The sequence below is a fragment of the Pseudomonas sp. NPDC088429 genome (assembly GCF_044753305.1).
GTDB lineage: Bacteria > Pseudomonadota > Gammaproteobacteria > Pseudomonadales > Pseudomonadaceae > Aquipseudomonas > Aquipseudomonas rustica.
In genome coordinates this window covers 110,041-222,627 of the sequence record NZ_JBIVMX010000001.1, presented here as the reverse complement: position 1 = coordinate 222,627, position 112,587 = coordinate 110,041, and the positions used below count along the sequence as shown (strand labels likewise).

Annotated in this window: 106 protein-coding genes and 3 pseudogenes (2 of these 109 cut by a window edge); 55 read left to right on the top strand and 54 right to left on the bottom strand. The window is 59.0% G+C overall.

The window, feature by feature from the left end; genetic code table 11:
- Both ACIP66_RS01130 and ACIP66_RS01125 read left to right on the top strand, forming a co-directional pair.
- Positions 1–835 carry the 3' portion of a YCF48-related protein gene (locus tag ACIP66_RS01130; protein WP_212546093.1) on the top strand. The gene continues 209 nt to the left of window position 1, outside the view, so only the last 835 of its 1,044 coding nucleotides appear in the window; its start codon lies off the left edge, out of view; its stop codon occupies positions 833–835.
- Positions 832–3,216, top strand: coding sequence for an RND family transporter (locus ACIP66_RS01125; RefSeq protein WP_053121170.1), 2,385 nt, complete (start codon positions 832–834; stop codon positions 3,214–3,216). Before ACIP66_RS01130 ends, ACIP66_RS01125 begins: the two co-directional genes overlap by 4 nt.
- A gap of 304 nt (positions 3,217–3,520) precedes the next feature.
- On the opposite strand, the gene ACIP66_RS01120 is transcribed toward ACIP66_RS01125, so the two are convergent.
- Both ACIP66_RS01120 and ACIP66_RS01115 read right to left on the bottom strand, forming a co-directional pair.
- Positions 3,521–4,240, bottom strand: a complete 720-nt coding sequence (locus tag ACIP66_RS01120) for a FadR/GntR family transcriptional regulator (RefSeq protein ID WP_053121168.1) — start codon at positions 4,238–4,240, stop codon at positions 3,521–3,523.
- Between the two features lie 223 nt (positions 4,241–4,463).
- On the bottom strand, positions 4,464–6,200 hold the full coding sequence (locus ACIP66_RS01115; RefSeq protein WP_400644531.1) for an IlvD/Edd family dehydratase: 1,737 nt from the start codon (positions 6,198–6,200) through the stop codon (positions 4,464–4,466).
- A gap of 193 nt (positions 6,201–6,393) precedes the next feature.
- Between ACIP66_RS01115 and ACIP66_RS01110 the strand changes: the two genes are divergently transcribed.
- From ACIP66_RS01110 to ACIP66_RS01075, 8 genes and pseudogenes are all read left to right on the top strand, one after another.
- Positions 6,394–7,716 carry an MFS transporter gene (locus ACIP66_RS01110; protein ID WP_159815096.1) on the top strand — a complete coding sequence of 441 codons (1,323 nt, stop codon included), beginning with the start codon at positions 6,394–6,396 and terminating at the stop codon, positions 7,714–7,716.
- A gap of 145 nt (positions 7,717–7,861) precedes the next feature.
- Complete coding sequence (araD1, locus tag ACIP66_RS01105; RefSeq protein ID WP_400644528.1) at positions 7,862–8,854, top strand: AraD1 family protein; 993 nt, start codon at positions 7,862–7,864, stop codon at positions 8,852–8,854.
- Between the two features lie 9 nt (positions 8,855–8,863).
- The gene (locus ACIP66_RS01100) at positions 8,864–10,444 is read left to right on the top strand and encodes an aldehyde dehydrogenase (NADP(+)) (protein ID WP_400644525.1); all 1,581 of its coding nucleotides are present in this window, start codon (positions 8,864–8,866) and stop codon (positions 10,442–10,444) included.
- A gap of 154 nt (positions 10,445–10,598) precedes the next feature.
- The gene (locus ACIP66_RS01095; RefSeq protein ID WP_212549336.1) at positions 10,599–10,910 is read left to right on the top strand and encodes a DUF5629 family protein; all 312 of its coding nucleotides are present in this window, start codon (positions 10,599–10,601) and stop codon (positions 10,908–10,910) included.
- Positions 10,897–12,072 (top strand): lactonase family protein, encoded by a 1,176-nt coding sequence (locus ACIP66_RS01090; RefSeq protein WP_400644523.1) that lies wholly within the window; start codon positions 10,897–10,899, stop codon positions 12,070–12,072. The genes ACIP66_RS01095 and ACIP66_RS01090 overlap by 14 nt, the downstream gene beginning before the upstream one ends.
- A 156-nt stretch (positions 12,073–12,228) precedes the next feature.
- A complete protein-coding gene (locus ACIP66_RS01085) occupies positions 12,229–12,408 on the top strand; it encodes a hypothetical protein (protein WP_007917967.1) in 180 nt (59 codons plus the stop codon).
- 417 nt (positions 12,409–12,825) lie between these two features.
- A complete protein-coding gene (locus ACIP66_RS01080) occupies positions 12,826–13,038 on the top strand; it encodes a hypothetical protein (RefSeq protein ID WP_400644520.1) in 213 nt (70 codons plus the stop codon).
- Positions 13,035–13,291: pseudogene (locus tag ACIP66_RS01075) on the top strand (hypothetical protein). The gene ACIP66_RS01080 and the pseudogene ACIP66_RS01075 overlap by 4 nt, the downstream one beginning before the upstream one ends.
- A 257-nt stretch (positions 13,292–13,548) precedes the next feature.
- On the opposite strand, the gene ACIP66_RS01070 reads toward ACIP66_RS01075, so the two are convergent.
- From ACIP66_RS01070 to ACIP66_RS01025, 10 genes are all read right to left on the bottom strand, one after another.
- The gene (locus ACIP66_RS01070; RefSeq protein WP_400644517.1) at positions 13,549–14,133 is read right to left on the bottom strand and encodes a glutathione S-transferase; all 585 of its coding nucleotides are present in this window, start codon (positions 14,131–14,133) and stop codon (positions 13,549–13,551) included.
- On the bottom strand, positions 14,130–17,771 hold the full coding sequence (locus tag ACIP66_RS01065; RefSeq protein ID WP_400644514.1) for an SbcC/MukB-like Walker B domain-containing protein: 3,642 nt from the start codon (positions 17,769–17,771) through the stop codon (positions 14,130–14,132). Before ACIP66_RS01065 ends, ACIP66_RS01070 begins: the two co-directional genes overlap by 4 nt.
- Positions 17,768–19,012: an exonuclease SbcCD subunit D C-terminal domain-containing protein gene (locus tag ACIP66_RS01060; protein ID WP_400644511.1), complete on the bottom strand. Its 1,245-nt coding sequence runs from the start codon at positions 19,010–19,012 to the stop codon at positions 17,768–17,770. The genes ACIP66_RS01065 and ACIP66_RS01060 overlap by 4 nt, the downstream gene beginning before the upstream one ends.
- A gap of 208 nt (positions 19,013–19,220) precedes the next feature.
- On the bottom strand, positions 19,221–20,855 hold the full coding sequence (locus ACIP66_RS01055) for a BatD family protein (RefSeq protein ID WP_159815089.1): 1,635 nt from the start codon (positions 20,853–20,855) through the stop codon (positions 19,221–19,223).
- Complete coding sequence (locus ACIP66_RS01050; protein WP_400644507.1) at positions 20,852–22,591, bottom strand: tetratricopeptide repeat protein; 1,740 nt, start codon at positions 22,589–22,591, stop codon at positions 20,852–20,854. Before ACIP66_RS01050 ends, ACIP66_RS01055 begins: the two co-directional genes overlap by 4 nt.
- The gene (locus tag ACIP66_RS01045) at positions 22,588–23,667 is read right to left on the bottom strand and encodes a VWA domain-containing protein (RefSeq protein ID WP_053121138.1); all 1,080 of its coding nucleotides are present in this window, start codon (positions 23,665–23,667) and stop codon (positions 22,588–22,590) included. The genes ACIP66_RS01050 and ACIP66_RS01045 overlap by 4 nt, the downstream gene beginning before the upstream one ends.
- The gene (locus tag ACIP66_RS01040) at positions 23,660–24,157 is read right to left on the bottom strand and encodes a DUF4381 domain-containing protein (RefSeq protein WP_400644505.1); all 498 of its coding nucleotides are present in this window, start codon (positions 24,155–24,157) and stop codon (positions 23,660–23,662) included. Before ACIP66_RS01040 ends, ACIP66_RS01045 begins: the two co-directional genes overlap by 8 nt.
- Positions 24,154–25,098, bottom strand: coding sequence for a DUF58 domain-containing protein (locus tag ACIP66_RS01035; RefSeq protein WP_053121134.1), 945 nt, complete (start codon positions 25,096–25,098; stop codon positions 24,154–24,156). The genes ACIP66_RS01040 and ACIP66_RS01035 overlap by 4 nt, the downstream gene beginning before the upstream one ends.
- Before the next feature lie 5 nt (positions 25,099–25,103).
- Positions 25,104–26,063 (bottom strand): MoxR family ATPase, encoded by a 960-nt coding sequence (locus tag ACIP66_RS01030; protein WP_003218556.1) that lies wholly within the window; start codon positions 26,061–26,063, stop codon positions 25,104–25,106.
- A gap of 272 nt (positions 26,064–26,335) precedes the next feature.
- Positions 26,336–26,689 (bottom strand): hypothetical protein, encoded by a 354-nt coding sequence (locus ACIP66_RS01025; RefSeq protein ID WP_053121132.1) that lies wholly within the window; start codon positions 26,687–26,689, stop codon positions 26,336–26,338.
- Positions 26,690–26,973: 284 nt separating this feature from the next.
- Between ACIP66_RS01025 and ACIP66_RS01020 the strand changes: the two genes are divergently transcribed.
- Positions 26,974–28,368, top strand: coding sequence for a hypothetical protein (locus tag ACIP66_RS01020; RefSeq protein WP_400644502.1), 1,395 nt, complete (start codon positions 26,974–26,976; stop codon positions 28,366–28,368).
- Positions 28,369–28,848: 480 nt separating this feature from the next.
- Positions 28,849–33,744 carry an NAD-glutamate dehydrogenase gene (locus tag ACIP66_RS01015; protein ID WP_400644500.1) on the top strand — a complete coding sequence of 1,632 codons (4,896 nt, stop codon included), beginning with the start codon at positions 28,849–28,851 and terminating at the stop codon, positions 33,742–33,744.
- Positions 33,745–33,960: 216 nt separating this feature from the next.
- On the opposite strand, the gene ACIP66_RS01010 is transcribed toward ACIP66_RS01015, so the two are convergent.
- The 4 genes from ACIP66_RS01010 to ACIP66_RS00995 all read right to left on the bottom strand — a co-directional run bounded on the left by ACIP66_RS01010 (position 33,961) and on the right by ACIP66_RS00995 (position 37,349).
- Positions 33,961–34,674, bottom strand: a complete 714-nt coding sequence (locus ACIP66_RS01010) for an ATPase (RefSeq protein ID WP_400644498.1) — start codon at positions 34,672–34,674, stop codon at positions 33,961–33,963.
- Positions 34,675–34,903: 229 nt separating this feature from the next.
- Positions 34,904–35,305 (bottom strand): cupin domain-containing protein, encoded by a 402-nt coding sequence (locus tag ACIP66_RS01005; protein WP_212546079.1) that lies wholly within the window; start codon positions 35,303–35,305, stop codon positions 34,904–34,906.
- A 193-nt stretch (positions 35,306–35,498) separates the two neighbouring features.
- Complete coding sequence (locus tag ACIP66_RS01000; protein WP_053121122.1) at positions 35,499–35,792, bottom strand: putative quinol monooxygenase; 294 nt, start codon at positions 35,790–35,792, stop codon at positions 35,499–35,501.
- Between the two features lie 123 nt (positions 35,793–35,915).
- On the bottom strand, positions 35,916–37,349 hold the full coding sequence (locus ACIP66_RS00995) for a PLP-dependent aminotransferase family protein (protein ID WP_400644495.1): 1,434 nt from the start codon (positions 37,347–37,349) through the stop codon (positions 35,916–35,918).
- Positions 37,350–37,646: 297 nt separating this feature from the next.
- On the opposite strand from ACIP66_RS00995, the gene ACIP66_RS00990 reads away from it, so the two are divergent.
- From ACIP66_RS00990 to ACIP66_RS00980, 3 genes are all read left to right on the top strand, one after another.
- On the top strand, positions 37,647–38,087 hold the full coding sequence (locus tag ACIP66_RS00990) for a carboxymuconolactone decarboxylase family protein (RefSeq protein WP_159811461.1): 441 nt from the start codon (positions 37,647–37,649) through the stop codon (positions 38,085–38,087).
- Positions 38,088–38,517: 430 nt separating this feature from the next.
- Entirely contained in the window at positions 38,518–40,884 is a 2,367-nt protein-coding gene (locus ACIP66_RS00985; protein ID WP_053121115.1) for a TonB-dependent siderophore receptor, read from the top strand.
- On the top strand, positions 40,874–42,274 hold the full coding sequence (locus ACIP66_RS00980) for an APC family permease (RefSeq protein WP_400644493.1): 1,401 nt from the start codon (positions 40,874–40,876) through the stop codon (positions 42,272–42,274). Before ACIP66_RS00985 ends, ACIP66_RS00980 begins: the two co-directional genes overlap by 11 nt.
- A gap of 110 nt (positions 42,275–42,384) precedes the next feature.
- Here the strand turns inward: ACIP66_RS00980 and ACIP66_RS00975 are convergent, their stop codons facing one another.
- The 3 genes from ACIP66_RS00975 to ACIP66_RS00965 form a co-directional block, all read right to left on the bottom strand.
- Positions 42,385–42,846 carry a DUF3574 domain-containing protein gene (locus ACIP66_RS00975; RefSeq protein ID WP_159811458.1) on the bottom strand — a complete coding sequence of 154 codons (462 nt, stop codon included), beginning with the start codon at positions 42,844–42,846 and terminating at the stop codon, positions 42,385–42,387.
- 241 nt (positions 42,847–43,087) lie between these two features.
- A complete protein-coding gene (locus ACIP66_RS00970; protein WP_400644491.1) occupies positions 43,088–45,463 on the bottom strand; it encodes a DUF3772 domain-containing protein in 2,376 nt (791 codons plus the stop codon).
- Positions 45,464–45,535: 72 nt separating this feature from the next.
- A complete protein-coding gene (locus ACIP66_RS00965) occupies positions 45,536–45,994 on the bottom strand; it encodes a metallophosphoesterase family protein (protein WP_400644489.1) in 459 nt (152 codons plus the stop codon).
- A gap of 97 nt (positions 45,995–46,091) precedes the next feature.
- Between ACIP66_RS00965 and ACIP66_RS00960 the strand changes: the two genes are divergently transcribed.
- Positions 46,092–46,463 (top strand): hypothetical protein, encoded by a 372-nt coding sequence (locus ACIP66_RS00960; RefSeq protein WP_400644487.1) that lies wholly within the window; start codon positions 46,092–46,094, stop codon positions 46,461–46,463.
- Positions 46,464–46,482: 19 nt separating this feature from the next.
- Here the strand turns inward: ACIP66_RS00960 and ACIP66_RS00955 are convergent, their stop codons facing one another.
- Positions 46,483–47,400, bottom strand: a complete 918-nt coding sequence (locus tag ACIP66_RS00955; RefSeq protein ID WP_400644485.1) for a LysR family transcriptional regulator — start codon at positions 47,398–47,400, stop codon at positions 46,483–46,485.
- Between the two features lie 125 nt (positions 47,401–47,525).
- On the opposite strand from ACIP66_RS00955, the gene ACIP66_RS00950 reads away from it, so the two are divergent.
- From ACIP66_RS00950 to ACIP66_RS00920, 7 genes are all read left to right on the top strand, one after another.
- The gene (locus tag ACIP66_RS00950) at positions 47,526–48,284 is read left to right on the top strand and encodes a 5-oxoprolinase subunit PxpA (RefSeq protein WP_400644483.1); all 759 of its coding nucleotides are present in this window, start codon (positions 47,526–47,528) and stop codon (positions 48,282–48,284) included.
- A 93-nt stretch (positions 48,285–48,377) separates the two neighbouring features.
- Positions 48,378–48,623: an acetyl-CoA carboxylase gene (locus ACIP66_RS00945; RefSeq protein ID WP_400644481.1), complete on the top strand. Its 246-nt coding sequence runs from the start codon at positions 48,378–48,380 to the stop codon at positions 48,621–48,623.
- 10 nt (positions 48,624–48,633) lie between these two features.
- On the top strand, positions 48,634–50,007 hold the full coding sequence (locus ACIP66_RS00940; protein ID WP_400644479.1) for an acetyl-CoA carboxylase biotin carboxylase subunit: 1,374 nt from the start codon (positions 48,634–48,636) through the stop codon (positions 50,005–50,007).
- The gene (locus ACIP66_RS00935; RefSeq protein WP_212546066.1) at positions 50,004–50,876 is read left to right on the top strand and encodes an allophanate hydrolase subunit 1; all 873 of its coding nucleotides are present in this window, start codon (positions 50,004–50,006) and stop codon (positions 50,874–50,876) included. Before ACIP66_RS00940 ends, ACIP66_RS00935 begins: the two co-directional genes overlap by 4 nt.
- Positions 50,873–51,847 (top strand): biotin-dependent carboxyltransferase family protein, encoded by a 975-nt coding sequence (locus ACIP66_RS00930; protein WP_400644476.1) that lies wholly within the window; start codon positions 50,873–50,875, stop codon positions 51,845–51,847. Before ACIP66_RS00935 ends, ACIP66_RS00930 begins: the two co-directional genes overlap by 4 nt.
- A gap of 111 nt (positions 51,848–51,958) precedes the next feature.
- A complete protein-coding gene (locus ACIP66_RS00925; RefSeq protein WP_400644473.1) occupies positions 51,959–53,281 on the top strand; it encodes a purine-cytosine permease family protein in 1,323 nt (440 codons plus the stop codon).
- Between the two features lie 172 nt (positions 53,282–53,453).
- The gene (locus ACIP66_RS00920; RefSeq protein WP_212546063.1) at positions 53,454–53,975 is read left to right on the top strand and encodes a hypothetical protein; all 522 of its coding nucleotides are present in this window, start codon (positions 53,454–53,456) and stop codon (positions 53,973–53,975) included.
- A 44-nt stretch (positions 53,976–54,019) separates the two neighbouring features.
- Here ACIP66_RS00920 and ACIP66_RS00915 read toward each other — a convergent pair whose 3' ends face one another.
- Both ACIP66_RS00915 and ACIP66_RS00910 read right to left on the bottom strand, forming a co-directional pair.
- Positions 54,020–54,280 carry a hypothetical protein gene (locus ACIP66_RS00915; RefSeq protein WP_400644701.1) on the bottom strand — a complete coding sequence of 87 codons (261 nt, stop codon included), beginning with the start codon at positions 54,278–54,280 and terminating at the stop codon, positions 54,020–54,022.
- A gap of 133 nt (positions 54,281–54,413) precedes the next feature.
- Positions 54,414–54,830, bottom strand: coding sequence for a glycine zipper domain-containing protein (locus ACIP66_RS00910; protein ID WP_400644470.1), 417 nt, complete (start codon positions 54,828–54,830; stop codon positions 54,414–54,416).
- A 569-nt stretch (positions 54,831–55,399) separates the two neighbouring features.
- Between ACIP66_RS00910 and ACIP66_RS00905 the strand changes: the two genes are divergently transcribed.
- Positions 55,400–56,767, top strand: coding sequence for an LLM class flavin-dependent oxidoreductase (locus tag ACIP66_RS00905; protein ID WP_064118075.1), 1,368 nt, complete (start codon positions 55,400–55,402; stop codon positions 56,765–56,767).
- 205 nt (positions 56,768–56,972) lie between these two features.
- On the opposite strand, the gene ACIP66_RS00900 is transcribed toward ACIP66_RS00905, so the two are convergent.
- From ACIP66_RS00900 to ACIP66_RS00890, 3 genes are all read right to left on the bottom strand, one after another.
- Entirely contained in the window at positions 56,973–58,049 is a 1,077-nt protein-coding gene (locus ACIP66_RS00900; protein WP_400644466.1) for a flavin monoamine oxidase family protein, read from the bottom strand.
- Positions 58,050–58,117: 68 nt separating this feature from the next.
- Positions 58,118–58,459 carry a carboxymuconolactone decarboxylase family protein gene (locus ACIP66_RS00895; protein WP_064118369.1) on the bottom strand — a complete coding sequence of 114 codons (342 nt, stop codon included), beginning with the start codon at positions 58,457–58,459 and terminating at the stop codon, positions 58,118–58,120.
- A gap of 14 nt (positions 58,460–58,473) precedes the next feature.
- Complete coding sequence (locus ACIP66_RS00890) at positions 58,474–59,247, bottom strand: SDR family NAD(P)-dependent oxidoreductase (RefSeq protein WP_400644464.1); 774 nt, start codon at positions 59,245–59,247, stop codon at positions 58,474–58,476.
- 166 nt (positions 59,248–59,413) lie between these two features.
- On the opposite strand from ACIP66_RS00890, the gene gcvA reads away from it, so the two are divergent.
- On the top strand, positions 59,414–60,325 hold the full coding sequence (gcvA, locus tag ACIP66_RS00885; protein WP_064118078.1) for a transcriptional regulator GcvA: 912 nt from the start codon (positions 59,414–59,416) through the stop codon (positions 60,323–60,325).
- Between the two features lie 6 nt (positions 60,326–60,331).
- On the opposite strand, the gene ACIP66_RS00880 is transcribed toward gcvA, so the two are convergent.
- On the bottom strand, positions 60,332–60,967 hold the full coding sequence (locus tag ACIP66_RS00880; protein ID WP_400644461.1) for a cupin domain-containing protein: 636 nt from the start codon (positions 60,965–60,967) through the stop codon (positions 60,332–60,334).
- A gap of 3 nt (positions 60,968–60,970) precedes the next feature.
- Positions 60,971–61,714, bottom strand: a complete 744-nt coding sequence (locus ACIP66_RS00875) for an SDR family oxidoreductase (RefSeq protein ID WP_064118370.1) — start codon at positions 61,712–61,714, stop codon at positions 60,971–60,973.
- A gap of 729 nt (positions 61,715–62,443) precedes the next feature.
- On the opposite strand from ACIP66_RS00875, the gene ACIP66_RS00870 reads away from it, so the two are divergent.
- On the top strand, positions 62,444–62,848 hold the full coding sequence (locus ACIP66_RS00870; RefSeq protein WP_400644458.1) for a nuclear transport factor 2 family protein: 405 nt from the start codon (positions 62,444–62,446) through the stop codon (positions 62,846–62,848).
- A gap of 138 nt (positions 62,849–62,986) precedes the next feature.
- Here the strand turns inward: ACIP66_RS00870 and ACIP66_RS00865 are convergent, their stop codons facing one another.
- A complete protein-coding gene (locus tag ACIP66_RS00865) occupies positions 62,987–64,090 on the bottom strand; it encodes a Gfo/Idh/MocA family protein (protein ID WP_400644456.1) in 1,104 nt (367 codons plus the stop codon).
- Positions 64,091–64,313: 223 nt separating this feature from the next.
- Here ACIP66_RS00865 and ACIP66_RS00860 point away from each other — a divergent pair, with 223 nt between their 5' ends.
- Positions 64,314–65,534 (top strand): MFS transporter, encoded by a 1,221-nt coding sequence (locus tag ACIP66_RS00860; RefSeq protein ID WP_400644453.1) that lies wholly within the window; start codon positions 64,314–64,316, stop codon positions 65,532–65,534.
- A 1-nt stretch (position 65,535) separates the two neighbouring features.
- On the opposite strand, the gene ACIP66_RS00855 is transcribed toward ACIP66_RS00860, so the two are convergent.
- Entirely contained in the window at positions 65,536–66,423 is an 888-nt protein-coding gene (locus ACIP66_RS00855; protein WP_064118371.1) for a LysR family transcriptional regulator, read from the bottom strand.
- A 228-nt stretch (positions 66,424–66,651) separates the two neighbouring features.
- Here ACIP66_RS00855 and ACIP66_RS00850 point away from each other — a divergent pair, with 228 nt between their 5' ends.
- The 5 genes from ACIP66_RS00850 to ACIP66_RS00830 all read left to right on the top strand — a co-directional run bounded on the left by ACIP66_RS00850 (position 66,652) and on the right by ACIP66_RS00830 (position 72,043).
- On the top strand, positions 66,652–67,632 hold the full coding sequence (locus ACIP66_RS00850; protein WP_212545924.1) for an MBL fold metallo-hydrolase: 981 nt from the start codon (positions 66,652–66,654) through the stop codon (positions 67,630–67,632).
- A 240-nt stretch (positions 67,633–67,872) separates the two neighbouring features.
- On the top strand, positions 67,873–68,553 hold the full coding sequence (locus ACIP66_RS00845; protein ID WP_400644450.1) for an alpha/beta hydrolase: 681 nt from the start codon (positions 67,873–67,875) through the stop codon (positions 68,551–68,553).
- Between the two features lie 59 nt (positions 68,554–68,612).
- Positions 68,613–69,368: an SDR family oxidoreductase gene (locus ACIP66_RS00840; protein ID WP_062378588.1), complete on the top strand. Its 756-nt coding sequence runs from the start codon at positions 68,613–68,615 to the stop codon at positions 69,366–69,368.
- 236 nt (positions 69,369–69,604) lie between these two features.
- Positions 69,605–70,711: an alkene reductase gene (locus tag ACIP66_RS00835; RefSeq protein WP_400644447.1), complete on the top strand. Its 1,107-nt coding sequence runs from the start codon at positions 69,605–69,607 to the stop codon at positions 70,709–70,711.
- A 120-nt stretch (positions 70,712–70,831) separates the two neighbouring features.
- Positions 70,832–72,043, top strand: coding sequence for an MFS transporter (locus ACIP66_RS00830; RefSeq protein ID WP_064118085.1), 1,212 nt, complete (start codon positions 70,832–70,834; stop codon positions 72,041–72,043).
- A gap of 87 nt (positions 72,044–72,130) precedes the next feature.
- On the opposite strand, the gene ACIP66_RS00825 is transcribed toward ACIP66_RS00830, so the two are convergent.
- On the bottom strand, positions 72,131–73,075 hold the full coding sequence (locus ACIP66_RS00825; RefSeq protein WP_064118086.1) for a GlxA family transcriptional regulator: 945 nt from the start codon (positions 73,073–73,075) through the stop codon (positions 72,131–72,133).
- Positions 73,076–73,380: 305 nt separating this feature from the next.
- Here ACIP66_RS00825 and ACIP66_RS00820 point away from each other — a divergent pair, with 305 nt between their 5' ends.
- On the top strand, positions 73,381–74,103 hold the full coding sequence (locus ACIP66_RS00820) for an SDR family NAD(P)-dependent oxidoreductase (protein WP_400644443.1): 723 nt from the start codon (positions 73,381–73,383) through the stop codon (positions 74,101–74,103).
- A gap of 416 nt (positions 74,104–74,519) precedes the next feature.
- On the opposite strand, the gene ACIP66_RS00815 is transcribed toward ACIP66_RS00820, so the two are convergent.
- A complete protein-coding gene (locus tag ACIP66_RS00815; RefSeq protein ID WP_159811439.1) occupies positions 74,520–75,191 on the bottom strand; it encodes a lipopolysaccharide kinase InaA family protein in 672 nt (223 codons plus the stop codon).
- A 208-nt stretch (positions 75,192–75,399) separates the two neighbouring features.
- Between ACIP66_RS00815 and ACIP66_RS00810 the strand changes: the two genes are divergently transcribed.
- A complete protein-coding gene (locus tag ACIP66_RS00810; RefSeq protein ID WP_159811438.1) occupies positions 75,400–75,855 on the top strand; it encodes a GNAT family N-acetyltransferase in 456 nt (151 codons plus the stop codon).
- Positions 75,856–75,941: 86 nt separating this feature from the next.
- Here the strand turns inward: ACIP66_RS00810 and ACIP66_RS00805 are convergent, their stop codons facing one another.
- On the bottom strand, positions 75,942–76,304 hold the full coding sequence (locus ACIP66_RS00805) for a DUF6124 family protein (RefSeq protein WP_400644440.1): 363 nt from the start codon (positions 76,302–76,304) through the stop codon (positions 75,942–75,944).
- A gap of 390 nt (positions 76,305–76,694) precedes the next feature.
- On the bottom strand, positions 76,695–77,609 hold the full coding sequence (locus ACIP66_RS00800) for a LysR family transcriptional regulator (protein WP_400644438.1): 915 nt from the start codon (positions 77,607–77,609) through the stop codon (positions 76,695–76,697).
- Positions 77,610–77,834: 225 nt separating this feature from the next.
- Here ACIP66_RS00800 and ACIP66_RS00795 point away from each other — a divergent pair, with 225 nt between their 5' ends.
- From ACIP66_RS00795 to ACIP66_RS00780, 4 genes and pseudogenes are all read left to right on the top strand, one after another.
- Complete coding sequence (locus ACIP66_RS00795; protein ID WP_159811435.1) at positions 77,835–79,175, top strand: nucleobase:cation symporter-2 family protein; 1,341 nt, start codon at positions 77,835–77,837, stop codon at positions 79,173–79,175.
- A 30-nt stretch (positions 79,176–79,205) separates the two neighbouring features.
- Entirely contained in the window at positions 79,206–79,715 is a 510-nt protein-coding gene (locus tag ACIP66_RS00790) for a nucleoside deaminase (protein WP_282353458.1), read from the top strand.
- A 107-nt stretch (positions 79,716–79,822) separates the two neighbouring features.
- A pseudogene (locus tag ACIP66_RS00785) lies at positions 79,823–80,530 on the top strand (class I SAM-dependent methyltransferase).
- An 89-nt stretch (positions 80,531–80,619) separates the two neighbouring features.
- Complete coding sequence (locus tag ACIP66_RS00780) at positions 80,620–81,042, top strand: hypothetical protein (protein WP_400644434.1); 423 nt, start codon at positions 80,620–80,622, stop codon at positions 81,040–81,042.
- Here the strand turns inward: ACIP66_RS00780 and ACIP66_RS00775 are convergent.
- Positions 81,033–81,482: a GNAT family acetyltransferase gene (locus ACIP66_RS00775; protein ID WP_400644432.1), complete on the bottom strand. Its 450-nt coding sequence runs from the start codon at positions 81,480–81,482 to the stop codon at positions 81,033–81,035. The genes ACIP66_RS00780 and ACIP66_RS00775 overlap by 10 nt on opposite strands.
- A gap of 72 nt (positions 81,483–81,554) precedes the next feature.
- Here ACIP66_RS00775 and ACIP66_RS00770 point away from each other — a divergent pair, with 72 nt between their 5' ends.
- Complete coding sequence (locus ACIP66_RS00770) at positions 81,555–82,358, top strand: hypothetical protein (protein ID WP_400644430.1); 804 nt, start codon at positions 81,555–81,557, stop codon at positions 82,356–82,358.
- A gap of 78 nt (positions 82,359–82,436) precedes the next feature.
- On the opposite strand, the gene ACIP66_RS00765 is transcribed toward ACIP66_RS00770, so the two are convergent.
- Entirely contained in the window at positions 82,437–82,970 is a 534-nt protein-coding gene (locus tag ACIP66_RS00765) for an adenylate kinase (protein WP_400644428.1), read from the bottom strand.
- A 186-nt stretch (positions 82,971–83,156) separates the two neighbouring features.
- Here ACIP66_RS00765 and ACIP66_RS00760 point away from each other — a divergent pair, with 186 nt between their 5' ends.
- From ACIP66_RS00760 to ACIP66_RS00735, 6 genes are all read left to right on the top strand, one after another.
- A complete protein-coding gene (locus tag ACIP66_RS00760) occupies positions 83,157–83,327 on the top strand; it encodes a hypothetical protein (protein ID WP_246542006.1) in 171 nt (56 codons plus the stop codon).
- Positions 83,328–83,374: 47 nt separating this feature from the next.
- Positions 83,375–83,581 carry a hypothetical protein gene (locus ACIP66_RS00755; RefSeq protein WP_400644426.1) on the top strand — a complete coding sequence of 69 codons (207 nt, stop codon included), beginning with the start codon at positions 83,375–83,377 and terminating at the stop codon, positions 83,579–83,581.
- A gap of 47 nt (positions 83,582–83,628) precedes the next feature.
- Complete coding sequence (locus ACIP66_RS00750) at positions 83,629–84,003, top strand: cytochrome c (RefSeq protein ID WP_400644424.1); 375 nt, start codon at positions 83,629–83,631, stop codon at positions 84,001–84,003.
- A gap of 165 nt (positions 84,004–84,168) precedes the next feature.
- On the top strand, positions 84,169–85,587 hold the full coding sequence (locus ACIP66_RS00745; RefSeq protein ID WP_400644696.1) for a DUF1254 domain-containing protein: 1,419 nt from the start codon (positions 84,169–84,171) through the stop codon (positions 85,585–85,587).
- 17 nt (positions 85,588–85,604) lie between these two features.
- Positions 85,605–87,095 (top strand): DUF1254 domain-containing protein, encoded by a 1,491-nt coding sequence (locus ACIP66_RS00740; RefSeq protein WP_400644421.1) that lies wholly within the window; start codon positions 85,605–85,607, stop codon positions 87,093–87,095.
- A gap of 130 nt (positions 87,096–87,225) precedes the next feature.
- Complete coding sequence (locus ACIP66_RS00735; protein WP_053120439.1) at positions 87,226–88,122, top strand: LysR family transcriptional regulator; 897 nt, start codon at positions 87,226–87,228, stop codon at positions 88,120–88,122.
- Between the two features lie 3 nt (positions 88,123–88,125).
- On the opposite strand, the gene ACIP66_RS00730 is transcribed toward ACIP66_RS00735, so the two are convergent.
- The 9 genes from ACIP66_RS00730 to ACIP66_RS00690 form a co-directional block, all read right to left on the bottom strand.
- Positions 88,126–89,310 (bottom strand): iron-containing alcohol dehydrogenase, encoded by a 1,185-nt coding sequence (locus ACIP66_RS00730; RefSeq protein WP_400644417.1) that lies wholly within the window; start codon positions 89,308–89,310, stop codon positions 88,126–88,128.
- Positions 89,311–89,361: 51 nt separating this feature from the next.
- A complete protein-coding gene (locus ACIP66_RS00725) occupies positions 89,362–90,840 on the bottom strand; it encodes an APC family permease (RefSeq protein ID WP_159811425.1) in 1,479 nt (492 codons plus the stop codon).
- Between the two features lie 301 nt (positions 90,841–91,141).
- On the bottom strand, positions 91,142–91,669 hold the full coding sequence (locus ACIP66_RS00720) for a GNAT family N-acetyltransferase (protein ID WP_400644414.1): 528 nt from the start codon (positions 91,667–91,669) through the stop codon (positions 91,142–91,144).
- Between the two features lie 110 nt (positions 91,670–91,779).
- A complete protein-coding gene (locus ACIP66_RS00715) occupies positions 91,780–93,105 on the bottom strand; it encodes an LLM class flavin-dependent oxidoreductase (protein ID WP_400644411.1) in 1,326 nt (441 codons plus the stop codon).
- Positions 93,106–93,112: 7 nt separating this feature from the next.
- On the bottom strand, positions 93,113–95,479 hold the full coding sequence (locus ACIP66_RS00710) for a TonB-dependent receptor (RefSeq protein ID WP_400644409.1): 2,367 nt from the start codon (positions 95,477–95,479) through the stop codon (positions 93,113–93,115).
- 129 nt (positions 95,480–95,608) lie between these two features.
- Positions 95,609–96,682 carry an AraC family transcriptional regulator gene (locus ACIP66_RS00705; protein WP_400644406.1) on the bottom strand — a complete coding sequence of 358 codons (1,074 nt, stop codon included), beginning with the start codon at positions 96,680–96,682 and terminating at the stop codon, positions 95,609–95,611.
- 42 nt (positions 96,683–96,724) lie between these two features.
- Positions 96,725–97,342, bottom strand: coding sequence for a glutathione S-transferase C-terminal domain-containing protein (locus ACIP66_RS00700; RefSeq protein ID WP_400644403.1), 618 nt, complete (start codon positions 97,340–97,342; stop codon positions 96,725–96,727).
- 14 nt (positions 97,343–97,356) lie between these two features.
- Positions 97,357–98,421, bottom strand: a complete 1,065-nt coding sequence (locus ACIP66_RS00695) for an ABC transporter substrate-binding protein (RefSeq protein ID WP_400644400.1) — start codon at positions 98,419–98,421, stop codon at positions 97,357–97,359.
- An 848-nt stretch (positions 98,422–99,269) separates the two neighbouring features.
- Positions 99,270–99,716, bottom strand: coding sequence for a low affinity iron permease family protein (locus ACIP66_RS00690; protein ID WP_400644398.1), 447 nt, complete (start codon positions 99,714–99,716; stop codon positions 99,270–99,272).
- A 246-nt stretch (positions 99,717–99,962) separates the two neighbouring features.
- Between ACIP66_RS00690 and ACIP66_RS00685 the strand changes: the two genes are divergently transcribed.
- From ACIP66_RS00685 to ACIP66_RS00670, 4 genes are all read left to right on the top strand, one after another.
- Complete coding sequence (locus ACIP66_RS00685) at positions 99,963–100,526, top strand: hypothetical protein (RefSeq protein WP_400644395.1); 564 nt, start codon at positions 99,963–99,965, stop codon at positions 100,524–100,526.
- Entirely contained in the window at positions 100,526–100,954 is a 429-nt protein-coding gene (locus ACIP66_RS00680) for a phage holin family protein (RefSeq protein ID WP_159811416.1), read from the top strand. Before ACIP66_RS00685 ends, ACIP66_RS00680 begins: the two co-directional genes overlap by 1 nt.
- Positions 100,951–101,775, top strand: a complete 825-nt coding sequence (locus tag ACIP66_RS00675; protein WP_400644392.1) for a DUF3618 domain-containing protein — start codon at positions 100,951–100,953, stop codon at positions 101,773–101,775. Before ACIP66_RS00680 ends, ACIP66_RS00675 begins: the two co-directional genes overlap by 4 nt.
- Before the next feature lie 90 nt (positions 101,776–101,865).
- Positions 101,866–102,795: a ZIP family metal transporter gene (locus tag ACIP66_RS00670; RefSeq protein ID WP_400644390.1), complete on the top strand. Its 930-nt coding sequence runs from the start codon at positions 101,866–101,868 to the stop codon at positions 102,793–102,795.
- Positions 102,796–102,801: 6 nt separating this feature from the next.
- On the opposite strand, the gene ACIP66_RS00665 is transcribed toward ACIP66_RS00670, so the two are convergent.
- From ACIP66_RS00665 to ACIP66_RS00650, 4 genes are all read right to left on the bottom strand, one after another.
- Positions 102,802–103,530 carry an NAD-dependent epimerase/dehydratase family protein gene (locus ACIP66_RS00665; protein ID WP_400644387.1) on the bottom strand — a complete coding sequence of 243 codons (729 nt, stop codon included), beginning with the start codon at positions 103,528–103,530 and terminating at the stop codon, positions 102,802–102,804.
- 75 nt (positions 103,531–103,605) lie between these two features.
- Positions 103,606–103,998, bottom strand: coding sequence for a GFA family protein (locus tag ACIP66_RS00660; protein WP_400644384.1), 393 nt, complete (start codon positions 103,996–103,998; stop codon positions 103,606–103,608).
- A 33-nt stretch (positions 103,999–104,031) separates the two neighbouring features.
- On the bottom strand, positions 104,032–104,280 hold the full coding sequence (locus ACIP66_RS00655; RefSeq protein WP_159811412.1) for a DUF6555 family protein: 249 nt from the start codon (positions 104,278–104,280) through the stop codon (positions 104,032–104,034).
- Positions 104,281–104,464: 184 nt separating this feature from the next.
- Entirely contained in the window at positions 104,465–105,688 is a 1,224-nt protein-coding gene (locus ACIP66_RS00650; protein ID WP_053119670.1) for a zinc-dependent alcohol dehydrogenase, read from the bottom strand.
- Positions 105,689–105,875: 187 nt separating this feature from the next.
- On the opposite strand from ACIP66_RS00650, the gene ACIP66_RS00645 reads away from it, so the two are divergent.
- Together ACIP66_RS00645 and ACIP66_RS00640 are read left to right on the top strand one after the other, a co-directional pair.
- Positions 105,876–106,577, top strand: a complete 702-nt coding sequence (locus tag ACIP66_RS00645) for a glycosyltransferase family 2 protein (protein WP_212549385.1) — start codon at positions 105,876–105,878, stop codon at positions 106,575–106,577.
- Positions 106,578–106,601: 24 nt separating this feature from the next.
- A complete protein-coding gene (locus tag ACIP66_RS00640; protein ID WP_053119674.1) occupies positions 106,602–106,847 on the top strand; it encodes a hypothetical protein in 246 nt (81 codons plus the stop codon).
- Here the strand turns inward: ACIP66_RS00640 and ACIP66_RS00635 are convergent.
- Positions 106,838–107,062: a hypothetical protein gene (locus tag ACIP66_RS00635; RefSeq protein ID WP_400644693.1), complete on the bottom strand. Its 225-nt coding sequence runs from the start codon at positions 107,060–107,062 to the stop codon at positions 106,838–106,840. The two genes, ACIP66_RS00640 and ACIP66_RS00635, sit on opposite strands and share 10 nt — an antisense overlap.
- A 206-nt stretch (positions 107,063–107,268) precedes the next feature.
- On the opposite strand from ACIP66_RS00635, the gene ACIP66_RS00630 reads away from it, so the two are divergent.
- The gene (locus ACIP66_RS00630; RefSeq protein WP_053119676.1) at positions 107,269–107,700 is read left to right on the top strand and encodes a DNA methylase; all 432 of its coding nucleotides are present in this window, start codon (positions 107,269–107,271) and stop codon (positions 107,698–107,700) included.
- A gap of 312 nt (positions 107,701–108,012) precedes the next feature.
- Positions 108,013–109,110, top strand: coding sequence for a catalase family protein (locus ACIP66_RS00625; RefSeq protein WP_400644379.1), 1,098 nt, complete (start codon positions 108,013–108,015; stop codon positions 109,108–109,110).
- Between the two features lie 6 nt (positions 109,111–109,116).
- On the opposite strand, the gene ACIP66_RS00620 is transcribed toward ACIP66_RS00625, so the two are convergent.
- Entirely contained in the window at positions 109,117–109,599 is a 483-nt protein-coding gene (locus tag ACIP66_RS00620; RefSeq protein ID WP_053119680.1) for a MaoC family dehydratase, read from the bottom strand.
- 36 nt (positions 109,600–109,635) lie between these two features.
- Entirely contained in the window at positions 109,636–110,253 is a 618-nt protein-coding gene (locus ACIP66_RS00615; RefSeq protein ID WP_212549387.1) for a LysE family translocator, read from the bottom strand.
- 149 nt (positions 110,254–110,402) lie between these two features.
- On the opposite strand from ACIP66_RS00615, the gene ACIP66_RS00610 reads away from it, so the two are divergent.
- Complete coding sequence (locus ACIP66_RS00610) at positions 110,403–110,861, top strand: Lrp/AsnC family transcriptional regulator (RefSeq protein ID WP_053119684.1); 459 nt, start codon at positions 110,403–110,405, stop codon at positions 110,859–110,861.
- Positions 110,862–110,995: 134 nt separating this feature from the next.
- Positions 110,996–111,232 carry a hypothetical protein gene (locus ACIP66_RS00605; RefSeq protein WP_053119685.1) on the top strand — a complete coding sequence of 79 codons (237 nt, stop codon included), beginning with the start codon at positions 110,996–110,998 and terminating at the stop codon, positions 111,230–111,232.
- A 58-nt stretch (positions 111,233–111,290) separates the two neighbouring features.
- On the opposite strand, the gene ACIP66_RS00600 is transcribed toward ACIP66_RS00605, so the two are convergent.
- The 3 genes and pseudogenes from ACIP66_RS00600 to ACIP66_RS00590 form a co-directional block, all read right to left on the bottom strand.
- On the bottom strand, positions 111,291–111,449 hold the full coding sequence (locus ACIP66_RS00600; protein ID WP_082341425.1) for a DUF2986 domain-containing protein: 159 nt from the start codon (positions 111,447–111,449) through the stop codon (positions 111,291–111,293).
- 33 nt (positions 111,450–111,482) lie between these two features.
- Positions 111,483–111,798 (bottom strand): annotated as a pseudogene (locus ACIP66_RS00595) (gamma-glutamylcyclotransferase).
- 69 nt (positions 111,799–111,867) lie between these two features.
- Positions 111,868–112,587, bottom strand: the 3' portion of a protein-coding gene (locus tag ACIP66_RS00590) for an alpha/beta fold hydrolase (protein WP_212549388.1). It continues 189 nt past the right edge of the window; 720 of the gene's 909 nt are visible here — the last part of the coding sequence; its start codon lies off the right edge, out of view — the gene reads right to left on this strand; its stop codon occupies positions 111,868–111,870.

Sequence of the window (112,587 nt, the reverse complement as noted above, 5' to 3'; positions counted from 1 at the left end):
TGGGCACATCGTCTATTCCGATGACCAGGGCAAAACCTGGAAGCAGGCCAAGGTGCCGAGCCGGCAACTGCTGACCTCCGTGTATTTTGCCGACGACAAACACGGCTGGGCGGTCGGCCACGACGCGCAAATCCTCGCCAGCGAAGACGGCGGTCTGACCTGGACCAAGCAATTCGAAGACCTCAAACGTGAATCGCCGCTGCTCGACGTCTGGTTCAAGGACGTCAACAGCGGCTTTGCCGTGGGCGCTTACGGTTCGCTGATGGAAACCACCGACGGTGGCAAACATTGGGAAGACGTTAGCGACCGCCTCGACAACGAAGACCAGTTCCACCTCAACGCCATCGCGGCGGTGAAAGACGCCGGCCTGTTCATCGTCGGCGAGTCGGGCAGCATGTTCCGCTCCGCCGACTGGGGTCAGACCTGGGAAAAACTCGAAGGCCCGTACGAAGGTTCGCTGTTCGGCGTGATCGGCACGGCCCAGGCGCAAACCCTGCTGGCTTACGGCTTGCGCGGCAACCTCTACCGCTCGACCGATTTCGGCAGCACCTGGGAACAGGTCGAACTGAAAGCCGCGCGCGGTGCGCTGGAATTCGGTCTGTCCGGCGCGACCTTGCTGCCGGATGGCTCGATCGTCATCGTCGGTAACGGCGGCTCAGTGGTCAGCAGCAGCGACAACGGCGAAACGTTCAGCGTGTTCAACCGTCCGGATCGCATCTCGCTGTCTTCCGTCACCGCGGCCGGCGACGGCAACCTGATTCTGACCGGGCAGGGTGGCGTTCACACCACTCAGCCAAACGGCGCCGAAGTTAATAATAAGAAGGCGGGGCTATGACTTCCTTGATCACTCCTCAGCAGGAAAAGGCGACGTTCCTTGAGCGCCTGATCTTCAACAACCGCCCGGCAGTGATTCTGATCTGTCTGGTGGTGAGCATTTTCCTGTTCTGGCAGGCGACGCTGATCCGCCCGTCGACCAGTTTCGAAAAAATGATCCCGCTCAAGCATCCGTTCATCGAGAAGATGATGGAGCACCGCAACGACCTGGCGAACCTCGGCAACACCGTGCGCATTTCGGTCGAAGCCACTGACGGCGACATCTTCTCCAAGGAATACATGGAGACCCTGCGCCAGATCAACGACGAGGTGTTCTACATTTCCGGCGTTGACCGTTCCGGTCTGAAGTCGCTGTGGAGCCCGAGCGTACGCTGGACCGAAGTGACCGAGGAAGGTTTTGCCGGCGGTGAAGTGATCCCGCAGAGCTACAACGGCTCGCAGGACAGCCTCGATCTGCTGCGCAACAACGTGCTCAAGTCCGGCCAGGTCGGGCGTCTGGTGTCCAACGACTTCAAGTCGAGCATCGTCGATATCCCGCTGCTCGAGTCGTACCCGGATCCGCAGGATCAGGGCAAGTTGCTCGCGCTGGACTACCGCCAGTTCTCCCATGAACTGGAAGACAAGATCCGCACCAAGTTCGAAGCACAGAACCCCAACATCAAGATCCACATCGTCGGTTTCGCCAAGAAGGTTGGTGACCTGATCGACGGTCTGGTGATGGTGGTGCTGTTCTTCGGCATCGCGTTTGTCATCACCCTGATCCTGCTGCTGTGGTTCACCAACTGCGTGCGCAGCACCATCGCGGTACTGAGTACGACGCTGGTGGCGGTGGTCTGGCAGCTTGGGTTGATGCACTTCTTTGGCTTCGGACTCGATCCGTATTCGATGCTGGTGCCGTTCCTGATCTTCGCCATCGGTATCTCCCACGGCGTGCAGAAGATCAACGGTATCGCCCTGCAATCCAGTGAGGCGGATAACGCCCTGACTGCTGCGCGACGCACCTTCCGGCAACTGTTCCTGCCGGGGATGATCGCGATTCTCGCGGATGCGGTGGGCTTCATCACGCTGCTGATCATCGATATCGGCGTGATCCGTGAACTGGCGATCGGCGCGTCCATCGGCGTGGCGGTGATCGTGTTCACTAACCTGATCCTGCTGCCGGTCGCCATTTCCTATGTCGGCATCAGCAAGCGCGCAATTGCCAAAAGCAAGAAAGACGCAAACCGCGAACACCCGTTCTGGCGCCTGCTGTCGAACTTCGCCAACCCGAAAGTCGCACGCATCTCGGTGGTGCTGGCGCTGATCGCTTTCGGTGGCGGCCTCTGGTACAGCCAGAACCTGAAAATCGGTGACCTCGACCAGGGCGCACCGGAACTGCGTCCGGACTCGCGCTACAACAAGGACAACAATTTCATCATCAACAACTACTCGACCAGTTCCGACGTGCTGGTGGTGATGGTCAAGACCAAGGCTGAAGGCTGCTCACGCTACGAGGCCATGGCGCCGATCGACGAGCTGATGTGGAAGATGCAGAACACCGAGGGCGTGCAGTCGGCGATCTCCCTGGTGACCGTGTCCAAGCAGATGATCAAGGGCATGAACGAGGGCAACCTGAAATGGGAAACCCTGTCGCGTAACCCCGACGTGCTGAACAACTCGATTGCCCGCGCAGACGGCCTGTACAACAACAGCTGCTCGCTGGCACCGGTGCTGATCTTCCTCAACGATCACAAGGCTGAGACCCTCGATCGGGCGGTGGCTGCCGTGCAGGAATTCGCCAAGGACAACAACAAGGACGGTCTGGAATTCATCCTCGCGGCCGGTAACGCCGGGATCGAAGCAGCCACCAACGAAGTCATCAAACAGGCTGAACTGACCATCCTGATTCTGGTGTACATCTGCGTGGCGGTGATGTGCATGATCACCTTCCGTTCGTGGGCAGCGACCTTGTGCATCGTCCTGCCGCTGGTGCTGACCTCGGTACTCGGCAACGCGCTGATGGCGTTCATGGGCATCGGCGTGAAGGTTGCGACGTTGCCGGTGGTGGCGCTGGGTGTGGGCATTGGTGTCGACTACGGCATCTACATCTACAGTCGCCTGGAAAGTTTCCTGCGCGCAGGGCTACCGTTGCAGGAAGCCTATTACCAGACGCTGAAATCCACCGGTAAAGCGGTGCTGTTCACCGGTTTGTGCCTAGCGATTGGTGTGTGCACCTGGATCTTCTCGGCGATCAAGTTCCAGGCCGACATGGGCCTGATGCTGACCTTCATGCTGCTGTGGAACATGTTCGGTGCGCTGTGGCTGCTGCCGGCACTGGCGAAGTTCCTGATCAAACCGGAGAAACTGGCGGGGCAGAAGGGCAACTCGCTGTTTGCGCATTGATCTGAAGGGCTGAAACGACAAAGCCGCAACCTTAGGGTTGCGGCTTTTTTGTTGTTTGAGATCAAGAGCCCCTCACCCTAACCCTCTCCCCGAGGGAGAGGGGACTGACCGAGGGGTGCGGCTTGATCCATCGACCTGAAATACCGAGTCGATTATGGATTCACAGCAAATCGTTCGACTTGAGATCCCAGCCAATTATGGATTCACAGCAGATCGTTCAAGTCGGCGTAAATCTTGAACATCCCCCAATCGGTCCCCTCTACCTCTGGGAGAGGGCTAGGGTGAGGGCAGAGGATCTCAAGCGTTAAGTGAGTTCAGCGCCAAGCACAACACTCAAAGCACTACGCGCATCATCCAGCTGCACCAACGTCGCATGCCGAGCCCCCAGCGCATCGCGGTTCTCAATGGCAGTCAAAATCGCCTTATGCCGCGGCAACGCCAATTCATGCAAATTCGGCCGCTGATTCGAATGCTTCAACGCCTCGGCAATCGCCACCGACAACATGTTGCACAGATTCGCCAGCAAATCATTGTGCGTCGCATCGGCAATCCGGCTATGGAAATCCAGATCCGGCTGCAACAAGGCTTCCGGCGTCGGCGCCGCTTCCATGCGCTGATACGCCTCACCAATCGAAGCAATATCCGCCTCGGTCGCATGCTGAGCGGCGAGGGCGGCTGCCGCCGGCTCAATAATGCTGCGCACACTGGTCAGCACATTGAAGAACTCATTCTGTGGGCTGCTTTGCATCAGCCAGTGCAGCACGTCCGGGTCGAGCATGTGCCATTCGCGGCGTGCCTTGACCACCGTGCCCACACGCGGCCTGGAATACACCAGACCCTTGGCCACCAGCACTCGCGTGGCTTCACGCAACACCGGACGGCTGACCGCGTACTCTTCGCAGAGCAAGGCTTCGGCGGGCAGTTTGTCGTCGGGCTTGAAGCGTCCGGAGACGATCTGCATGCCCAGTTCCTGGACGATGCGCGAGTGCATGCTTTTGCGGTCGGAGGGTTTGCGGTAATCCATGGGGAACGGCGCGATCCTGAGCGATGGAGATGCCGCGCATCATAGCAGGCACGGCACAATCTTGAGGGAGTACACAAAAGCAACTGTAGGAGTGAGCCTGCTCGCGATAGCGGTGTGTCAGCTGAACAATTGCTGACTGACACACCGCTATCGCGAGCAGGCTCACTCCTACAGGGGGATGCATTCCAAGGTAGGAGCTGCCGCAGGCTGCGATCTTTTGCTCCTAGTGGGAATGACGCGGCACTTCAGCCCCACGGCAACCCACCAAAAAGTCAAAGTCACACCCCTGATCCGCCTGCAGCACATGGTCGATGTACAACTGACGATAGCCGCCCACCAACAATTGCTGCGGAGGCTGCAGATCGGCCATACGCGCCGCCAGTTCGGCATCCGCAATATCCAGGTGCAAACGCCCGGTCGCGCAATCCAGCTCGATCCAGTCGCCTTCCTTCACCGTCGCCAAAGGCCCGCCCGCCGCCGCTTCCGGCGCCACGTGCAAGACCACCGTGCCGTACGCCGTGCCGCTCATCCGTGCATCGGAAATGCGCACCATGTCGGTCACACCCTGCGCCAACAGCTTGGCCGGCAAGCCCATGTTGCCGACTTCAGCCATGCCCGGATAACCCTTCGGCCCGCAGTTCTTCATCACCAGAATCGAATCTTTATCAACATCCAGCTCCGGATCGTTGATCCGCGCCTTGTACATATCAAAGTTCTCGAACACCACCGCGCGACCGCGATGCTGCATCAGTTCCGGCGTCGCGGCAGATGGCTTGAGCACCGCACCCAGCGGCGCCAGATTGCCGCGCAAAACGCAAATGCCGCCGTCGGCGCGAATCGGGTTGTCGAGGGTGCGGATCACTTCGTCTTCGCCATAGATCGGCGCGTCCTTAGTGTTCTCGCCAATGGATTTGCCGTTGACGGTCAACGCATTCGGATGAGGAATCAGATTGGCTTCTCCGAGGCGACGCAACACCGCCGGCAAACCACCGGCGTAATAGAACTCTTCCATCAGGAAACGCCCGGACGGTTGCAGGTCAACGATGGTCGGCATGCCGCGCCCCATGCGCGTCCAGTCATCCAGATCCAGCTCGACGCCGATGCGCCCGGCGATGGCTTTCAAGTGAATCACCGCGTTGGTCGAACCGCCGATGGCTGCGTTCACCCGGATAGCGTTTTCAAGGGCTTCTTTGGTCAGAATTTTCGACAGCTTCAAATCTTCGCGAACCATCTCCACCGCGCGCATGCCGGACATGTGTGCCAACACATAACGTCGCGCATCCACCGCCGGAATCGCCGCGTTGTGCGGCAGCGAAGTGCCGAGTGCTTCAGCCATGCAGGCCATGGTTGACGCGGTGCCCATGGTGTTGCAGGTGCCCGCCGAACGCGACATGCCGCCCTCGGCCGCAAGGAAATCGTCGATGGTAATGGTGCCAGCCTTGACCTGCTCGCTGAGCTGCCAGACCACCGTGCCCGAGCCGATGTCCTTGCCCTTGTGCTTGCCGTTCAACATCGGCCCGCCGGTGACGACGATGGCTGGCACATCGCAACTGGCCGCGCCCATCAGCAGCGCTGGAGTGGTTTTGTCGCATCCGGTCAGCAGCACCACGCCGTCAATCGGGTTGCCGCGAATCGCTTCTTCAACGTCCATGCTCGCCAGGTTGCGGGTGAGCATGGCGGTCGGGCGCAGGTTCGATTCGCCGTTGGAGAACACCGGGAATTCCACCGGAAAACCACCGGCCTCGATCACTCCGCGTTTGACGTGCTCCGCAATCTGGCGGAAGTGCGCGTTGCACGGGGTCAGTTCCGACCAGGTGTTGCAGATGCCGATGATCGGCTTGCCATGGAACTGGTGGTCGGCGATGCCCTGATTCTTCATCCAGCTGCGGTACATGAAGCCGTTCTTGTCGGCCGTGCCAAACCATTGGGCGGAGCGCAGGGTGGGTTTCTTATCAGACATGATCGATTCTCTTATTGTATGACTATAGTGTTCCAGCTACGGCGTAATCTAAGCGAAAAATCCTAGGTTTGGAAGTGTTGTTGGTGAATTAGTATTACTATATAGTCGTTTTCGACGGAGGGATGGCCCTGACGGTTTTCCGCGAGAGGCGTCCCCCAAGGTTCTATAAAAACAACAATCGGAGACCGATCTCATGAGCCAGGAACTGCGGCTGATACGGCGCATTACGCTGAAACTGATTCCCTTCCTGATCCTGCTGTACCTGATCGCCTATGTGGATCGCTCCGCCGTCGGCTTCGCCAAGCTGCACATGGGCGCCGACATTGGCATCGGCGATGCGGCTTACGGCCTCGGCGCCGGGCTGTTCTTCATCGGCTATTTCCTTCTCGAAATCCCCAGCAACCTGATGCTCGAACGCTTCGGCGCACGCCGCTGGTTCGCGCGAATCATGATCACCTGGGGCGCGATCACCATCGGCATGGCCTTCGTCCAGGGCCCACACAGTTTCTACGTGATGCGCTTTCTGCTCGGCGCGGCCGAGGCGGGCTTCTTCCCGGGTGTTCTCTACTACATCACCCAATGGTTCCCGGTGCGCCATCGCGGCAAGATCCTCGGGCTGTTCATCCTTTCGCAACCGATCGCAATGATGATCACCGGCCCGGTGTCCGGCGGTTTGCTCGGCATGGACGGTGTGCTGGGCCTGCACGGCTGGCAGTGGCTGTTCATCGTCATCGGCACGCCGGCGATCCTGCTGACCTGGCCGGTGTTGCGCTGGTTGCCGGACGGCCCGCAACAAGTGAAGTGGATGGATCAGGCGGAAAAAGACTGGCTGACCGGTGAACTGAAAAAGGATCTGCAGGCATACGGCCAGACCCGCCACGGCAATCCGCTGCATGCACTGAAAGACAAGCGCGTGTTGCTGCTGGCGCTGTTTTACCTGCCGGTAACGTTGAGCATTTATGGATTGGGTCTGTGGTTGCCGACGTTGATCAAACAGTTTGGCGGCAGCGATCTGGTGACTGGGTTTGTTTCATCGGTGCCGTACATCTTCGGGATCATCGGTTTGCTGATCGTGCCGCGCAGTTCTGACCGTTTGAATGATCGCTACGGGCATCTCGCCGTGCTTTATGTGCTGGGTGCGATTGGCCTGTTCCTCAGCGCGTGGCTGACCTTGCCGGTGGCGCAACTGGCGGCGCTGTGTCTGGTGGCGTTTGCGCTGTTTTCCTGCACGGCGGTGTTCTGGACATTGCCGGGGCGGTTCTTTGCCGGCGCGAGTGCGGCGGCGGGGATTGCGTTGATTAACTCGGTGGGGAATCTCGGCGGGTACATCGGGCCGTTTGTGATTGGGGCGTTGAAGGAATACACCGGCAACCTCGGTTCCGGCCTGTATTTCCTCTCGGGGGTGATGGTGTTTGGCTTGATCCTGACGGGCGTGGTTTACCGCGTACTGGAACGCAAACACGTCCTGCCGGTTGACCAGTTCGCCGCCAGCGCACGAGGCGCTACCCGCACCTGACTGACCCACACCGGTCCCCTGTAGGAGTGAGCCTGCTCGCGATAGCGGTCTATCAGTTGACAACTTTTTGGCTGACACACCGCTATCGCGAGCAGGCTCACTCCTACAAGGATCTGCGGTGTTTCGAATAACACAGGAGAAAATCATGCATCTGGTTCAATTCGAATTAAGCAACCGCGAACGCCGTGTCGGCGTGGTCGACAACGGTGTGGTGCGCGAAGTACAGGACGCCCGCAGCGTGCGTGATCTGGCGCTCGCCGCCATCGAGGCCGGCAACACACTCGAGCAGCAAGTGCAAACCCTCGGCCTCGGCAGCAGCCACGACTACAGCGAACTGCTGTCGCAACTGCGCATCCTGCCGCCACTTGATCACCCGGATCCAGCGCACATGTTGATCAGCGGCACCGGCCTGACCCACCTCGGCAGCGCCTCGGCCCGCGACAAAATGCACCAGCAGGCCGGCGACGAAGCGACGATGACCGACACCATGCGCATCTTCAAATGGGGCGTGGAGGGCGGCAAACCGGCGGCGGGGCAGGCCGGTGTGCAACCGGAATGGTTCTACAAAGGCGACGGCAGCATCGTCGTGCGTCCGGGCCAACCGTTCCCGGTACCGCCATTTGCCGAAGACGCCGGCGAAGAACCTGAGATGGCCGGGCTGTACATCATCGGCAACGACGGCAAGCCTTATCGCCTCGGTTTCGCGGTCGGTAACGAGTTCTCCGACCACGTCATGGAACGCAAGAATTACCTGTATCTGGCGCACTCGAAACTGCGCAGTTGCAGCTATGGCCCGGAACTTCGCACCGGTGAATTGCCTCAACATCTGGCAGGCACCAGCCGCATCCTGCGCGACGGCGAAGTGCTCTGGCAGAACGAGTTTCTCAGCGGCGAGGCGAACATGTGCCACAGCCTCGCCAACCTCGAATACCACCACTTCAAGTACAGCCAGTTCCTGCGTCCCGGCGACGTGCACATTCATTTCTTCGGCACCGCGACTCTGTCGTTTGCCGATGGGGTTCGCACCCAACCGGGTGACGTCTTCGAAATCAGCCAAGCCGAATTCGGCGCACCGCTGGTCAACGGCATCGTTCCGGTTCCAGCGGCTTTTGAACCGGACAGCATCGGCACCCTTTAAGGAGATCCCATGACTCAGATTCTCGGTCACAACTACATCGGCGGTCAGCGCAGTGCCGCTGGCGACGTCAAATTGCAATCGGTCGACGCCACCACGGGCGAACAACTGCCCCACGATTTCATTCAGGCCACGCTGGAAGAAGTCGGCGCTGCGGCCAAGGCTGCCGCTGCCGCCTACCCGGCGTATCGCAGCCTTAGCGCTGAGCGCCGCGCGCAGTTTCTCGATGCGATCGCTGATGAACTGGATGCCCTCGGTGATGATTTCGTCGCCGTGGTCTGCCGCGAAACCGCATTGCCGGCCGGGCGTATTCAGGGTGAGCGCGGACGCACCAGCGGGCAGATGCGCCTGTTCGCCAAAGTGCTGCGCCGTGGCGATTTCTATGGCGCACGGATCGATTTGCCGCTGCCGGATCGGCAGCCATTGCCGCGCCCGGATCTGCGTCAATACCGCATCGGCCTCGGCCCAGTAGCAGTGTTCGGTGCGAGCAACTTTCCGCTGGCATTTTCCACTGCCGGCGGCGACACGGCATCGGCGCTGGCCGCCGGTTGCCCGGTGGTGTTCAAGGCCCACAGCGGCCACATGGCGACAGCAGAGCTGGTTGCTGATGCGCTGATTCGCGCCGCCGAAAAAACCGCGATGCCGGCCGGTGTGTTCAACATGATCTACGGCGGTGGCGTCGGTGAATGGCTGGTCAAGCATCCGGCGATTCAAGCAGTTGGTTTCACTGGCTCGCTGAAGGGCGGTCGTGCGCTGTGCGACATGGCGGCGGCGCGCCCGCAACCGATCCCGGTGTTCGCCGAGATGTCGAGCATCAATCCGGTGATCGTTTTGCCGCAGGCATTGGCCGAGCGATCCGAAACCATCGCCCGCGATTTGACCGCTTCGGTGGTGCAAGGCTGCGGCCAGTTCTGCACCAATCCTGGCTTGGTGATCGGCATTCGTTCGCCAGAGTTCAGTGCGTTTGTGCAGCAGGTTGCGGGTTTGATCGGTGATCAGCCGGCGCAAACCATGCTCAACGCGGGCACCCTCGGCAGCTACGGCAAGGGCTTGCAGAAGCTGCTGGCGCATCCCGGCATCGAACATCTGGCCGGCAATCCGCAGCAGGGCAATCAGGCGCAGCCGCAGTTGTTCAAGGCTGACGTCAGCCTGTTGATCGAGGGCGACGAAGTCCTGCAGGAAGAAGTGTTCGGCCCGACTACGGTGATTGTTGAAGTGGCGGACAAGGCGCAACTCAGCGCGGCGTTGCAGGGTCTGCACGGTCAACTGACGGCGACGATTATTGGTGAATTGGCGGACTTCGAGCGCTTCGCTGAACTGACGCCGCTGCTGGAGCAGAAGGTCGGGCGGATCTTGCTTAACGGCTATCCAACTGGCGTTGAGGTGTGCGATTCGATGGTGCACGGCGGGCCGTATCCGGCCACCTCCGATGCACGCGGCACCTCGGTCGGCACGCTGGCGATCGACCGCTTCCTGCGCCCGGTGTGCTTCCAGAACTACCCGGACAGCTTGTTGCCGGAGCCACTGAAAAACGCCAACCCGCTGCGCATCCAGCGCCTGGTTGACGGCAAACCAAGCCGCGAAGCCCTCTGACATACCACCCCTGTAGGAGCTGCCGAAGGCTGAGATCTTTTGATCTTGATTTCAAAAAACAACATCAAAAGATCGCAGCCTTCGGCAGCTCCTACAGGGGGAGTGTGCTTCTTGAGCTATCATTGCCGGTTTCCCCCTGAAAGACTTGATTGCCATGACTGCCCAAACCCTTCTCAACGCCCTCGAACACTGCGGCATGGTCGAAATCGACGGCCTGCATGCCTTCGAATTCGCCCTCGACGAAGACGACAATCTGCACATCGAATGCATCGATGGCCGAGCGGCCAAGCATTGGCAATTCACCCCGGCTCAAGTTGCAGCGGCCACGTTCGATGACTCGCTGCAGAGCTGGCTGATCGTCGGCTATTTCAATGAAACCAAAGCGATCGGCGAACACCGCCTGGTGTGCCATGGCGATGTCGTCAGCAGCAGCGATGATGAGGATGACACTGATGAAAATGCGTAAATTCTGGCCGCTGCTGATGGCCGGCAGCGTAGGTGCCATGGGCCTGTCCACGGCATCGGCAGAAAGCTTTCAATTGCTGGTCGGTTCTTACACCGCCGGCACCAGCCAGGGCATCTATCGAATGAATTTCGACAGCGCCACTGGCCAGATCGACGCCAAGCCGCTGCAAGTGGTGAAGAGCGAAAACCCATCGTGGCTGACCCTGTCCAAAGACCAGCATCGCCTGTTCGTGGTCAATGAAAACGGCCCGGGCCAGAAAGACCCGGTCGGCCGCGTCAGCAGCTATTTGATCGATCCGAAAACCCACGCCCTGACCCTGATCAATCAAGTACAGAGCCTGGGCAACGAGCCGACCCATTCGAGCCTCAGCGGCGACGCCAGCCACCTGTTCGTCAGCAACTATTCGGTGGTGGAAGATCCGGGCGGAACCTTGGCGGTGTTGCCCGTCGGTGCTGACGGCAAGCTGAAACCGGTAGTGCAAATGAGCGCGCACCCGGCGAGCCGGGTCAACCCTGAGCGCCAGGCGTCGAACCACGTGCACTCGACGATTTCCTCGCCGGACGGTCGTTACGTGTTCTCCAATGATCTGGGCGCCGACAAGGTCTTCATCTACCAATTCGACCCGAAAGCCAACCCTGATCTGCCGCTGACCCCAGCGAAAACCGCGTTCGTCGCCATGCCAGCCGGCAGTGGCCCACGTCATTTGCTGTTCAGCGCTGACGGCAAACATGCCTGGCTGACCATGGAAATGAGTGCGCAGGTCGCGGTGTTCGATTACAACGATGGCGTGCTGACGCAGACCCAACTGGTCGATCTGGCCGCCGGTCAACCGACCTCGGACAAGGCCGGCGCGGCGCTGCACACCTCGGCGGACGGCAAGTTCCTCTACGTCAGCAACCGTGGCACCGCGAATCAGATGGTGGTGTTCAGCATCGATCCGGCGACCGCCCAGCTCAAAGAGCTGCAAAAGCGTTCGGTGGAAGGTGATCATCCGCGCGAATTCAGTCTCGATCCGAGCGGCAAGTTCCTGCTGATCGCTAACCAGAAGAGCAACCAGATTGTTGTCGTTGAACGCGACAGCAAGACCGGTCTGCTCGGCAAAACCGTGCAGAAACTGCCAATGGACGCCCCGAGCGACCTGAAGTTTATGGTGCGACAATAAGCCACAGGCCCCGGTTTACGGGGCCTGTCTCTTTGTATCAATCGCGCTGATATTCGGTAATGCTACAAAGCATTTCAGGCGAGTAACCGTCGAGCGTTAAGTTTGCTTCACAGCCCAACCGGGCAAGCAAGCCAACCGAACACGAGGGTTACCGCCATGAACTTCAATCTCTTCTCCGTTATCGCCGCTTCCGCCATCTCCGCCACCGTTGTGCTGCCAGCCAGCGCCAACGTTGAAATCAACAGCAAAAAATCCCACACCCAGAGCTACACCCAAAAATACCTGCAACAGAGCGCCAACTTCTACGCTGCTCTGGATCACAAAGCCCAACACTGAAAGTCCCATTCTGCCTCCGCACCATTCGGGGGATTCACACGATCTCCTGTAGGAGCTGCCGAAGGCTGCGATCTTTTGATCTTAAACGTCAAAAGATCGCAGCCTTCGGCAGCTCCTACATGTTTGTGCGCGTGTGGTCTGATCGTTCCCACGCTCTGCGTGGGAATGCCTCTAGGGACGCTCTGCGTCCAGTGACGCGGAGCGTCACGGGCTGCATTCCCACGCAGAGCGTGGGAACGGTCCGTAAAGACCGTCGCCCCCGTGTGCGTGAAGCACAGTCATAGGTTTTCTCAAACGCGCAAATAGACCGGCTAAATAATCAACGCAGCTGATGTTCACTATGGAAAACCCTGAGTGGTTGCCCGTGCTGTTTTGATCGATTCTGTGGCCATCGAAACATGCCCACGGGAGAACACCATGGCCAGCGCAATCATCACTTCAGCCAAACGCGGCGCCTACCTGGCCATCGGTCTTTACCTGGCCGTTGTACTGGTCGTCAGCATCGCCTCGCAGATGGAACACAGCTTCGACGCACCGATAGACGTCTCCCATCCTGGCATCCAGTTCGAAGTCCGCTCGCAGAGCGTGATGGTCGACCGGGCTGAACTCGCAGGAGTCGGCGGCGCATGAAAGGCTACAGACTTTGGGTCATCGCCAGTCTGGCGGTCATGACTAACGGCGCTTCGTTATTAGGGATGGGTCAGGGTTCGGTGGGCGGGTTGGCGCGGGCCATAGAGGCCAATCCAGCATTGCGCACAACATCGAACGGGCGAATACGCTGGGGCTGATGGCGGGGAATCCGCCGGTGAAGGTTTCGGCGGATTTCCTTGGGCCTTTCGAAGTGGATTGCATGGCGCTTGGGATGTGCAATGCGCTTGCCTAGACACCGCAATCCATTGTGGTGATGGAATTTATTGTGGCGAGGGGATTTATTGTGGCGAGGGGATTTATCTCCGATGGGCTGCGAAGCAGCCCCAAATCCTGCAACTCAAATTTGCCTGACACACCGCATAGAATGGTTTCACGACTGCTTCGCAGCCGAACGGGGATAAATCCCCTCGCCACAAAAATCCCCTCACCACAGGGTTGATCGTTCCCACGCCCCGCGTGGGAATGATCAATCAGGCAGGAAGTTGAGGGTTACTTCTTCATGATCGAGGTGAAGAGGTCGGACTCGAGGAAGTTGTTCAACCAAGCCTGCAGGCGCGGATAAGGCGTCTGCGCAAACCACTCGCGATCGACATGCGCGAACTGCCGAACAAACGGCAGCAGGGCGATGTCCGCCAGGCTCGGATGATCAGCCAGCAAATAATCCCGATCCTGCAACAACCCCTCCAACCGCTGCAAAAACACCGCTCCCTGAGCCCGATAAACCTCCATCGGCTGCTCCGGATACCGCTCGGCATACTTGTAGCGATTCAAATCAACCTTGAACCCCTGATCATTCGCCTCGATCAACTCGGCAATCCGCGAATCGCCATCAAGCAACCAACCCTGCGGATCATTCTGCGCCAGCGCCCAACGCATGATTTCCAGGCTCTCATCAATCACCCGACCATCCGCATCCAGCACCGGCACCGTGCCCTTCGGCGAGATCGCCAGCATCTCCGCCGGTTTGGTTTTAAGGCTGACCTCGACAATCTCCACCGGCACGCCCGAATAACGCAGGGCCATCCGCGCGCGCATCGCGTACGGGCAGCGGCGGAAAGAATACAGCGTATTCATTTCACCTCCAGGGTGCTCAAACCATTGCCCTGACGCTGCACCTGAATCTGCACCGGAATCCGTTCGTGCATTTCCTGCACATGGGAAATCACCGCGACCTTACGGCCCTGAGCCTGCAAACCATCCAGCGCATCCATCGCCAGTTGCAACGACTCCGGATCGAGGCTGCCAAAACCTTCGTCGATAAACAGCGATTCGATTTTCAGCGTGCTCGACGCCATCGAGGCCAGACCCAGCGCCAACGCCAACGACACCAGGAATGTCTCGCCGCCAGACAACGAATGCACCGAGCGCAGTTCATCGCCCATTTCCGTGTCCATCACCAGCAAGCCAAGCATGCTGCCGCCGCGTTTCAGGCGATAGCGTTTGACCAATTGGCGCAGCTGCACGTTGGCGTGATGCACCAGCAAATCGAGGTTGTAGGCTTGGGCGATCTTGCGGAACGTATCGCCGGTGGCCGAGCCAATCAGCGCACTGAGCCGCGCCCAACGCTGATACTCGGCATAGGCATCAGCAATCTGCTGCGCCAAGGCCTGATTGGCATTCTGCCGGCGCTGATCTTCGACCTGTTCTGCTCGCAGTTCAGCGCATTGCTGCTCGCTGACGTTGAACTGGTTCTGCAAATCAGTCAGGGCCGTGGCGAGTTGCTCGGCATCAAGATTGCCGTTGTGCTGGGCTTGATGCGCGGCTAAGCGCTCGTCACGTTCTTGCAACAGCACTTTGGCTTGCTCGATGGCTTTTTCGTTTTGCTGCAAGCGTTGGCGCAGTTCAGCGAGTTGCGCGTCGTCGACCCGCAACAGATCTTCGAGGCCACCGTCATCCAGCTCCGGATGACGAGCGCGCCAGTCGGCAATCTTGCTGGCCAGATTCTTGTCTTCGCTTTCCAGAGCCTGCAAACGTTGTTGCTGCGCTTTGAGTTCGGCGGCGATTTGCACAAGCTGCGTGCGCACACTTTGCAGTTCTTGCGCGGTACTGGTTTCGGCGGCGCGCGCCTGTTCCACAGCCTGTTCCAGTTGCTGCTGCCACTGTTCGGCGCTGCTGTGCTCGCCGAGCAATTGCGCCAGTTTCTGCTGGCACAGTTGCTGTTGCTCGGCCAGCGCATTGAACTGCTGTTCAGCGGTTTGTGCCTGCTGTGCACGGGTCTGCTGACGATCCTGTTCTTTATCCAGCGTCTGCTGACGTTGCTGCTGCTCGCTCAGTTCTTCCTTTTGCTGATCGAGTTGCGTCAGACGCTCGGCGATCTGCCGGTCAAGCTGCATAAACGTCGCCGCCGGCTCCAGGCGCAGGGCTTCAAGGGTCTCGGCCGGCAGCAGAGGGCCGAATGCCGTCAGTTCTTCATCGAGGCGTTGACGGTCGCTGCTCAGTTCGCGCTGTTGATTGCTCAGGTGCTGCGCGGCTTGCTGATGCGCGGTTTCCGCCTGACGCAATTGTTGAGTCAACCGCGCCGCATCCTGTTGCAGGGTGAGCAGGGCGCTCTGGCGCTGTTCGTCCTGCGTGATGCTCTGGTTCAATTGCTCGTTCTGGCGCATGAGCCAGGCGTCGCGTTTGTCGGCGTCCTGATTCAACAACTGCGCGGACAGCGGATGCGCGTCGAGGCTCGGCGCGAGGGCCTGTTGCTGGTTCGCCAGTTGCTCTTGTTGTTGCAGCAGTTCTTTCTGCTGAGCAATGACAGCGCCGACGTCGGCGCGCAGTTCACTGAGTTTTTCCTTGAACTGATCGACGACTAGCTGAGCGTTGGCCTGTTCGCTTTCATCGTGGCGACCGAGGCTTTGCAGCAGCGCTTCCGGCTGGTGATACGGGTGCTCATTGCTGCCACACACCGGGCACGGTTGATCGTCCTGCAACTGCGCGCGCAACTCTTCGACACTGGCACTGCGCGCCAGACGCTGGCGTTCAAGCAGTTCGCGGGTGACGTTGAGGGTTTGCTCGGCGACGATCAGTTCGGCTTTGGTTTTGACGCCGTCCTGGGTCAGACGCTCACGCTCCTGCTGCGCATTGAGCTGGCGTTGTTGCAACTCGGCGCCGCGCTTGTCCAGATCCTGTTGGCTGGCCCACAAGCGCGACAGGTCTTCGAAAGCGCGCAGTTGTTTGCGGTTGTCCTGCAACAGCGTACCGAGAATGCCGATTTGCTCGGCGACGGCATCCGGTTCGGCGCCGGCCTCTTTGAACAGTACTTCGAGTTGTTGCTTCTGGCTGGCGAACTCTTCAGCGCTGCGTGTGGCGTTTTGTTCGAGGTTGGCCAGTTCGGCCTGACCTTTGTTCAGGCGATTACCAATCAACATCAGCTGTTGCAGGCGATCGCGATAGGCATTCCACGCATCGCTCAGTGGCGCCAGATGAGCGCTTTGTTCCAGCTCAGCGGCGATGCGTTGCAAGCGTTCGGCGACCTGGCCCTGCTTTTCCTGCAAGGCTTGAATGGCGCTCTGGCCGTCGGTGCAGGCCTGTTGCGCAGTGGCTTTGGCCTCAGCGCTCGCGGCCACATCTTTGGCCAGACGGGCGAGGGTGCTTTGCTCTTCGAACGCCTGACGCAACAGCGGCGCGTTTTCAGATTGGCGTTGCTGCGCCTCGGTCAGCGCGACTTTGGCTGTCTCAAGATTCTGCTCGAGTTGCGTCTGACGTTCAGTCAGTTCGGCGTGCTGGCGGGTGTGCTCGGCAATCTGCGCGGCCAACGGCGTCAACAACGCATCGAGTTCGGTTTTGCGGGCGAACTGGTGCCGTTGCGGGCCGAGTTGTTCCAGACGCGTCAGCTTGATGCGTTCGCCGGCCAGCGCTTCCGATTGTTGCTGGGCGCTGCGCAATTGCTCGCTGGCGGCTTGCTGCGCGTCCTGCAACAGACGCAAATCCTTGAGCCAACTGTGTTGCTGCTCCAGTTGCTTCAATTGCGCCTGCTGCAACTTCAATTGTTGCTGGGCGGCGTTAAAGCGTTCATCCAGCTCGGCGCGCGCTTCGGGTGCCAGCGGGGTAACGCCAGTGGCCTGATCCTGCAACAGCTTGTGCGCTTCGCGGGCCTCTTTGGTCTTGTCGAATGCACGACGGCCGAGGCGGGTGTACAGCGCGGTGTCGGTGAGTTTTTCCAGCAGTTCGCTGCGGTCGTTGTCGTCCGCTTTGAGGAACGCGCTGAACTCGCTCTGCGCCAGCAGCACGGCGCGGGTGAACTGTTCGAAGTTCAGGCCCAGTGCGGCCTCCAGTTGGGTTTTGTATTCGCCTTTCTGGCTGGCGAGCAGTTGATCCTGATCGATGTCGCGCAGGCTCTGACGACTGGCCTGCAACTTGCCGCCGGCCTTCTCGCGAGCGCGGTTGGCTTCCCAGCGCGCCCGATAGCGACGGCCATCAACTCCGACGAAATCCACCTCGGCATAGCCTTCGCCGGTGCCGCGACGCAGCAAAGTGCGCGGGTCACCCGTGGCGATCTCGCCATCAGCATCGGGCACTTTGGCGTCGCGGCCGGTGTTGTTCAGGCGCGGAACAGCGCCGAACAGCGCCAGGCACAAGGCGTCAAGCAGGGTACTTTTACCGGCGCCGGTCGGCCCGGTGATCGCGAACAAACCGGCACTGGCCAGCGGTTCAGCGGTGAAATCAATTTCGAACGGCCCGGCCAGCGAGGCGAGGTTTTTCAAGCGAATGGCGAGAATTTTCATGGCTGCTCGCCCTCCAGTTGCACGTCTTGCAGCAGTTCGGCGAAGTCCTTCAGCGTTTGTTCATCGACCTCGTTGCCGTAGTTGTCGAGCCAGGCGCGGCTGAACAATTCCTGCGGGGTGAGTTGATCGAGTTCGATCAGCGCGGTGCCATCCTCCTCGCCGTCAGCGCCACGCTTGCCGGCGTATTCAGCGGCGATGCGCACCAGGCGCACCGCTTTGCCTTGCAGGGCGTTTTCCACTTGATGGCGCAGATCCGGCTGCGGCTCGTCGAGGGTCACGCGCACTTCCAGCCACGGCTGGCGCTGGGTTTCAGCGAGCAGGTCGATGTTCGGCAGGTCGGCCAGTTGCAGGAGAATCTCGGCCAGCGGTGCCGGGCCGATGCGTTGCAGATTGACCGAACGCGGGATCAGTTTTGGCTCGACGCTGACCAGGGTTTCGCCATCAAGCGTGACGTCGAGAATCTGATGCTGATAACCGATTTCCGAGAACGACAATGGAATCGGCGAACCGCTGTAGCGAATACGCTCCTCGCCGTTGACCTTCTGTGGCTTGTGCAAATGGCCGAGGGCGACGTAGCTGATGCTCGGCCCGAACAGACTGGCAGGCAGGGCTTCGGCGTTACCGATGATCAGGCTGCGCTCGGAGTCTTCCGAGACCGAACCACCGGCCATGTGCGCGTGGCTGATGGCGATCAGCGCCTGACCCGGTTGGCGCTTGGCGTTGGCCGCTTCGATCAGCCATTCATGCACCTGACCGATGCCGCGCAAATAGTTGTCGCCCAGGTGTGCACCGGTGACTTCGGCCGGGCGCAGAAACGGCAGCGCCAGGCACCACGCGGCGATGTCGCCTTTGGCGTTCGGCAATGGCAGCAGCAGACGTTCGGAATCGAGCTGGCCGTCGTCCAGCCACAGCACGCGACCCAGCGCGTGGGTGCGCAAGCGGCGCATCAACGGCGCGGGCAGTTCGATGCGCGAGCCGGAATCGTGGTTGCCGGCAATCATCACGATGGTCAGCAAGGGCTGCTGCTCGTGGGCGCTGACGATGAAATCGTAGAGGCATTCCTGGGCTTTGACCGGCGGATTGACCGTGTCGAAGATATCCCCGGCAATCAGCAGCACATCCGGCTGCGCCAGTTTCAGCTGGCGCAGCAGCCATTCGAGAAAACAGGCGTGCTCGAAATCGCGCTCCTGACCATGCAGGTTTTGCCCAAGGTGCCAGTCGGAGGTGTGAAACAGACGCAAGGTGGACTCCGCAACTAAAAGAGGTGATGGCCGCGCGGGAATGAAGAGGCGGCGAAAGAGGGGGAGAGTTTACAGTTTATTGCCCCGCGCAGTCTGCGCATGGATCCCCTTACCCCATTGGATCAAAAGATCGCAGCCTGCGGCAGCTCCTACAGGGGACTGCATTCCCAAATGTAGGAGCTGCCGCAGGCTGCGATCTTTTGATCTTTTACTTCGGGTAGAGCGGTGGCAAGCCGCTGTCGCCCACCGGGTCGTGCACGCGCTCGGCGGTCGGAATTGTGCGGATTGCCCGCCACAAATCCTCACCCTGCCAATGCTGCCCCGTTTCGCTGTAGAGCGCGCCATTCAACCCATCCAGCGCATCCGATAAGGGCACAAACCGCGCCGCCATGTCCGCCAGCGTCTCCGGCTGCTGACGCGCCCAAGCATCCAGCGCTTGCCGCGTCGCCTGCGGGTCATTGGCCTGGCTCGCGCGTTTGATGTCGTCGAGCAAGGTGCGCGGGCTCGGGCCGGTTTGCGCAGCGCGCAGGATCGCCGGCTGCCAGCGCGCTCGCCACCACAGACCAAAGCCGAGCAGGGTGGTGCAGGCCAGTATCAGCGTGCTGAGTTTCCACCACCACAGCGTGTCGTTATCGACAATCCCCGGTTGCAGATTGCCCGTCGGCGTGTCGACTTGCAGGCTCGGGTTATTGGCGACTTGCAGGGTGCGCGCCGGCAGGCTGCTGTGTTCCAAATGATCTTCGAAGGTGTTCCACCACACCACGTCCACCGTCGGCAGATCAATCGAGCCGCTGCGGCTCGGCACCAGCGCTTCGCGTTCTTCACGGCTACCGATCAGGCCACGGTCGCTGCTTTGATTGCTCAGCACCGGTTGATCGGGGTAGCGGCGCAGGCCATTGACGTCGGTGGCGGGCAGTGCGGGCAATTGCGAAGCGGCCAGCCCTTCGACTTTCAGGGTCAGGCTGCGGGTCAGCGAATCACCGATTTGCGTGTGTTCCGGCTCCGGGTTCCAGCTCTCGCTTAGGCTCAGGCTGCGCGCCGGCAGCCACGGTGCATCGGCAGGATAAGTCAGCGGTTTGGGCTTGACCGTCAGCGGAATTTCCGAAGAGGTGACGCGCATCAGTTTGCCCGGCTTCGGCCCTTGTGGGCTGGTGTCCTGGGCCGGTTGCGTGTCGACCAGCGTGGCGCTGAAAGTCTGCGGAGTGATCGTCAGCAAGCCGCTGTGCTGCGGATAGATCGCGTAGCGCATTTCGATGACGCCGTGGCGCACACCGTTGATGTCTTTCTCGTAGGTGCGCGTGTCGCCGAGCTGCTCAACCCGCGCATCGACGATTTGCAGCGGCGACAGGCTGCTGTCGTCGTACAGCGAAACCGAGTGATAGACGCGCACAGTCAGGATCGCCTGCGCCTGCACATACACGCTGGACTGATCGAGACTCGCTTCGATAAACACCGGATCAAGGCTGTTCTTGTCTTCGCGGGTGTCGCTTTCGACCACTTGCACGGTGATCGGCTGGCTCTGCACCTCGCCCATTTGCAGCGAGGGAATCACCACGCTGCCGTTCTCTTTCGGCAGCAACGTGATGATCCAGCGTGTGGTCGCGCGGTTGTCGCCGTTGAGGGTATTGAGCTGGTTGACCTGCCGCGTGCCACGCACTTCGAACAGCGGCTCCAGCGGGGTCAGGTCGGGTTTGCCGAACTGGGTGACGTCGCTGATTTCGAGGGTGAGCTCGACCGTCTCGCCGGAATTCAGGCGACTGCGATCCACACTGGCGATCAGCTCGGCCGCGTTGGCGGTCGTGCAGAGCAGCAGGGGCAGCAAGAGAGCGGTGAAGCGGGTCATCGAGTGTTTTCCTGATCCTGATGTTGTTGCTGTTCGTACCAGAATTTGCGTCGCAGCAGTTCGCCCGGATCGTCCGGGATTTTACCCAGCCATTGTTCCAGTGCCTGACGTTGCTCGCCTTCGAGGTTGTCTTCGGTCGGGCGCAGCGTCGGCACAGTATTGGTTTCCTCTTCCTCATCGTTGCTGCCCGGCACCTCATTCGGGCCTGGCTGCGGCGGTGTGGTCGGCGGCGGTTCACTGGCAGACTCGCCGGATTGCGCCTCACTCTGGGTTTCGCTTTTCACCGCTGGTGGCGGCGCGGTGGGTGGCGGAGGTTCACCGCCCGGCAGATTCTGTTCGGGCTGCTGGCTTTCCGGATCGACCGGTGGCGGGGTGTTTTTCTGCTTCAGCAGATTTTCCACCAGCGCCTTGTTGGTCTGTGCCGGACGCAGATCCGGTTGCAGCTCCAGCGCCTGTTCATAGGCGTCGATCGCCGCATCCAGTTCACCGCTTTTCGCCAAAGCGTTGCCACGATTGTAGTGGTCGCGGGCATCGCTGCCTTCGGCAAAGCGCTGGGCGGCGCCACTGTAGTCGCCGGCCTCGTACAACGCCACCCCTTGCCACTGGTGATCGTCAAAATGTTCTGCGGCTTCGGCGGGGCGTTTCTGTTTGAGCAAGTGCAGGCCTTGCTGGTCGGGACGCAGCCACAAGTCTTCGAAGTCGAAAGCGTAGCTCGGCTGCGGCAGGCAGAACAGCAGCGGCAGGCAAAACAGCCAGCCACGCCGCCCGGCACAGGCAGCGAGCAGCAGCAGTGGCAGCAGCAACCAATAACCCTGGTCGGCCCACGTGTCGAGGCGCACGGTCTGGCCATCGCTGCGCAAACTGCGCGGGCCGTTGAGCAGTCCGAGTGCGCCGAGATCGGCTTCATCCAATCGCGCCGCATGGTAGTCACCGCCGACGCTATCGATGAACGCCGCCAGGCCTGGGCTATCAAGTTGCGGCACGCGGATCGCGCCTTGCTCGTCCTTGAGGAAACTGCCGTCCTCCTGCGCAATCGGCGCACCTTCGGCGGTGCCGATGCCGAGCATCAACAGTTGCGCCGATTGCCCGTTGAGCGCCCGGCGAATGCCTTGCCGTTCATCTTCGCTCAGCGACGAGCCGACCAGCAGAATCCGCCCTTGGCCGAGTGCGCCTTGTTTGAGCAAGTCCAGCGCTTTTCCGATAGCGAGGTCGGCGCGATGGCCGCTTTCCGGCATCAGCGACGGTTTCAGCGCGTCGAGCAGATTGCGACTGGTCGCCAGATCATCCGACAGCGGCACCAGCGTGTGGGCGCTGCCGGCGTAAACGACGATCGCGGTCTGCGCATCGCTGCGCGCCTGCAACAGGTCGAACACCTTGCGCCGCGCTTGTTCCAGTCGCGTCGGTGGTGAGTCGGTGGCGAGCATTTCCGGGGTCAGTTCCAGCACGATCACCAACGGATCGGCGGGTTTTTGGCTGGTCTGTTCGACGCGCTCCCAGCTCGGCCCGAGCAACGCCAGAATGGTCAGCAGCCACGCCACGCCAAGGGCCACCCACGGCAGTTTGCTGTCGCGACCGCTGCCGCCACTGAGCAGGGTGGCGTGGAACGCCGGCGGCAGAATCATCTGCCAGCGTCCGGCGCGTTTTTGCCGGTGCCAGAGTTGCCAGATCAGCCAGCCGAGCAGCGGCAACAGCAGCAACCACCACGGACGGAACCAGTGCGGCCAGAGGGCAATCATCGGCGCCTCCGCAGACGCAGGCGTTTGAGACGCTCGCGCCAGTCAGGCAGCGGACTTTGCAGATTAAGCTCCTTGTTGAACAGGCGTTGCAGCGGGTTGTCCGGCCACAATTCGCGTGCGACCAACAACAGGCTCAACCACAGCGCCAACGCCAGTGGCCAGTGATATAAGGCTTGCGCAGGGCGCGCCTGGGTCGGTTGTTGAGTCACTGGTTCGAGCTGGTCGAGGGTGTCCTTGATCGCTTGCAGTTCCTGGCCATCATGCGCGCGGAAGTATTGCCCGCCGGTGACTTCGGCGATTTCCTTAAGCGCCGGCTCGTCGAGATCCAGGCTTGGATTGACGCCGAGCAGGCCGGTCGAACCGCTGTCCTCAGGATTGGCGCCGATGCCGATCGGGTAAATCTTCACGCCTTCACTGGCCGCCAGTTTTGCCGCCGTCAACGGATCGATTTCGCCGCCATTGTTGGCGCCGTCGGTGACCAGAATCAGCACACGGCTTTGTGCTGGACGCATGCGCAAGCGTTTCAGGCCCAGACCGATGGCGTCGCCGATGGCGGTGTTCTTGCCGGCAATGCCGATCCGCGCTTCATCGAGCCAGACGCGCACGGTGTGGCGATCAAAGGTCAGCGGCGCTTGCAGGTAGGCCTGACTGCCGAAGAGGATCAGGCCGACCCGGTCGCCGTCACGGCTTTCCAGGAAGTCACCGAGCAGATGCTGCACCAAGGACAGGCGACTGACTTCTTCGTCCTGCCACTGCATGTCGGGAAAATCCATCGAACCGGACACGTCCACCGCCACCAACAAATCTCGGCCACTGGCGGCAATTGGCAACGGTTCGCCCAGCCATTGCGGGCGCGCAGCGGCAGTCAGCAGTAGCAACCACAACAACATGAACGGCGCTTGCTGGCGCCACGCAGGCAAATTGGCGCGGGCACGACGGCGGGCGAGGCCTTCGAGGTCGGACAGAAAGCTGACTTTCAGCGCCGGTTCGCCGCTGTCGGCCACCGGCAGCACGAGGCGCATCAGCCACGGCAGCGGTAACAGCAGAAAAATCCACGGCCAGGCGAACTCAAACATGTTTGCGAATCCACGTGTCGACGGCTTGCGTCAGGCCGGCGATGGCCTTGTCGTCGAGTTTGCATTCCGGTTTGTACGCGCCTTCGACCAGCACCATCCAGCGCGTCAGGCCAGCGGCGGGGCAACGGTTGTCGAGGAACGCCAGCCACTTTCGGCCATTAAGGGTGTGGCTCTGGCTGTAGGGATAATGGTTGCGACACAGGCGTTTGAGCAGGCCATTGACCTGTTGCAGCCACGCGCCGGCCGGGGCACCGTCGTAGGGTTTGGGCATTTGCGCCAGTTCTGCGAGGGCAGCGACGCGCACCGGATCGAGTGGCTGTTCAGCGCGCACGATCGGGCGTTTCTTCATGGGAATGAAACGGCGCAGGCGCCATACGGCGTAACCGAGCAGCGGCAATAACAGCAGCAATAACCACCAGCCCGGCGCCGGAGGCCAAAAGGCAACCGGCGGCGGCGAGATCAGTGGCTGCAATTGGTCGAGTTCGTTCATCGACCTTTCCCCGGACGCTGCGGATTGAGGAATTCGCGCATCTGCTCGACCATTTCACTCTGCGTGCTCAACGGCATCAGCAGCACCCGCAACTTCTGCGCGAGCAATTCCCAGCGAGCGATACGGGCTTCGGCTTGGGCGCGATAGGTTTGGCGCAAATCAAAATTCAGCGTGTCGAGCTCAAGCTGGGCGCCACGTTCGGCGAATCGTAAAAGGCCGGCGGCGGGGAGGGCGTGATCGAGTGGATCGGAAATCGGCAGCATCAGCAAATCGCAATGGCGCGCCAACAAGCTCAGTTGTTGCTCGGCGCTGTCGGACAGCGCGCGCTCATCGCAAATCACAATGGCCAGACTGCCGGGGCGCAGCACTTCGCGGGCGCGGCGCAGGGCCACGCCGAAGGCATCGCGATCCGGCTCACGTTCGCTGTGCAGCGATTGATTGACCTTGACCAAACGATTGAGCAATTGCAGCAGGCTCTGCTTGCTGCGCCGTGGTTTGATTTCGTAGTGCTCGTTGTCGCCGAACACCAGCCCACCGACCCGGTCGTTGTGGCCGAGCGCGGCCCAGCCGATCAGCGCCGCGACTTGTGCGGCCAACACCGATTTGAACATCAGCCCGGAGCCGAAAAACAGCCGCGTGCTTTGCTCGACCATAATGAAAATCGGTCGTTCGCGTTCTTCATGGAACAGCTTGGTGTGCGGCTCTTGCGTGCGAGCGGTGACGCGCCAGTCGATGGTGCGCACGTCGTCGCCGGCCTGATACACGCGCACCTGGTCGAAGTCGACACCGCGACCACGGAATTTCGAGTGATGCAGGCCGATCAGCGGGCTGCGCTGGCTCGGCGTGGAAAATAGCTGCACTTCACGCACCCGGTGACGCATCTCGATCAGCTCGGCGAGGCTGACGCGGATGCCCGGTTGGGAAGGCTGGGGGGCGTTCATGGGGGTCAAGCGACGGCTACGACGTCGAGAATCCGCTGCACCACCCGATCCTGATCGATGCCGGCGGCTTCGGCTTCAAACGACAAAATAATGCGGTGACGCAACACGTCGAACAGCACCGCTTGAATGTCTTCCGGGCTGACGAAGTCGCGACCGGCCAGCCAGGCGTGGGCGCGGGCGCAGCGGTCGAGGGCGATCGAGCCGCGTGGGCTGGCGCCATAGGCAATCCACTCGGCCATTTCCGGATCGAACTTGGCCGGCGTACGGGTGGCCATGACCAGTTGCACGAGGTATTCCTCCACGGCGTCGGCCATGTACAAGCCAAGGATTTCCTTGCGTGCAGCGAAGATCGCCTGCTGGCTGACCCGGCGCTCGGGCTTGGTCTCGCCATTCAGTGCTTCGCCACGGGCCTGCTGGAGGATGCGGCGTTCGACGGCGGCATCCGGGAAACCGATTTTTACGTGCATCAGGAAGCGGTCGAGCTGCGCTTCCGGCAGCGGGTAGGTGCCTTCCTGCTCGATCGGGTTCTGCGTGGCCATCACCAGAAACAGCGGCGACAGCTCGTAGGTGCTGCGGCCGACGCTAACCTGACGCTCGGCCATGGCTTCGAGCAGCGCCGATTGCACCTTGGCCGGCGCGCGGTTGATTTCGTCCGCCAGCACGAGGTTGTGGAAGATTGGCCCTTGCTGGAACACGAAACTGCCGGTTTCCGGGCGATAGATCTCGGTGCCGGTGATGTCGGCGGGCAGCAGGTCAGGGGTGAACTGGATGCGATGGAACTGGGCTTCGATGCCCTCGGCGAGTTCTTTGATCGCTTTGGTCTTGGCCAGACCCGGGGCGCCCTCGACCAGCATATGGCCGTCGGCGAGCAGGGCGATGAGCAAACGCTCGATGAGTTTTTCCTGGCCGAGAATCTGCGTTGAAAGAAAGGTTCGCAGCGCCAGCAGCGCTTCACGATGTTCCATCGGTGACTGTTCCTGGAAAGGGGTGGCCACGGGCGTTCGGATAACGCCGGGGCTGGGGGCGTTACTTTAATCCATCGCGGGGGGTGGCGACTAACGGCATTTTGCGCAAAGTGCGGGAAATGACTGGGGGAATTGTTGGATTTTTGTAGTACCGGGGAGGGGTAGTGTTCTTTCGGACGCCTTCGCGAGCAAGCTCGCTCCCACATTGACGGGGTGCACGCAGTTCAAATGTGGGAGCGAGCTTGCTCGCGAAGAGGCCTATTCAGACACCATCAAACTTCGTTGATGAAGGTTCCCGTCCCGTCGAGGATATTCGTCAACGTCTCCACCACCTCATCGAGATCAACCATATCCGGGTTAAAGCTGATCTCCAGCACATCATCCCCATTCAACGCATCAGCATCCGCCGCGCCGATTTCAATCTTCAGCAGCGTCGAGCTCAACGTGACCTTCACGCCGTCCAGCGTCGAAGGCTCGCCGTCCAGGGTGATTTCCAGCTCATCCTCGTCCGGATAGCGGCTCATCAGGAACATGTCGCCCTTGTCGCTGTGGCAGCAGAGCATGGCCATGTTGTCTTCTTCGTCGTCGCATGGGTTGACGATCAATAGGGCGGTGGTCATTTGCATGGGGAATTCCTGGTGGGCTAACGCGGTAGACAGTGCGCAAAAAGTGCGATTTTGCCAGCCTGAGGGAAATTCTGCTGAAACATCGTCGAGTGCAGGGCTGTTCTTAAAGACTATTCCCAGAGTCTAGTAAGAAAAATCCGCTGGCCTCGTAGGGTTTTTGAGAAGAATAAAAATAGCGTGAATTGGAGGCCTTTTCGCTTGTTTTGGTGGATGTTTGCCGTCAGATTTTGCTGTTCGAACGCAACGGAGTGCGATGGCCAACATGCAAAAAAGGATGTCTTTTGATGAAGCGATATTTCCAATGGGCGCAAGAAATCAGTCATCTGTCCGAGGAGCAGGTGGAACAGCTTTACCAGCGCTACCTCAACGGCGAAAAAACCGCCGACCTGATCGCCGAGTACAAACTGCCGGATACCGTACGCAGTGTGTTGAAAGTGCTGCCGCCGATCGTCAGTGCTGACCTGACATGCCCGTATTGTGAATTGCCGATGTGGATGCACCGACCCTCACGCGGCACTCCGGTTTCCCTGCGCAGTGCTTACAAATGTGTGAATTGCGAGCATCAATACTTCACCGCCGGTGCGGGCTCGAGACGCAGCGTGTGTGGTTGTGATGCCTGTGTCCGGTTGCGCAAACAGCAACTCGCCGATCAGGCCGAACGTGACCGTAGTGATCTGGCCGCGCGCTACGGTACGCCAAGCCCACCGGTACCCTTTGCCAGTCTTGGATTCCAGCAAAAAGTTGCTCTGCTGGCGTTGCTGGATGACGGTGGCCAAGGCGCAGGCGAACGCATTGCCGCGCTTGATGCTGAAATTAGAGGGGAAAAGCTCACGTCCACTGACACTTTCAGTGAAGAACTGGTGAAAGGTCTGCACGAGGCGGGCGCGTTGCAGGTCGATACGGCATCGGACATTCGAGCGTTCAATCGGGCCGACGAGTTCAGCATCAGCACGTATTCGGCCGTTTACTGGCGGGCCAACGTCGCCTTGGACGAAGGCGTGCGCTGCACGCGCGATATGCTCTATCTGGCCCTGTACGAAGAGTTGTCCGGGCCTGTACTGCCAGGGTGGAAGCGTGAGTTGTACGCATTGATCTTCAGGCTCGCGCGGGAGGAATCCATTCAATACGTTCACCTGCAGGCCAATATGGTCGGTATGGCGTTCACCGCCGAAGCCCGCGCCGACTCAGTGATCGGCACATTGCTGCAGAACTTCTCGGTCAGTCAGATCTACTACTTCGCCAGAGTCGCGGTGAAAAGCGCTGCGCATTTCTATGCCACCGGCAACTCCAAGGGTCGCACCCACGCCTCCAACACCATTCCGCGCAACATGCAGAGCACCGCGCAGCTCGCCTTGGCGGAGAACTGGCGCAAGGACAGCTACCGCGATACACGCGTGCCGCAGCCGGCCATGACCCGCCTGCTTTACGACGTCGTGCTCAAGGACAGTGGTGCCGGTTTTTCCAAGTCGCCGGGGCTGTTCTGGCGAGACGAATTTGTGCCTCGGTTTCTCACCGGTTCACCGGTCGCCGCGCCACAGGTCGACTATCCGCAGTTGTTCTGCCGCGAGTGCGACTCCAGCAATATCGACGCCAGCATGGACAAATTGACCCTGCAGATGCAGTGCTACGACTGCGCCACCGTGAGCAAATTCCGGGCCTATGAAGAGTTGCCGGACTGATCCGTGTCAAAAGCCAGTGCTGAACCGGATGCCAGGCTCAGGGTCGATAGAACGGCCCTGAGGGTTTTCGTTTCTGGATATGTAGCCGCCACGGGGCAGCGATTGGCACGAATGTCCCGTAAAACCGGGCATTCCCCCCGTCGTTTTCCGCCACGGCTGCTAGTGTTTACCGGTGCGAAAGCCTTCATTTACCTGCCTATGAACGAATATGTCGCAGCACCGCAAGCAGACACATTGTCGCAGCCATTAAGCTGCGCAACGGATGAGCACCCGTAAAGGCATTGCCGGCAAGCCCGACAGTCGCTTTTGCAGATGCCCATTCAATGGAAGGTGAATGTGACCTGAGTGTCTCGTCCAGCTTCACCCACCTGTCCCCCTGTTTCCTCTGCCCGAGAATCAGGAACAGGGCGACACAAGCCCCGAAAGGGGTGTTGCACGCGACGCTTTCCATCAATAACAAGCTTAAGCGGAGTACCACAGATGGCGTTCTTCACCGCAGCCAGCAAAGCCGACTTCCAGCACCAACTGCAAGCGGCACTGGCGCAGCACATCAGTGAACTTGAACTGCCACTAGTGGCTCTGTTAGCTGAACAATTCTTAGGCAAGATTTATGTGGACGAGCTGACTCAACGTCGCCTCTCCGACCTCGCTGGCTGTACTCTCTCTGCGTGGCGCCTGCTTGAGCGCTTCGATCACGCGCAACCACAAGTGCGCGTTTACAACCCCGATTACGAGCGTCATGGCTGGCAGTCGACCCACACCGCGGTCGAAGTCCTGCACCACGACCTGCCATTCCTCGTCGACTCGGTTCGTACCGAACTGAACCGTCGCGGCTACAGCATCCACACCCTGCAAACCACCGTGCTCAGCGTGCGTCGTGGCAGCAAGGGCGAGTTGCTGGAAATCCTGCCGAAAGGCACCCAGGGCGACGGCATTCTGCAAGAGTCGTTGATGTACCTGGAAATCGACCGCTGCGCCAACGCGGCCGAACTGAATGTGCTGAGCAAAGAGCTGGAACAGGTTCTCGGTGAAGTCCGCGTTGCGGTCGCCGATTTTGAGCCGATGAAAGCCAAGGTGCAGGAAATCCTCACCAAACTCGACAACAGCGCGTTCGCCGTCGATGCCGAAGAAAAGAACGAAATCAAAAGCTTCCTGGAATGGCTGGTGGGCAACCACTTCACCTTCCTTGGCTACGAAGAGTTCGTGGTCACCGATCAAGCCGATGGCGGCCACATCGAGTACGACCAGAACTCCTTCCTCGGCCTGACCAAACTGCTGCGCACCGGCCTGACCTACGACGACCTGCGCATCGAAGACTACGCGGTGAACTACCTGCGCGAACCGACCCTGCTGTCGTTCGCCAAGGCTGCGCACCCGAGCCGTGTGCACCGTCCGGCCTACCCGGATTACGTGTCGATCCGTGAAATCGACGCCGACGGTAAAGTCATCAAAGAACACCGTTTCATGGGCCTGTACACCTCGTCGGTGTATGGCGAGAGCGTGCGGGTCATCCCGTTCATCCGCCGCAAGGTCGCCGAAATCGAACACCGCTCCGGCTTCCAGTCCAAGGCTCACTTGGGCAAAGAACTGGCGCAGGTACTCGAAGTGCTGCCGCGTGATGACCTGTTCCAGACCCCGGTCGACGAACTGTTCAGCACCGTCATGTCGATCGTGCAGATCCAGGAACGCAACAAGATCCGCGTGTTCCTGCGCAAAGACCCGTACGGTCGTTTCTGCTACTGCCTGGCCTACGTGCCGCGCGACATTTATTCCACCGAAGTTCGCCAGAAGATCCAGCAAGTGCTGATGGAGCGCCTGAAGGCTTCCGACTGCGAATTCTGGACGTTCTTCTCCGAGTCCGTGCTGGCTCGCGTTCAGCTGATCCTGCGTGTCGACCCGAAAAACCGTCTCGACATCGATCCGCTGCTGCTGGAAAAAGAAGTCGTGCAGGCTTGCCGCAGCTGGCAGGACGACTACGCCGCACTGACCGTCGAAAGCTTCGGCGAAGCCCACGGCACCAACGTGCTGGCGGACTTTCCGAAAGGCTTCCCGGCCGGTTACCGCGAGCGTTTCGCTGCGCATTCGGCCGTGGTCGACATGCAGCACCTGCTGAGCCTCAACGAAAAAAATCCGCTGGTGATGAGCTTCTATCAGCCGCTGGGCCAGGTCTCCGGCCAACGCGAACTGCATTGCAAGCTGTATCACGCCGACACGCCGCTGGCGCTGTCCGACGTGCTGCCGATTCTGGAAAACCTCGGCCTGCGCGTGCTGGGTGAATTCCCGTACCGTCTGCGTCACACCAATGGCCGCGAGTTCTGGATTCACGACTTCGCCTTCACTGCCGCTGAAGGTCTGGATCTCGACATCCAGCAACTCAACGACACCCTGCAGGACGCCTTTGTCCACATCGTCCGTGGCGATGCCGAGAACGATGCGTTCAACCGTCTGGTGCTGACCGCCGGCCTGCCTTGGCGCGACGTCGCACTGCTGCGCGCTTACGCTCGTTACCTGAAGCAGATTCGTCTGGGCTTCGATCTGGGTTACATCGCCAGCACCCTGAACAACCACACCGACATCGCTCGCGAGCTGACCCGGTTGTTCAAGACCCGCTTCTATCTGGCGCGCAAGCTCAGCGACGACGATCTGGAAGACAAGCAACAGCGTCTGGAACAAGCGATTCTGACCGCACTGGACGACGTTCAGGTGCTCAACGAAGACCGCATCCTGCGTCGTTACCTCGACCTGATCAAAGCGACCCTGCGTACCAACTTCTATCAGACTGATGCCAACGGCCAGAACAAGTCGTACTTCAGCTTCAAGTTCAACCCGCACGCGATCCCTGAACTGCCGAAGCCAGTGCCGAAGTTCGAAATCTTCGTCTACTCGCCACGTGTTGAAGGCGTGCACCTGCGCTTCGGTAACGTCGCTCGTGGTGGCCTGCGCTGGTCCGACCGTGAAGAAGACTTCCGCACCGAAGTTCTTGGCCTGGTAAAAGCTCAACAAGTGAAGAACTCGGTCATCGTGCCAGTGGGTGCGAAGGGCGGCTTCCTGCCGCGTCGCCTGCCTCTGGGCGGCAGCCGTGACGAGATCGCGGCCGAGGGCATCGCCTGCTACCGCATCTTCATTTCCGGTCTGTTGGACATCACCGACAACCTGAAAGACGGCGCGCTGGTGCCGCCATTGAACGTGGTGCGCCACGACGATGACGACCCGTATCTGGTAGTGGCGGCGGACAAGGGCACTGCGACCTTCTCCGACATCGCCAACGGCATCGCCATCGACTACGGCTTCTGGCTGGGTGACGCGTTTGCGTCCGGTGGTTCGGCCGGTTACGACCACAAGAAAATGGGCATTACCGCCAAAGGCGCGTGGGTCGGCGTACAACGTCACTTCCGCGAGCGCGGCATCAATGTTCAGGAAGACAGCATCACTGTTGTCGGCGTCGGCGACATGGCCGGTGACGTGTTCGGTAACGGCCTGTTGATGTCCGACAAGCTGCAACTGGTCGCTGCCTTCAACCACCTGCACATCTTCATCGATCCAAACCCGAACCCGGCGACCAGCTTCGTCGAGCGTCAGCGCATGTTCGACCTGCCGCGTTCGGCGTGGACCGACTACGACACCAGCATCATGTCCGAAGGCGGCGGTATCTTCTCGCGCAGCGCGAAGAGCATCGCAATCTCCCCGCAGATGCAGGAACGCTTCGACATCAAGGCTGACAAGCTGACCCCGACTGAACTGCTGAATGCCTTGCTCAAGGCGCCGGTGGATCTGCTGTGGAACGGCGGTATTGGCACTTACGTCAAGGCCAGCACTGAAAGCCACGCCGATGTCGGCGACAAGGCCAACGATGCATTGCGCGTAAACGGCAACGAGCTGCGCTGCAAAGTCGTGGGCGAGGGCGGTAACCTCGGCATGACCCAACTGGGTCGTGTGGAATTCGGTCTGAATGGCGGCGGTTCCAACACCGACTTCATCGACAACGCCGGTGGCGTGGACTGCTCCGACCACGAAGTGAACATCAAGATCCTGCTGAACGAAGTGGTTCAGGCCGGTGACATGACCGACAAGCAACGCAACCAGTTGCTGGCGAGCATGACCGACGAAGTCGGCAATCTGGTGCTGGGCAACAACTACAAGCAGACTCAGGCGCTGTCGCTGGCGGCGCGTCGTGCTTATGCGCGCATCGCTGAGTACAAGCGTCTGATGGGCGATCTGGAAGGCCGTGGCAAGCTGGACCGTGCCATCGAGTTCCTGCCGACCGAAGAGCAACTGGCCGAGCGCATTGCTGAAGGCCACGGTCTGACCCGTCCTGAGCTGTCGGTGCTGATCTCGTACAGCAAAATCGATCTCAAGGAGCAGCTGTTGGGCTCCTTGGTGCCGGACGACGATTACCTGACCCGCGACATGGAAACGGCGTTCCCGCCGACCCTGGTCAGCAAGTTCTCCGAAGCCATGCGTCGTCACCGCCTGAAGCGCGAGATCGTCAGCACCCAGATCGCCAACGACCTGGTCAACCACATGGGCATCACCTTCGTTCAACGACTCAAAGAGTCGACCGGCATGAGCCCGGCGAACGTCGCTGGCGCTTACGTGATCGTGCGCGACATCTTCCACCTCCCGCACTGGTTCCGTCAGATCGAAGCGCTGGACTATCAGGTTGCCGCTGACGTTCAGCTGGAGCTGATGGACGAGCTGATGCGTCTGGGCCGCCGCGCCACGCGCTGGTTCCTGCGTGCCCGTCGCAACGAGCAGAACGCTGCCCGTGACGTCGCGCATTTCGGTCCGCACCTGAAAGAGCTGGGCCTGAAACTCGACGAACTGCTGAGCGGCGAAATCCGTGAAAACTGGCAGGCGCGTTATCAGGCTTACGTCGAAGCCGGTGTGCCGGAATTGCTGGCGCGTATGGTTGCGGGCACCTCGCACCTGTACACCTTGCTGCCGATCATCGAAGCCTCCGACGTGACTGGCCAGAACCCTGCCGAAGTGGCGAAAGCCTACTTCGCCGTGGGCAGTGCGCTGGACATCACCTGGTACCTGCAACAGATCAGCGCGCTGCCGGTTGAAAACAACTGGCAAGCCCTGGCCCGTGAAGCGTTCCGTGATGATGTCGACTGGCAGCAACGCGCGATCACCATCTCCGTCCTGCAACAGGGCGACGGCACCCTGGACGTGGAAGCACGTCTGGCGCTGTGGATGGAACAGCACGAAAGCATGATCTCGCGCTGGCGCGCCATGCTGGTGGAAATCCGCGCTGCGAGCGGCACGGACTACGCCATGTACGCGGTGGCCAACCGTGAACTGCTGGATCTGGCGTTGAGCGGGCAAGCAGTAGTGCCTGCAGCGACAGCGAATGCCGAGCTTGAAACGGCATAAGTAAGCGCTGAATGAAAAAGCCCCGGTATCGTGAGATGCCGGGGCTTTTTTGTGTCTCATGGATTTACACCGAGCGGTGTAGGAGCTGCCGAAGGCTGCGATCTTTTGCCTTTAAAAGATCAAGATCAAAAGATCGCAGCCTTCGGCAGCTCCTACAGGGATCGGAGTTCCACAAAACCCGTGGGAGCGGGCTTGCTCGCGAAGAGGCCCTTACATTCAATACAACTTCTGAGCCGGTTTAGTATCAAGCATCGACACTTTATCCGCAGGCCGTGCGACTAAATTGTTGAGCGATTGGTCAAACTTTTGCAGCGCCCGAACTTGCACGTCTTGCTGCTGGTTAATATCGGCAACAATCTCTTCCGAGCGTTTGAAGTCCGCCCACACCGGTGTCAGTTCTTTCGCTTCTGAACCTTTCGCCGTGCCGATGTAGTTCAATCCCGCATCATAAAAATCGGCACTCACGTCAGCCTTGATGTCGGAGCTGCGTGAGGTGATTAGCTGGCTGTGGGTGTCGACGATTGCGGTGACATCCGGTTTGGCTGCGCGCAGGCTCTGCATGTCCGGATACACCGTCACTGAACCGAACTGGCGTTGCAGGGAGGCGTTGACCCATTCCACCGCCATGTCCGGTTTCGAGCTGGCGACGTAGGCGTCGTGGATCGGCTGTACCAGCAGGCTCTGGCCGAAACCGGTGCCGGCGTTGGCTTGATAGTCGCGCAGGTATTCGCGGTTGCTCTGGGTGCTTGGGCTGTAGACCACGCCGAGCGATACGCCGGGACCGCTTTTTACCTGAGTCGCGCTACTGCGACCGGTTGGACGCGGCAGCAGGGTATCGAGAGACGAGACTGCTTTTGGCGCCGTCGGCACTGAACAGGCGGAGAGGGCTAAAACCGATATTGCCAACATACTGGTGAACGCAAGTTTCATGGTGTTTCTCCCGTGAAACAACATCAGTCGGAAAGTTTAAAGTTGCCGTCAATGACGGCAGTTAATTCAGACTACCCCCGTCGCGCGGCAAATAAGCTGACAATTTGCTGTCTGGTTTTGTATTGAATAGTTTTATTTGCTGTAACCCGATCCGGTTAATTGCATCGGGATATAAAAAGGCGCAAATCGGCAATTTGCACCTTTTTATTTATGGCTGGCTAAACAACCATCAGTTTTTCAGCGGAATCAGCACTTGCTCATCCGGGGACAGCACCATGAACACCAGCAACTTGGCTGGCTTGGTTTGGCTGGCGTTTTTCGAGACCAAATGCTCGGAACCGGCGGGCTCGTACCAGAACTGACCTTTCTTGTAGGTGATCGCCTGTTCGCCCTTCACCTGAGAGATCACTTCGCCTTCGAGCACGTAGGCCATTGCGGTGCCGTCGTGTTTGTGAGCGATGGAAGACTGGCCGGGTTTGTAGTCGACTTCGATCATCATGGCTTTTTTGCCGGGGGCGTTTTTCAGCATCTGGTCTTGCAGTACGGTGACTTTTTCCGAGGGGTCGTGGGCGAAGGCCGAGGTGGAGAGGGCCAGGGCGAGGGCGGCAGCGACAAGGTGCAGGGTTTTCATGGTGGATTACCGGTTGGGGGGTGGTTGGTAATCACAGTAGTCCGAGGGGCGGGGCAAGCAAACGGCCAATATTCGGGAAGATTGGGTGACCAATTACGGTTTGCACAAAAAGCAAAGATCGCAGCCTTCGGCAGCTCCTACAGTGAACGAATTCCAATGTAGGAGCTGCCGAAGGCTGCGATCTTTTGATTTTCTAAACAATGGGAAAACTGTTGAAGTCCACACTATTGGCCAGCCGGCTATCGATCAAGTCTATAAATCCCTGCGCTTCAGGCCGGTTGAAATGCGCCTGCATCGCCGCTTCCGACTGCCAGCGCGCACTGACCGTCCAGCGGTGGCTGTCCTCGGGGCAGCGGTCGACCAGGTAGGAATCGCAGCCCGGCGTTTCGCGCAGGGTTTCGACGATCCTTTGCAGTTGCTTGCCCAGCTCGTCAGAGCGGCCGGCAGCAGCCTGCACCTGCACCGTGTTGATCACTTCGTTGGACATTGCTCACACTCCTGAATCAGGCCGGACGAATCCTGCTCATTGAGGGATAACGCCTGTGCAGAATAGGCCTGCACCCGCCGATCACCAATAACCAATCGGCGGTTAATCCGTTAGGCCAATCGCTCAGGCGACTTGCTGGAGAATGTCGCGCAGACGATCGAGGGCGATATCAATGTCCAGCGTCTCAATCGCGCCGAAGCCAAAGTACAAACCATCACGCGGCGTCTGCTGGTAATAAAAGCCATTGATCGCGTACAGACCGACTTCGACCTTTTTTGCCAGTTCGATCACCAGCGGCAGGTCGATCGGCACTTTGCAAAACACCGCCATATGGAATCCGGCACTGGCCGGCACCGCATCAAGCCAAGGCGACAGATCGCTGGCCATGCGCGCCAGAATCCGTTCGCGGCGCTGCGCATAAATCGTGTGGCAGCGGCGAATATGCTTGAGCAAACAGCCCTCGGCGATGAACTTGGCCAGCGCCCATTGCGGCAGGGTGGACGCGTGCAAATCGGTGAGCTGCTTGGCGCGGATCACCGCTTCGAGGATCGCCGGTGGCAGAATTCCGTAGCCCAGGCGCAACTCGGGCAGCAAGGTTTTCGAGAAGGTGCCGACATACGCGACGAGGCCGCGCTGGTCGAGGTTGTACAGCGAATCAGTGGGCCGGCCTTCGTAGCGAAACTCGCTGTCGTAGTCGTCCTCAATGATGATTGCGCCGAGCTCATGCGCACGCACCAGCAAGGCTTCGCGGCGCGCCTGACTCATCGGCATGCCCAACGGAAACTGGTGCGATGGCGTCACGTAAATCAGCCGCGTGCCTTCGGGAATGTGTTCGACCTGAATGCCCTCGGCATCCACTGGAATACCGACCACGGTGGCGCCGTGCGTGCCGAACAGCAGGCGAGCCGGCGGATAACCCGGGTCTTCCATCGCCACTAGGCTGCCGGGACGCAGCAGCACGCGGGCGATCAGATCCAGCGCCTGCTGCGCGCCGTTGCAGACCACGATGTCTTCGTCCTGACAGTTAACCCCACGAGAAAATGCGATGTGCCGGGCAATCGCATTGCGCAGCGACGGCAAACCTTCGGCGACGCTGTAAAAGCCTTTCGACTGCGCCATCTGCCGCATCGCATGGGCGACGCAGCGCCGCCAGTCATCCTGGGGAAACTGGCCCTTGCTGGTGGCGCCGCCAATAAAGTCGTAACGCAGCGAACCTTCCAGTGTCGGGTGCCGCAGGAATATCGGCAGATTGCGCCAGCTCTCGATCACCTCGGCGCTGGCCAGTTCGCTGTGACTTTGCTTGCGCTGAGCCTGCGCGGGGCGCGCGTTGACGTAGGTGCCTTTGCCGATCACGCCGGTGAGGAAGTTTTCGTAGGTCAGTTGCGCGTAGGTGTCGGAGATGGTTTTGCGCGAGATCCCCAGTTGCTCGGCGAGCAAGCGGCTGGGCGGCAATTGCGTGCCGGCGGCCAGACGCCCGGATTCGATGGCGCCGCGCAGCTGTTGGTACAACTGACCGGCGAGATCCTTGCGGCCGTTGATCACGACATGAAGTTCCATACCGACGTGGCTCCGAGGCAATGTGAAGTGCCCGCCAGATTAGCGCTGTTGGGCGATTGGCAGAAGTTGCGCAGCACAAATACCCGAAATTGGCATAGACCCCTGTAGGAGCTGCCGAAGGCTGCGATCTCTTGATGTTGCTTTTTAAGATCAAGAGATCGCAGCCTTCGGCAGCTCCTACAAGGAGTTTGTGTTGAGCCCGCTATTGGTGTGGCACTTTTCCGTGGAATTGGGGCTGTAACGCTAGCCTCTTGGCGCTTACTTTGAAGTCTTTATTGCGCCTGCCGAGATCAAGCCATGTCCCCGCGTCTGGATTACTACAGCGCTTCACCCAAAGCGATGAAAGCGATGATTGCCATGGAGGCGCTGACCAGCAACTTGAGCATCGAACAGCCGTTGCTGCAACTGATCAAGATCCGCGCCTCGCAACTGAATGGCTGTGCGTTTTGCACGGATATGCATTCGGTCGAAGCCCGGCGAGCGGGGGAGAGTGATCGGCGGTTGTATGCGATTGCAGTGTGGCGTGACAGCGGGTTTTTCAATCCTCGTGAACGCGCGGCACTGGCCTGGGCGGAGGCGGTGACCTTGTTGGCGGAAAGCCATGTGCCGGATGATGTGTATCAACAGGCGCGCGAGCAGTTTAACGAAGCGGAGCTGGTCGACCTGACCATGGCCGTGACCACGATCAACAGCTGGAATCGCCTGGCAGTGAGTTTTCGGCAAACCCCGAGCGATTAGTAGCCCGCCACCTTTAAATCTGTAGGAGCAAAGCTTGCTCGCGAAAGCGGTGGGTCATCCAAAGAATATGTTGGCAGGGATGGCCTCTTCGCGAGCAAGCTCTGCTCCTACAAGGTTTTGGGTAAGTTAGTTGGTTAGTTGGATTTAGTGTTGCCTGGGCAACACTTATGTTGCTCTAAGCACACTCCGCCAAGCCGATATAACCTAAGCGTTATTGGTTCTTTTGCCACAGCCTTCCGCTCGTCTAGCATCGGCCTCCAAGGGGAAAAGCTTACTTTTGGGGATCCTGCGTTCTATTTGCACTTTCCGATCTAACAGCCTTCGCTGCCTTCCTGTTTTATAAAACTACAGCAGACATTGCCGTGCACTGATGGCCGACGACTTTTGGTTGGCAGGGCCGGGTATTAGCTGCGATTCAAGGAGCTGTTGCATGTATTACCGTTCGCGTTCATTACTCGCTGCTGCTGTGCTCACGTCCATTTGGCAACTTCCCGCGCAAGCTGACGATGAAGCCAAACTCGATACCGTGTTGGTGACCGGCACACGCGGCACATCGCGCACCGTGCTGGATTCGCCAGTGCCGGTCGACGTGCTCACCGCTGATGACCTGAAAGCCGCCGGCGCGGCGGATGGCGAATTGGGCGCAGCTTTGCAGACGCTGTTGCCATCGTTCAGCCTGCCGCGCCAGTCCAACTCCGGCGGTGCCGACCATGTACGCGCCGCTCAACTGCGCGGCATGAGCCCGGATCAGGTGCTGGTGTTGGTCAACGGTAAACGCCGGCACACTTCGGCGGTGGTCAACGATTCCTCGAAGATCGGTCGCGGCACGGCGCCGGTGGATTTCAACTCGATCCCGATCAGCGCGATCAAACGCATCGAAGTGCTGCGCGATGGCGCCGGTGCGCAATACGGCTCCGATGCGATTGCCGGGGTGATCAACATCATCCTCGACGACGCGCCCGAGGGCGGCGAAGTGACGACGAGCTACGGCGCCTATCACACCCATCAGGACGCGATCGGCAAAACCACCACCGACGGCCAGAACAGCGTGACCACCGCCAAGATCGGCACGCGCCTCGGCGAGGAGGGCGGCTTCATTCGCGGCGGCACCGAGTACAAGGATCGCAACCCGACCAATCGCGCCGGTTTCGACGGCTTCGACGACATCCCCAACCAGCGCAACTACGTGATGGGCGACGGCATCGCCCGCGATGTCAACCTGTGGTTCAACAGCGAACTGCCGCTGGCCGGCGGCAAGGCTTACAGCTTCGGCACCTATAACCAGCGCCACACCACCGGCGCCGAATTCTATCGCTACCCGTACGAGCAGCCGCAGTTCTACCCCAACGGCTACCTGCCGCAATCGCTTGGCGACAACAAGGACGTCTCCGCCACTGCCGGGTTCAAAGGCATGATCGGCGACGACTGGGACTTCGACAGCAGCGTCACCCATGGCCGCAATCGCTTCGATGGATCGACCCGACGCACCCTCAACGTCAGCCTCGGTGAAGACTCGCCGACCGAGTTCGATACCGGCGACTACGAGTTGCGCCAGACCACCACCAACCTCGATTTCACCCGCGAACTGCGCCTCGGCGAGCGTTCATTTGTGTTGGCCGTCGGCGGCGAATACCGCTACGAAAACTACCTGACTTACGCCGGTGACGCGGCTTCTTACGTTGGCTCCGGAGCCGATGGCGCCAATGGACTGCGCCCGAGCGAAGAGTCAGATCTGGATCGCAATGTGTTCGGCACTTACGCCGAGTTGTCCGGCGATCTCACCGACCGTTTCTTCGTCGACGCCGCCACGCGTTGGGAGCATTACGACGACGCCGGCAGCAAACTCACCGGTAAACTCAGTGGCCGCTACAAACTCACCGAGCAGTGGGCGGTGCGCGGCGCAGTGTCGAACAACTTCCGCGCGCCGTCTCTTGCGCAGAGCGGTTTCCAGAACACCACCAGCAACTTCGGCGACGGCGGCACGCTGACCGACATTCGCGTGCTCTCGGTCAACGATCCGATTGCCCGCGCATTGGGCGCAGAAAAACTTGATCCGGAAACCTCGAAAAACTTCAGCCTCGGCCTGACCTTCCAGTTGAACGAACGCTTCGATGCGTCGCTGGACGTGTTCCGCATCGACGTCAAAGACCGCATCACCCTGTCGCAACGCATCGGCAGCGATGCGCTGGAAAACTACATCAATGACAACTTCGGCGTGGCCGGCATACATGACGTCAACTTCTTCACCAACGCCGCCGACACCAGCACCCACGGCGCCGAACTGGTGCTCAACTATCATCAGCCGTTCTACGAAGGGCAACTCGGCCTGACCACCGCGTACACCTACAACCACACCAAAGTCACCAGCACCAAAGGCACGCCGTCGCAATTGACTGCGCTGGGCATCGGCAATGATGCGCTGGTCGGCGTCGAAGAAACCAACACCTTGACCGACGCCGCGCCGAAGGATCGCTTCATCTTTTCCGCCAACTGGGCCAGCGAACATTGGGGCTTGCTCGGACGCCTGACCCGTCAGGGCGAGACTACTCGTGTGTTTGATTTCGGTGATTCGCAACCGGAGCAGACCTACGGTGCGGTGTGGCAACTGGACGCTGAAGTCGCCTACAAATTTACCCCGAAATTCAACATCGCTGTGGGCGGCAATAACCTCACCGACAACTACCCGGAACGCTCCGGCTCGGCGATCAACTACGGCGGCAACTTGCCGTACGACGTGCTCTCACCAATCGGCACAAACGGCGCTTACTACTACGCTCGCGCCACGTATGGTTTCTAACGCCGGGCCGGGGCGGCATCTGCCGGTGTTCCAGGCGCTGCTGATTACGCTGGGCATGGTGATCACCACCGACATCCTGAAAACCGCGCCGACCGTGGCGCTCAATGTCGGGCCCGAGCACTTCTACCTGGTGTGGGTGCTCGGCGGCGTGGCGTCGATGATCGGTGCGCTGTGCTTTGCGGAAATGGCCACGGCGTTTCCGCATCCGGGTGGCGACTACCATTTTCTGCGCACAGCGTATGGCGAGCGCATGGGGTTTCTGTTCGCGTGGTCGCGGTTTTCGGTGATGCACACCGGGTGGATTGCGTTGTCGGCGTTTATGTTTGCCGATTACGTAAATGCGGTGGTGCCGTTAGGACAGTATGGATCGGGGCTGTTTGCCGGGGCGGTGATCGCAGCGTTGGTGCTGCTGAATCTGACGGGCAAGCACATCGGTTTCATCACGCAGACATTGCTGGTTGGCTTGCTCGCGTTAGGCTTTTTGAGCATCGCCAGTGCCGGTGTTTTTCTGGCGTGGCAAGGGGTTGAGCCGCCGGCGCCAAGCTCGGCGGTATTGCCGGAAAATACCGGCATGGCCGGGTTTTCGGCGGCGATGATTTTTGTGTTTCTGGCGTTCGGCGGCTGGAGTGATGCGGCGACGTTATCGGCGGAAGTGCGCGATGGTCGGCGAGGGATTTTCATCGCCATGATTGGTGCGCTGACGGTGTTGATGATTATCTATCTGGCGCTGAATTGGGCGTTTGTTCAGGGGCTGGGATTTGCCGGATTGGCGGCGAGCAATGCGCCGGCAGTTGAACTGCTCAACCGTGCTTTTGGCGCGCCCGGGGTCATGCTGATTCTGCTGATGGTGGGGATTGCGGCGATCGCCACGATCAATTCGACGTTGCTGGTTGGCGCGCGGACTACCTACGCCGCTGCTCGCGATGTACCGCAGTTGCGCAGTTTTGGTGATTGGGATGATCGCCATGGCGTACCGCGCAAAGCGTTGCTGGCGGAGGGCGCGGTGGCGTTGTTGCTGGTGTTGTTCGGCAGTTTTACCCAGAGCGGGTTTAACACCATGGTCGAGTATTTGACCCCGGTGTATTGGTTGTTTTTGAGTTTGAGCAGTGTCGCGTTGATCATATTGCGGCGGCGGTTTCCCGAGGTGGCGAGGCCGGTGCGGGTGCCGTTGTATCCGCTGTTGCCGTTGCTGTTTTTTGGGTTGTGCCTGTACATGCTGTATTCCAGCGTGACTGTAGTGGGGTATGGGGCGTTTTTGGGGATTGGCGTTCTGTTGGTTGGCGCGGTGGTTTTGGCCGGGTTGAGTCGTTTAACGGCAGACCCTCACCCCAGCCCTCTCCCGGAGGGAGAGGGGGCCGACCGAGGTGTGCTGCGTGATACATCGACCTGAAAAACCGAGTCGGTTATGGATTCGCCAAAGCACGTCCAGGTCGGCGAACCTCTCAAATATCCCCCAATCAGTTCCCTCTCCCTCGGGGAGAGGGCTAGGGTGAGGGGCTCTTAAAACGACACCTCCGCCGGCTGCGACAACCGCAGCACCGACAAATCTCCGGTAATACGCTTATACGCCAACCGAATCGCCTCGATATCGCTGCCACGTTTCGCACTGTTCTCATGCAAAATCACAATGACTTTAGTGCTCAAACGCTCCGGCTCCTTCGCGCCTTTATCGCTCCACTGCCCATAAGCATCAAGTACCGTGAACCCATCCGGAAACCGCGGCGTCACTTCCTTGTCGAGAAACTCGCGCCAGCGCGCCGGGCTGACCGCGCCTTCCTTGCGATCGATCGACCCCACCGAGAAGTACAACTCAGTGCGCAACCACTGCGCCTGCGCCGGCCGCGAGGCATCGCCTTGCAGGGTTGAACTGGCAGGATCGTGGGTGTGAACGGACGCAGGAGGAGGGCTGGCGCAACCGGCGACTGCGACGAACAGTGCCGCCAGTAAAAGACGTTGAGGCATGGAACATCCTTATTGATGATTGGGCGAACCCGGCGAGTATAAGGTCGCCGTTTCACCGTCAATAAAGACCTAAAAAGCAGGCTGATAGGCGCTTCAGGAATAACCCTTGGGTCGCTGCGCAACGAACGATCCGAAAGCCTGTAGGAGCTGTCGAGTGAAGCGAGGCTGCGATCTTTTGATCGTGTTTTTTTTACAAGACAAGATCAAAAGATCGCAGCGTTCCGCAGCTCCTACAGGGGCATCAGGGTGGGGGCGATGCCAATGCAATTCCGGCCGCTCCCAGCCGTTTGAGAATCTCGAACAAAAGATCACTCTTGGTCACCCCGACAATCCTCGGGCTGCCGACATAACCGGTCACCGTCAGCGTAATCCCGTCCGGCGACAACTTGCTGAAGCGCACAAACGACGCCGGTTTTTCAAGGATGGTTTCGTTCTCGTGGTACGTGTTCAGCAGCAGATCCTTCACTGCCTCAGGATCGATATCCAGCGGAAACACCAACTCCAGCGACGCGACACCCTGAGCGCTGCCACCCAGCGTGACGTTGCGCAGATTCTGCGAGATCAACTGCGAGTTCGGCACGATCACAATCGAGCGATCGCTGAGCTGAATTTCGGTGGCGCGCACGTTGATCCGGCGGATATCACCCTCGACGCCGCTGATGCTGATCAAATCGCCCACCTTCACCGGCCGCTCGGTCAGCAGAATCAGACCGGAAACAAAGTTCTTCACGATCTCCTGCAAACCGAAACCAATACCCACCGACAGCGCACTGACGATCCACGCCAGGTTCGTCCACTGCACGCCCAACGACGACAGCGTCAGCAGAATCACGAACGCGTAACCGATGTTGGAAAACAGCGTGCTCAGTGACGCGCACATCCCTGGATCCATGTCGGTCTTGGGCAGGAATTCATTGTCGAGCCAACGACTCAGGGCGCGGATCAGCCAGATACCGATCAACAGCGCGAGTACCGCGTTAAGCAAATGCGAAGGGACGATGTTGAACTTGCGCAACCCGGCACCGCCGAGGATCGCCATGATGTTGGTCGCCAACTGCCCGAGCGTGGTGCCGATGCCACCGACAAACAACGCGATCACCGCCAGCAGCAACAGCGCCGCGCGGCTGAAACCGGACAATAGAATGGAGATCTGATCGAGGCGCCGATCGCCTATTCCCAGCAACTGTTTGAGCGCCTTGCCGCTCGCATGCTTGGGCGAGAACGCGTATTCGCAGCCGTCCTTGATCACCTGAATCAGCAAGTAAAAACCCGACAGCACAATGTAGGCCCAGACCACTTCATAGGTGATGAAACGGGCCAGCGATACGTAACCGGTGAGCAGCGCAATCGCCGAGACGAACATCGAAATACTGGCGATGGTGTACATCACCCCGGCGAACGTACTGTTCGCTTGCGTGTCATTGGCGGCGACCAACGCTTTGCGCACCTTGCCGACGCGCAGCAGCAATGTCACCACAATCACCATGACCACAATCGATGTCACGCCGCGCCCGGTCAGAACGATCTGACTGCTCATGCCGGTGGCGTTGCACACCTGCACCAGCGTCACCAGCACCAGCAATGTGCCGGAAAGGATGCGCGGGAAGCGCTTCAGTGCCTGCGCGACCTGATCATGAATGGCCGGCAACCGCCACGATGGATGATCGATCGACAACAGCGCACGGCTCAGCCCGGTAATCAGTACGCAGGCGTACACAGCCTTCTCGAATTCCTCGGAAAACGTCGACAGCACCGGCGTCAGCGGCGCGTGACGGGTGAGCGCGTAATACAGCACATGCAAGGCGAGAGCGGTGGTCGCAATCGTCGCCAGCGCCGAAGCAAAAGCCAGCGCACTGCGGCGCAAACGACCTTCCGGCATGCGGTGGATGCAAACCCAGGTCAAGCCGCGCTCGGCCAGACGACGGCCGAACGTCCACACGACCAGTGCCAGCGCGAGCAGCACCAGCGTATAAAAATACCGCCCCGGCGCCCACACCGTCGCCCAGGTGTCAGAAACTTGATCAACGAAAAAACTGAAACGCTGCCGATCATCCCGCGAAGGATTGACCAGCGGTGCCCAGAAATCCGGGTTCAGCACACTCAGGGTGCCGAGCGTCAACTCGCTTTCAAGCAATGTGCGGCGGATGCCGGCGATCTGCGTGATCAGATCCGCCGCACTTTGCTTCAGCGCCGCCAGACTTTTCAGCGTGCCGTCGACTTTGTTTTTTTGCTCCGTCAGCGTCGCTCGCTGGGCGACGATATCCGCTTGCTCGGCGGCGATCTCGGTGTCCGGCGCTGCGCCCAAAACGCCCAGTTGCACGGTCAGTTGCGCCTGTTGCGGTAACAACGCCGCCGACAATTTATCGACGTCCAGAATGAACGCCTGCACCCGATCCTGTGGGCCTTCGAGCTGGTTGTAATTGTTCGCGGCGGAGATTTGCTGTTTCAGGCCATCGAGGCGTTGTTGCAGGGCTTGCAGGTCATTTTGCGAAATGACCGGGAGCGGCGCGGCGGCGGTCGCGGCAGGTGCTGGCAGATCGGCGGCCCACAGCGATGGACTGCCGGCGGTGAGCAGCATGAATGCGATGAGAAACAACGACTTCAACGTGTTGCGCATGGGACAGACCGACTCTCGATGAACACACAGTCTAAGAGGTTAGGTGATCAGGCCGATTGGAGTGAAAAAGTTTCAGGGCAGGAGGTGGATTAATTGCGGTTCCAGAGCTTGTGCGTGGATGTCGAGCAGGGCGAGGGTGACCGGCAGTTTGAAACGCCGCCGCCCAGCGCTGCCCGGATTCAAGTACAGCCGATCGCCGCGCCACTCGATCAAGGGTTTGTGGGAATGGCCGGTGATGATGAGGCGGGTGCGGCTGTCGAGCAGGGCGGGGACGTCGGCGATGTCGTGGGTCAGCAGCGCTGGCCAGCCATTGAGGTTGAGGGTGAGGTGATCGGGAAGGTCGGTGGCCCAAGCCAGGTTCAAGTCGTTGTTGCCGCGCACGGCGTGAACCGGGGCGATTTGCGCCAGTTGGCTGAGGATGTCAGCGCTGCCGATGTCGCCACCGTGGAGGATCAGTTCGACGCCCTCGATCGCGGTTAACGCTTCGGGGCGGAGGAGGCCGTGAGTGTCGGAAATGATGGCGATTTTCATGGAGGAGAGATTAGCAGGGTTGGTCTGGATGGCGGTGTTCAGCCGAAAATGCCAGAGTGCGCCTACGCCCCTTTAATGATCTGCCAAGGAACTTGCAATGCCCGCAGGAAAACGTGAACTAGCGCGAATAGAACGCCGGCTGATCACCACGCTGACCGAAGCGTGCGAAACGGCAAAAAGTGAAATCAACGGCTTCACCTGGCTCACCCACACGGCTGACCTGACCGCGCTGGCTGAAACACTGAACGTGATTTGGGTGTTCGAAACCCTGGCGGACAGAAAGCTCGCCGAGGTTGACGCAAAAGCACGGATCTTTGCACTGACGGCTATTGCGCTGGATGAAGCGGGTATTGAGCTGAAACTGACAGATCGCAATGTTCGCTTTGATTCTGAGCAGGAGTGCGAAAACGCTCAGAGTGGCGATTGGCAAAAGCATCTGGCCAAGGGTCGATATAACGCGACCTTGTGAGCCACTTTTTTCACTGCTGTCATCGTCGCGCAGACAGCTGTTGCGGCGCCAGAAATGCATCGTGGAAATAGTTACGAAACGCCTGCATCGCCGGGCTGAATTCGCGTTCGCGATGCCAGGCCAGCCCGACACTCATCGGCGTCACTTTGTCGGTGACGGTCAGGGTTTCAATGCGTTTGCCTTCAAGTGACCAGGGGCGGTGCACCAAGTCCGAGAGGATTGCCACGCCGCTGCCATTGGCGACCATGCTGCGCACCGCTTCGACTGAACTGGTGCGCACTCGCACGTTGGGTTGCTGATGCGCTTGTTCCCAGTAGCGCTTGGCACTATGTTCGGCTTCGTCGACGGTCAGCAGAATGTAGGGTTCTTTCGCAACGTCGGCGAGGCTGACTGCCGAGCGTTCGCACAGCGGATGGTGGCTGGGCAGCCATAACCGGCGTTCGGAGTTGAAGAGAATTTCCGAGACGATGTCCGGGTGAGTGAGGTTGGCGGTGAGCACCACGGCCATGTCAAAACGACCTTCCAGCAAGCCTTGTTCGATCGCTTGCCGCTCCTGTTCGTGGACTTCGATGGACACGTCCGGATGCCAGTGCTCAAGCCGTTGCAGATGGTGTGGCAGGAAGTATCCGATCACCGTGTAACTCGCCGCCAGTCGTAATACACCGCTGGCGCGGATGTCCGGCAACGGGCTGTTCAACGCGTCATCGACGCTGCGCAAAATCACGTAAGCCCGATTCAAAAAGTGCCGACCGGCGTCGGTCAGGCTCATGCCTTGGGCCGAGCGCTGGAACAACAGCGTGCCGAGGATGCTTTCCAGTTCTTTGATCGCCGTCGTCACGGCCGACTGGGAAATATTCAAATGAATCGCGGCTTGGGAAATTTGCCCGATCTCGGCGGTGGCGACGAAATAACGGACTTGGCGCAGGGTCAGTGACATGGGTACTCCGAGTGACGGGGTATCTGTTTTTCAGAAGATACCCTATCTATTAATAGATCTTCCCAAGGGGGTAGCGGGAATCTAACTTGACCTGCATGAAGTCACAAGCGTCGGGAGCAGGTGTTATGCAGGCAGTAGATTTCAACTCTGACATGGGCGAAGGGTTTGGCCCGTGGACCATCGGCGATGGTGTCGATAATGAGCTGATGGGCTTTATCAGTTCGGCCAACATCGCCACCGGTTTTCATGCCGGCGACCCTTCCACCATGCGCCGCACCGTCGAGCAGGCCAAGCGTCTGGGCGTAGCCATCGGTGCGCATCCGGGGTTTCGCGACCTGGTCGGTTTTGGCCGTCGGCACATCAATGCGCCGGCCCAGGAACTGGTCGACGACATGCTCTATCAGTTGGGCGCCCTGCGTGAACTCGCCCGGGTTCAAGGCGTGGCCCTGCAGCACATCAAACCCCACGGCGCGCTCTACATGCACTTGGCGCGGGACGAGGAGGCCGCCCGTTTGCTGGTGGAAAATCTCCAGTGTCTGGAGCCGGAATTGCTGTTGTATTGCATGCCCGATTCGGTGATCTGGCGGGTTGCCACAGAGCTCGGCCAACCAGTGATTCGCGAGTTCTACGCCGACCGCGAATACGACCTCAGTGGCTCCATCGTGTTCACCCGCAACGTGCGGGCTTACGACCCGGCCCACGTCGCCGAACGCGTGCTGCGTGCTTGCCAGCAAGGCGTGGTGCGCACTGTCGAGGGCGAAGACCTCGCCATTGAGTTTGATTCCATCTGTTTGCACAGCGACACGCCGGGAGCTCTGGCGTTGGTCGAAGCCACGCGTCGCGCGCTGGATGGCGCGGGCATAACGGTTCGCGCACCGCGATGAGACCTGACGCAAACACCTCGCACAGAGACGCGAGGGTTTGCCCAACGATTCACTTTTGCCTGCCTTTCTACAACTATTCCAAAAGGAACAGACATGGCCGAACACACAGTCATCACCCCGTTACCGGGGACCTTCTACCGCAAAGCCACCCTGGAATCGGCGAACTTCGTCGAGGTCGGCGCACAGGTCGGCGCTGACACGGTCATTGGCCTGATCGAGGTCATGAAGCAGTTCTCCGAACTGACCGCCGGGACGGCTGGTCGCCTCAGTGCCTTTTTGGTAGAAGACGGTGATCCGGTGGAACCGGGTCAAGTCGTCGCAACACTCGACGACGAGTGAGGGCGCGATCATGACTCAAACCATTCATAAACTGTTGGTCGCCAATCGTGGCGAAATCGCCGTGCGGATTATCCGCGCCGCCAAAGAACTGGGCATTCCCACCGTTGCTGCGTGCAGCGAGGCGGACGTCGATTCCCAGGCCGCGCGCATGGCCGATGAGATCCACATTCTTGGCCCGGCCCGTGCCGATAAAAGTTATCTCAACGTCGAGGCCTTGCTCGGCGCCCTGAAAGCCACGGGCGCCAATGCCGTGCATCCCGGCTACGGCTTCCTTTCAGAGAACGCCGATTTCGCCGAAGCGGTGGTGGCGGCTGGCGCCATTTTCGTCGGCCCAAGCGCGCAGACGATCCGGCGCATGGGCGATAAAGCCGAGGCGCGGCGTACCGCACAAGCCGCTGGCGTACCGGTGGTGCCGGGTTCGCCGGGTGAACTGTTTGACGTCGAGTCGGCACTCAAGGCTGCTGAGTCCGTGGGTTACCCGTTATTGATCAAAGCGTCGGCCGGTGGGGGCGGGCGCGGTATTCGTCTGGCGGAAAACGCCGAGCAACTGAGCGAAGAATTTCCCCGCTCCCAGCGCGAAGCCCAAGCGGCGTTTGGCAATGGCGCGGTGTATCTGGAGCGGTTTATCAGCCGGGCCCGGCACATTGAAGTGCAGGTATTGGGCGACGGTCAGCACGCCGTGCATTTGTTTGAGCGCGAGTGCTCGCTGCAACGTCGGCGGCAGAAAATCTTCGAAGAAGCGCCGTCGCCAGTCCTCAACCAACAGCAACGGGACACCCTCTGCGAAAGCGCTGTGCGTCTGACCGAATCGTTGGGCTACAAGGGCGCCGGCACGCTGGAATACCTGTATGACGACGTCACTGGCGAGTTCTTCTTTATCGAGATGAATACGCGGATTCAGGTCGAGCACCCGGTCAGCGAACTGATCACCGGTATCGATCTGGTTCAAGCCATGTTGCGCATCGCTGGCGGCGAGCCGCTGGGTTTCCAGCAAAGCGACATCCGACTCAACGGCGCCGCCCTGCAAATGCGCTTGAACGCTGAAGATCCGGCGCGGGATTTTTTCCCGAGTCCAGGTCTGGTCGAAGAACTGATCTGGCCGAGCGGCGAGGGCATTCGCGTCGATACGCATCTGTATCAAGGCTACCGGGTGCCGCCGTACTATGACTCGCTGCTGGCCAAACTGATTGTTCATGGTGCCGATCGCGCCGAAGCGCTGGCCCGCGCGCAAGTGGCGGTAGCGAACACCACGCTCACCGGCATGGCCAACACCTTGGCGTTGCACGCTGAATTGCTCGAGCAACCGTGGCTGCACAGCGCCGACTTTCACACCGGCACCCTGGAAACCTGGCTGGCCGAGCGCCGCAGCGGAGGTGAAGCATGAGTACGCCCATCCGATACAGCTTTGGCGCCGATGAGCATTTGTTTGCCGAAGTCAGTGACAGCATGTCTCTGGACGCGTTCTTCAAAGGTCTGGCCGTCACCCGCGCTGTGGAACGGCTGGCGCTGGATGGCGTGCTCGATATCTGCCTGGCTAACGCGTCATTCCAGATTCGTTTCGACCCGGATCGCATCGCCCCTCACACCTTGCTCGAAGCGGTAAAAATCGCCGAGGCCGGAGCTGTCGCCGAGCGCACATTGCAGACGCGGATTATCGAGATTCCGGTGCTCTACAACGATCCCTGGACTCACGAAACCCTGATGCGTTTTCGCGACCGTCATCAAGACCCGAGCGCCACGGATCTTGAATACGCTGCCCGCATCAACGGTCTGGCTGACGTCGATGCCTTCATCGCGGCCCACAGCGGCGCGCCGTGGTTTGTCTCGATGGTCGGCTTCGTTGCCGGGCTGCCCTTCATGTTTCAGATGGTCGAGCGTGAGCGTCAGTTGCAGGTGCCCAAGTATCTGCGCCCGCGCACCGATACACCGAAATTGACCCTGGGCCACGGCGGTTGCTTTGGTTGCATTTATTCGGTGCGCGGCGCCGGCGGTTATCAGATGTTTGGCGTCACCCCCGCGCCGATCTACGACCCGCAACAACACCTCGCGTACCTGAAAGAACACATGGTGTTTTTCCGTCCAGGCGACATCGTGCAATTCAAGCCGATGGATCGAGAAGCCTACGACTCCGCGGTGGCAGAAGTGGACGCCGGAAGCTTTGATCTGCGGATTCGGCCGGTGGAATTTTCGCTGGACGCGTTCCTCGCCGACCCCGTTGGCTATCCCAAGTCGCTGCAGGAGGTATTGGCATGATCAAGGTTCTCAAACCCGGCCTCGCCACTTCGGTACAAGACTTAGGCCGCGAAGGTTATTACCATTTGGGCATTCCGCCGTCCGGCGCGCTCGATCAGTACGCCTTGAGCGCGGCCAATCAATTGGTCGGCAACCCGCCCGGTTTGGCGGCGCTGGAATGCACCTTGCTCGGGCCCGAGCTGGAGTTTCAACAGGACGCATTGGTGGCGGTCAGCGGCGCGCACATGACGCCCCGGGTCGATGGCGTGGAAATGCACCACGACACCGCATTCACCGTGAAGGCCGGGCAAGTGCTGCGCTTTGACTTTCCCAAGGCGGGTGCCCGCGCTTACGTGGCGGTGGCCGGCGGTATTGATGTGCCAGTGGTACTCGGCAGTCGCTCCACCTATGCGCTGGGCGCGCTCGGCGGTTTTCAGGGGCGACGTCTGATCGCGGGTGACGAATTGCCCGTCGGCATTGCCAGTGGCAAGAGCCGCGCCGGGGCCAGTTTGCCCATGGCGTTACGGCAATCACTGGGTGGCGAAATCACCCTGCGGGTGGTGCCCGGTTTGTACTACCACCGCTTGACTGAATCGGCGGCCAAGAGCTTTTTTGCCGAGCCGTGGACGGTCGGTTCGGAAGCCGACCGCATCGGCTATCGCTACAAGGGCGGCAGCGCGCTGAGCTTTCAGCCCCGCGAGCAGCCGTTCGGCGCCGGTTCCGATCCGTCGAACATCGTCGACAGTTGCTATCCGATCGGCTCGATTCAGGTGCCCGCCGGGCTCGAACCCATCGTGTTGCATCGTGATGCGGTGTCCGGTGGCGGCTACGCAATGGTTGGTACGGTGATCAGCGCCGACCTCGATCTGATCGGCCAGATGCAACCCAACCAGAAGGCCCGCTTTGTCGCGGTCACGCTCGAAGAGGCGCTGGAAGCGCGACGTTCCTATAAGAAAAAACTCAGCTGCCTGAGCAAGCTGTTCCCTTCCTGATTCTGCCCGCCGTCAAGCGCGGGTCATGCCATACGGTACGCCAACGCCGCACTTCGGTGCGGTGACGGCTGCCCGCGCTTCAACCTTCGACTGGTTTTGGAGTTCACGCACATGGCTGCTTTATCGCAATCGAATCAAACCGGGCAAGACCCGGCGCATCATCCCGTTCCCGCCGAAGCACGCATGGGGCGACTGTCCCTGACGATGGCCTGGTGGGCGGTGTGCAGTGCGATGTTTTACATCGTGGTGGGCGCTTCTTTGGCGTTGTCCTTCGGTGCGCGCAATGCGCTGATCGGCATGGTGCTGTCGGTAATCTGTTATGGCCTGGTCAACAGCGTGCTCAGCCGCTATGCGATTCGCAGCGGATTGTCGGTGGCGTTGTTTTCACGACTATTGTTCGGCAGCACCGGAGCATGCCTGGCGACGCTGATTTTCTTCTCGACCGCGATCTATTACGCGGTGTTCGAAGGTTCGGTGATCGCTGTTGCGCTCAATCACCTGTACCCGGAACTGGTCTATCCGCTGGCGGCACTGGCGGTGGTTCTGTACAGCGTGCCGATGATCCTGGGCAGCGTGCAGCACTGGCTGGACAAGCTCAACGGCGTTTTGCTGCCGGTGTACCTCGGTGGATTGCTGGTCGCGGTCGGGCTATCCATCAGCCGTTATGGCTACCAGCCGCAATGGCTGGACTTCGGCCCGGCAACGCCTGATGCCTTCGGCTGGTGGGATTGTTTTGTCGCCTACATGGGCGTCTGGGTGTTGATGCTGTTCACCTTCGACTATGCGCGTTTCGGCAAACCTGAAGACGCCAGATACCACGGTCGCTGGAACTTCGGCATGCCGTTCTACTCGGTGACATTTCTGCTCAACGGCGCGGCAGGCATTTATCTGGTCAGCAGCATTCCGCACGAAGGCGCGTTGAACGAAGTCTCGGTGGTGATGGCGATTTTGCAGTTGATGGGCTTGTGGGGATTGCTGTTTGTCTGGGCGACGCAAACCCGGATCAACACCGCCAATTACTACCTGGCGACGTTGAATATGCAGGCGTTCTTTGGTCGATTTGGCCTTCGCGGTTCGTACCTGATGTGGGCCGTAGCGGTGGGGGTGATCGTCTACGGCTTGATGCTGGCGGACGTGTTTGCCTACCTCCTCAAGGCGCTGGCCTATCAGGGGATTTTCGTCGTGGCCTGGGTGGGAGTGGCGTTGGCGCAAATTATCTACGGACGCAGTGACGTGGCAGCGCTCGATCGGGTGGGCGAGTTCAATCCGGTAGGCTTGACGGCCTGGTTTGGCGCGACAGCATTAGGTCTTGCGTTGATGTTTTCCGGCGGCGGCTTCAGCAGCTTTTCCGCGCCCGCTACGGTGATCGTTGCATTTACCTTGCACGCAGGGTTGTCCCATCGAAGCCGGTTGCGGTTAGCGCTGGCCGAGTAAAACGTTGCAGTCACTTATCCCGTGCCCGCCTGCTCTGACAAGGCAGAGCGGGCAGGGGCTAGCCTGTTATGACGCCCGGAAGGCACAGGGGGAGGGCAACCCGTAATTTTCGACTAAGCTCGTTCGATCATTAAACACCAAGCGCTGTGCTGTACTCGCTCAGGGGATCGATATGAAAGCCGTACTCCACACGATCAAGCATGAAGTCATGAAGGCCATTCCGCCGACCGTATTTTTCTTCATCATTCTGCACATCGTCGCCCTCATCCGTACGCTGATGATGAAAGGCACAGGCGTTTCGATGCCGGTCTCCACGTCAATCCTGATTGCATCGCTGGTGCTCGGCAAATCCGTGCTGGTCGCAGACATGCTGCCGTTCATCAATCGCTTTCCGGAAAAGCCGCTGATCTGGAACGTCACCTGGAAAACGCTCATGTACGCGCTGGTGGCGCTGGTCGTTCATTATCTGGAGCGGCTGTATGAGTTCTGGAAAGAGGCACACAGCTTCATGGACGCGAACGCCACGTTGTGGACTTCGATGAACTGGCCTCAATTCTGGGCAGTGCAGATTCTGCTGATTACTTTGATCTTCGTGTATTGCGTCTTTTCAGAACTGACCCGCGCATTGGGTCGTGATCGATTGAAGAGAATGTTCCTCGGCCCGCTGCCACCAGACATCAACAAAGATTTGTAAGAAGGGAAGAGGCTAGGGCGTAGCGCCCTAGCCGATAGCAGAGGTTACTTTTTCTTCTTCGCCGGTTTGTCGGCCTTCTCTGATTTCTTGGCCTTTTCAGGCTTGCTATCAGCTTTCTTGGTGGCTTTCTTATCGGCTTTTTTCGGTTCGGCGTCTTTTTTCTTGTCTTTCTTATCGGAAGATTTCGAAAGCGCCGAGGCTGCCGCTGATTTCTTTTCCGGTGACGACTTCTTGTCTTTCAAGTCCTTGCTGGCCTTGGAAGCTTCACCTTTGCTTTTCTTCTCGTCTTTAGCCACGTTGATCACCTCTCGGAGCATGCCGGTATTGGCACATTGCCTGTGGGAATACTCACAAGCTGATCATTAGGCGAGTGCGTATTGAGGCGGTTCAAATTTTATTGAAGGGTCGCGACAGGCTGTCGGCATGGGAAGATCAGTTTCAATGTTTGTGACTGTGTTTATTCTTGTGCTTGTGGTCATGACCGGAGTGATGGTCGTTATCGTCAGCCAGGTTATTGCCCACTGCACCGCCGGCTGCGCCGCCCAATCCCGCGCCGATCAGGCCACCTGTTGATCCGCCCAGACTGGCGCCAACGACCTGGCCACCCGCGGCGCCAATACCGCCGCCAATCGCCGCTTCAGTTTTCTTGCCGCTTTTTGCACTGATTGCACCCCCGGTCGCGCCGCCAACCCCTGCACCTATCAACGCGCCAGTGCTTCCCCCGACCGATTGACCGACAACACTTCCAAGCGCACCGCCGAGCCCTCCGCCCAATGCTGTGTTGGTGGTTTCACCGGCGACGGCGTAATGAGCAACAAACAGACTTAATGCTGCAACCGATAATGATTTGCGCATCGCACTCACCTCAAACTTTTCAAATGAGCAGGAAAGTTTGTTGGCCCGACCTGAGCAGGTCAATGCGCATTCGTCCGTGCATTAATCTGAGTCAAGCAATTGCCGGGTAGGGGTACCGTTTATCGCGTAAGCCGTCAGATTCGTAGTGCGAGTTTTGAAGATCGACGGGGTGCGTATTTCGAGTTTCAAGATGATTTTCTGTGGCAAAAGCGGTCGTTGATGAGTGACTGCTTTCGGCCAGAAGCGGACGTTCGCGACTGACGGCTTTCGACCCATTGCTGCCAGTGAGCAACGGCAGAGTCGGCCAAAAGCGGGCGGCGGCGTGATGGCTGGTCGTAACTGATATCGGCAGCGCCAAGGCACATACCACCGGTAAAAAACCGTTCACGTACATCGCTATTGCCTAACAGAATGTTGCTCAGCCAACAGCTAAGTAACATTCTGTTAGGTAATAGACAGCCAAGGCTGTTTACCTCACTTTAAAAGCCCCGCTACTACAGGCCTCTTGGCCAGGCACGGTACTTGCGTAGTGCTGCTGATTTCCAAGTTTTGGTTTAGTCGGGATTAGCATGAGCAAACGTATTCGAGTCAACGCTTTTGATATGTCGTGTATCACTCACCAATCGCCTGGCCTGTGGGCGCACCCAGAGGATCAGTCCCGGCGCTACAAAGAACTCGATTACTGGATCGAGTTGGCCAAGCTATTAGAGCGCGGCAAGTTCGACAGCCTGTTTATCGCCGACGTGCTGGGGGTGTACGACACCTACCAAGGCTCGGCAGATGCCTCCATTCGCCGCGCCATGCAGATTCCAGTACATGATCCGATGATGCAGGTGTCAGCCATGGCCGCCGCCACCAGCAAGCTGGGTTTTGGCATCACGGTGTCCTCCACCTATGAGCAGCCTTACGCGCTAGCTAGACGTTTCAGCACTCTGGATCACTTCACCAAGGGTCGTATCGCCTGGAATGTGGTGACCTCCTACCTGGAAGGCGCCGCCCGCAACCTTGGACTGGACCGGCAGATGCCCCACGATCAGCGCTATGAACGCGCCGAAGAGTTTATGCAGGTTTGCTACAAATTGTGGGAAGGCTCGTGGGAATCGGATGCGGTAGTCGATGACACCGCCTCGCGGATTTATGCCGACCCTGCCAAGGTGCATGAAATCGGGCACAAGGGCCGTTTCTTTTCGGTACCCGGGTTGCATTTGTCCGAGCCCTCGCCGCAGCGCACGCCCGTCATATGGCAGGCTGGCACGTCGGGCACTGGCCGCGCGTTTGCCGCCCGCCATGCTGAAGCGGTATTTACCGTGGCGCCCACGGCAAAAATCCTGCGCGGTTATGTCGACGACATCCGCCGGATCGCCCGCGAGCAGGGCCGCGACCCGCAGAGCGTGAAAATCTTTACCGAAATCACCACCATCGTCGCGCCGACCGATGCGCAGGCCCAGGCGCGCTACGAAGAGTTGTTGAAATGGGTGGATCTGGAAAGCGGGCTGGCCTTCTATGCCGGTATTACTGGTATAGACCTCTCGCAGTTGGACCCGCACCAGCCACTGCAATATGTCGACACGGACTCGGCGCGCTTTGCACTGGAGATTTTCTCCAAGGCTGACCCGAACCGTACCTGGACGCCGGATGAAGTCGTGCGCTATGTCGGCATCGGCGCCATGGGGCCGGTGATTGTTGGGTCGCCGAGCACCGTGGCTGATGAGCTTGAGCAGTGGATGGATGAAGCCGATATCGATGGGTTCAATCTGGCGTATGCGGTGACGCCGGGCACATTCGAGGAGTTTATCGATTTGGTGGTTCCGGAACTGCAACAACGCGGTCGTTACTGGAAGGATTACGACGACTCCACGACATTGCGCGAGCGACTGTATAAACCAGGAGAGTCGCTGGTTCGCGATGACCATCCTGCCGCGGCCTACCGGCGATGACAGACCAGTCCCATCCTGCGCCTTCAGCGCGTAAGGTGGGTACTCTAGAAGTCTGCTTCTGACAGATTGCTTTCTGTAGTCGAGCAGGATCCTTAGGTGTCGCCAGCTAGGGCACTTCTTCGCGGCGGGGCTACAACGCTGAATAGCGCAACACGAAAGTGAACGCCGCCACTTGCCAACTAGCTCACCAGTTCCTATTTTCAATCTAATGCAACCTGCTAATCACCACCTGAGCTGCATCCAGTGCGCCTTCCATGTAGCCATTGTGCTCCAGCGAAGCCTCAGTACCTGATACCAGAAGCACATCCGACCAGATATCTTTGGTTGCAGTGTCGGTGCGCCCGGAGTGATGCGCCTCCGTTGCCAAACGATCCCCGTCTGCGGCAGTTAATTCATCCCATGCCCAGTCTTTGATGTAGTGAGCCAGAGGAGTGGTAGCATCGGTGCCAAACAGCCGGCCCATTTGTTGATTACAGGCTTCAAGCAGCGCGCCTTGATCCATCGTTTTTCTGGCAGATGCAGGTAAGCCAATAAACCCGAACAACGCGGCGCTGCCTGCTGGGTCGCAGGCGTCATGAATTTCCACCATCGGGCCGATATGGCTTTGAGCCGTTCCTGATAGACCCGCGGCCCTCCAGAATGGCGCTGGGTACAGCGCGACATATTTGGCGTGCGGTGCCATCCAGGTCGGGGTCTCAGCCCACTGGGTCATCCGCGAGGCCGCAACTGGCGGATCGAATTCAATGCTCTGAGCCAACAGTCGCAACGGCATTGCACTGATGACATGGGTGAACTCAACGTTTTCCAAAGATGACGGTTCATCGGATGCCTTTAAAAAGGCACTGGAGTTCCGCAGCGTCACCTTGGTAATCCGGCAGTTCAGGAGAATGTGCTCAGCAGGCACTTTAGTGGCGAGCGCGTCTATTATTTGCTGCACGCCGCTGTGGATGCGCATAGACGTGTTTCCCGATTCCCAACCAACCATACGTCTTGGCGGCTGCTGGGGTGAGCGCTCCAATAGAGTAGCGCCCTCTGTATGTTGCGCGAAGGTGGCAATCTCAAGCTCTTCTACCAGCGCAGCCAGGCGCGGCTGGAAGTCGGGCCACATCCATGCGGGACCCAAGTCATGCCTTGGCCCCGGGCCAGGCGTCGATAAAATTCGGCCACCGAGCCGGTCACGAGCCTCAAACAGTTGGTACTCCACGTTCATTTGCGACAACAGGTACGCCGTGTAAAGGCCGCTGAGACCGCCGCCTATGATTGCTACCTTGACCGTGTTCATGGTGTTCCTCGAAACGAAAACCCGCAGGCCAATTGCTTGATCCTGCGGGCAGGCTTGTCAGCAGTTGATCACTTGTCTTCGAGTGCTGCGTAGGCGTCCAGCACCCGTGCCGAATAGGTGACGGCCGCTCCAGCATTGAGGGCGATAGCAACGCCCAGCGCCTCGGCGATCTCTTCGCGCGTAGCACCGTGTTTTGCCGCCGCCTTGGTATGCACCGCGATGCAGCCATCGCAGCGGGTAGTGACGGCGACCGCCAGGGCGATCAGTTCGTGAGTCTTGGCATCGAGATGACCGGTTTTTGCCCCGGCACCGTCCAGCACTTGCAGGCCCCGAACCGTATCCGGCGAAAGCTTGGCAAGATCGCCAACGCGGCTCAGGAGTGTTTCCCGATAATCATTCCAATCCATCATCATGGCTCGCTCCTTTAGATTCGGCCGGCAGTCACACCGCCATCGACTGGCAACAAGGTGCCGGTGATCCACGAAGCCTGTTCTGAGGCGAGAAACAACATCGCCTCGGCCACATCCGCTGGCTGGCCGTTACGCCCCAAAGGGTGGAAGGCATTAAAAGTCGGTAGCACGGCTGCAACCTGATCTTTGTCCATGAAGGTGTTGTAGACCGGTGTCTCCACCACGGCGGGGGCAACGGTGTTGATGCGGATGTTGCTCGCCGCCAACTCGATGGCCAGATTACGCGTCAGCGCGTGAACGCCAGCGTTCGCCGCTGAGTAAGCAGCCGACGGCGTGGCACCGATGGCTTGAATGGCCCACAGCGAGCCAGTCTGTACGATGGCTCCGCCGCCGCGTTGTTGCATGGCCTTCGCCGCCGCCTGGGCCATGAAAAATTTGCCCTTGAGGATGATGTCGACGAAGCCGTCGTATTCCTGCTCGCCCATTTCCAGGAAGGGTTTAGGATTAAAAATTCCGGCATTGTTGATCAGGATATCGACGCCACCGAATTCGGCAGTTGCCAACGCGACGAGTGCCTGGGCAGTGGCAGGCTGGGAGATATCGGCAGCGAGCGTGCGCACATGGGTGCCGGTCGGGTCGATCTGCGCGGCGGCTTTTTCGAGTTTCGCAGCATCACGCCCGGTAATCACTACGCTGGCGCCTTCGGCAACCAACCGCGCTGCGACCTCTTTACCGATACCTGAACCGCCGCCGGTAACGATAGCTACTTTGGAAGAAAATCTTTTCATCATTGTGTTCCTTTTGCTAGAGATAGGGAGTCGCCGGAATCAACGGGTCGACTCGGTCACCGGGCCTGTTGGCTGTAATGCTTCGGCATGGCTGCTATTCTTCGCTCAGCTCGCAATGGCGACAAATCAGAAGATTTTTCCAATCATTAAAGAAATTCTTTTCCATATGACTACGCCAACCTATCTCAATGCACTGCGAGCTTTTGAAGCCGCCGCTCGTCACCAGAGTTTTTCAGCCGCGGCGACGGAGTTGCATGTCACCTCGGCAGCGGTAGGGCAGCAGGTGCGCACCCTTGAAGCCTGGCTTGGCGTGACGTTGTTCCATCGCGCATCGAGCGGCTCTACGCGTCTGGTTCCGACCGATGTGGCGAGGGAGGCGCTGCCAGATATACGCGAGGGTTTTGATCGCTTGCGCGCAGGGTTGGAGCGTTTGAAAGAGGGATCGCTTAACACTGGCCTGACCGTAACCGTCAGTCCGGCGTTTGCGGCGAAGTGGCTGCTACCCCGTATCGAGCGTTTCCAGCTGGCTCATCCGCAAACCGATGTCCTGCTGGATACCAACCTGCGCCCGGTGGACTTCGTCGCCCAGGGTGTGGACATTGGCGTTCGCTATGGCGCCGGACAGTGGCCCGGATTGACGGCCACCAAGTTGATGGATGAAGAAATGTACCCGGTGTGCGCGCCGGGTTATTCGTTGCTCAAGAAAGGGCGGCTGCCGAAAGGGAAGCTTGCCGAAGCGACATTGATCCATGATCTGTCGATGGCAGTTGATCTTGCCTATCCCACTTGGCGTACCTGGCTCGACGCCGCAGGCTACGCGGATATCAATGCCGATCATGGCCTGCGCATCAATAACTCGGCGGCGGTCTTGCAAGCAGCGGTTGACGGGCAGGGATTGGCGCTGGGGCGCAGTGTGATGGTGCGCGAGGATTTGGCGGCGGGGCGGCTGATCCGCCCCTTCGGTGAAACCACTTGTCCGCTCGCATTTGCCTATTACGTGGTTCACCGTCCAGAAGTGGCGGAGTTGGCGAAGATCAAGGCGTTCCGCGACTGGTTGATCAGCGAAGCCGACGCTTGAGCAGGATCAAGGCGCAGTGCATCGCTTGATCCACAAACGTGTGCCGGCTTGCCCGGCTTGCGCTTGCAGGGGCATGCCTCTGGGCAGGCGAAGCCAAGTCATTCGCTCAAGCAGATCCTTGCCTTCAACGATGGATCCGGCCAGTACCAGAACTTCCATCCCGTAAGGGTTGGCTAAAGACAGCAATGCGCCAGCCTCCAATCGCTCAAGCTTGACTTGCTCGCTAGTGCTACAGAACAGCAACTGTGCAGATGACGTGTCATCTTCGCGCTCAGACTGCACAACGCATTCCTGGGTATCTTGCGGATCGAACTGTTGCAGCCTCACAAATATCACGCAGCCCTGGTCGGAGCGTGGGGCGTGCCGGCTACCTGGAGGGTTGCGAACGTAAGTACCGGCAGAGTAATCGCCTCTCTCGTCCTGGAACGTGCCTTCAAGAACGAAGAACTCTTCGCCACCGGGGTGGCTATGTACAGGGAACACGCTTCCGGCTGCGTACTTTACTAGCGAGGTTGCTCGGGCCTTTTCTCCTCCGACACGATAGAGCATGCGTCGCTCAACGCCGGAGGAGGGAGAGGGCACCCACGGCAGGAGTGCCCCATGCACCAGCGTGCGATGATCGAGATCAGTGTTCAATTGCATGGCTTATAACTCCGCGCGCCCGCCGTCGACCACCATTTCAGCCCCCAGCATGTAGCGAGAATGGTCGCTGGCGAGAAAACACACAACTTCTGCTATTTCGTCAGCTTGGGCCATTCTCCCGACAGGCGCCTGGCTTCCCGTTTTCGCAACGTACTCGGCAAAGTATTCCTCGGTTTGACCTGATTGGCGATACAGCGGTGTGATAACCGAACCTGGGCTGACAGCATTGACTCGAATCTGTTGATCCAGCAATTCTGCTGATAACGTGCGAGCGAATGACCGCACAGCGGCTTTGGACGCGGAGAGTAGCGATCTACCGGGCGCGCCAATCTGGTTTAGCCAGGAGGTGTTAAGGATGATGCTGCTGCCTTTGGGCATCACCGGCACCAGCGCCTGCACGGTGAAGTACACACCTTTGACGTTTACGCCCAGCAGATGGTCGATCATGGCGTCATCTGTTGCTGCCAAAGGCGTTCCATAAGCGACCCCTGCGTTGGCGAACAGAATATCCAGACCGCCGAACGCCTGTTCAACCTGTTGGCGAACCCGTTGCATATCGGCCTGAATGCTGACGTCGGCCTGGATAGCAATAACCCCAGAGCCAAGACCGCTGGCGGCTTCCATCAAGCGATTCATATTCTGCCCGGTGATAGCGACCTTCGCGCCGTACGCGATCATCCGCTGAGCCGTAGCCAGGCCAATTCCTGAAGAACCGCCAGTGATCAGTGCTGCTTTTCCAGTCAACATATCGAAACCCTGTGCAGAAAACATTTCAAGACAGGGTGTCTTGTGCGGTCTCGACTGGCGAGGCAGATTTTCGTGTGGTCATCTAAAGAAAAAATTGCGGGACGGCGGGGTAGTCTCGACCCATCGCATGAGACAGAAATCGACCCATAGCTGCCCTTCGCGAATGGCTGCTTATGGCCGATTTCCTGCTTGTCGCGAAGTCCTGAAAAATCGCCCCTTGGCTGGCAGCAAAGGTCGTCCGATAGCGGGCTATGAACGCGGAAATGTCGCAGTATGACCTCCCCCGTTTTTGTTTCTGCAAATCATCGAGATTTCAGGCGTTTTTGAACAACGCCTTTGTCGTTTCGTACACGCGCACGATCACGAGGAAGCCTTTAACCAATACTCGTAAGCTATGAAAGGCGGCTAAGCGCCTGCCGTGGACTCAGATCTACCGTTGCTCCTCATGCTTAACAACGACGACTTGTGTATAGAAAGTCCTCGGTCAGAGTGAACGGTTTGGCATGAAATGTCGGTTTTTCGGCTTATACGGTTAAATCCTCAGGACTAGGATGTATTGCCTACAGCGTGCGGAACTCTGATGCGTTGTCCTTTGTTCGCTCTTTCACAACCGGACTTGACGGAATTTGAAAGCGCTCTAGAGGCCAACCCTGTCGTTTCAACTGTCCATTAGGACTCGCATGGCCTGCGTTCTATTTCCCTAAGCTCAACATACAATCAGGAGCAACTATGAATATTGAAGAAAAAAACAAATCTATCGTACTTAAAGCTTTCGATGCTTTATTCAATCAACGTGACTACGATGCAGCCGAGGACTATTGGTCAGCGGACTATATTCAGTACAGTGCGCTTATCCCTCAAGGACGGCAGGGTTTATTTGACTTGATCAAAAGTCTGCCCAATACACTGATGTATGAACCCAGCGTCATAATGGCAGAGGATGACAAAGTGATGGTTCATGGCCGTTTCTCTGGAAACGGTAGTCCGACTGCGCTCATCGCAGTAGACATCGTGCGTCTCGAAAATGGCATTCTGGTCGAACACTGGGACGTGCTCCAGGACGAGGCGACCACAGTCAGTTCTGCCAGCGGCCTACCGATGTTCGGCGCACGTTTCCCGGATTCAATTGAGTAAAAGGGCGGGCTGCGACGATCCAATTATGGCCTCTGAGATTAAATGGCGCTTCGGGGCGGGCATGTGTCCGCCCCGGCTGCGCCAACGAGGTTTCATTCTCGATAGTTCAATATCGAGGTATTTCACAAGCATGAGTCGTCACACGATCCGTTTCAGGGGAGTTTGAGTCCCGCTTTTTGCCGCATCCAGCAACTGATGCAGGCGCAATGCATCGCTGAACGTCGCCGCCGCATGGGTGCCTTCGGCAACATCCTGCGCATACACGTGATAGAGCTCTGCCAGTTCAAGCACGGCTGACGGCAATGACGAGGCCGGCAGGCGCTGATAATTCTCAGGCACGGGCAACACTTCCAGCGTCAGGTTATCGCCATGCGCGCCCTCGACGACATAGTCGTCGCCGACATCGCCAAACGCCGAACGGTTGGTGATTTTCAGATCCCCCTGGTCGCCGGTGATGTCGATCTGCACGCCTGAGCCGTTGCGTTTGCCGCCTTCGATGTGGATCGAAATGACGGCGCCGTCTTCGAGCATGCCGCTGAGCACGAGCTGGTCGGGGGCGGTGCTGTCCAGCACTTCGCCGGTTTCCTTGATGGTCACTTTCGGGAACTGGTTGACCATCAGCCCCGAGACGCTCACTGGCCAGCCGGTGGCGGTGAAGAGCATGTCGAGGAAGTGTCCAGCGTAGATGGCGATGACGCTGGAGAAGTTTTCCTCGGGGGCGGTCCAGCGCAGGGCGTTGGGGCGCAAGGCCTGGAAGTAATTCATGCTGACGTGCATCCGCACGGACCGCACCTTGCCGACGTAGCCTTGTTGCAGCAGGTCTTGCAGGTAGCGGTTGTGCGGCGCGTGGCGGCGTTGCAAGCCGACGATGTGACGCACGCCGGCGTCTTTGGCCAGGTGCAGCAATTGTTCGGAGTCTGCGGTGGTGGTGGTCAACGGCCATTCGCAGTAGACGTCTTTGCCGGCAGCGATGGCGGCGCGCACGGTTTTTTCGTGTTGCGGGGCGGTGTTGAGCACCACGACCAGATCGACTTCAGGGTTATTGACTAACGCGTCGACCGAGTCGGCGACCTGGCTGATGGCGTACTCGCTGGCCGCGGCTTCGGCGCGTTCACGGCGTTCGCTGTACACCGCTTGCAGGTGATATTGCGGCAGCAGATTAAGCACGCGCAGGTGGCCGTGGCGAGCCCAGTTGCCAACGCCGATGATGCCGACGCGAATAGGGGAGTGTGCAGTTGTCATGGGAATGTCCTCGTAGGGTTTGGCTGACGAGGTGAAGTCTAGGGAGCGCAGCCCCGCGGAAAAACCGGCCAAAGGGCCGAACACTGCGGACAGGAAAGGCGCTAATGGCGGCACGCCTGTTCGATTGCGGAACGATTGATCCACAGTGATCGGAGCTGCGCACTGTTTTTCCGCAGTGATCAGATACCTAGCATGGCGCCACTCATTACTGTGGAGCTTTGCCATGAACGATCTGTCTGCATCACCGGCCCCCGCTGCGCTCGCGCCAGCAGAGCCGTCCTCCTGGCGCGACTGGCTGTCGGTGTACGCGGTGGCCCTGGGCGCTTTTGCCTTTGTCACCACCGAATACCTGCCGGTCGGCGTCTTGCCGCAAATTGCCAATAGCCTGGGCATCACCGATGGTGTGGCTGGGTTGATGGTGACCGTGCCGGGCATGGTAGCGGCCGTGTCGGCGCCGGCGATCATGCTGGGCGCTGGGCGCATGAATCGGCGACACCTGTTGCTGCTGTTGACCCTGTTGCTGGTGGCGTCCAACGTCGTTTCGGCGGTGGCACCGTCATTGCCGATCATGTTGTTGGGGCGCGGCTTGTTGGGGGTGGCGCTGGGTGGTTTCTGGGCGGTGGCGATTGCGGCTGCCGGGCGGTTGGTCAGCGAGTCAAAAGCGGCGAAAGCGACGGCACTGATCTTTGCCGGGATTACCTTGGCGACGGTGTTCGGCGTGCCGTTTGGTACGTTTGTCAGCACGCTGTTTTCGTGGCGGATGTCGTTTGCCGTGACCGCAGGGCTCGCGTTGCTGGCGCTGATTGCGCAAGCGTTGACCTTGCCGTCATTGCCTTCCAGTGAAGGCTTGAAGTGGCGCGCGCTCGTGGCATTTGTGTCACGCAGCAATGCCCGCCGCAGCATGCTGTTGCTCGGTACGGTGGTGGCGGCGCATTTCACGGCGTACACCTACATTGCGCCGTTCCTTGGGCATGACGCGGGTTTCTCGCCGAGTGCGATCACTTCGATTCTGTTGGGCTTTGGCCTGGTCGGCATGTTGGCGAACTTCGCCATGGCCGGTAGCATCACCACGCACTTGCGTGCGTCGCTGGGCGCCGTGGTGCTGCTGATGGTGATCGCGCAATTGGCCTTGCCCGGGTTGCAGGGTTGGGGCGTGACGTTGGCGGTGCTGGTGTGGGGTGTTGCCTACGGCGCAATTCCGCTGGGCGTGAGCAGTTGGATGCAACTGACGTCGCCGCAATTGCCGGAAGCCAGTTCCGCCATGTTGGTGACCACGTTTCAGGTGGCGATTGCTTCGGGTTCGCTGTTTGGCGGCTTGATGGTTGATCACGCGGGCGTGTCTTCAGCGTTGTGGCTGGGCGCCGCCATTGGTGTGCTCGGTTTGGCGGTGATGCTCAGTTTCGGTCTCGGCAAAGCGCCGATTGCCGAGGCACTGCAACGCTGATTCAAACCTTCAAGATGTTGTCTTTGAAAAAATCGATCAACACTCGCAACCTTGGTGCGGTCTGCTTCGACGCAGGCCAGAGCATCCACAGGTTGCCAGTGTGGTCGGTGTAGTCCGCCAACACCACTTTCAGCCTGCCATCGGCCAACGGCTGACGGATTGAAAAATCCGGTAGGCAGGCAATCCCCACCCCATCGATCGCCAGGTACGTCAGCGGGTCCATCGTGGTGCAGGTCAATGCTCGCGTCAGGTTCGGCTCGATGTGCGTATCGTCGACGCGCAGCGGCCAACGCTCGATCATCCCGGTGGCCGGAAACTTGTGCAGCAGGCACACGTGGCGGATCAAATCGTCCGGGTGTGTCGGATCGCCATGGCGCTCCAGATACGCTGGCGATGCCACCAATTGCAATTGATAACCCCCCAGCTTGCGCGCCATCAGCCGCGAATCCTGCGGCGCGCCCGTGCGGATCACCGCGTCGAACCCTTCCTCGATCACGTCCACCATGCGGTCGGACATGTCCACGTCCAGCTCGATGTCCGGGTAGGCACGCATGAACCCGGCCAGTACCGGCATGATCAACACGTTCTGGATCGGCACGCTGATGCGTACCTTGCCGCGCGGGGTGGCGGACAGTTCCAGCAATTCCATTTCTGCCGCTTCCACTTCGCTGAGGATGCGTTTGCAGCGGTCCAGGAACAGCTCGCCTTCGGTGGTCAGGGTGACACTGCGGGTGCTGCGATGGAACAGCCGCACCCCCAGGCGTTCTTCCATGCGCGCCACGCTCTTGCCGACGGCGGAGGAGGAGATCTCCAGCAAGCGACCGGCTTCGGTAAAGCTGCGGGTTTCGGCGACTTGAATGAAGGCCGTGATGCCGCTGAGGCTGTCCATCATTTGAGGTGTGCTCGGTGCTGGGAAAGGGTTCAGGCAGAGTAGAGGCGGGCGGGGAAATTGGAAAGGGAAGTAATAGGGAGCGAGGCGTTGGCGTTGGCCGCGTTTTTAATACGACCTCTCGAATGCTGAACTAAGATCAACAGCCAGTACCGTAGGTCGCTAGTGGGAGTTGCCGGTTGGCTTAGTCCCTTTGCAGTGCTCCTCTACCAACGAAAAGGAATGGGAATGAAACTCTCCACGCTAGCTTCTCGCGCCGCCTTTGCAGTAACGCTGGCTATCGGCGCAGGACTTTTCGCAGTCGAGCCGGTTCAGGCCGCAGCGCCTATGCAACACAAGCAAGTCCCGGGCTTCTATCGCATGATGATGGGCGATTTCGAGGTCACCGCACTCTTCGATGGCGGCATCAGTATTGATTCATCGCTACTCAGCGGCGACCCGGCTCTCATCCAGTCGCTGCTGCTGCGATCGTTTTTCGATGATCCGCAAAAGGTGTCCGGTTCGGTAACGGGCTATCTCATTAATACGGGTTCAAAACTCATCCTCATCGACACGGGCACCGGAGGCCATTGGGGAGGGCCGTCACTTGGCAAGCTCACTGACAACCTGAAGGCTGCTGGCTACAAACCCGCACAAATCGACCTGGTGTTGCTGACCCATATGCACGCCGACCACATTGGCGGAATCTACGACGCCAAAGGCCAGCGCGTGTTCTCGAAGGCACAGATTTCCATGATGAAGACCGAGAGTGACTTCTGGCTGTCGAAGGACATTGCGGAAAAAGCGCCGGAGGGCGCAAAAATATTCTTCCAGATTGCCCAGGCTGCTGCTGCGCCTTATCTGGCGGCTGGGAAATGGAAGCCATTGCAGGGCATGGATGAAATCGTGTCGGGCATTACTCCCGTTGCCATCCCGGGGCATACGCCTGGGCATGTGGGCTACAGGGTTTCGTCCAAGGGCCAATCGCTGCTGATCTGGGGCGACGTTGCCCACGTCGTCTCTGTGCAAATGCCACATCCCGAAGTGGGTATCGCGTTCGACGCTGACGGACCGACCGCAATCAAGACCCGCGAAGACCTTTTCGTGAAGTTGGCAGAGGGCAAAACCCTGGTCGGTGGTGCTCATATGCCGTTCCCTGGCTTTGGGCGCCTGCGCAAGGAAGACACAGGCTATTCATGGGTGCCGGTAACCTTCATGAACCTGAACTGATGGCCCAATCGACAAGGGATAAAGCCACCTGCAGATGATCATTCAAACCAAGAGTGACCACTGTGCAGAAAGTTGCCTTAATGCTGGCTGCACTCTCTGCAGAGTATGCCAATGCTGCAACCAGTGAGATGTCCCGAAACGTCGGTATTTCGACCCATCTGCTTCTTAGCTCGCGCCTAGCATAGACCCTGAATTCACAGCACGGGCAACCCGCCCGTCTACCCGAAATCAGGAGAAGGCATGAGCACTATCGAACACGTCATTCTTGTACACGGTGCCTGGGCCGACAGCACCAGCTGGAACAAATCGCGCGCCTTGATCGAAGCCGCCGGCCTGAGTACGACCACGGTCAACCTGCCGCTGACGTCGCTGGCAGCAGATGCGGACGTCGTGTCCCAGGCCATCGCCGCCGCTCCAGGACCGGTGTTGCTGGTGGGCCATTCCTATGGCGGTGCGGTCATCAGCGAGGCAGGTGTTCACGCCAAGGTGGCGGGCCTCGTCTATATCAACGCCTTTACCCCTGACATTGGCGAATCAGCTTTGGGGCTGACCGCATTGGCCGAGCCATCGCTGATGAGTGCCGAGATCCGCATTGATCAGGCGGGCTTGTCGAGCCTCACTTACGAGGGTGTCCATGAAGGCTTTGCTCAGGATGTGAGTGCGCAGGAAAAGCGTCAGCTGTTTGAAAACCAGCGTCCGACCGCTGTAGCGGCACTCACCGCACCACTCACTCAAGCCGCCTGGCAGGACAAGCCCAGTTGGTATCTGGTGGCGACCCTTGATAACGCCATAGCACCGGCACTTCAAGAGCTGATGGTGAAGAAGATTGGCGCCGTCAGCGACCATGTCGATGCGGGCCATTGCTCAATGATTTCCAAACCTGCAGCTGTCGCCGACCTGGTCATTCGCGCCGCCAAGTAACCGATATTTTCCCTCCATTGTTCACGCTTTGCATTTCTGTAATCTCAGAGGACTCACCCATGAAACTCACTCAAAACACCATCTTCATTACCGGCGGCGGCTCTGGCATCGGCCGTGGGCTGGCCGAAGCACTGCACAAACTGGGAAACCAGGTAATTATCTCAGGTCGGCGCAAGGGCCATCTGGAAGCCGTCGTTGCGGCCAACCCGGGCATGCACGCGGTCGAATTGGATATCACCGATCCAGCCAGTATTACCGCGGTCGCGAAACAGTTGATCAACGAATTCCCGCAGCTCAATGTGCTGATCAATAACGCCGGGATCATGTTGCCGGACACCGCGGCCGGCCAAGTGGATGACGAATTGCTGGCGTCGACCATTACCACCAATCTGATGGGCCCCATCCGCATGACTTCGGCGCTGATCGAGCACCTCAAGAAGGCCGATGACGCCTATGTGGCGTACACCTCTTCAGTACTCGGTTTCGTGCCCATGGCGCTGACGGCGGTGTACAGCGCCACCAAGGCCGCGCTGCACTCTTATGCACTGTCTCAGCGCTTCATGCTGCGCGATACCTCGGTCAAGGTGCTGGAAATCGCGCCGCCATGGGTACGTACTGAGCTGATGGATAGCTCCGAAGCGGAATTGGCGATGCCATTGGATGAGTTTATTGCCGAGACGATAGCGGTGCTGGGCACGGACGCGGTTGAAATTCTGGTCGAGCGGGCCAAGCCATTGCGCGCTAATGCAGGGGCGGATGAACACGCCTTTGTCACTGAGTTCAATGCTCAGCTATTGGCACTCTACGCCCAGTGAGCACCCTACGGCGCTTGCATGAGTGCGGGCGCCGTTATCCGGACATCGACAGTTCGATCTCCATGATCGCCAGCATTACAGCCAAAAAGTCCGAAGTGATGGGAAACGCGGCCCATTTATTCACTCCGGGAAATCACCTTTACTGATGCCAAGCGCCCCAACCCCGAAAGCCCACATGGCTATCGACCCGGGCGGATATCCAATGGCTCTACACATACACTTCAATCGAGGCAACCATGTCCAAACTTCATTCCCCAGTTAAAGTCGGGCGGTTCACCTTCGCCCACCGCATTGTATTGGCGCCTCTGACCCGGATGCGTGCCGAAGATGGCGCTCGCCCTGGCGCCCTGATGGCCGAGTACTACGCTCAGCGCACTTCCGAAGGCGGATTCCTGATCGGTGAAGCAACAATTGCCGCACCAAACGGCAACGGCTATCTCGGCGCACCAGGCCTGTTCGACGACAGCCAGATCGTCGGCTGGAAACACGTCACTGACGCCGTGCACGCTAAAGGCGGCAAAATCTTTCTGCAGCTTTATCATGCGGGTCGCCAATCCAATGTCGACGTGCAGCCTGCAAACAGCATCCCCGTCGGCCCATCGGAAGTCCCGCACGGCGGCGTTGCTTACACCACCGAAGGTTGGGTACCCAATACCCCGAACCGCGCCCTGACCATCGAAGACATCGCAGGCCTGGTGGAAAGCTTCCGCACTGCTGCCGAACGTGGCGTGAAAGCCGGTTTTGACGGCGTGGAACTGCATGGTGCCAACGGTTATTTGATCGACCAGTTCCTGCAGGACAACAGCAACAAGCGCACCGACATTTACGGAGGCTCGTTCGAAAACCGCGCACGCTTTCTGCTGGAAGTGACCAACGCGCTGATTTCGGTGTGGGGCAGTGATCGAGTGGCGGTTCGTGTCGGCCCGAGCGGCACCTGGGGTGACATGGGCGACAGCGATCCAGAAGGCCTGTTCACCTACGTCGCGCAACAACTGGCGCCGCTGAACCTGGCTTACCTGCACCTGATCGAGCCGCGCATCCTGGGCAACATCGAGGACGAGAATGCCGACCCGGCGCCGGTCGCTGCCCAGCTGATGCGCAAACACTACAAAGGCGTGATCATTGCTGCCGGTGGCTTTGACGGCGAATCCGCCGAGGCCATCCTTCAGGCTGGCGACGCCGATCTGGTGGCCTTCGGTCGCCACTTCATCGCCAACCCGGATTTGCCGGAGCGCCTGCGCCACAATCTGCCACTGAACGCTTATGACCGTCCGACCTTCTTTGGCGGTACCGAAGTGGGTTACACCGACTACGCGTTCTATAAAGAAGAAGCGACTGCGTAACGTCTTTCGCCGAGCTCGATTTGCTTTAGCGCAGAGACCAAACGAAGCCCCCTCGCGGGGGCTTTTTTATGTGTACACGCGATCTACAGGGCGCCATCACTTTTTCACAGCTGGAATACCATGAACTCAACCCAATTCATCAAAAGCAACCGGCCGCTGTATTGGCTGGCCTTAGGCACGTTTGCCGTCGGTACCGAAAGCTTCATGATCGCGGGCTTGCTTCCCGGAATGGCGAAGGATCTTGGCGTTAGCGTTGCCACGGCGGGTCAGTTGGTCACGGTATTTGCTCTGGCCTATGCACTGAGCTCTCCAGTGCTGGCTGCGCTGACCGGGAACCTGAACCGGCGCAGGCTGCTGATTGGTGCCATGGCGATATTTGCGCTGGCCAATCTGCTGGCCTTCACGGCCAGTGGTTATTGGTCGTTGATGGCCGCGAGAGTGGTGCTGGCACTCGCGGCGGCAGTGTATGTACCCGGTGCGAACGCACTGGCCAGCGTGGTCGTGCCTCCCGAACAGCGTGGCCGCGCCATCGCTATCGTCAACGGTGGCCTGTCGCTTGCCATTGCCCTGGGAGTTCCGGCGGGCACGGTACTGGGGGCGGCAATGGGTTGGCGCGCCACGTTCGGCAGCGTCGCGATCATTGCCGCGTTGGCTGTTGCCGGTTTGCTGATAGGCCTTCCACGCGAGATAGGAACCGGACTCGCTACTGCCAGCCTGCGCCAGCGAATTTCCACTGCGGCTCAGCCTGCGGTATTGCATACGTTGCTGATCACTACGTTGTGGGCGATGGCGAGCTACACCACTTACACCTATCTCGCTCCGCTTTTGGAGGCCACCACCCTTATAAATGGCCCGGCAATAGGTTTCGTGCTATTTGGCTGGGGTGTTTCAGCCGCAATCGGCCTGGCCATCAGCGGCCGGGCGGTAGACCGAAGAGGTCCGCGCGCAGTGATCCTGCCAGCGTTGGCGACATCCACTACCGCGTTCGTCGTCCTGTCGCTGGCGCCGCACTTTATCGGCAAACAGTTTGTCATTGTGCCGATAGTCCTCGCCATCGCTGCCTGGGGCGTGGCGCACTGGGCTTTTTATCCTGCACAGCAAACCACGCTGGTCGGCGTGGCCGGCGTTGCGAGCGCGCCAGTGGTGTTGTCGCTCAACGCCTCCTTCATGTACCTCGGTTTCTCACTGGGTGCGGGTCTCGGCTCTCTGACATTGCACTACAGCTCATTGGCCAACCTTGGCTTTGTCAGTGCCCTCTGCGCAGCAACGGCCTTGGCCTTGGCCTACACATCCGGCCGCCGACCTGCACCGCAACTTCAACCTTCAAATTAAATAATCTATACGCTCTAAAAGTAGCGTTCCAAGAATGAATAACGGCGGCCAATGGCCGCCGTTATTCTGCTGCGAAAAAATAGAAGCTTATACCTCAGCGTTGGAACCGAAGGTCCGGCGCAACGATTGCGGGGATTGACCATACACGCGCAGGAAGGCCCGGCGCATGCGTTCACGGTCGCCAAAGCCGGTCTCCGAGGCCACCGCCTCAAGCGTTAGTCGCCCCTGTTCGATCATCAATCGGGCGGCCTCCAGACGTAGATTCTCAATGGCCTTGGCGGGTGAGCTTCCGGTCTGCTCGCGAAAGCTTCGACTGAACTGCCGAGGGCTCAGGCACGCTGCATCCGCCAGGTCTTCTACGGAAAGGTCGCGGCGCAGGTTTTTTCGAGCGAAGTCCAGCGATTGCTGAATGCGGTCGGAGCTCGGACTCAGTTCCAGCATCGCCGAATGCTGGGACTGCCCACCCGCGCGGCGATGGTAAAGCACCAGCCGCTGCGAGACGGTCCGGGCCAGCGCGGCACCGTAATCCTTCTCGACCATACCGATGGTTAAATCGAGCGCAGCGGTCATGCCTGCCGAGGTCCAGATCTTGCCATCGATGATGAAGATGCGATCTTCTTCTACCTTAATTGCGGGGAATCTATCGCGCATTTCCTTGGCGCGAGCCCAGTGCACTGTGGCTCGACGGCCATCGAGCAATCCGGACTCGGCAAGCGCGAAAGCACCGACGCACAAAGCGCCTACCCGCCGTGAATGTGCATTGGCTTCAACCAGAAAGGAGTGAATACCGTCCGACGCCGAACTGCGATCCATTGCACCACTGATCAAGACGGTATCGAAATCAGTCTTGTTGAACTGCTGAGTATCAACCGACGTGAACAGGGAGCTGGCGACCAAGCCTCCATGCTCGGATAGCACACTGATGTCGTAGAGTTTTTCACCCGCGGCCAGGTTGGCAAACTCGAAAGCTGAAAGCGCAGCAAGGCTCATCACTTGAAAATCGGGCCGTACGATTAACGCCACACTTTGCATAAAAACTCCCGTTCGCCCAGTTGAACACTGGCTTGACGCATGAATGTCTGGTGACAGGCGAAACGTAAGCATGCGCGAAAATCGCGGGACTGCAAGCAGAAACGCGATTTCGAGGGGGTTAGCGTTTTGGGCCGGATAAATTCAGTAAGACCGATACTGAGCTACGAGAAACTTCGGAATGCCAACATTTCCGGCCATAAACTTGACCAGACCAAGGCCGAAAATGATGGTTTTACGGCCTTTACCGACATACGGGCGTTCACTACTCTGGCCCTATTACATGCACCGCCTTTGGAGCAAACCGCATGACTCATAAAGGCACGGCCGTTATAACGGGCGCTGGTACAGCAATAGGCATAGCTTTCGCCCACCGACTGACTCAACGGGGCTACGACTTGATTTTAATCGCGGTGGATCGGCCGCAATTAATGACGCTTGCTGCAGCGCTCACTGACTCCAGCGGACGATCGGTGGAAGTGCTGAATGCTGATTTGGCAGTGTCCGCCGAAGTTGTCCGCATCGAGACCTTGTTAAGCCAGGACGCCAGTATCACATTGCTCATCAACCATCACGACATCGCTGAGGAAAATGAGATAGGGGCCACAATCGCCTTGGGGATCACTGCTCCCGTACGCTTGTTCTACGCATTGGCAAATGGTTTCGTAAAGAGGGGCGCCGGAACGGTTATCAATCTGGTGCCCGTGTTCGAGGCGAGTTCCGGTGCTGCCATTGAGTCGGCGAACAGCGCTTTTTTACTCTCGCTATCCCACGCGCTGCGGCAGCATTTCAATAAAGTCGCAGTACGCGTTCAAGCAATTTTGTATGCAGGTTCACAGCAAACCCAATATCAAGGCGCAGTGGCCATTGTGGATGCCGCGCTAGAGGATTTTGATTCTGGAGAAGCCATCTCGCTACCCAAGTTTGCCGATCGGGTGATATGGAATAAATTCGAGGTTGCCCGACTGGAATTGCTCAGTCGGGTAGCAGGGGGTCCCAATATCGTCTCACCTGCACGTCTGCTCCATTGACCTAGGGTGGGTAGCGAATGCATGTCTCCCCGCTAAGTGATTACAGGTATCCTCGTCCAAACAGAGCGGATATCCGACCATCTTAGTTCAGGACCTCTGGGCACGACATAGGTCATCCTGTTAACCAAGCTGTTGGACGCGGCGCACCTATCCTGGTTTGCTAATGATGAAGATCCCCGGGTCGCTTCTGCCGGGTAGACTGCTCATGACGGTGAGCCACTTTCCGCAAACGGCCGCTATGGGGCGATTTCGGCTTGTGACGACAGGCAGCTATTGGCCGAAAGCAGCCAGTCGCTGACAGCCAAATTTGGCTGCCAGCTTTTCTTCCTGCCAAAGCGAACCTCGTTCTCAAGGTTGTTGCAGCCCCGACGAGAGTTGCAATGGGTTCGCCTGCTGAACGCTACAAACGCGCCTGCTTACATGGTTCTGCCGATGGCTTGCTCGTAGTAGGAAAGGAAATGCTGCCACTGCGACTCATCCCAGAAAGAATGCCGTCTGAGTTGAGGAATATCGTGACGCGCTGCGCCCATGGCCGTGGCGCGACCGCGAGATTTTTCCAGGTCGAGCAACGCCAGTTCGAAGTCGAAGTCTGCGTCGGTAATCGATGCCTTGATAAAGATGTGCTTGGAACGCATGCAACCGTGCTGCCATTTGCCTGAGTGCATCCGCGCCAGCATTTGCGCTAAACGTTCAAAAAGTCGCTGATGCTGCTCTGTCGTCAACATGCTTGCAGCGCCTTGGCTATACCAGGTATCCAGATCGATGAAGCCACCGAGGTCTTCGGTAACTAAAACACCTTGCCAAGTGCCTTGGACTTTTCTCGCACCGTAAAACACCGGCCGTGGCGCGTTCACGCCCAGTTCCTCGAGCCTGGAAAGGGCAATACCTTCGCGCAGAGCGGTGGGCCGTCCAGTGGGGTAGCGGAGACTGCGAAACAGGTGACCGGTCTGACGCTTCACGAAGAACGTCCTGTTATCGTGAACGATCAGTTGGACGCCGCTGGTGCCGCTCCGGCGCACATTCGGTGGTTCAACCCACGACCCCGACGTACCCCACCAGAATTCAAACTCATCGCGTACCCGGCCCATTGTGTGCTCCATTTATTGTAGAAATCTGTTTGCTTGCGACGGTTGCATTATGGTCGCAATAGCACCTCAGTCTATTGGTGGACGTCAATAGTTCCCCGTCATTCGCAGATGTTAGTGCTTGGTTTTGGCTTTTACGCAACTACGTGGCGAATATGGGCAATGGGGGGATACTCACAAGTCTCAAGACATCACGGAAGGAGTTGCTTGAATGGAGTGCCTGATTCGAATCGCAATGAAAGCGGACGCTGCCGCCATCAGCCAAGTCATCATTGGTACCCTTCGCGAGTCCAATGCTCAGGACTATTCAGCCGAAATCATCAACCAAGTGGAGCGAAGCTTTTCTCCACAAGCAATCCTCTGTTTGATGACGCAGCGTCAGGTGTTCGTCGCCCTACTTGAAAATCGTATTGTTGCAACGGCCAGTCTTGATCAGGACGTTGTTCGAAGTGTGTTTGTCGAGCCGGCTTATCAAGGGAAGGGCATCGGGAGACAGCTGATGAAAAGCATTCAATCAAGCGCCATTGCTGAAGGGCGCAACCTGCTGCGTGTCCCTTCTTCGATCACGGCTGAGGGCTTTTATGCTTCGCTAGGCTTTATAAAAATCCGAGACGCATTTCACGAGTCCGAGCGCACGATCATCATGTCGAAGACGTTGGATGTGTAGCTTGACTGTATGAACTCAAATGACGATCGGTATCACGGCTAAAAAGGCTTGAAGTGGCGACGGCAAGTCGCCACTGAACGAGTTACTCAGTCCGTAACTTCAACCCTGTCCAACGCCCGATTCACCGCCAATTCTCCAAGCATCACCACCTGCGCAATGCCCAGCAACGTCCTGCGAATCGGGCCATCTACCAACCCCGCGACATCGCCCAGCATGATGGGAGCCGAGGCCAGTGATTCGGATGCGTTAACCAGTAATGACTCGGTGTCCGTTTCCGGATTTACCAGAAACATCGTGCTCGCCTGATACGGCGCAGCCATGATCGCCGCAGTCGGGTTGAGGTAATGATCGAGCGCGCGCTCAGCTGCGTCGTGCATTTTTCTGGACGCGAGCGATTCGTACGGAGAGGTCGGATCAGTGTCTGGAGGGTTCGGCGTTATCTTGAACATGTTCTTCATTTTCCATTTGTGTGGCCGCCACTCCGAGCTACTAAACAGGGGGTGGCAGCTGTGCGCAGGTTAGTAGACCGGGGAAAAGAAGAAAGCCGGCGCGCCCGAAGGCGCCCTACACACAGCCGCCATCAAGTGCAGGTACGCGAATACCTTTCTGACGACGTTTGTGCACTTTCATTTACCACGGGCTACTAAACCCGATCACTGGGAATCAGTGACGCGAATTAAGTTAACGGTGGCCCGCCAAGCGCACAAGCCGGCGGATTCTGGCGTAGTCGTAGGCAAAGGCGCAAGGTGTTGTAGCCTTTCGGGCGTAACGCCAAGTGTCCTTAAACACAACGCGAAAAACGTTAAACACACTCCTACTCAGCCGCACCCACAACACCGTCAAAGCGTCGTAATCTGCCCATTCCGATCCAGCTCATACACTTTGTTCCCCTGCAATTTCTCCTTCAGCCAACGCTCCGCTTTGCCCAGCGGACGTTGCCGCGACCAGAGCAAATCCACGCCAATCTGCCAGTCCGTATGCGGATACGCTGTGAGCTGCAACTCGACCAATTCACCTTTGGCCAGTTCACGTTGAATCAGCTGCCGGGGCAGGGTGGCCCAGCCGAGTCCGGCGCGCACCATTTCCAGGAGTGCCAGATAACTTTCCGCTTGCCACAACTGCGTCGAGCGCAGGTATTCGCTGCTCGGCAGTTTGCTTGCGTGGGCGCTGAAGGCGAGGCGGCGGTGGACGTGCAGGTCGTCGAAGGTGACGTTGTCGAGTTGCGCCAGCGGGTGATCCGGGTGGCAGACGTGCAGCATGATCAGTTTGCCCAGTTGCTGGAACGCCAGTTCCTCAGGGTAGCCCGGTTGGGAGAAGGCAACGCCGAGCACGGCTTGGCCGCTGCTGACCAGTTCGCTGACGTCGCCGTGCACCGGGTGGCGGATGATCAGGTCGACGAAGGGGAACGCCTGCTCGAAGGCTTTGAGCACCGGCATGATCGGGCCGTACGGCGTTTCGATTGCCAGCGTCAGGCTGGGTTCGACGTTGTCCGAGAGGCAGTCGGCGTGGGCTTCGAAGGTCATGCAACGTTCGAGCACGGCTTCGGCCTGGATCAGCAGTTTGTGGCCGCTGGCGGTGAGGGTGGGGCTGCGGTTGCTGCGGTCGAACAGGTCGACGCCAAGATCGGTTTCGAGGTTGGCAATCGCTGCGCTGATGGTCGATTGGGTCTTGCCGAGTTTGCGCCCGGCGGCGGAGAACGAACCGCTTTTGACCACTTGGACGAACATCAACAGTTGATCGATTGAGAAGCGCAAGCAGTGAACTCCCGGGTCGAAGAATAGGGGTGAACCTGCGTCATCAATAACCGATTTCGCCGCGTTCGCGCCATCGAAAAAAGCGATGGTTGCTAATTTGTTTCATCGCTATAAACGTTCAACTATGGCCCCGCGTCAAACGATCTCCGGGGCGGATCTACCCTTCAAACGCCCCTGAGAATACCCGCGATCTCAACAGATGCCGCACCTTCAGGAGCGTGTGAAATGACCACACAACGCATTCATCCGGTGGACGAGGTTTTGCCGCTGCGACAGTTGTTCACGTTTGGCTTGCAGCATGTTTTGGTGATGTACGCGGGGGCGGTGGCGGTGCCGCTGATTCTCGGCAGTGCGATGGGGCTGACCTCGGCGCAGGTCGTGTTGCTGATCAACGCCAACCTGCTGACCTCCGGTGTGGCAACGTTGATTCAGACTTTGGGCTTCTGGAAATTCGGCGCGCGTTTGCCGCTGATTCAGGGCTGCTCGTTTATTGCGCTGGCGCCGATGATCATGATCGGCAAGGAGTTCGGGCTCAGCCAGATTTTCGGTGCGGTGATCGCGGCGGGGTTTATTACCATCGCGCTGGCGCCGGTGTTCAGCCGATTACTGCGCTTCTTTCCGCCGGTGGTGATTGGCAGTTTGATCACCATTATCGGTATCTCGCTGATGCCGGCGGCGGCGATCTGGTTGGGTGGTGGCAATCCTGATTCAGCGGATTTCGGTAACCCCGCCAATCTGTTGCTGGGCCTGGCCACGGTCAGCGTGACGCTGGTGATCTACGCCAAATTCAAGGGATTCCTCGGCAACCTCAGCGTGCTGATCGGCTTGTTTGTCGGCAGCCTGATCGCGGCGGCGTGCGGCATGACCCACTTCAGTAAGGTGAGCGAAGCGGCGTGGTTTGAGCTGAGTGCGCCGATGGCATTTGGTGCGCCGGAATTCTCGCCGGTGCCGATTCTGATCATGACTCTGGCGATGCTGGTGATCATGGCCGAGACCACCGGCAACTGCCTGGCGATCGGCAAATTGACCGGCAAACCAACCACACAGCAGACCCTCGGCAACGCGTTCCGCGCCGATGGTTTGTCGACCATGCTCGGCGGCTTGTTCAACAGTTTTCCGTACAACGCCTTCACGCAAAACACCGGTTTGATTGCGCTTTCCAACGTGAAGAGCCGCTTCGTCGTCGCGGCGGCCGGGGCAATCATGGTGCTGATGGGCTTGTTCCCGAAGCTCGGCGCGTTGATCGCGGCGGTGCCGACGCCGGTGCTCGGTGGCTGCGCGATCGTGATGTTCGGCATGACCACGGTGGCGGGTATTCAGGAGCTGTCGCGGGTGCAATTCGAGGGCACTCGCAACGGCATCATCGTCGCCGTGTCAGTGAGTGTCGGCGTGCTGCCGATGTCTTTTCCGGCGCTGTTCGAACACGTCGGCCCAACGCTGAAACTGGTGCTTGACAGCGGCATCTTCCTCGGTGCGATCACCGCCATCGTGCTCAATATTCTGCTCAACAATGAAAAAAAATCGACCGAAACCATCGGCGCTGCATCGGCTGAATTGGCCGACTGACTTTTGTTTTCCACTGCCCAGGAGTTACCCATGAATCAATTCACTCAGCTCATTCCAGCAGGCGTCAGCGATCTCGATCTGGCGTTGCTGCGCCAGACCATCGCCTTGTCCGAGGCCTCGAAACAGCGTGGCCGCCACCCGTTTGCTGCGTTGGTCGCCGACCGCAACGGCAAAGTGATCGTCGAAGCGGGGAACAACTCGATGCCGCCGGAAGGCGATCCGACTCAGCATGCAGAACTGGTTGCGGCGGCTGCGGCGGCCAAATTGCTGACGCCGCAAGAGCTGGAACTGTGCACGCTGTACACCAGCGCCGAACCTTGCTGCATGTGCGCTGGCGCGGTGTATTGGACGGGCATCGGCCGGGTGGTTTATGCGTTGTCGGAGCACGCGTTATTGGGACTGACGGGTGACCATCCGGAGAACCCGACGTTCTCGCTGCCGTGCCGCGAAGTGTTTGCCAAGGGGCAGCGCAAGGTCAGTGTGTTCGGGCCGATGTTGGAGGGGGAGGCGGCCGAGCCACATAAAGGGTTCTGGTCTTAACGTTTGAACACTGCATTCCCGATGGGAATGCAGTGCATGAAATCATTGAATTTCTCTTGTCACCCTGGCCGGCGTAATTTGCTGAAAAAGGACATGGAGACCTGCCAGTGAAATCATCCTCAGCTGAAAAATTCGACAACTCCCGCGCCAACGAATACGCCCAACAAAGCCGCATCGCACTGGCCGGTTATGACGCCTGTCATGATCTGGCGGCGTGCATGCTGGCTGCGAGTCTCGGGCAGTCACGGCCGGCGAAAATTCTGGTGGTCGGCGCTGGCGGTACGGCGCAGGAAATCATCGCGATGGCGGCACTGGAGCCGGACTGGAGTTTCACTGCAGTCGATCCTTCCGAGCCGATGCTGGACGCGGCGGTGCAACAGTTGCAGGCCAATGATTTGCTGCACAGAACGGAGGTGCATCTCGGTGAGATCAATGACTTGCCGGCGGATCAAACCTTCGATGCCGCGACTCTGATCGGCGTGCTTCATCACCTCAATGGCGACGAACCCAAACGCGAGATTCTGCAATCCATCCAAGCGCGGCTGAAACCCGGCGCACCGCTGATTGTGGCCGGCAATCATTACGCTTAGGCCAGCCAACCGTTATTGCTAGAGGCATGGGGCCAGCGCTGGCGGCAGCAGGGCGCGAGTGCCGATGAGGTGCAAGCAAAACTCGGGAAAATTCTGCAGGGGGCCGATCCGCCGCATTCCGAGGTAGCGGTTCAGACATTGCTGCATGAGGCAGGATTTGGTGAAGCAACGCGGTTTTTCAGCAGTCTTTTCTGGGGTGCCTGGCTGACGTGTAAGACGGTTTGAGTGCAGTTTTTTGCGTGGTGCAGCGGCTGATCTATAGTCACTGCACCGGCCACCGGACTCGGCCAGGACGACCCGCAGGAGCGCGAGAATTGATCACTCGACTGCAAGCCCTCAAGTTGATGCAACTGGTCATCGCCTTGCCGGCCTATACCGTGCCCACCTGCACGACGATCGCCGCAACACTGTTTTTCGTCTTCGCCGTGCCGTTCAGCTTTGTCACTTCGCTGCCGCCGAGCGCTTTTCTACAGACACTGCCGTGGGTGACGGTGTTGCTGTTTATGCAATGGGCCTGCTGGAGCATTTTTGCTGACGTGCTGGAAGACATTCCGAGCGTGCGGCATTTGACGTTATTGGTGTTTGGGCTGTTGCTGACGCTGTTCTTCGGCGCGTTCGCCTGGTGGTTGTTTGACGATCACATTCTTGGACTGATGTGCGGCTCGCAAGGGATGGCGGCGAGTGTGCTGTTGGTGATCAATCTGCTGCGTAAACGGTTTCAGGCGGATCAGCCCTGAATCCCTGGCATCACGATATTCGCTTCAATCTTCTTGCCCATGCTGATGCGCGGTTCGATCGAATAACCCAACGCTTCATAAAAAGCCGCCACGCTCGCATTGGCGCTTATGATCTGCAGATTGATCTTCATGCAGCCGCGCGCAATCAGCGCGTCCTCGGCGTGACGAACCAGTTTGGCTCCCAAGCCTTCTCGACGATGTGCGGGAAGCACCGCCACCGAGTACAACCAACCGCGGTGGCCATCGTACCCGCCCATAACCGTGCCGATGACTTCTTCATCTCGTAGAGCCACGAAAAACAGCTCATCGGCGACGGCGAGTTTTTTGTCGATGGCGAGGCTGGGAGTGTTATGGGCGGTTTCGTAACCGAAGACGGTTTCCCATAACGCTATTACCGCGTGTCGGTGGTGGTTGTTTGAATAGTTGGCAATGACGTCCATGGCGGGGCTCTTGAGTTGAATAAGCTGACGCTAGCGCTCTGTGGTTTGTGTGTCCAGGGGGCTTCAGATTGGATGGATGACAAAATTATCTGCAAAAAGCCGCATACATCATTGATGTCCACCTACGCTAAGACCGTTCAGGCCATTGCGATCATCGTGCAGCAGCGATCAACGGCTTGCGATTGCAACCCATTGGTACAGGCGGAACCTGACCTGAGCGGTTTATTTCCTGGAAACCCCGGAAATCAACGATCAAGTCACGTAGAGCCGCTTGAAATCCGGCGCAGTGAGATGACCCCAGACCAGATTTACTCGCATATCCGTATCGTCCTCAGCATCATCCTGGGGCTGGGTATAACGACGTTACTCAAGGGGATCGCTTCGATCATCGAACACCCGCGCCAATTTGGATGGTCGTGGATACACATGAGCTGGGTGGTCTGGGCGCTCATTTCAATCATGACGTTCTGGTGGTGGGAGTTTCGTCTAACGCAGGTGCCGGTGTGGACGTTCGAGTCCTACTTTTTCATTGTTTGCTATTGCGCCCTTTATTTCATGGTGTCGACGATGCTGTTTCCGTCAGACGTGAGAGAGTTCGGCAGCTACGAAAACTACCTGCTCGAGCGACGTGCCTGGTTCTTCGGGCTCATCGCGCTCATCACGGCCATGGATCTCATCGACACCTCCCTCAAAGGCAACGCCCGCTGGCATACGCTCGGAGCGGCGTATACCGCCCACACCGTCATCATGCTCGGCATCGTGTTGATTGGCATCACACAGAAACGGCGGCGAGTGCAGCTGACACTTGCGCTGTTTACCCTGATCTATCAGGTCGGCTACTTTGTCGTGGAGTACTTCACTCTTTTAGCGGATTGAGTGTTAAGAACAGCCGTAGTTGCTCAATGGGATTCTTCCCTGACCGAGCCGATTGGAGTGATGTTTCTGGCCGAATTGCTAGCGGCGACAATGCCCCAAAACATCCGCCACCATTTCATCCGCACCACGCGCCCCATCAACCCGTAAAACCGGAATCGTTTGCCCGCTTAACCACGCCTCATGCCACGCTCGATTACGCCCTGAAAAATTCGGATCGTCATACTGCGAAGCCCATTCTCGGAAAGCCACATGTATCTCATGCATGTCGCCCCCTGGGGCGATCCGGTCGCCAAATCGCTCCCTTTCACGCGCGGCCAGACGCTCAAGGCGAACAGGCGTCGGTGTCACAACGAAGACGATCAAATCAGCGTGGGTGATCAGCGCATCGCCCCAGCCCATACAAGAGCCGGTCAGCACCCAGTTGTCGGCGCCCAGTTCCTGCTGCATCAACGAAACGCGTTCTTCAGGCGGCCGCTTTGTTGTGAATGGCGGGTTGGTGGGCGCCCAGTAAAAATCATCGACATCGACATGTTTTAAATCGAGCGAGGGCGCGAGGTTGGCACCCAAGGTCGACACGCCTGCGCACGAAGCACCTGTAATGTAGATCCGCAATTTTTCCTCCGTGAATACTGTTCGATAGTCCCTCTTAACCAGCCATGCGGCGACTGACGGCGAGCAGGATATCAGGGTAGGGCGGCTTAAATCCTCGATGAATTTGGAAAGTAGCTAAGCAAGTTAGCTATAGGTTAATGTCCCCGACTCGTCACGATCAGCCCTGAATTCCGGACAGGATTACGCATGAGCGCACCCTCAACGCCAGTCGAAGATCCACGCAGCCTACAAATTGCCAGCGATGTCGTCGGCCAGCAGCTACAACAAATCGCCATTCTGACGCGCAACGATGTGCGCGGCGCCGGTCGTACGGTGGTTCAGCGCATGGGAATTGAGGCGCTGATCCGGGCGAACTGAGTCGTCACGACGATCTTGCCCAAGCGTTCGCGGCCTACGAAAAACTGATGCGCCCCTACGTCAATCAGGCGCAAAGCGTGCCCAAGTTCGCGCCCCGACTGGCCTCGCCACATTCGCGGCTTGGCATCGCCCTCGGTCACGCGGTATTAAGGCTGGCCACCGCACCGGGTTTCAAGACGGTATTTGGCAAAATTCTTTCACCGAAAGCAGACGCGATCGAGCTGCCGCGTTATGAAGGTCAACAAGGCGCGTAACGTCTACTTCGATATAGATTCAATGGATGGTGTACGAGCATATGGACATGAAATCAGTCTTCATCGCTGCGCTTGGCGTTTTATCGCTGGCTCAAACATCGCCGTCTCTGGCGGACGACAGCAACGGAAAAAACCTCTTCGTGCAGCGCTGTGCAATGTGTCACGGCGCTGATATCAAAGGTACAGGGCCGCTGGCGCATAAAAGCAATCCGCCGACGCCGGATCTGACAACAGCCGCTTTCAAGCAACGGCTGAGCGATTACCCGGGCGTCATTGTGTCGTCAATCATCCTGCGTCCCAACGGAGATTTGATCCCAAGAACGTTGCGCGAGAACGGCGTGAAGGTGCCGCCGCACGCCTGGACTGTTGAGGATTTTCGCGATTTGAATCAGTACATGAAAAGTGTCATTTCAAAGCGCTGATGATTGCAGGTCGAGGACTGCCGCACACATCTCAAACATTGCGTAACCACCTCGGCAGACTTGCGCTATCTTTCCTGCGACTCACCTGCAAAGGGTGATTCCCACAAGTAAGGATGCTTTATGACTCAACTGCCGCAACGCCTCAATCTGTTCGCGCTGAGCTTGATGGGTGCGCTGGCCACCACCTGTGTTCTGGCCCCGCAAAGTTTCGCGAGCGAAGGCTCCGTCAGCGGCCCGGTCGCCAACACCAAGGTCACCGAGCCATACGTGCGCATGATGGCCCGTGAGGCGTATTTCTGGGGTTGGCCCATGGCCAATATTTTCAACCGTCGCCAAGCGTTCAAGGATCTGCCTGAACCTGGCTTGATGGGCGGAATTGTTCCGGTCGCGCCGATCAATCGACTGTCGATGCTCAGCGATTACATCGATCCCGCCGAGCGCCTGGTGGCGTGTCCGAATCAGGACGTGGTCTACGGCGCGGGCAGCATCGCGCTGGATCTGGAACCGGTGGTGTTGCAGGTGCCGGATTTCGGCAGCCGTTTCTGGGTGTACCAAGTGGTGGATTTGCGTTCTGACAGCTTTGCCGAGCTCGGCAAAATGTATGACACCAAACCCGGTTTCTACCTGCTGGTGGGCCCTGACTGGAAGGGCGAAGTCCCGGCCGGGATCACCAAGGTCTTCCGCTCGCGCACCAACACCGGATTCGTGATTCCCCGGGTGTTCCAGGACGATAGCGCTGTCGATCGCGCGGCCATTCAGCCATCGTTGTCGGGCGTCGACATGTACCCGCTGTCGCAATTCGACGGTAAGGTCAAACACCGCGATTGGGCAAAACTGCCGAAATTCCCGGCGCAGGCCGCCGGCAGTGGCGAAACCAAATGGGTGATGCCAGAGAAGTTCTTCGACGAGTTGCCCGCGCTGCTCAAGGACGCCAAACCGTTGCCGGGCGAAGAAGCTCGCTACGCACAAATGGCCTCACTGGCCGCCATTGCCAAGGCCGATCCTCAGCTCAAAGCCGCGATGATCGATGAAGCAAAAAAAGCCGACAGCGAAGTGATCGACCCGCTGTTGCAGTTCCGTAACTACGGCCTGCAATTGCCGGATCACTGGAGCACCATCAGCAACGGCGCGGCGTTCGGCACCGACTATTTCAGCCGTACCGCCGTCGCGCGCTCGAACATCTTCGTCAACCAGCAGAAAGAAACCAAGTACTTCTATCAGGATCTGGACAAGACCGGCACGCGCCTCAACGGGCAAAACAGCTACACCGTGACCTTCGCCAAAGGGCAATTGCCACCGGTCAAAGGCTTCTGGTCGCTGACCCTGTACAACGAACAGCACTTCTTCTCGCCGAACGACCTCAAGCGCTATTCCATCGGCACCAAAAACAAATCCCTGCAAGCCAATGCTGACGGCTCGCTAACGATTTACGTGCAGAGCGACTCGCCGGGCAAGGACAAGGAAACCAACTGGCTGCCGACGCCCAAAGGTGCGGATTTCTCGCTCTACATTCGCGCGTACTGGCCTGAGCCGGCTGCGCTGAACGGCCAATGGGTGCCGCCCGCTGTTGTCAAAGCCAATTGATCGCAAGGACGTTTACGATGAACACGTTAGCAAAATCACTGACAGCGCTGAGCCTGGCCGTTTCGATCAGCGCCAGCGCCCAGGCCGCCAGCCATTACCAGCAATTGGCCGACCTGCCGTTCGCTGGCGGTTATCCGACGCTCGAAGGCGTGGCGCAGCTGCAAAACGAATTGCTCTTCCAGCGCGCCGTGCAGTCGTACATCTGGGCTCTGCCGGCGTTGAACATGTACGCCATGAAAGAGGGCTCGGAGAAAGCTTTCGGCGCCGGTTACAACGTGCTGCCGATCTGGAAGGATCGCCTCAACGCCAAGACCCGCGTGACCACGCCCAACTCCGACGTGATCTACGCCATGGGCTATCTGGATCTCAAGCAGGACGGCCCGATGGTGATCGAAGTGCCGCCGGGTTTGCAGGGCATTCTGGATGACTTCTTCCAGCGGCCGATTTGCTCCGAGGGCGAGATTGAAGGCCGTCAGTGGTGTGGCGACGTCGGTCTGCCGGGCCCGGACAAAGGGCAGGGCGCCAAATACCTGGTGCTGCCGCCGGACTATAAAGGCGAGGTGCCGCCGGGCTATCTGACGTATCGCTCGCGAACGTACGGCGTGTTCGTGTTCTGGCGCGGCTTCTTCAAAGATCCGAAACAGCTCGATGCGCCGGTCGCGGTCATGGAGAAAACCCGCATCTATCCGTTGGGTAAACAGGCCACGGCCAAAGCGATGGTGTTCCCCAACGCCTCGAACACCCCGGTCAACATGCTGTACCCCACCGATGGCAGCGCTTTCGACATGCTGTCGCGGTTTATCGAACACGAATACGTCGACCCGCAGGACATGGAAATGCGTGGCATGCTCGCCGCACTGGGCATCATCAAGGGCAAGCCGTTCCAGCCCGACAAGGCCAGCCGTGACCTGCTCGACAATGCGGCGAAAACCGCCAGCAAGATCGGCCATGCGATTTCTTACACGCCGCAGACGATTGTCGCCAACGGCACGTGGTACCCGGATCGCAAGTGGTTGAACGTATTCCCCGGTAACGCCACGTTTACCGCCGACACGTTCAACTACATCGACCCGCGCACCGGCTTTTTCACCAACGCCTATTCAGCCAGCCCGGGCATGGCCGTGAACATGGAAAACGTCGGCGCCAAGTACCCGGCCACGTTCGTCGATGCCACGGGTGAATTCCTTTCCGGCAGCAACAGCTACACGTTGAACCTGCCCAAAGGTATCCCCGCAGCCTTGTTCTGGTCGGTCACCGCGTACGACTCGATCACCGCGTCCGGCTTGGACAACGGCCAGCCGTTTCCATCGATCAATACTATGGACAAACCGGTCGCCAATGCCGATGGTTCGATCGATGTGCATTTCGGCCCGGACTCACCCGGCGCCGGTAAAAACTGGATCAAAACCCTTCCGGGCGAAGGCTATTTCGTGATTCTGCGCCTGTACGGCCCGACCAAAGCGTTCTTCGACAAAGTGTGGAAGCCGGGGGATTTGCACAAGCAATGATTTGAGAGGTTCTTGAGCGGCATGGGAGCCTCAGCGTCCTCATGCCCTCAATACGCTTGCCGACGGCGCCCGTCGCAATGGAAACTTGATCCCCGCAACGTCGCAAGAAATCGTTGAACAGGACACCCCGGTGATCAGAAACATTACGGACATGGATTTACGCCTGCTGCGGATTTTCGCCATCGTGGTGAAGTGCGGTGGTTTCACCGCTGCGCAAGCTGAGCTGAACATGAGTCAGTCGAACATCAGCACGCATATTTCCAGTCTGGAAAAACGTTTGGGCTACCGGATTTGCGAGCGCGGCAAGGGTGGTTTTCGCTTGACCGAAAAAGGTCAGCGGATTCTCAAGGCGTCAGCGGCGCTGTTTGGTGCGGTGGATGCCTTCCGTGATGAGGCGCAGGATTTATCCGGGCGTCTGGTCGGGGATCTGTATCTGGGGCTGGCGGACAATATCGCGACCCTGCCGACCGCGCGCATCGACGCGGCCATTGCACGGTTTTATCAGCGCGAACACGACATGCACCTGCATATCTTCGTGAACTCGCCGATAGAGCTCGAACGCGCGGTGATCGACGGGCAACTGGACGTCGCCATTTCCTATTTCAGCCGTCCGCTACCGACCTTGAATTACCAACCGCTGTACAGCGAGGAGATCGGTATCTTCTGCGGGCAGGCGCATCCGCTGTTCGCCGTCGAGGCGCCGACGCTGGAACAGCTCAAGGCCAGTGACTGGATTTGCCATGGTTTCTTGCCGGCCGATCAGGTGCTGCCCATTGCGCCGGATCGCGCTTCAGCCACCGCGCACCACATGGAGGCGGTGGCCCACGGCGTGCTCGCCGGGACGCATCTGGGCTATTTGCCTGCGCACTACGCGCGGCCATGGTTACAGAGCGGCAAGATGCGCGCGCTGCACCCGCAGACGCTGCGTTATGACGTGCAGCACAGCATGATCACCCACGTCGGGCACCCGCAAAGCGAGGCCGTGCGTGCCTTTATCGCAGATCTGCTGGCTGAGCACGGTTTGTGAGTTTTATCTCGGCAGCACGCCTTGCACGGCATTGCGGAAGATTTGCGTATAGTCGGCGGCACTGAGGACACAGGCGTTGGTGTCGGATGAAGAAACATCGGCCAGCGCCTGTTCGCCAACCCAATCCGCCGCGTCGGTGTCCAGACCCATCTCGCCCAGGCTGTGGGCGATCCCTAACTGCTCGCGCAGCTGCAAGACCCAATCGAGAAAACCATCGAAATCAGGCTGCGGCAACTCCAGATAGCGGGCCAGTCGCGCGATGTCCTGGCTGATTGCCTGGCGGTTGGCGACCAACACGTAGGGCAGCAGGATCGCATTCAGCAACCCGTGATGTTTGTGATAACGCGCGCCCAGCGGATGGGCGAGGGCATGCACGCCGCCCAAACCTTTCTGAAATGCCACCGCGGCCATGGCCGAAGCGATCAACATGCCTTCGCGGGCAACCATGTTCTGACCATCGCGATGTGCGTTGCACAAGTGCTGCTGAATCAAACGAATACCTTCCACCGCGACACCGGAAGACATCGGGTGATACAGCGGCGAACAGAAAGCTTCGATGTGATGGGTCAACGCGTCCATGCCGGTGGCGGCGGTCAGTGCGGCGGGCAGGCCACGGGTCAGCACCGGGTCGAGGATCACGCAGGCCGGCAGTAATTCCGGGTGGCTGACCACACGCTTGATGTTTTCTTCGCTGAGGGTCAACACCGCTTCGCGACCAAGCTCCGAACCCGTGCCCGCCGTGGTGGGCAGCGCGATCAGACGTGGCAGATCGAGGTGCGGAAAGTCCGCCAATGTCGGGTAACTGGCTATGACATTCGACCATTGATATTGCTCGAGGCCTTGAGCATCGACGGATGCCAGGCTGATGCCCTTGGCGGCGTCCATCGCGCTGCCGCCGCCCAGAGCAATCAGCGAATCATGCCGGCCAGCCTTGAAAGCGACCACGCCTCGGGCGACGTCATTCAGGCTCGGGTTGCTGTCGATGTCGCTGAACACCGCGAAGGCAATATCGGCGTGCTGCAAATGCGCTTTGATCAGCGCCATAGGTTCCAGCGCGAGCATCCCCGGATCGGTGACCAGCAGCGGATTGCGCATTCCCAACAGTTTGCAGCGTTCGGCCAACACATCCAGCGCGCCGGACCCGCAGAAAATTTCGGTGGGGTAATTCCAGTAGTGAAGAGAAGACATCTGAACTCCAGATTCGCGGGGCGCAAGGGCCCCGCATGACAAGGCGGGGGGTTATTCGGTGCGCAGTTGCAGGCTGCTGCGCAGATAAGGCTTGGCGCGGAACAGGTAGATCAGGCCCAGCAGCGCGAGGATCGAGAACACCAGAATCACCGCCCACACCTGAAACCATGGCGCACCCGGTGGCGCCAGCGACTCCCGTGGCCAAGCGACGTTGATGCTTTCAAACACCAGCCAGAAGAACGCCGCAAGATTGACCGGCAGACCCCAGCGACCAAGGCTGAAAGTCCCGGGCTCGGGTTTCCATTGGCCGCGCAGACGAGCAAGCAGGGCGCAGCTGACGACAATCAGGAACACCATGAAAAAGCCGCCGCTGCCGAAGGCGATCAACGTGCCGACCGCCGTTGCGTTGAGGCCTAGCGCCAGACCGAGACTGGCGAAACAGGTGCTGAAAACCATCGCCGCGAAAGGCACTTTGCGCTTGTCGACTTTGCGCAACAGGGCCGACGCCGGGAGCATCGAGTCGCGGGCCATGCCGAACACGGCGCGACCGATGTAGGTCTGCACCGAGACGATGCACGCGATGAACGCCACCAACACGATGCCCACGAAAGGTCGTTCCGACCAGCTACCGAAGGCATCAACGACAGCAGGTGTCACCGGGTCGACGATTTGCCCGGAGACCATGCCTGCGGTGTCGGTAAACGACAGCGTCACGGCGAATGCGGTGAGCATCACGGTGAGGCCGACCAGAATCATCGAGCGCAAAATCGCCCGTGGCGTCGACGTCCGCGCATCGGCAGTTTCTTCGGACACCTGCGAGCAGGCGTCGAACCCGAGGAAGGCCCAGCCACCGACCGCCATCGCCGTCAGAAATCCTGGCAGGTACGAGCCGTCGCCACCCTGACTGGAGGTCAGTCCTTCAAACACCAGCGACAGCGAATGGTTACGGAAGAACAACAGCAACAACACGCCGATGCCGATGGAGGCGATCGCCTCGGCAATGATCCCGGCGTTGACGAAGTACTTCAGCGGGTTGATGCCGAACAGGTTAACCCCCAAACCGAGCAGCAACAGCACGGCGCCGCTGAACACTTGGGCATTCGCCGATGGCGGCGCGCCGGTAAAAAACAGCCACAACCAGAAACCGCCCAGGTAGGCGACAGTGGTCAAGGAAGCCAATGCCGAGGCCAGATACATGAACCCGGTGAACCACGCCCAGCGATCGCCCGCCAGTCGCCGAACCCATTGATAGCAACCGCCGGCGAGCGGGTATTGCGAGGCCAGTTCGGCATAGACCAGCGCCACCAGAAACTGCAGCGCCAGGCACAACGGAACGATCCAGACCCAGGACGGCCCGGCGTTCATCGCGCCCAATGACATCACCGAATAAATGCCCACCACCGGCGAAACGGTAGCGAACCCGACAGAAAATGAAGACCACAATGACAGACCGCGATGCAGTTCCTGGGCATAGCCCTGGCTGTGCAGCAACGATTCATCGGCGTTTGGGCGGGAAAGAGGCGAGGTCATTGTCGGCCTCCCATTGAAGCGCTGGCGCTGGAGAGCGCGCAATGACAGGCACGGCAGCGTGCGAGCAGGGCGGACATAAGAAATTCCTTGGTCGGCAGACACATTATTTTTAGGATCGCCTTGTCTCAGGCGTACCGACGAAACGGCCTCCTTCATGAGGAGTGAAGGGAGCTTAAGCCAGGCAAACATCGATAAAAATTCATATGTTTGTAGGCTGGGTTCTGGAATTTCATATGTTTGGAGAAGCGAGCAGAGAAGATGGCTGACCGTGATCAGCCGTCGTTGATTGGCAAAGCGCAGGCTAGCCCCATTGCGCTCTGGAAAGCCCATAGCATTTGCACATTGCAGGCACTCCAGACAGATCCAGTTCGGCGTCATACAAATGCGTTGCGCCCAGCTTGAGCATGGCGTTTTGCGAACGAAGATTATTAGGCGCGACGTGGAAGTAGACGATGTCGTACGCCTTGAACGCATGCTCCAGCATCAATCGCTTTAGCTCGCGATTGGCCAGCCCGCCCCACTTCGCCCGCGTCAGAAAGGTGTAACCGATGGCGATTGCGTCAGGCTGGTCGGGCGGTGAGTAGTAGCTCGACATGCCGACGATCTGCCCGGAGGCCATCTCGATCACCGCGAGGGCTTTGCCGCTGGCCAGGCGCGCGGCGAAGTAGGGCGCGAAGACCTGTCGTTGATAGCGATCCGTGGCCGGGTGGCCGGCCCAGATCAGCGGGTCACTCGCCGCCAGCAGCATGCCTTCAAAATCACTGTCGGCGAGTGGTCGCAGTTGCAGCGTGTTGCCGCTTAAATCGGGTTGGTTATCAAAGTCGCGCACTGGACGGGTTTCCTTGTCAGGTGAGTCCTGAGAAAGAAACCAGTCTAGGGCTATCGTTGTGCAACGAAAGATCCAATGCACGGATTTTTCATGGAGCCATCGCTACCGGCTTAACGCTGGTAACGATTGCCCGGCCGCTGCAATCCCAGATGATCCCGCAGCGTGCTGCCGCTGTACTCAGTGCGGAACAACCCGCGCTGTTGCAGCAACGGCACCACGCCGTCAACGAAGTCATCCAGTCCTTCCGGCAGGAACGGCGGCATGATGTTGAAGCCGTCGGCAGCCTGGCCGACGAACCATTCTTCAAGGGTGTCGGCGATGGTTTTCGGCGTGCCGATCACGGTGTGGTGGCCGCGCGCGCCGGCGACTTTCAGGTACAACTGGCGAATTGTCAGGTTTTCCCGGCGCGCCAGATCGATGAACAAGGCCTGACGGCTCTGCATCGAATTGCTCTGCGGCAGCTCTGGCAACGGGCCGTCCAGATCATATTCCGACAGGTCGAAACCACCGGCCATGCCCGCGAGCATCGCCAGTCCAACCCGTGGCTCGACCAGATCCTGCAACTGTTGGTATTTGTCTTCCGCTTCACTTTGCGTGCGGCCAATCACCGGCGAAATCCCCGGCATGACTTTCAACTGCTCAGGACGGCGGCCGTAGCCGGCAAGTCGACCTTTGACGTCGGCGTAAAAGGCTTGGGCGTTGCTCAGGGTCTGTTGTGCGGTGAACACCACTTCAGCGGTGCGCGCGGCCAAGGCCTTGCCCGGTTCCGAGGAGCCGGCCTGAATCAGCACCGGGTAACCCTGTGGCGTGCGCGGAATGTTCAGCGGCCCGCGTACCCGGTAGTTTTCGCCGTGGTGATTGAGTACATGCAGTTTGTCCGGCTGGAAAAACACGCCGCTGGTTTTGTCGCGGATGAAAGCGTCGTCTTCAAAGCTGTCCCACAGGCCGGTGACAACATCGATGAACTCTTCAGCGCGCTGATAACGGTCGCCGTGTTCGAAATGCTTGTCGCGGCCAAAATTCAGCGCCTCCAGATCGGTCGCCGAGGTCACCAGATTCCAGCCACCGCGCCCGCCGCTCAAGTGATCGAGGGAGGCGAACTTGCGCGCCAGTAAATAAGGTTCGTTGTAGCTGGTCGAGACCGTCGACACCAGGCCGATGCGCTCGGTCACCGCTGCCAGACCCGAGAGCAGCACCAGTGGATCGAAGACATCGCCAGCGGTGGTGAACTGGCCCAGTTCCGGCGAGCCCATCAAGGCCAGGTTGTCGGCGAAGAATATCGCATCGAACTTGCCGCGTTCGGCGGTGGTGGCGAGTTTTTTGAAGTGCTGGAAATCCAGTCCGCCGCCAGCCCAGGCACGCGGGTGGCGCCAGGCGGCGAGGTGGTGGCCGCTGCTCATGAGAAACGCGCCCAGGCTCATTTTTGCTGTTGTCATAGTGTCCTCAGAAGTCATAGCGCAAGGTCAGGCCGGCAGTGCGCGGCTGGCCTGGCGAGGCGGTGTAAAGACCGTTGGAACCACTGCCAACAGCCAGGTAATACTCACGATCGAAGGCGTTTTTCACCCACAGCGAGGCGTCCAGCAAACCGTCGCCGTAGTCCATGCGCGCGCCGACCGAGAAGTTGGCGAGGCCGTAGCCGTCGATCTTCGCCAGGTCGGAGTTGTCGAGGGTGCCTTCGCTCTCGGAGCGATAGGCATAGCTGCCGGTGGCGTAAGGTTCGATGCGGTCAATGCGCGGCCACTTGTATTCGCCGTTGATGTTGCCGATCCAGCGCGAGGCGCCGGCCACACGCTGGCCGCTGAGGTCGCAGTTGGTCTGGCCGGGGTTTTCCGAGGGGCAGGGCGCGTCTTTGAACGACAGATAGGTGACGTCGTTGAACGAGCCGTTGACGTTCAACGTCAGTCCGCGAACCGGCACGGTGGTGGCCTCAAATTCGAGTCCACGTGAGCGCACGGTGCCGGCGTTGGTCAGCAATTGGTAACCGGTCAACGAGCCCGGCGGCTGGTAGTAAGTGGTGGCTTGATAGCCGTTCACGCCCGTCCAGAATACGTTCGCGTTGAGTTGCAAACGCTGGTCGAACAGCTGACTTTTGATCCCCAGTTCCGCGTCGTTCGCCCGCTCGGGGCCGACCAGCAATGACTCAGCGCCAGCGCTCGGAGCCGAGCCGACCGCAAGGTTGACGCCGCCGGATTTTTCGCCGTGGGACAATGAGGTGTAGCCCAACACATCGTCGCTGAAGTGGTAGCTCAAACTGGCCAGAAACGACGGTGCGGCGTTGTACAGGTGCAAGTCACCGGTGTCGTAGGCGCCGACCTGGCCGGCACGGATCGCGTTGCCATCGACCACGCCCGGGATCACCACTGGCGTGCCGCCACCCACAGGGGCGAAGCGTTTGACGTTGGCTTCTTTTTCTTCGTAGGTGCCGCGGATGCCGGCGCTGAAATCGAGGCGCTGGGTCAGGTGCCAGGTGCCTTGGGCAAACAGCGCGTAGCTCTCGGTGTCGATCTTGCCGTTGACCTTGCTGTTGACCTTGCTGTTGACGTTGTTGAGTGCATTGAGATTGGCGCCGATCAGGTTGAGATCCGCCAGCGGCCCGAGGTCGGTGAAGATGCGGTTGCCGAGGTCTTGCTTGAACGCGTAGGCGCCAACCACGTAATCAAAGAACTCGCCTTTAGGCGAAGCCAGGCGCACTTCCTGCGAGAACTGCCGGTCGTGGACTTCGTAGCCGAAGTCGTTGATCACCGGGACTTCCAGTTGGTCGGCGTCGTTGGCCGGGTTGAAGTGCCAGCTGCGATAAGCACTGATCGAGGTCAGCGTGTAGCCGCCGGCAAGGTTCCAGTTGGCTTCAACGGAGCTCGCGTTCTGGTGCACGCTGACGTTCTGGCGGCCATCGATGTTGCTCTCGCCCACCTGCGGATTCGCCCCGACCAGTGCCGCGCGGCGCCAGAACACGGGCCCCGCGCCGTAAATCACGCTGCTGCCGCTGCTGGAGTTTTCGCTGTTGTATTCGTTGATCCAGCGCAGGCTGAAATCGTCGTTGGGTTTGAACAGCAATTGCCCGCGCAAGCCTTCGCGCTCGCCACCGAGCAGTGTGCGGTCGTCGTGGCGATTGTTCAGGTAGCCGTCGTCCCGGGTGCGATAGAACGACAGGCGACCGGCGAGGGTGTCGGTCAACGGCCCGGACACCGTGCCTTTGCCTTGAAAGTAGCCGTCCTGCCCACCGGACACTTCGAGGCTGCGCTCGGGGGTGAATGTCGGGCCACGGGTGGTGATGTTGAGCACGCCCGCCGTGGTGTTTTTGCCGAACAACGTGCCTTGCGGCCCGCGCAGCAATTCCAGTTGCTCGACGTCGAGCATGTCGAACGCGGCCATGCCGGGACGGCCGAGATAGACGTTATCCAGGTAAATCCCGGCGCTGCCTTCGAGGCCATCGCTGGCCGGGTTGTTGCCGATCCCGCGCACGGCAAAACTGGAAACCCGCGCATGGACATAAGCAACGTTGACGCTCGGCAAGGCCTGTTGCAGATCCTGAATCTTGTAGATGCGCTGGGTTTCCAGGTTGGCGCCGCTGAGGGTGGTGATCGGCGTCGGTACGTCTTGCGACTGTTCTTCGCGACGGCGCGCGGTCACGGTGACCTGTTCAAGCCGTGGCGCCGAGTTATCGGCTTGAGTTGCCGTCGGTGTGGACGCTTCGGGTTCATCGGCGGCGAAGCTCTGGGTCGAGCAGAGGACACCGGGCAGCGCCAGCCATAAGGAAAAGCTCAGGGGCTTGAGGCGATGGGCCGTGGTGGCCGAGTAACGTAAAAGCATGGACGCAGAGCTCCTTTTTTTGCCGCGCGACGCAATCGGTCGGGCTCGGTAGGAGTGCCATGCTAGAGCGTGTGAAGGTGGGAAAAGGGGCCTGCGCGGACAACCTATGGTCCGCCGCAGACAAGTGACTCAAACCGCGATCGACAATGCTCGCTCAGCCGCGAAAACAGTGGGCCGTGGCACGTAACGTTGAGGTTGCAACGGCACATCATCACGCCGCCATTTGCCGGGACTTTCGCCGGTCCAGCGACGGAACGCGCGATTAAAACTGCTCGGCTCATTGAAGCCCAGTCGATAGCAGATTTCGTTGATTGAACAGTCGGTCTGGCGCAGGTAACTGAACGCCAGTTGTCGCCGGCAATCGTCGAGCAACGCCTTGAAACTGCTGTCGTGTTTGAGCAAGTGCCGATGCAGATTGCGCACGCTCATGCCGAGCTCGTCGGCGACACGACTTTGCTGAACTTCACCCAGAGGCAAGTAACGAATAATCGCCGCGCGAACCCGCTCCGGCAGATTCAGGCGTCGTTGCCGTTCGAGGTAGTCGTTGAGCACGCCATCGAGTCCTTGGGCCACGGCGTGATTGGCCGTGTTCAGCGGCGCATCCAGCCAGCGGTTGCTGTATTCGATGGCATTTTCGCCGGCGTCGAAGCGGATCGGGCAACCGAGCAAACGTGTCCAGCGCAGCGGATCTTGCGGGGCCGGGCGGGCCATGCGCACGCCGTGCACGATCGGCAAATCCACCCAGGTTTGCCGGGTGAAGCGCACCGCGCAGGCAATCGACGCTTCGGTGGCGATCTGCTCCACCTCCGCGCCGTCGGCCACGCCGTAAACCATGCGCGTGGTGTGCGGCCCGCGCACCAGACTCATTGCCGCCGACGTGGTGATCACCGGGGCGTAACGCACGCCCCGTTGCAACGCTTCAATCACCGTCGAACTGCTTTGCGCGGCGAAAAACAACCCGTGAAAATCGGTCGGATAACTGTGCTGCGCCACTTGCAGACCAAAACATTCGTCAGCACTGATGCGCCGCGCCGCCCGCCAGAATGCGCTCATGGCGGGGAGGGCGATGCGCTGATCAGGGTCATGCAGATGACAACGGCTGATACCGGCCTCGCTCAGCAGCGGGGCGGCGTCGATGCCCTGTGCTTCCAGCGTGCGGGCGATGACTTGGGCCCAGGTGGCAATGGTATCGGTGCTTGGCATGGTGGTTCTCCGGCGTATTCGGTTATCCGTCCTCGGGGTGATTCAGGCGAGGCCTTCGGCGGCCAAGGTCTGCACCACTGATTCCCGCGCGCGGAAGCGACCGAGTGCGGCCTGCAGCGCAGGGAAATCGTTGAGCACACCGACGCGAGCGCTCCAGCCAAGGAAGACGCCGAGGTAGGCGTCCGCCACGGTGAAACGATCACCGACCAGATACTCGGTTTGCGCCAGTCGTGCTTCGATCGGTTTCAGTGCGTTGCTCAGTTGTTCCAGCGCTCGCTGGCGAATGCCGGGGAATGCGCTTTCGTCAGCGCTGTAACGCTCTGGGCGATTGATCGGGCGAAACGCGCCGACGTGGATCTCGGTCGCCACGTAACCGAGCCAGCCTTGAATCTGCGCGCGCTCGACTGAACCTGCCGGTGCGAACAATTCTGTGCCGGGTTTGAGGTCGGCGAGGTACGGCAGGATCGCGGTGTTTTCGGTGAGCAGCGTCTGGTTATCCAGCAACAGCGCTGGTACACGGCCGGTCGGGTTGATCTGGCGATAGGGCGAGTTCGGGTCGCCGAGGGTCACGCGCTCGACGTTGATAGGCAGTTGCAATTCGTGGATCACGACATGGGCAGCGAACGAGCAGGCACCGGGGAAAATGAACAACGTGGTCATGGAGAGTCCTTGTTTTAGCGGCTGGCTTGTGGGGTTTGCGAAGCGGTGTCGGTGTGTTGCATGGCAGCCTCGATGAAGCGCGGCTCGGCCCAGGTTTTCACTTCAAAACCTTTGCGGATCAGTTTCGCGTTGAGCGCCAGATCGACGCTGCGCTGCAAGTTGTCGAGGAACGGCGCGTCGAGCTGCGGGGCGAAAATCTTTACCAGCGATTGGTCTTTGGCATCGGTGGTGAGGATGTCTGCCGGGAAGCTGGCGAGTTTTGAAACCAGGTTGATGTAGTCCTGTTTGTGGTCGTCGTTGCGCAGCCAGGTGATGGCGGGTTGTTGCGCCTTGATCAGGCGCGCGACCAGTTCTGGATGTGCGTCGACAAAGGCGCCACGGCCTAACAACACGGCTTGCATGCTGCCGGCGCCATCGAGGTCGACGGTGGTCAGCGGCAATTCAGCGAGGCCGCGTGCCTTCAGCGCAATCACGCCGGCACCCGACCAGGTAGCGTCGATTTGCTTGGCGGCGAGTGCCGCGTTGGCGGCGTTGTAGTCGAGGTTGACGACTTTGTAGTCGCTCTCTTTCAAGCCTTGGTGCGCGAGTGCCGAGGCAAACGAAAGTTGCGTGGCGGTGCCTCGGAAGATAGCGACGCGTTTGCCTTTCAGTGCTTCGAGGGTGGTGATGCCCGAGCCCGGCTGTACGGCGAGATAGAGTTTGACGTCACGGGCCGTCGCACTGAGCAAACGCGTGTCGAGGCCACCGGCCTTGCCGATGATCGCCGGCAAGTCGCCGAGGTAAGCGAAGTCTTCCTGGTTGTTGGCCAAGGCCTCATTGATCGCCGGCCCCGCGCCTTTGAAGAAGTCCCAACGGATCTTGATGCCGTCCTTTTCGAACTCCTTTTCCAGGGTTTGTCGATCGCGTAATACGTCGACAATCCCCGCGCCGCTGGGTGTCGGCCCGGCGCTGATGTCAGGCACGGCGATACGGATTTCCTTGACCGTATCGGCCAGCGCCAGACTGGAAACGAGTAAAGCGGCGAGGGTGAGCGCGGCTTTCGGAAGGGAAGTTCTGCTAAACGACGTCGTTCGACTCACACGGATGCTCCTGCAAATTCCAGCGAGGTGCCGGATCGAAGGCGCAGGTATAGCGGCGTACACACGCAGAAATAAAATAATTAAAAATGTGCTGGTTAGTCGCTTTGGGCATATGAGCGACAGCGCATAGCTTGGGGCAGCAATGCCTTTCAGGCATAAAAACTATGCCGAGCCAAATCCCCCTCAGATACCCCGTCGTTCACTGTAGGAGCCGAGCTTGCTCGCGAAAGCGTCAGCCCAGGCAATGCATAGTTGAATGACCCACCGCTTTCGCGAGCAAGCTCTGCTCCTACAAGTTTTCTGCCGTACAAAAAGTCCCGAGCACACCCCAAATCCTTGTGGGAGCGAGCCTGCTCGCGAAAGCGTCAACTCAGGCAATGCATTGTTGAATGACCCACCGCTTTCGCGAGCAGGCTCACTCCTACATGTTCTTCTGTCGTACACAAAACCCCGAATACGCCAAAGATCCCTGTGGGAGCGAGCCTGCTCGCGAAGGCGTAATTTCAACCAGTGCATTGTTGAATGACACACCGCTTTCGCGAGCAAGCTCTGCTCCTACTAGTTTTCTGACGTACACGAAACCCCGAGCACACCCCAAATCCTTGTGGGAGCGAGCCTGCTCGCGAAGGCGTAATTTCAGCCAGTGCATTGTTGAATGACACACCGCTTTCGCGAGCAAGCTCTGCTCCTACAAGTTTTCTGCCGTACACAAAACCCCGAGCACACCCCAAATCCTTGTGGGAGCGAGCCTGCTCGCGAAGGCGTAATTTCAACCAGTGCATTGTTGAATGACACACCGCTTTCGCGAGCAAGCTCTGCTCCCACAGATTTTTTGCTCCGCGGGCAATTCAGCGTTGCAAATCCACTCGTTCCGCTTCGGCAGTCGTCGATGAAACTGGCACGCCATCAACAAACGCTTCATGCGCTTCAGGATCGAGATTGACCTGGTGACACTCACCCAGCGAGCTATAGCGATCGCGCAGTTTGCGCAGATCCCGTGAACCCATTTTATCCAGCCCCAACGTCGCATTCTGCGCCGCCGTGGTCGCGCGAATCAGTTCATCAATCTTCAGGTGCAAAATGTCGTTGTCGCGGTTTTGCGTGTTCTGGATCAGAAACACCATCAGGAAGGTGATGATGGTGGTCGACGTATTGATGATCAGTTGCCAGGTATCGTTGTAGTGAAAGTAAGGCCCGGTCAGTCCCCAAACCCCAATCAAGACGATCGCGAGGAGAAAAGTTTTCGAGCTGCCGGCCCAGTTTGAAAGGCCTTGGCAGAAACGTGCAAAAGTCATGAGTGCGAGCTCTCGTTGAATGTAACGAGTCTGACCGCAGCCAGTTCTTGAAATTCTTTTTTACATTTAGACCGCTCGTCGCCGTGTTTGCGCGTAGCCGTCGCTGCTGGAAAACCTTCTTGCAGGTCGCCCATCATCCTCTTTGAACTCTGCGTCAAACTCCCCCGTCCTCTGCAGTGAGGGGCTCAGGGCAATCCTTGCTGCGCAGTCCCGTTAAACGTTTTCATCCAGAAGGCGAGGGACGACATGAATACTTCAGACAGCAGAGCAGGATCTCAGACCGGCGATCCGGCAGGCAGCAAGCCTGAGCACGACTTTGAGCATTTAAAGGAAGAGGTCACCGAGGCGTTGGGCGGCGCGAGGCATCAAGCCGATGCGCAGTTTGGCCAATATCGCGACACCGCCGCCGATCAGATCGAGGCATTGGCGCAAGGTGCGGAAAGCTTTGTGTCGGAACTGGAGGACAAGGACTCACTGGGCATGTCCGACTACCTCAGCGACATGGCGGAGTCGATGACGGGGCTGGCCGGCAATCTTCGCGGCAAGAGTGCCGAACAGCTCTTGCACGATGCGGCGGATCTGGCGCGCAGCAATCCCGCGCTGTTCATTGCCGGGAGCATTGCCGTGGGGTTCGGATTATCGCGATTCCTCAAGGCCGGCACGGGCGCGGCGGTCACCGTCAGCGCCCAACACGATCCGGCAGCAGGCAGTTCCTCCATGCCGCCATCAGACGGTTATGGCGCCCATCGGCCTTATGAAACGTCGCCCGCACCGACCCCCGTTGCGCCAGTCGCGAAAGGAGAACTGTGATGAACAGAGACGATCCGGATCTGCCGGGCACAAGACCTCTTGCGCAACCTGACGACGCTTCTGTCGTCGGTCTGCTTCGACAGCTGTCCCGCGAAGTGCCCGCGTTATTCACCAAGGAACTGGCCTTGGCCAAGGCCGAGCTGCAAACCAGCCTCACCACGCTGAAGGCCGGCATTGCGGCGGTGGCGGGCGGTGCCATCGTTTTTCTGGCGGGTTTCATCATCCTGCTGATGTCGGCGGTCTACGCTTTGAGCCTGTTCATGGCGCCGTGGCTGGCAGCGTTGATCGTCGGTGTTGTGGTGATGATCATCGGCTTCGCCATGTTGCAAACCGGCAAAAAACAATTCGAGCCGTCCCATTTCAAACCTGACCGGACGCTGGACGCTCTGAACAAAGATCAGGAAGCGCTGCGGAGGAAAGTCTCATGAACACTGAACTGGATATCGAATCGCAAAAAAGTCCCGAGCAGATCGAACGGGAAATCGACGCGCAGCGCGCCAGCATCGGCAACATCGTCGACCAGCTGGAAAGCAAGTTCACCCCCGGTCAGATGTTCGACCAGGCCTGGGGCCTGATGCAAAACAATGGCTCGACGTTTATCACTAACCTTGGCACCAGCGTGCGCAACAACCCCGTGCCTGCGGTGCTGACCTCGGTGGGTCTGCTGTGGCTGATGATGAGCCAGAACCGGCCGCCGGTGCCGCAACCGGTTTATCGGACCGGGCCCGATCAGGACAGGGCCGGGGAATGGGCGGATGGTTTGGCGGACGGTATCGACAGTGCGCGCGACCATTTGCACCAGACGGCCGATTCGCTGAAGGAAGGTTACCAATCGCTGAAAGGCAAAGCCGCACACTTGGGCGACAACGTTGGTGCCGCCAGTGAAAACCTCAGCCATGCGATGCACGATGCCGGTGATCGGTTAGCGCGCAACTCACAGGTATTGGGTCAGCAGTTCAATCAACTGCTCAAGGAACAACCCCTGGTGGTCGCCGCCGCCGGCATCGCTCTGGGCGCCTTGCTCGGTGCCGCGTTGCCAACCACCAGCACCGAACAGCGCATGATGGGGCGCACCAGCGCCGGGCTGGTCGATAAAGTCAAAAAGCAGGCGCAGGAAGGCTATGAAGCGGTTCGCGATACCGTGACGAAAACCACTGAACAAGAGGCTGTCGCCGCCCGTTCAGACTCCTCGACTGCAACGTCGTCGGCCCCGTCCGCCGATCTTTCCCAAGGCTTGGGCACCTCCTGATCGCGGAGAACCGGAGGCCCGCAATGGGCCTCCTTGCCGGGGGCAATGATCGTCGCTTGATCAGTGAAAACACATTGAATGGTGGGAATGATGTCCGAACCTGCAACGCCTTCCGAAGCGTCTTCACGAAACTGGTTTAGCCATCTCACAAACGCTGGCTGGGGAGGTCGCGCCTTCTGGCTAGCGCTGGCGTGCGTGGCTGTTCTGTTGATGGTCAGCGGCTATGGCGCATTTGTCGGCGCCAACAAGGCGAATCTTTATTTTGCTTTTCTGGGCGGACTGTCCGGATTTGGCGCCACCGCATTAGGGGCGGTGGTGGCGATAGCGTTGCGCGACATCGCTGCGCGTACCCAGGACATCATGCTTGGGTTCGCGGCCGGCATGATGCTTGCCGCCAGTTCTTTTTCGCTGATTCTGCCGGGCATCGAAGCGGCACAGGCCTTGTGCGGCAATCAGTTGCTGGCGGCTTGTGTGGTGGTGGCCGGGTTGGCGCTGGGCGTGGCGCTGATGGTCGGACTGGATCGCTTCGTGCCGCACGAACACGAAAAAAGCGGTCGGCGCGGGCCTGAAGCGAAGCGCATCAATCGAGTCTGGCTGTTTGTATTGGCAATCACTCTGCACAACCTGCCGGAAGGCATGGCGATTGGTGTGAGTTTCGCCAACGGCGACATGCAGGTAGGGTTGCCGCTGACAACCGCCATCGCCATTCAGGATATTCCCGAGGGCTTGGCAGTTGCGCTGGCATTGCGTGTGACGGGGCTTTCGGCATTGCGAGCGGCGCTGATTGCCGTCGCTTCAGGGCTGATGGAACCGATCGGCGCCATCGTCGGTTTGGGTGTTTCCAGCAGCTTCGCGTTGGGGTATCCGATCGCTCTCGGTCTGGCGGCTGGCGCGATGATTTTTGTGGTGTCCCATGAGGTCATTCCGGAGACCCATCGCAATGGTCACGAGACACCCGCGACTCTTGGATTGATGCTCGGTTTTGGAGTGATGATGTTTCTCGATACGGCGTTGGGTTAGCGCGCGTTATTTGCCCTCAAGAATCTTGAAGGCATCATCCAGCGGCGCATAGCCGACGACTTTTCGCGTTTCATCAATCGAAAGGCGCTTGTATCGATTGTCCGAAACGCCATGGACAACGTGGAATCCGTTCAGCTCGGCATCCACGCAATCGCGCAGCAACGCGACGACATCCCGCACACTGATAAACGCCGCAACGTCCCTGTGGCTGTGCGCTTCACCCGGGTGAAACTCGTTTACGTTGGCAATGCGCACGGCGACGGTGGTCATCGCACCGTCGTTGGCATGCAGCGATGCCAGTGCTTCGCCGAACGCTTTGCCGACCCCGTAAAGATTGCCGGGCCGGGGCGCCATGCTTTCGTGGACTTGTACATCCTTGGGGTAGCCTTCGATGGCCTGAGCGCTGCTGGCGAAGATGAAGCGCTTGCAGCCTTGCGTCTTCGCGGCGAGCAGCATGTTGTAGGTGCCAACGATATTCACCGGCAGGACGGAGGTCATGAAATCCGCGTCCGGATTCGGATCGGCCGCCAGGTGAATGACGGTGTCGATGCCTTCGCAGGCTTCATGGCAACGGGATAAATCGGTGATGTCGAGGGCGAAACGTTCGCCGGAATCGGCAAGTTTTGATACGTCTATATCGGCTAAGCGCAGAACCAGTTCATCGCCATACGCTTTGTAGAAGGCACCGCCGATCTTGCCGGCAGCACCCGTGACTAATATTTTTCGTGCGCTCATGTCCATATGTCCTCAGGGTGAGATTCCATTCTGGTTCTCGACTGACCGATGAGTACCATCCTTCTTCGCTTCCAATCAAGGTGTTTGCCAAACCCCACCCTCGGCGACAGGCACATCGTCCAGGTCGTAAGGGTTGACCCCTTCGAGGCAGCCCACATTGAAGCCGAACTCGTGCGGGTTGGTGCTGCGTCGGTGGTGCGTGTAGATCCCGCAGTTGCCACAGAAAAAATGCTCGGCTACGTGCTTGCCGAACTGGTAGGTCCGGAGCGCCGATTTGCCCCGGATCACCTTTAAGTCCACCGCCGGAACCGCTGCCACGACCGCGCCTTTGCGTTTGCAAAACGAACAATCGCAACGGTGCGGGGCAGGGAGACCGTCAGGCAAGTGCACCTCAAGAATCACCGCGCCACAGTGACAGCTGGCGCGGTGATCGACGCGGATGTGTGTGTTGCCGATTTGTTTAAGCATCGCAGTCCACCTCTCTGGTCTGCCGCATTAAGCTCAAGCCTCTGTCCAGTCCACGGTCGCCGTTTCACGCCACTTCACCTCCGTGACGCCGAATCGCTCGGCCTGAGGCTTGGATACAACTTTCAATGGCGGCTTGCCCGGTTTCGGAATCGGCGCGATGCCGGCATCACAACTCGCCCAATGCCAGGCATCGGCATTGCGCATGGTTTTCGCGCGTATGACGAAAGACTTCGGCTGCCCGTGAAGTTTGTATTCAATGACGAAAATGTCTGTCTGGCTCATGAGTTACTCCTTACGCTCATACGCCAATGAGTGGTGTCGAGAGAAAAAAATTCCAAGAATTTTTACGATGCGAACGACGCGGATAACAGCGCCGCGAATTCAACGCAAACTGCTTAAAAAAAGGAACCAGAGGACTCGCAAAAACTCTGAATCCTCTGCGCCTTTTTTAGCCGCTGAATGAAGCTTACGTAGCCAGAACCGCAACGCCGTCATCGAGCTCGGGCAAGGCAATGTGGCTGTCGCCTGGCGTCAGAATGACCTTGCGGCAATCCTCCTCACGTTTATCGAAAATCCTGTAGCCCTCGGCAGCCTGTTCGAGCGACATGCGATGGCTGATGATCACATCGGGGGAGAGCCGGCCGGTTTCGATGTGCCCGAGCAGTTCCGGGAGGAAACGATGAACGTGGGTCTGGCCCATCTTGAAGGTCAGGCCTTTATCGAACGCGTCGCCGAACAGAAAGCCATGAATGAACCCTGAGTAAACGCCCGGGACACTGACAATGCCGCCGCGTCGAACGGCGGCGATGCACTGGCGCAAGGCTTTGCCGCTGCTGCCTTCGAGTTTGAGGGTGGCGAGGACGGTTTCGGTGGTGCTGCCTTTCGCTTCAAAACCCACCGCATCCACAGCGCCGTCAACGCCACGCATGCCCTTGGTCTGCCGGATGATGGTGTCGGCGGGGTCATCGTCCTCATCAAAATTGATCGGGATCACGCCATAGGTTTTCTGTGCATAGGCGAGGCGATAGGGGTGGTGATCGACCATGAAAATCTGCTCGGCGCCCAACATCCGCGCACACGCCGCGCTCAACAGACCCACCGGGCCGGCGCCATAGATCGCCAGGCTTGAGCCCGGTCCGATGTCTGCATTGGTGACCGCCTGCCAAGCGGTGGGCAGGATGTCGGAAAGGAACAGAACCTTCTCGTCCGACAGTGTGCCCGGCACCTTGAACGGCCCGGTGTTGGCTTTGGGGACGCGCACGTATTCTGCCTGGCCGCCCGGCACGCCACCGTACATATGGCTGTATCCAAACAGCGCCGCTCCGGAAGGAATGGCTTTTTTATTGAGGATCGCGCCACGGCCGGTGTTGGTGGTTTCGCAAGCGGCAAACAAATCCATCTGACAGAAAAAGCAGCTGCCACAGGCAATCACAAAAGGAATTACCACGCGGTCGCCCGGCTGCACGGCAGTCACCGCTGACCCTGTCTCTTCGACGATGCCCATGAACTCATGGCCGAAAATGTCGCCGTGCTCGACGGTGGGAATTTTGCCGCGATACAGATGCAGGTCGGAGCCGCAGATCGCTGTCGCGGTCACGCGCAGGATGATGTCGTCGCTTTGCTCGATAACCGGATCAGGAACCGTGTCGACTTTGACGCTGTGCGCGCCGTGATAAGTGAGTGCTCTCATGACGTCTTACCCGCTTCAGCTGGATGGTAAGTGGGAGAGGAGGAACGGCGAACGTAAGTTCATAGATTCAGGGGCACAAATGACTGGCGGTCGCCGACGCGGCCACTTGTGCGATTTTTTAAACCTATTGGCTTAGCCACCGGTCGACTGCAGGAGCCTGTAACTCTGATAGCCGGAGGTAGCGTTAATGATCGGTGTCGTGATCCCTGCACATAATGAAGAGCGCCATATCAGGGCTTGTCTTGAGTCGGTTCTGTTCGCGGCGCAACATCCTGCATTGGCGGGCCAGTCGGTCTCGGTAGTGGTCGTCCTCGACGATTGCACTGACCACACCGGGCGGATCGTTTCAGCGCTGGGCGTGAGCACGATCGTGGCGTCATTCCAGAACGTGGGAAAGGCGCGAGCCACCGGCGCAGAGCACTTGCTGGCCGCTGGCGCGAAATGGCTTGCCTTCACCGATGCCGACACCGCCGTGCCCGCCGATTGGCTGGCACGGCAGATTGAATTCAAAGCCGATGCCGTCTGTGGCACCGTCGAGGTGGACAGCTGGAACGAGCACGGTGAGTCGGTTCGCTCAAAGTACCTGGAGCATTATCAGTTCATCGAAAACCATCGGCACATCCACGGTGCCAATCTCGGTTTGAGTGCCGAGGCCTACCGAAACGCGGGTGGGTTCCAGCATCTCACTGCCCACGAAGACGTCCATCTGGTGGGTGATCTCACGCGGATTGGTGCTCATATCGTCTGGACGGCGACGAACCCGGTGGTCACCAGCGCTCGCAAGGATTACAAGTGTCGCGGCGGATTTGGTGAGTACCTGGCCAATTTAAGTACGTCACTGGCCGTGCCTGTGCTTGATCAACAAGTCAGTACCGGTGTTTCTCTTTGACGCGAATGTAGGCGGGAGCGGAAATTGCAGTACATCGATTGGATGCAGTGGCCGGCCATGGTCATTACGGTAGCCTCTGCCTGGTTTATCGGATCGCAACGAGCCTACCGGCGAATGATCGCTTTCTGGGGATTCATCCTCAGCAATGCGCTCTGGGTGATTTGGGGGCTGCACGCCGACGCCTACGCGCTGATCCTCCTTGAGTGCATTCTTTTGGGGATGAATGCCCGAGGCTTCAAGAAGAATTTCGACGGCCACCGTCAGTCTTGAGGGGGTTCGGCTTCCTTGCCCTTCGCGTTTTTCCTCAGCCCGCGCAGGTTCATCAGAAACAGACAAATCTGCAAGACGATCAACGCGTACGCCCCGGCATAGGCGCCCCAAATCACCCACAACACATTGCTCAGGCTAAAGCAGATAAAGCCGAACATTCGCTTTGCCGGTCGCTGCGACCCGATCAGCCATGCGGCGAGAACGGTCACGACCATCGCTGGCCATTGCACCCAATCCAGATCAGCCAAAATATCCTCCTGGCACAGTACGGTTTATGCATTTGGGCTTGACCACCTTCCTGTAGTTAAACCTTAGGTGTCCTGCACGAATAAGGGTTCCTTCACCGATTCTCGCCACTGGATCGTTCGCAGTCGTGTCGGGTCTAGATGCTGACTGAGAGATATCGCAAAGGGCCGGACAGGTGAACAAAGCAATCAGCGCACACGAGTTGAACATCGACCTGCAGGGTGGTGAAGAAACGGCCCTGTTCAAATGGCTGCTCGCCAGTTTCTTGATGGGCAAGAGGATTCAGGGCGCTATCGCTGCCAAGGCCTATCAGGTGATCGTTGAGCAGCACCAGCGCGATACGCCGCAGAAACTGGCGCACTGCAGCCATCGACAATTGGTGGTGATGCTCGGCCAGGCTCACTACGTGCGCTACGACGAATCAACGGCATCGCGGTTGCTGGCATTGGCGCACAAGCTCAACGCCGAATACGACGGCAAGATCGGCAACATCGTTGAGGCGAGCGCCGATCGTCAGGCCTTTGAAAAACGTCTGGGTGAATTCGAAGGGATCGGGCCCAAGACCGTCGAGATTTTTATGCGCGAAGCCGCCGCAGTGCTTTTTTGAACCGGGCAGCGAGCGCGGAAATAGAAAGCACCATCCTCAAATAATTCATTGTTTTCGACGTTCAGTATCGTCGCTGACCGTCCGTCGTCTTGCCGCTCACTCGATTGAACATACGTTCTTGCTCCCCTGACAGATAAGTCTGCGCCGACGAATTTTTCCGTCGTCTGGCTAACGTACAAGCACTTCGATGCGCGTGATAACGGCTGGACAAAAGTGGTACTCAAACCAACGGCTTGACGCTCCACGCGTTGCCTTCGCCAGCTGTAACACGGCCGGCGTTTTTCGCTATTCGATCGAGCGGAGAGACCTTCCATGAATGACCTTCCAGTAGTGAGCATTGCCGCCAGGCCGTTGCCATTCGAGCCTGCTTTCGAGCAGATCCCCGACGACGAGGCACAGACCAGCGAGGAACTGAACAAAGCGCTGCATGCCATCATGGAAACTACGTTCAAGGACAATGGACACGCCACGCGCAGCGTTCACGCCAAGGCCCATGGCGTGCTGCGCGGGCGGATCACGGTGCTCGATAATCTTCCGGCCGAACTTGCTCAAGGCGCCTTTGCGACGCCGGGAACGTTGCCGGTGGTTTTGCGTTTCTCAACCAATCCGGGCGACATTCTTGATGACAAGGTGTCGACCCCGCGCGGGTTGGCGCTGAAGATCATTGGCGTGGACGGCCCACGGCTGCCGGGCAGCGATGGGGTGGTGACGCAGGATTTTGTGATGATCAACGCCAAAGCCTTTACGTCGGCCACGCCCAAAGCATTTCTTAAATCACTGAAGTTGCTGGCGAAGACGACCGATAAAGCGCCCGGTCTGAAGAAAGCGTTTTCTGCATTACTGCGCGGTGTTGAGGCGGCGATTGAGTCAGCCGGCGGCGAAAGTGGCACGCTGAAGAGTCTCGGCGGCCACCCGCAAACTCACATTCTCGGCGAGAGTTTCAGCACGGTCGCGCCATTACTGTATGGCGCGTACTACGCAAAAATTGCAGTCGTGCCGATTTCTCCCTCACTGACGGCGTTGACTCATCAGCACGTCGACTTTGCCGACAACCCCAATGGCCTGCGCGCAGCGGTCAAAGCGTATTTCGCGCAGAACTCGGGGGTGTGGGAAGTGCGGGTACAACTGGCCACAGACCTTGAGAAAATGCCGATCGAAGACGCCTCGGTCGAGTGGCCGGAGAAACTCAGCCCTTACCTCACCGTCGCGCGAATCGAAGTCGATGCGCAGGACGCCTGGGCCAGCGACAACGTCGAAGCAATTGACGACGGTATGTCGTTCAGCCCGTGGCATGGTTTGGCTGCGCATCGGCCGTTGGGCGGAGTCATGCGGGTACGTAAACCGGCCTATGAAATGTCGGCCGGGTTTCGCGCGGAGCACAATGCTTGTCCGATGCAGGAACCTCGTTGAGCTCGATCATCGGGTCTGGCGCGAGCGGTTGCTTGGATCACCTTCTGCCAACATGCGCTTCAGGCATTCCCGCTCCGGCGCGCCGGGCAACACACCGGTGGTTGTCGCCAGCAGTACAGTGACGCCTTCGCCATTGACGACGCTGACCTCGGCTCTCGCGTGCCCGCGCTCAGCAATGTCGGTGATCAACCACTGGCAGGTGATCTGTTCTTCGGCGTACACCGGGCGCTTGAATTCGAAACTCATGCCACTGGCCAGCCAGCCAATCTGCCCGCCAATCTCGGTCATCAGGCTGGCCGTCAGCAGGCCGTGGGCGACGGGCGCCTTGAACCGGCGTAATTGCGCGTATTCAGCGTCGCAGTGCACCGGGTTGTAATCCCGCGAGATCTGCGCAAATTGCTGGATATCGTCGTAGGAGAAACAGCGGACAACGCTGAAACTGTCTCCGACCTTCAGGCCCTCGGCGGCACGTTCTCTCGGCGTTTTCATAGGCTTCCTTGAATAGGCATTGGCTCGAAGGATAGGTCAGGCACGCAGTTGTTCAATCAGCAGCACCAGCGCGATCACGATCATGATCGCCCCGGCCAATCGACTGACCACGCGTGCGGCGGCCGGACGGGCCTGAAGCACGACTTGCGAGCCGAAACCCACCAGCAGATAAATCACTCCGCAACTGACGGTGTGCACCAGCCCGAGCGCGATCATCTGCGCAGGCACTGGCCAAGCTGCGGCGGTGCTGGTGAATTGCGGCAGCAGCGCGAGAAACAGCAAGAACACTTTCGGATTCAACCCGCTGACACAAAAGCCCTTGAAGGCCCAGCGCGCCCACGAATCAGTGCTCTGGCTTGCATCAGCGTGCGGCGTGGGAGGGCGGGCTAGCAGATTAGCGCCTAACCACAGCAGATAACCGGCGCCGGCCACCGTCAGCACCGACAAGGCCAGAGGATGATTGGCGACCAGTGTGCCGACACCCGCCGCGACAATGACGGTTGCGAGCAAATGCCCGGACAACAGCCCCGCCACGGCAGGCATAACGACGCGATGCTTCAAGCCTGCGGAGATCGCGTACGCCCAATCGGCACCCGGTGTGATGACAAATAGAATCGACACCGCCCAGAACGCGGCAAACATGCTCAAAGTCATGGCGTCACCCAGGGTCGTTGATTGGAGGTGGTTTTGATCATCGTTGCTTCCTGAACAGTGTTTTGTGCAAAGGAAGAATAATGAAAACCGGCTAGAATCTTCTTTCAAAGATGATCGTTGTGGCGTCGCAAATTGGAAGGTTTTACTGAGTGGACAGAATTGATCGCAATATTCTTGCTGAGCTGCAAAAGGATGGTCGGTTGTCGGTGACTGAACTGGCGGATCGCGTCGGGTTGAGCCTTTCACCCTGTCATCGCCGCGTGCGGGCGTTGGAGGAGTCGGGGGTGTTGCTGGGTTATCGCGCGCAACTCGATCCTGCTGCGCTGGGCCTCAACTTTTCCGCGATGGTGTTCGTCACCCTGCGCGAGGGCAATCGTCAGGCTGTCGAAGCGTTTGAGACGGCGCTGGTGGAGATTCCACACGTGGTGGATGCGCAACGGCTGTTTGGTGAGCCTGATTATTTGCTGCACGTCATCACTGAGGATCTGCCGGCGTTTCAGCGTTTGTACGACGAGAGCCTGTCGACGTTGCCCAATGTGCAGCGGCTGACATCGACGTTGGTGATGAAGCGGGTGGTGCAGGATCGGCCGTTGCCTTTGGGCGTTTAAGAGAGGGGCACTGCGCACCCCGGCGGGGATAAATCCCCTCGCCACAAGGGGCTACATTGTGATTCGGTTGAACTAAAAGCTGACCGGCTCGTCAGGATATTAAGTCGTCCATTCAACCACTGACGGATATCCGCATGCACACCTATACCCTGGAATACCTGTTCAACGGCGAGCCGCGTAGCCACACCTTCGAACTCAAAGAAACCCATCTGGCCGAGCATGAAGCGGCCATGCATCTACTGGAGTTGCATTTGGGCGATGCCGAAAACGGTTTGCTGATGCCCACGGCAGACGCCACCCCGGAAGAAATTCTGGAGCAGGCCGAGCGGGTAGGGTTGACGCAGATTCGCGTGGTCAATCAAACGCGATAAGGGCAGCGCCGATTGCAGTGTGCGTTGCAACACTGCAATCGGGCCTGAAACGCGGGGATCAGCTTTCGGCGGTTTCGCCTGGGGTTGCAGCGGCCTCGGCGTCCAGCTTCAGACGATCAGCCTTGCTGATGTATTTCGGCTTTTTCGGCGCCAGTTTGGCGCTGGCCTTTTTGGCCTTTTCCTTGAACAACTGCTTGAGTTTCTTTTGACGGTTCATCGGTTTTACTCGGTTTTATAGGCGCAATAGCAACTAGCGAAGAGCGTACACGTAAGCGTCGATGGTTGAGCCGTCTGCCAGCGTTACCTGCGTCAGCAGGCGCTGATATTCAGAACCTTCGAATTCGTCGAGCGCTGCCGGCGAAATGCTCGGAAGAGAACACGTAGCCGGCAATGTCGTCGCCATCGTCGGCAATGATCAGACCGGGATAACCCAATTCCGCACCCCAACCGGCTTCGGCCAAACGGCCCTTGAGTGTGGCAGTTTCCCAGACGCCGCCGATCTTCAGCATGACATGCTCATTCGGTCGCCCCGGGCCCAGGGTTCCATAAACGAATAGACGCTCCACGTTTGCTCTCCGCTGGAAAAGGGGTGAATCCTGACCTATGGATCGAGTCCAGGCAATCAACAACTGGGGTCACAGCGATATAAAGTCCCGAACGGCTTTAATCGTCGGCACCGGTGCCTCTTCCATCAGCCAATGACCTGCCGCAGGAATCACCACTTCCGTGACGTTGTCGGCCGCGTTGCGCATGACGATCGCCTCGTTATTGCCGAAGGATTTCTCGCCGCCCACCGCCAGTACCGGCATGCTCAAGTGTTTTTGCAACACCGGTTCGTTGTCGAGGGCATCCTGACGAATGCTGCGAAATTGCGCGAAAGCGGCGTGCATGGCGCCCGGGCGCGCGTAGAGTTTGGCGTAGTGCTGACGGGTTTGTTCATCGACCTTGGCCGGGGTGCCGGCGAACTCGTTCCAGAAGCGGTCAAGGTAGATGCGCTCGCGCCCGGCCACCAAGCGCTCCATGTCCTTGCCACCAAAATCGAAGTGCCAAAGCATCGGCGAACGCACGATGTCGTTCCATGGCGTAATGCCCGGCACGGGCGCGTCCATCACCACCAAACGATCGGTGAGCTGCGGATAGCGTGCGGCGTAGGCAAACGCGACCATCGTGCCGATGTCATGGCCGATGACCACCGAGTGTTCGATCTTCAGCGCGCTTAACACGCCGCGAATATCGCCGGCCTGAGTCTTCTTGTCATAACCGCCCTCGGGGATCGACGACAAACCCATGCCGCGCAGATCGGGCACCACCACCGTGTGATCGCGCGCCAGATCCGTCGCCAGCGGCGCCCACAT

Bases quoted from the DNA above. Each gene is read 5' to 3' on its own strand.
- ACIP66_RS01120 (WP_053121168.1), bottom strand. From the start codon at position 4,240: ATGGATTACCGCAAACCCTCCGACCGCAAAAGCATGCACTCGCGCATC.
- ACIP66_RS00805 (WP_400644440.1), bottom strand. From the start codon at position 76,304: ATGTTCAAGATAACGCCGAACCCTCCAGACACTGATCCGACCTCTCCG.
- ACIP66_RS00705 (WP_400644406.1), bottom strand. From the start codon at position 96,682: ATGCCAAGCACCGATACCATTGCCACCTGGGCCCAAGTCATCGCCCGC.
- ACIP66_RS01110 (WP_159815096.1), top strand. From the start codon at position 6,394: ATGAGCCAGGAACTGCGGCTGATACGGCGCATTACGCTGAAACTGATT.
- ACIP66_RS00965 (WP_400644489.1), bottom strand. From the start codon at position 45,994: ATGAAAATCGCCATCATTTCCGACACTCACGGCCTCCTCCGCCCCGAA.
- ACIP66_RS00710 (WP_400644409.1), bottom strand. From the start codon at position 95,479: ATGCTTTTACGTTACTCGGCCACCACGGCCCATCGCCTCAAGCCCCTG.
- ACIP66_RS01125 (WP_053121170.1), top strand. From the start codon at position 832: ATGACTTCCTTGATCACTCCTCAGCAGGAAAAGGCGACGTTCCTTGAG.
- ACIP66_RS00975 (WP_159811458.1), bottom strand. From the start codon at position 42,846: ATGCCTCAACGTCTTTTACTGGCGGCACTGTTCGTCGCAGTCGCCGGT.
- ACIP66_RS00600 (WP_082341425.1), bottom strand. From the start codon at position 111,449: ATGAACCGTCAAAAGAAACTCAAGCAGTTGTTCAAGGAAAAGGCCAAA.
- ACIP66_RS00950 (WP_400644483.1), top strand. From the start codon at position 47,526: ATGCAGGCAGTAGATTTCAACTCTGACATGGGCGAAGGGTTTGGCCCG.
- ACIP66_RS01050 (WP_400644507.1), bottom strand. From the start codon at position 22,591: ATGATTGCCCTCTGGCCGCACTGGTTCCGTCCGTGGTGGTTGCTGCTG.
- ACIP66_RS00910 (WP_400644470.1), bottom strand. From the start codon at position 54,830: ATGCGCAAATCATTATCGGTTGCAGCATTAAGTCTGTTTGTTGCTCAT.
- ACIP66_RS01015 (WP_400644500.1), top strand. From the start codon at position 28,849: ATGGCGTTCTTCACCGCAGCCAGCAAAGCCGACTTCCAGCACCAACTG.
- ACIP66_RS00955 (WP_400644485.1), bottom strand. From the start codon at position 47,400: ATGTCACTGACCCTGCGCCAAGTCCGTTATTTCGTCGCCACCGCCGAG.
- ACIP66_RS01045 (WP_053121138.1), bottom strand. From the start codon at position 23,667: ATGTTTGAGTTCGCCTGGCCGTGGATTTTTCTGCTGTTACCGCTGCCG.
- ACIP66_RS01080 (WP_400644520.1), top strand. From the start codon at position 12,826: ATGGCCAGCGCAATCATCACTTCAGCCAAACGCGGCGCCTACCTGGCC.
- ACIP66_RS00745 (WP_400644696.1), top strand. From the start codon at position 84,169: ATGGGTGCGCTGGCCACCACCTGTGTTCTGGCCCCGCAAAGTTTCGCG.
- ACIP66_RS00860 (WP_400644453.1), top strand. From the start codon at position 64,314: ATGAACGATCTGTCTGCATCACCGGCCCCCGCTGCGCTCGCGCCAGCA.
- ACIP66_RS00620 (WP_053119680.1), bottom strand. From the start codon at position 109,599: ATGAAAACGCCGAGAGAACGTGCCGCCGAGGGCCTGAAGGTCGGAGAC.
- ACIP66_RS01100 (WP_400644525.1), top strand. From the start codon at position 8,864: ATGACTCAGATTCTCGGTCACAACTACATCGGCGGTCAGCGCAGTGCC.
- ACIP66_RS00690 (WP_400644398.1), bottom strand. From the start codon at position 99,716: ATGACTTTTGCACGTTTCTGCCAAGGCCTTTCAAACTGGGCCGGCAGC.
- ACIP66_RS01025 (WP_053121132.1), bottom strand. From the start codon at position 26,689: ATGCAAATGACCACCGCCCTATTGATCGTCAACCCATGCGACGACGAA.
- ACIP66_RS00775 (WP_400644432.1), bottom strand. From the start codon at position 81,482: ATGGACGTCATTGCCAACTATTCAAACAACCACCACCGACACGCGGTA.
- ACIP66_RS00810 (WP_159811438.1), top strand. From the start codon at position 75,400: ATGGAGTGCCTGATTCGAATCGCAATGAAAGCGGACGCTGCCGCCATC.
- ACIP66_RS00890 (WP_400644464.1), bottom strand. From the start codon at position 59,247: ATGAAAAGATTTTCTTCCAAAGTAGCTATCGTTACCGGCGGCGGTTCA.
- ACIP66_RS00700 (WP_400644403.1), bottom strand. From the start codon at position 97,342: ATGACCACGTTGTTCATTTTCCCCGGTGCCTGCTCGTTCGCTGCCCAT.
- ACIP66_RS00685 (WP_400644395.1), top strand. From the start codon at position 99,963: ATGAATACTTCAGACAGCAGAGCAGGATCTCAGACCGGCGATCCGGCA.
- ACIP66_RS01040 (WP_400644505.1), bottom strand. From the start codon at position 24,157: ATGAACGAACTCGACCAATTGCAGCCACTGATCTCGCCGCCGCCGGTT.
- ACIP66_RS00995 (WP_400644495.1), bottom strand. From the start codon at position 37,349: ATGGAACTTCATGTCGTGATCAACGGCCGCAAGGATCTCGCCGGTCAG.
- ACIP66_RS00645 (WP_212549385.1), top strand. From the start codon at position 105,876: ATGATCGGTGTCGTGATCCCTGCACATAATGAAGAGCGCCATATCAGG.
- ACIP66_RS00790 (WP_282353458.1), top strand. From the start codon at position 79,206: ATGAATCAATTCACTCAGCTCATTCCAGCAGGCGTCAGCGATCTCGAT.
- ACIP66_RS00935 (WP_212546066.1), top strand. From the start codon at position 50,004: ATGAGTACGCCCATCCGATACAGCTTTGGCGCCGATGAGCATTTGTTT.
- ACIP66_RS00650 (WP_053119670.1), bottom strand. From the start codon at position 105,688: ATGAGAGCACTCACTTATCACGGCGCGCACAGCGTCAAAGTCGACACG.
- ACIP66_RS00855 (WP_064118371.1), bottom strand. From the start codon at position 66,423: ATGGACAGCCTCAGCGGCATCACGGCCTTCATTCAAGTCGCCGAAACC.
- ACIP66_RS00730 (WP_400644417.1), bottom strand. From the start codon at position 89,310: ATGTCTTCTCTTCACTACTGGAATTACCCCACCGAAATTTTCTGCGGG.
- ACIP66_RS01055 (WP_159815089.1), bottom strand. From the start codon at position 20,855: ATGACCCGCTTCACCGCTCTCTTGCTGCCCCTGCTGCTCTGCACGACC.
- ACIP66_RS01115 (WP_400644531.1), bottom strand. From the start codon at position 6,200: ATGTCTGATAAGAAACCCACCCTGCGCTCCGCCCAATGGTTTGGCACG.
- ACIP66_RS00830 (WP_064118085.1), top strand. From the start codon at position 70,832: ATGAACTCAACCCAATTCATCAAAAGCAACCGGCCGCTGTATTGGCTG.
- ACIP66_RS00865 (WP_400644456.1), bottom strand. From the start codon at position 64,090: ATGACAACTGCACACTCCCCTATTCGCGTCGGCATCATCGGCGTTGGC.
- ACIP66_RS00815 (WP_159811439.1), bottom strand. From the start codon at position 75,191: ATGGGCCGGGTACGCGATGAGTTTGAATTCTGGTGGGGTACGTCGGGG.
- gcvA (WP_064118078.1), top strand. From the start codon at position 59,414: ATGACTACGCCAACCTATCTCAATGCACTGCGAGCTTTTGAAGCCGCC.
- ACIP66_RS00845 (WP_400644450.1), top strand. From the start codon at position 67,873: ATGAGCACTATCGAACACGTCATTCTTGTACACGGTGCCTGGGCCGAC.
- araD1 (WP_400644528.1), top strand. From the start codon at position 7,862: ATGCATCTGGTTCAATTCGAATTAAGCAACCGCGAACGCCGTGTCGGC.
- ACIP66_RS00850 (WP_212545924.1), top strand. From the start codon at position 66,652: ATGAAACTCTCCACGCTAGCTTCTCGCGCCGCCTTTGCAGTAACGCTG.
- ACIP66_RS00840 (WP_062378588.1), top strand. From the start codon at position 68,613: ATGAAACTCACTCAAAACACCATCTTCATTACCGGCGGCGGCTCTGGC.
- ACIP66_RS01095 (WP_212549336.1), top strand. From the start codon at position 10,599: ATGACTGCCCAAACCCTTCTCAACGCCCTCGAACACTGCGGCATGGTC.
- ACIP66_RS01035 (WP_053121134.1), bottom strand. From the start codon at position 25,098: ATGAACGCCCCCCAGCCTTCCCAACCGGGCATCCGCGTCAGCCTCGCC.
- ACIP66_RS00980 (WP_400644493.1), top strand. From the start codon at position 40,874: ATGGTTTCTAACGCCGGGCCGGGGCGGCATCTGCCGGTGTTCCAGGCG.
- ACIP66_RS00985 (WP_053121115.1), top strand. From the start codon at position 38,518: ATGTATTACCGTTCGCGTTCATTACTCGCTGCTGCTGTGCTCACGTCC.
- ACIP66_RS00895 (WP_064118369.1), bottom strand. From the start codon at position 58,459: ATGATGGATTGGAATGATTATCGGGAAACACTCCTGAGCCGCGTTGGC.
- ACIP66_RS00900 (WP_400644466.1), bottom strand. From the start codon at position 58,049: ATGAACACGGTCAAGGTAGCAATCATAGGCGGCGGTCTCAGCGGCCTT.
- ACIP66_RS00945 (WP_400644481.1), top strand. From the start codon at position 48,378: ATGGCCGAACACACAGTCATCACCCCGTTACCGGGGACCTTCTACCGC.
- ACIP66_RS00875 (WP_064118370.1), bottom strand. From the start codon at position 61,714: ATGTTGACTGGAAAAGCAGCACTGATCACTGGCGGTTCTTCAGGAATT.
- ACIP66_RS00970 (WP_400644491.1), bottom strand. From the start codon at position 45,463: ATGCGCAACACGTTGAAGTCGTTGTTTCTCATCGCATTCATGCTGCTC.
- ACIP66_RS01065 (WP_400644514.1), bottom strand. From the start codon at position 17,771: ATGAAAATTCTCGCCATTCGCTTGAAAAACCTCGCCTCGCTGGCCGGG.
- ACIP66_RS01085 (WP_007917967.1), top strand. From the start codon at position 12,229: ATGAACTTCAATCTCTTCTCCGTTATCGCCGCTTCCGCCATCTCCGCC.
- ACIP66_RS01090 (WP_400644523.1), top strand. From the start codon at position 10,897: ATGAAAATGCGTAAATTCTGGCCGCTGCTGATGGCCGGCAGCGTAGGT.
- ACIP66_RS00670 (WP_400644390.1), top strand. From the start codon at position 101,866: ATGTCCGAACCTGCAACGCCTTCCGAAGCGTCTTCACGAAACTGGTTT.
- ACIP66_RS01020 (WP_400644502.1), top strand. From the start codon at position 26,974: ATGAAGCGATATTTCCAATGGGCGCAAGAAATCAGTCATCTGTCCGAG.
- ACIP66_RS00625 (WP_400644379.1), top strand. From the start codon at position 108,013: ATGAATGACCTTCCAGTAGTGAGCATTGCCGCCAGGCCGTTGCCATTC.
- ACIP66_RS00750 (WP_400644424.1), top strand. From the start codon at position 83,629: ATGAAATCAGTCTTCATCGCTGCGCTTGGCGTTTTATCGCTGGCTCAA.
- ACIP66_RS01000 (WP_053121122.1), bottom strand. From the start codon at position 35,792: ATGTCCAACGAAGTGATCAACACGGTGCAGGTGCAGGCTGCTGCCGGC.
- ACIP66_RS00660 (WP_400644384.1), bottom strand. From the start codon at position 103,998: ATGCTTAAACAAATCGGCAACACACACATCCGCGTCGATCACCGCGCC.
- ACIP66_RS00615 (WP_212549387.1), bottom strand. From the start codon at position 110,253: ATGACTTTGAGCATGTTTGCCGCGTTCTGGGCGGTGTCGATTCTATTT.
- ACIP66_RS00930 (WP_400644476.1), top strand. From the start codon at position 50,873: ATGATCAAGGTTCTCAAACCCGGCCTCGCCACTTCGGTACAAGACTTA.
- ACIP66_RS00940 (WP_400644479.1), top strand. From the start codon at position 48,634: ATGACTCAAACCATTCATAAACTGTTGGTCGCCAATCGTGGCGAAATC.
- ACIP66_RS01010 (WP_400644498.1), bottom strand. From the start codon at position 34,674: ATGAAACTTGCGTTCACCAGTATGTTGGCAATATCGGTTTTAGCCCTC.
- ACIP66_RS00990 (WP_159811461.1), top strand. From the start codon at position 37,647: ATGTCCCCGCGTCTGGATTACTACAGCGCTTCACCCAAAGCGATGAAA.
- ACIP66_RS01070 (WP_400644517.1), bottom strand. From the start codon at position 14,133: ATGAATACGCTGTATTCTTTCCGCCGCTGCCCGTACGCGATGCGCGCG.
- ACIP66_RS00960 (WP_400644487.1), top strand. From the start codon at position 46,092: ATGCCCGCAGGAAAACGTGAACTAGCGCGAATAGAACGCCGGCTGATC.
- ACIP66_RS00795 (WP_159811435.1), top strand. From the start codon at position 77,835: ATGACCACACAACGCATTCATCCGGTGGACGAGGTTTTGCCGCTGCGA.
- ACIP66_RS00820 (WP_400644443.1), top strand. From the start codon at position 73,381: ATGACTCATAAAGGCACGGCCGTTATAACGGGCGCTGGTACAGCAATA.
- ACIP66_RS01005 (WP_212546079.1), bottom strand. From the start codon at position 35,305: ATGAAAACCCTGCACCTTGTCGCTGCCGCCCTCGCCCTGGCCCTCTCC.
- ACIP66_RS00760 (WP_246542006.1), top strand. From the start codon at position 83,157: ATGAGCGCACCCTCAACGCCAGTCGAAGATCCACGCAGCCTACAAATT.
- ACIP66_RS00905 (WP_064118075.1), top strand. From the start codon at position 55,400: ATGAGCAAACGTATTCGAGTCAACGCTTTTGATATGTCGTGTATCACT.
- ACIP66_RS00755 (WP_400644426.1), top strand. From the start codon at position 83,375: ATGCGCCCCTACGTCAATCAGGCGCAAAGCGTGCCCAAGTTCGCGCCC.
- ACIP66_RS00635 (WP_400644693.1), bottom strand. From the start codon at position 107,062: ATGGTCGTGACCGTTCTCGCCGCATGGCTGATCGGGTCGCAGCGACCG.
- ACIP66_RS00770 (WP_400644430.1), top strand. From the start codon at position 81,555: ATGGATGACAAAATTATCTGCAAAAAGCCGCATACATCATTGATGTCC.
- ACIP66_RS00605 (WP_053119685.1), top strand. From the start codon at position 110,996: ATGCACACCTATACCCTGGAATACCTGTTCAACGGCGAGCCGCGTAGC.
- ACIP66_RS00665 (WP_400644387.1), bottom strand. From the start codon at position 103,530: ATGAGCGCACGAAAAATATTAGTCACGGGTGCTGCCGGCAAGATCGGC.
- ACIP66_RS00880 (WP_400644461.1), bottom strand. From the start codon at position 60,967: ATGCAATTGAACACTGATCTCGATCATCGCACGCTGGTGCATGGGGCA.
- ACIP66_RS00725 (WP_159811425.1), bottom strand. From the start codon at position 90,840: ATGACCTCGCCTCTTTCCCGCCCAAACGCCGATGAATCGTTGCTGCAC.
- ACIP66_RS00675 (WP_400644392.1), top strand. From the start codon at position 100,951: ATGAACACTGAACTGGATATCGAATCGCAAAAAAGTCCCGAGCAGATC.
- ACIP66_RS00655 (WP_159811412.1), bottom strand. From the start codon at position 104,280: ATGAGCCAGACAGACATTTTCGTCATTGAATACAAACTTCACGGGCAG.
- ACIP66_RS01030 (WP_003218556.1), bottom strand. From the start codon at position 26,063: ATGGAACATCGTGAAGCGCTGCTGGCGCTGCGAACCTTTCTTTCAACG.
- ACIP66_RS00925 (WP_400644473.1), top strand. From the start codon at position 51,959: ATGGCTGCTTTATCGCAATCGAATCAAACCGGGCAAGACCCGGCGCAT.
- ACIP66_RS00740 (WP_400644421.1), top strand. From the start codon at position 85,605: ATGAACACGTTAGCAAAATCACTGACAGCGCTGAGCCTGGCCGTTTCG.
- ACIP66_RS00825 (WP_064118086.1), bottom strand. From the start codon at position 73,075: ATGCAAAGTGTGGCGTTAATCGTACGGCCCGATTTTCAAGTGATGAGC.
- ACIP66_RS00835 (WP_400644447.1), top strand. From the start codon at position 69,605: ATGTCCAAACTTCATTCCCCAGTTAAAGTCGGGCGGTTCACCTTCGCC.
- ACIP66_RS00870 (WP_400644458.1), top strand. From the start codon at position 62,444: ATGAATATTGAAGAAAAAAACAAATCTATCGTACTTAAAGCTTTCGAT.
- ACIP66_RS00680 (WP_159811416.1), top strand. From the start codon at position 100,526: ATGAACAGAGACGATCCGGATCTGCCGGGCACAAGACCTCTTGCGCAA.
- ACIP66_RS00715 (WP_400644411.1), bottom strand. From the start codon at position 93,105: ATGACAACAGCAAAAATGAGCCTGGGCGCGTTTCTCATGAGCAGCGGC.
- ACIP66_RS00920 (WP_212546063.1), top strand. From the start codon at position 53,454: ATGAAAGCCGTACTCCACACGATCAAGCATGAAGTCATGAAGGCCATT.